General features: G+C 45.3%; 99 protein-coding genes (2 of these 99 cut by a window edge). 61 read left to right on the plus strand and 38 right to left on the minus strand.

The window, feature by feature from the left end:
• Both MUY27_RS01800 and MUY27_RS01805 read left to right on the plus strand, forming a co-directional pair.
• Positions 1–304 carry the final stretch of an efflux RND transporter permease subunit gene (locus MUY27_RS01800; protein WP_245128253.1) on the plus strand. Its footprint begins 1967 nt before the window's first position, so 304 of the gene's 2271 nt are visible here — the last part of the coding sequence; the start codon falls outside the window, past its left edge; it ends in the stop codon at positions 302–304.
• 34 nt (positions 305–338) lie between these two features.
• The gene (locus MUY27_RS01805) at positions 339–1115 is read left to right on the plus strand and encodes an SDR family oxidoreductase (RefSeq protein WP_245128254.1); all 777 of its coding nucleotides are present in this window, start codon (positions 339–341) and stop codon (positions 1113–1115) included.
• A 344-nt stretch (positions 1116–1459) separates the two neighbouring features.
• Here MUY27_RS01805 and MUY27_RS01810 read toward each other — a convergent pair whose 3' ends face one another.
• On the minus strand, positions 1460–3208 hold the full coding sequence (locus tag MUY27_RS01810; RefSeq protein WP_245128255.1) for a glycoside hydrolase family 3 protein: 1749 nt from the start codon (positions 3206–3208) through the stop codon (positions 1460–1462).
• Positions 3209–3300: 92 nt separating this feature from the next.
• Here MUY27_RS01810 and MUY27_RS01815 point away from each other — a divergent pair, with 92 nt between their 5' ends.
• Together MUY27_RS01815 and MUY27_RS01820 are read left to right on the plus strand one after the other, a co-directional pair.
• Complete coding sequence (locus tag MUY27_RS01815; RefSeq protein WP_245128256.1) at positions 3301–3966, plus strand: porin family protein; 666 nt, start codon at positions 3301–3303, stop codon at positions 3964–3966.
• A gap of 178 nt (positions 3967–4144) precedes the next feature.
• Entirely contained in the window at positions 4145–5212 is a 1068-nt protein-coding gene (locus MUY27_RS01820) for an acyltransferase family protein (RefSeq protein ID WP_245128257.1), read from the plus strand.
• Positions 5213–5215: 3 nt separating this feature from the next.
• Here MUY27_RS01820 and MUY27_RS01825 read toward each other — a convergent pair whose 3' ends face one another.
• A complete protein-coding gene (locus MUY27_RS01825) occupies positions 5216–6151 on the minus strand; it encodes a nucleotide-diphospho-sugar transferase (protein WP_245128258.1) in 936 nt (311 codons plus the stop codon).
• 56 nt (positions 6152–6207) lie between these two features.
• The gene (locus tag MUY27_RS01830) at positions 6208–7038 is read right to left on the minus strand and encodes a hypothetical protein (protein WP_245128259.1); all 831 of its coding nucleotides are present in this window, start codon (positions 7036–7038) and stop codon (positions 6208–6210) included.
• 195 nt (positions 7039–7233) lie between these two features.
• On the opposite strand from MUY27_RS01830, the gene MUY27_RS01835 reads away from it, so the two are divergent.
• Entirely contained in the window at positions 7234–8670 is a 1437-nt protein-coding gene (locus MUY27_RS01835; RefSeq protein ID WP_245128260.1) for an MAC/perforin domain-containing protein, read from the plus strand.
• 70 nt (positions 8671–8740) lie between these two features.
• Here the strand turns inward: MUY27_RS01835 and MUY27_RS01840 are convergent, their stop codons facing one another.
• The 6 genes from MUY27_RS01840 to MUY27_RS01865 form a co-directional block, all read right to left on the minus strand.
• Positions 8741–9844, minus strand: coding sequence for a glycosyltransferase family 4 protein (locus MUY27_RS01840; protein WP_245128261.1), 1104 nt, complete (start codon positions 9842–9844; stop codon positions 8741–8743).
• A gap of 3 nt (positions 9845–9847) precedes the next feature.
• The gene (locus MUY27_RS01845) at positions 9848–10591 is read right to left on the minus strand and encodes a glycosyltransferase (protein WP_245128262.1); all 744 of its coding nucleotides are present in this window, start codon (positions 10589–10591) and stop codon (positions 9848–9850) included.
• Positions 10592–10594: 3 nt separating this feature from the next.
• Positions 10595–12409: an ABC transporter ATP-binding protein gene (locus MUY27_RS01850; protein WP_245128263.1), complete on the minus strand. Its 1815-nt coding sequence runs from the start codon at positions 12407–12409 to the stop codon at positions 10595–10597.
• A gap of 64 nt (positions 12410–12473) precedes the next feature.
• Entirely contained in the window at positions 12474–13280 is an 807-nt protein-coding gene (locus tag MUY27_RS01855) for a DUF5672 family protein (protein WP_245128264.1), read from the minus strand.
• 27 nt (positions 13281–13307) lie between these two features.
• A complete protein-coding gene (locus MUY27_RS01860) occupies positions 13308–14282 on the minus strand; it encodes a glycosyltransferase family 90 protein (RefSeq protein WP_245128265.1) in 975 nt (324 codons plus the stop codon).
• Between the two features lie 94 nt (positions 14283–14376).
• On the minus strand, positions 14377–15402 hold the full coding sequence (locus MUY27_RS01865; protein WP_245128266.1) for a glycosyltransferase family 4 protein: 1026 nt from the start codon (positions 15400–15402) through the stop codon (positions 14377–14379).
• Positions 15403–15587: 185 nt separating this feature from the next.
• Here MUY27_RS01865 and MUY27_RS01870 point away from each other — a divergent pair, with 185 nt between their 5' ends.
• Both MUY27_RS01870 and meaB read left to right on the plus strand, forming a co-directional pair.
• Entirely contained in the window at positions 15588–16526 is a 939-nt protein-coding gene (locus tag MUY27_RS01870) for a hypothetical protein (RefSeq protein ID WP_245128267.1), read from the plus strand.
• An 11-nt stretch (positions 16527–16537) separates the two neighbouring features.
• A complete protein-coding gene (meaB, locus tag MUY27_RS01875; protein WP_245128268.1) occupies positions 16538–17431 on the plus strand; it encodes a methylmalonyl Co-A mutase-associated GTPase MeaB in 894 nt (297 codons plus the stop codon).
• A gap of 42 nt (positions 17432–17473) precedes the next feature.
• Here the strand turns inward: meaB and MUY27_RS01880 are convergent, their stop codons facing one another.
• Entirely contained in the window at positions 17474–18769 is a 1296-nt protein-coding gene (locus tag MUY27_RS01880) for an aminopeptidase P N-terminal domain-containing protein (RefSeq protein WP_245128269.1), read from the minus strand.
• 149 nt (positions 18770–18918) lie between these two features.
• Here MUY27_RS01880 and MUY27_RS01885 point away from each other — a divergent pair, with 149 nt between their 5' ends.
• The 7 genes from MUY27_RS01885 to MUY27_RS01915 all read left to right on the plus strand — a co-directional run bounded on the left by MUY27_RS01885 (position 18919) and on the right by MUY27_RS01915 (position 26988).
• On the plus strand, positions 18919–20280 hold the full coding sequence (locus tag MUY27_RS01885) for an OmpA family protein (protein WP_245128270.1): 1362 nt from the start codon (positions 18919–18921) through the stop codon (positions 20278–20280).
• A gap of 214 nt (positions 20281–20494) precedes the next feature.
• Positions 20495–20638: a DUF6728 family protein gene (locus tag MUY27_RS01890; protein ID WP_245128271.1), complete on the plus strand. Its 144-nt coding sequence runs from the start codon at positions 20495–20497 to the stop codon at positions 20636–20638.
• A complete protein-coding gene (locus tag MUY27_RS01895) occupies positions 20635–21015 on the plus strand; it encodes a RidA family protein (protein ID WP_245128272.1) in 381 nt (126 codons plus the stop codon). Before MUY27_RS01890 ends, MUY27_RS01895 begins: the two co-directional genes overlap by 4 nt.
• Entirely contained in the window at positions 21015–21947 is a 933-nt protein-coding gene (locus tag MUY27_RS01900; protein WP_245128273.1) for an EamA family transporter, read from the plus strand. Before MUY27_RS01895 ends, MUY27_RS01900 begins: the two co-directional genes overlap by 1 nt.
• On the plus strand, positions 21944–24049 hold the full coding sequence (recG, locus tag MUY27_RS01905; RefSeq protein WP_245128274.1) for an ATP-dependent DNA helicase RecG: 2106 nt from the start codon (positions 21944–21946) through the stop codon (positions 24047–24049). Before MUY27_RS01900 ends, recG begins: the two co-directional genes overlap by 4 nt.
• Before the next feature lie 211 nt (positions 24050–24260).
• On the plus strand, positions 24261–25649 hold the full coding sequence (locus tag MUY27_RS01910) for a M20/M25/M40 family metallo-hydrolase (RefSeq protein ID WP_245128275.1): 1389 nt from the start codon (positions 24261–24263) through the stop codon (positions 25647–25649).
• A 58-nt stretch (positions 25650–25707) separates the two neighbouring features.
• Complete coding sequence (locus tag MUY27_RS01915) at positions 25708–26988, plus strand: MFS transporter (RefSeq protein ID WP_245128276.1); 1281 nt, start codon at positions 25708–25710, stop codon at positions 26986–26988.
• Between the two features lie 380 nt (positions 26989–27368).
• On the opposite strand, the gene MUY27_RS01920 is transcribed toward MUY27_RS01915, so the two are convergent.
• The 9 genes from MUY27_RS01920 to rplM all read right to left on the minus strand — a co-directional run bounded on the left by MUY27_RS01920 (position 27369) and on the right by rplM (position 34806).
• Entirely contained in the window at positions 27369–27584 is a 216-nt protein-coding gene (locus tag MUY27_RS01920; RefSeq protein ID WP_245128277.1) for a PLDc N-terminal domain-containing protein, read from the minus strand.
• Positions 27585–27591: 7 nt separating this feature from the next.
• The gene (locus MUY27_RS01925) at positions 27592–29355 is read right to left on the minus strand and encodes an ABC transporter ATP-binding protein (RefSeq protein ID WP_245128278.1); all 1764 of its coding nucleotides are present in this window, start codon (positions 29353–29355) and stop codon (positions 27592–27594) included.
• Positions 29356–29424: 69 nt separating this feature from the next.
• Positions 29425–29988 (minus strand): ribosome recycling factor, encoded by a 564-nt coding sequence (gene frr / locus MUY27_RS01930; RefSeq protein WP_245128279.1) that lies wholly within the window; start codon positions 29986–29988, stop codon positions 29425–29427.
• Between the two features lie 124 nt (positions 29989–30112).
• On the minus strand, positions 30113–30817 hold the full coding sequence (gene pyrH, locus MUY27_RS01935; RefSeq protein WP_245128280.1) for a UMP kinase: 705 nt from the start codon (positions 30815–30817) through the stop codon (positions 30113–30115).
• Positions 30818–30841: 24 nt separating this feature from the next.
• Positions 30842–31957 (minus strand): N-acetylglucosamine-6-phosphate deacetylase, encoded by a 1116-nt coding sequence (nagA, locus tag MUY27_RS01940; RefSeq protein WP_245128281.1) that lies wholly within the window; start codon positions 31955–31957, stop codon positions 30842–30844.
• Positions 31958–32116: 159 nt separating this feature from the next.
• Positions 32117–32968 carry a translation elongation factor Ts gene (tsf, locus tag MUY27_RS01945; RefSeq protein ID WP_245128282.1) on the minus strand — a complete coding sequence of 284 codons (852 nt, stop codon included), beginning with the start codon at positions 32966–32968 and terminating at the stop codon, positions 32117–32119.
• A gap of 147 nt (positions 32969–33115) precedes the next feature.
• Positions 33116–33940 carry a 30S ribosomal protein S2 gene (rpsB, locus tag MUY27_RS01950; RefSeq protein ID WP_245128283.1) on the minus strand — a complete coding sequence of 275 codons (825 nt, stop codon included), beginning with the start codon at positions 33938–33940 and terminating at the stop codon, positions 33116–33118.
• 18 nt (positions 33941–33958) lie between these two features.
• Complete coding sequence (gene rpsI / locus MUY27_RS01955) at positions 33959–34345, minus strand: 30S ribosomal protein S9 (RefSeq protein ID WP_245128284.1); 387 nt, start codon at positions 34343–34345, stop codon at positions 33959–33961.
• A 17-nt stretch (positions 34346–34362) separates the two neighbouring features.
• Positions 34363–34806 (minus strand): 50S ribosomal protein L13, encoded by a 444-nt coding sequence (gene rplM, locus MUY27_RS01960; RefSeq protein WP_245128285.1) that lies wholly within the window; start codon positions 34804–34806, stop codon positions 34363–34365.
• Positions 34807–35107: 301 nt separating this feature from the next.
• Here rplM and MUY27_RS01965 point away from each other — a divergent pair, with 301 nt between their 5' ends.
• The 4 genes from MUY27_RS01965 (at position 35108) to MUY27_RS01980 (ending at position 38550) form a co-directional block, all read left to right on the plus strand.
• Positions 35108–35767: a hypothetical protein gene (locus tag MUY27_RS01965; protein ID WP_245128286.1), complete on the plus strand. Its 660-nt coding sequence runs from the start codon at positions 35108–35110 to the stop codon at positions 35765–35767.
• A gap of 119 nt (positions 35768–35886) precedes the next feature.
• Positions 35887–36342 carry a ferritin-like domain-containing protein gene (locus tag MUY27_RS01970; protein WP_245128287.1) on the plus strand — a complete coding sequence of 152 codons (456 nt, stop codon included), beginning with the start codon at positions 35887–35889 and terminating at the stop codon, positions 36340–36342.
• A gap of 173 nt (positions 36343–36515) precedes the next feature.
• The gene (locus tag MUY27_RS01975) at positions 36516–37253 is read left to right on the plus strand and encodes an acyl-CoA desaturase (RefSeq protein ID WP_245128288.1); all 738 of its coding nucleotides are present in this window, start codon (positions 36516–36518) and stop codon (positions 37251–37253) included.
• A gap of 40 nt (positions 37254–37293) precedes the next feature.
• On the plus strand, positions 37294–38550 hold the full coding sequence (locus MUY27_RS01980; RefSeq protein WP_245128289.1) for a pyridoxal phosphate-dependent aminotransferase: 1257 nt from the start codon (positions 37294–37296) through the stop codon (positions 38548–38550).
• A gap of 85 nt (positions 38551–38635) precedes the next feature.
• Here MUY27_RS01980 and MUY27_RS01985 read toward each other — a convergent pair whose 3' ends face one another.
• Positions 38636–39352, minus strand: coding sequence for a hypothetical protein (locus MUY27_RS01985; RefSeq protein ID WP_245128290.1), 717 nt, complete (start codon positions 39350–39352; stop codon positions 38636–38638).
• A 57-nt stretch (positions 39353–39409) separates the two neighbouring features.
• On the opposite strand from MUY27_RS01985, the gene MUY27_RS01990 reads away from it, so the two are divergent.
• Both MUY27_RS01990 and MUY27_RS01995 read left to right on the plus strand, forming a co-directional pair.
• Positions 39410–40120, plus strand: a complete 711-nt coding sequence (locus tag MUY27_RS01990) for an SAM-dependent methyltransferase (protein ID WP_245128291.1) — start codon at positions 39410–39412, stop codon at positions 40118–40120.
• A complete protein-coding gene (locus MUY27_RS01995; protein WP_245128292.1) occupies positions 40121–41719 on the plus strand; it encodes an FAD-dependent monooxygenase in 1599 nt (532 codons plus the stop codon).
• A 1-nt stretch (position 41720) separates the two neighbouring features.
• Here the strand turns inward: MUY27_RS01995 and MUY27_RS02000 are convergent, their stop codons facing one another.
• The 6 genes from MUY27_RS02000 to MUY27_RS02025 form a co-directional block, all read right to left on the minus strand.
• Entirely contained in the window at positions 41721–42320 is a 600-nt protein-coding gene (locus MUY27_RS02000; RefSeq protein ID WP_245128293.1) for a MiaE family protein, read from the minus strand.
• Positions 42321–42377: 57 nt separating this feature from the next.
• Complete coding sequence (locus MUY27_RS02005) at positions 42378–42692, minus strand: type II toxin-antitoxin system RelE/ParE family toxin (RefSeq protein WP_245128294.1); 315 nt, start codon at positions 42690–42692, stop codon at positions 42378–42380.
• Positions 42683–42862: a hypothetical protein gene (locus MUY27_RS02010; protein ID WP_245128295.1), complete on the minus strand. Its 180-nt coding sequence runs from the start codon at positions 42860–42862 to the stop codon at positions 42683–42685. The genes MUY27_RS02005 and MUY27_RS02010 overlap by 10 nt, the downstream gene beginning before the upstream one ends.
• A gap of 30 nt (positions 42863–42892) precedes the next feature.
• The gene (nadD, locus tag MUY27_RS02015; protein WP_245128296.1) at positions 42893–43465 is read right to left on the minus strand and encodes a nicotinate (nicotinamide) nucleotide adenylyltransferase; all 573 of its coding nucleotides are present in this window, start codon (positions 43463–43465) and stop codon (positions 42893–42895) included.
• Between the two features lie 99 nt (positions 43466–43564).
• Complete coding sequence (gmk, locus tag MUY27_RS02020; protein ID WP_245128297.1) at positions 43565–44125, minus strand: guanylate kinase; 561 nt, start codon at positions 44123–44125, stop codon at positions 43565–43567.
• A gap of 103 nt (positions 44126–44228) precedes the next feature.
• Positions 44229–45104, minus strand: coding sequence for a YicC/YloC family endoribonuclease (locus MUY27_RS02025; RefSeq protein WP_245128298.1), 876 nt, complete (start codon positions 45102–45104; stop codon positions 44229–44231).
• Positions 45105–45304: 200 nt separating this feature from the next.
• On the opposite strand from MUY27_RS02025, the gene MUY27_RS02030 reads away from it, so the two are divergent.
• Positions 45305–46048, plus strand: a complete 744-nt coding sequence (locus tag MUY27_RS02030) for a hypothetical protein (protein WP_245128299.1) — start codon at positions 45305–45307, stop codon at positions 46046–46048.
• Between the two features lie 45 nt (positions 46049–46093).
• On the opposite strand, the gene rnc is transcribed toward MUY27_RS02030, so the two are convergent.
• From rnc to MUY27_RS02045, 3 genes are read right to left on the minus strand one after another with little or no spacing between them, the layout of a single operon-like run.
• Positions 46094–46819 (minus strand): ribonuclease III, encoded by a 726-nt coding sequence (gene rnc, locus MUY27_RS02035; protein ID WP_245128300.1) that lies wholly within the window; start codon positions 46817–46819, stop codon positions 46094–46096.
• A gap of 11 nt (positions 46820–46830) precedes the next feature.
• Positions 46831–48084, minus strand: coding sequence for a beta-ketoacyl-ACP synthase II (gene fabF, locus MUY27_RS02040; protein ID WP_245128301.1), 1254 nt, complete (start codon positions 48082–48084; stop codon positions 46831–46833).
• A gap of 20 nt (positions 48085–48104) precedes the next feature.
• Complete coding sequence (locus tag MUY27_RS02045; protein WP_008508386.1) at positions 48105–48341, minus strand: acyl carrier protein; 237 nt, start codon at positions 48339–48341, stop codon at positions 48105–48107.
• A 150-nt stretch (positions 48342–48491) separates the two neighbouring features.
• Here MUY27_RS02045 and MUY27_RS02050 point away from each other — a divergent pair, with 150 nt between their 5' ends.
• From MUY27_RS02050 to MUY27_RS02065, 4 genes are all read left to right on the plus strand, one after another.
• Positions 48492–48911 carry an IPExxxVDY family protein gene (locus MUY27_RS02050; RefSeq protein ID WP_245128302.1) on the plus strand — a complete coding sequence of 140 codons (420 nt, stop codon included), beginning with the start codon at positions 48492–48494 and terminating at the stop codon, positions 48909–48911.
• Positions 48912–48997: 86 nt separating this feature from the next.
• Positions 48998–50434 carry a pyruvate kinase gene (gene pyk / locus MUY27_RS02055; RefSeq protein WP_245128303.1) on the plus strand — a complete coding sequence of 479 codons (1437 nt, stop codon included), beginning with the start codon at positions 48998–49000 and terminating at the stop codon, positions 50432–50434.
• A 366-nt stretch (positions 50435–50800) separates the two neighbouring features.
• Positions 50801–51424 (plus strand): DUF6436 domain-containing protein, encoded by a 624-nt coding sequence (locus MUY27_RS02060; protein WP_245128304.1) that lies wholly within the window; start codon positions 50801–50803, stop codon positions 51422–51424.
• Between the two features lie 4 nt (positions 51425–51428).
• Entirely contained in the window at positions 51429–52289 is an 861-nt protein-coding gene (locus MUY27_RS02065) for an ATP-binding protein (RefSeq protein WP_245128305.1), read from the plus strand.
• Between the two features lie 1439 nt (positions 52290–53728).
• Here the strand turns inward: MUY27_RS02065 and MUY27_RS02070 are convergent.
• The 3 genes from MUY27_RS02070 to MUY27_RS02080 form a co-directional block, all read right to left on the minus strand.
• Entirely contained in the window at positions 53729–54802 is a 1074-nt protein-coding gene (locus tag MUY27_RS02070) for a type I restriction endonuclease (RefSeq protein WP_245128306.1), read from the minus strand.
• 1064 nt (positions 54803–55866) lie between these two features.
• Entirely contained in the window at positions 55867–59196 is a 3330-nt protein-coding gene (locus tag MUY27_RS02075; RefSeq protein WP_245128307.1) for a vitamin B12-dependent ribonucleotide reductase, read from the minus strand.
• Between the two features lie 837 nt (positions 59197–60033).
• Positions 60034–61014 (minus strand): hypothetical protein, encoded by a 981-nt coding sequence (locus tag MUY27_RS02080; protein WP_245128308.1) that lies wholly within the window; start codon positions 61012–61014, stop codon positions 60034–60036.
• A 254-nt stretch (positions 61015–61268) separates the two neighbouring features.
• On the opposite strand from MUY27_RS02080, the gene MUY27_RS02085 reads away from it, so the two are divergent.
• The 20 genes from MUY27_RS02085 to MUY27_RS02180 all read left to right on the plus strand — a co-directional run bounded on the left by MUY27_RS02085 (position 61269) and on the right by MUY27_RS02180 (position 85817).
• Positions 61269–62432, plus strand: a complete 1164-nt coding sequence (locus MUY27_RS02085) for an ABC transporter substrate-binding protein (protein ID WP_245128309.1) — start codon at positions 61269–61271, stop codon at positions 62430–62432.
• Positions 62425–63579 carry a CaiB/BaiF CoA transferase family protein gene (locus MUY27_RS02090; RefSeq protein WP_245128310.1) on the plus strand — a complete coding sequence of 385 codons (1155 nt, stop codon included), beginning with the start codon at positions 62425–62427 and terminating at the stop codon, positions 63577–63579. Before MUY27_RS02085 ends, MUY27_RS02090 begins: the two co-directional genes overlap by 8 nt.
• Positions 63576–64718 (plus strand): CaiB/BaiF CoA transferase family protein, encoded by a 1143-nt coding sequence (locus MUY27_RS02095; RefSeq protein ID WP_245128311.1) that lies wholly within the window; start codon positions 63576–63578, stop codon positions 64716–64718. Before MUY27_RS02090 ends, MUY27_RS02095 begins: the two co-directional genes overlap by 4 nt.
• Positions 64715–65974 (plus strand): extracellular solute-binding protein, encoded by a 1260-nt coding sequence (locus tag MUY27_RS02100; protein ID WP_245128312.1) that lies wholly within the window; start codon positions 64715–64717, stop codon positions 65972–65974. Before MUY27_RS02095 ends, MUY27_RS02100 begins: the two co-directional genes overlap by 4 nt.
• Entirely contained in the window at positions 65958–67040 is a 1083-nt protein-coding gene (locus MUY27_RS02105; protein WP_245128313.1) for a Gfo/Idh/MocA family protein, read from the plus strand. The genes MUY27_RS02100 and MUY27_RS02105 overlap by 17 nt, the downstream gene beginning before the upstream one ends.
• 16 nt (positions 67041–67056) lie before the next feature.
• Positions 67057–67500, plus strand: a complete 444-nt coding sequence (locus tag MUY27_RS02110) for a MaoC family dehydratase (RefSeq protein WP_245128314.1) — start codon at positions 67057–67059, stop codon at positions 67498–67500.
• A 51-nt stretch (positions 67501–67551) separates the two neighbouring features.
• Complete coding sequence (fucP, locus tag MUY27_RS02115) at positions 67552–68862, plus strand: L-fucose:H+ symporter permease (protein ID WP_245128315.1); 1311 nt, start codon at positions 67552–67554, stop codon at positions 68860–68862.
• Positions 68863–68868: 6 nt separating this feature from the next.
• Positions 68869–70113, plus strand: coding sequence for a ribulose-bisphosphate carboxylase large subunit family protein (locus MUY27_RS02120; protein WP_245128316.1), 1245 nt, complete (start codon positions 68869–68871; stop codon positions 70111–70113).
• On the plus strand, positions 70114–71514 hold the full coding sequence (locus MUY27_RS02125) for a four-carbon acid sugar kinase family protein (RefSeq protein WP_245128317.1): 1401 nt from the start codon (positions 70114–70116) through the stop codon (positions 71512–71514).
• Positions 71511–72173 (plus strand): aspartate/glutamate racemase family protein, encoded by a 663-nt coding sequence (locus MUY27_RS02130; protein ID WP_245128318.1) that lies wholly within the window; start codon positions 71511–71513, stop codon positions 72171–72173. The genes MUY27_RS02125 and MUY27_RS02130 overlap by 4 nt, the downstream gene beginning before the upstream one ends.
• Before the next feature lie 3 nt (positions 72174–72176).
• Positions 72177–73484, plus strand: coding sequence for a bile acid:sodium symporter family protein (locus MUY27_RS02135; protein WP_245128319.1), 1308 nt, complete (start codon positions 72177–72179; stop codon positions 73482–73484).
• Positions 73485–73672: 188 nt separating this feature from the next.
• Complete coding sequence (locus tag MUY27_RS02140) at positions 73673–74242, plus strand: RNA polymerase sigma-70 factor (RefSeq protein ID WP_245128320.1); 570 nt, start codon at positions 73673–73675, stop codon at positions 74240–74242.
• 232 nt (positions 74243–74474) lie between these two features.
• Positions 74475–75401 carry a FecR family protein gene (locus tag MUY27_RS02145; RefSeq protein WP_245128321.1) on the plus strand — a complete coding sequence of 309 codons (927 nt, stop codon included), beginning with the start codon at positions 74475–74477 and terminating at the stop codon, positions 75399–75401.
• A 182-nt stretch (positions 75402–75583) separates the two neighbouring features.
• Positions 75584–78988, plus strand: coding sequence for a SusC/RagA family TonB-linked outer membrane protein (locus tag MUY27_RS02150; protein ID WP_245128322.1), 3405 nt, complete (start codon positions 75584–75586; stop codon positions 78986–78988).
• A 43-nt stretch (positions 78989–79031) separates the two neighbouring features.
• A complete protein-coding gene (locus MUY27_RS02155) occupies positions 79032–80549 on the plus strand; it encodes a SusD/RagB family nutrient-binding outer membrane lipoprotein (protein WP_245128323.1) in 1518 nt (505 codons plus the stop codon).
• 116 nt (positions 80550–80665) lie between these two features.
• Entirely contained in the window at positions 80666–81127 is a 462-nt protein-coding gene (locus MUY27_RS02160; protein WP_245128324.1) for a RidA family protein, read from the plus strand.
• A gap of 27 nt (positions 81128–81154) precedes the next feature.
• A complete protein-coding gene (locus MUY27_RS02165) occupies positions 81155–82369 on the plus strand; it encodes an aminotransferase class V-fold PLP-dependent enzyme (protein WP_245128325.1) in 1215 nt (404 codons plus the stop codon).
• An 87-nt stretch (positions 82370–82456) separates the two neighbouring features.
• A complete protein-coding gene (locus MUY27_RS02170) occupies positions 82457–83716 on the plus strand; it encodes an amidohydrolase/deacetylase family metallohydrolase (RefSeq protein WP_245128326.1) in 1260 nt (419 codons plus the stop codon).
• 23 nt (positions 83717–83739) lie between these two features.
• Positions 83740–84666: an RraA family protein gene (locus tag MUY27_RS02175; RefSeq protein ID WP_245128327.1), complete on the plus strand. Its 927-nt coding sequence runs from the start codon at positions 83740–83742 to the stop codon at positions 84664–84666.
• Between the two features lie 32 nt (positions 84667–84698).
• Positions 84699–85817: a bile acid:sodium symporter family protein gene (locus MUY27_RS02180; RefSeq protein ID WP_245128328.1), complete on the plus strand. Its 1119-nt coding sequence runs from the start codon at positions 84699–84701 to the stop codon at positions 85815–85817.
• A gap of 61 nt (positions 85818–85878) precedes the next feature.
• Here MUY27_RS02180 and MUY27_RS02185 read toward each other — a convergent pair whose 3' ends face one another.
• Entirely contained in the window at positions 85879–86742 is an 864-nt protein-coding gene (locus MUY27_RS02185; protein WP_245128329.1) for a hypothetical protein, read from the minus strand.
• Between the two features lie 170 nt (positions 86743–86912).
• Between MUY27_RS02185 and MUY27_RS02190 the strand changes: the two genes are divergently transcribed.
• Together MUY27_RS02190 and MUY27_RS02195 are read left to right on the plus strand one after the other, a co-directional pair.
• Positions 86913–87281, plus strand: a complete 369-nt coding sequence (locus tag MUY27_RS02190) for a hypothetical protein (RefSeq protein WP_245128330.1) — start codon at positions 86913–86915, stop codon at positions 87279–87281.
• A 154-nt stretch (positions 87282–87435) separates the two neighbouring features.
• Complete coding sequence (locus MUY27_RS02195) at positions 87436–87816, plus strand: PleD family two-component system response regulator (RefSeq protein WP_245128331.1); 381 nt, start codon at positions 87436–87438, stop codon at positions 87814–87816.
• Between the two features lie 55 nt (positions 87817–87871).
• On the opposite strand, the gene MUY27_RS02200 is transcribed toward MUY27_RS02195, so the two are convergent.
• The 3 genes from MUY27_RS02200 to MUY27_RS02210 form a co-directional block, all read right to left on the minus strand.
• Entirely contained in the window at positions 87872–88708 is an 837-nt protein-coding gene (locus MUY27_RS02200; RefSeq protein WP_245128332.1) for a phosphatidylinositol-specific phospholipase C/glycerophosphodiester phosphodiesterase family protein, read from the minus strand.
• Between the two features lie 179 nt (positions 88709–88887).
• Positions 88888–90036: a glycoside hydrolase family 130 protein gene (locus MUY27_RS02205; RefSeq protein ID WP_245128333.1), complete on the minus strand. Its 1149-nt coding sequence runs from the start codon at positions 90034–90036 to the stop codon at positions 88888–88890.
• 100 nt (positions 90037–90136) lie between these two features.
• On the minus strand, positions 90137–91666 hold the full coding sequence (locus MUY27_RS02210) for a PAS domain-containing sensor histidine kinase (protein ID WP_245128334.1): 1530 nt from the start codon (positions 91664–91666) through the stop codon (positions 90137–90139).
• Positions 91667–91998: 332 nt separating this feature from the next.
• Between MUY27_RS02210 and MUY27_RS02215 the strand changes: the two genes are divergently transcribed.
• The 3 genes from MUY27_RS02215 to uxaC all read left to right on the plus strand — a co-directional run bounded on the left by MUY27_RS02215 (position 91999) and on the right by uxaC (position 95652).
• Entirely contained in the window at positions 91999–92802 is an 804-nt protein-coding gene (locus MUY27_RS02215; RefSeq protein WP_245128335.1) for a phosphatase PAP2 family protein, read from the plus strand.
• Positions 92803–93195: 393 nt separating this feature from the next.
• Positions 93196–94053 (plus strand): universal stress protein, encoded by an 858-nt coding sequence (locus tag MUY27_RS02220; protein WP_245128336.1) that lies wholly within the window; start codon positions 93196–93198, stop codon positions 94051–94053.
• Positions 94054–94251: 198 nt separating this feature from the next.
• Positions 94252–95652, plus strand: coding sequence for a glucuronate isomerase (gene uxaC, locus MUY27_RS02225; RefSeq protein WP_245128337.1), 1401 nt, complete (start codon positions 94252–94254; stop codon positions 95650–95652).
• 36 nt (positions 95653–95688) lie between these two features.
• Here uxaC and MUY27_RS02230 read toward each other — a convergent pair whose 3' ends face one another.
• Entirely contained in the window at positions 95689–96711 is a 1023-nt protein-coding gene (locus tag MUY27_RS02230) for a LacI family DNA-binding transcriptional regulator (RefSeq protein WP_245128338.1), read from the minus strand.
• 248 nt (positions 96712–96959) lie between these two features.
• On the opposite strand from MUY27_RS02230, the gene MUY27_RS02235 reads away from it, so the two are divergent.
• From MUY27_RS02235 to MUY27_RS02255, 5 genes are all read left to right on the plus strand, one after another.
• Positions 96960–97958: a pectinesterase family protein gene (locus MUY27_RS02235; RefSeq protein ID WP_245128339.1), complete on the plus strand. Its 999-nt coding sequence runs from the start codon at positions 96960–96962 to the stop codon at positions 97956–97958.
• Between the two features lie 211 nt (positions 97959–98169).
• The gene (locus MUY27_RS02240) at positions 98170–99867 is read left to right on the plus strand and encodes a glycoside hydrolase family 28 protein (RefSeq protein WP_245128340.1); all 1698 of its coding nucleotides are present in this window, start codon (positions 98170–98172) and stop codon (positions 99865–99867) included.
• 11 nt (positions 99868–99878) lie between these two features.
• A complete protein-coding gene (locus MUY27_RS02245; RefSeq protein ID WP_245128341.1) occupies positions 99879–101786 on the plus strand; it encodes a glycoside hydrolase family 88 protein in 1908 nt (635 codons plus the stop codon).
• A 41-nt stretch (positions 101787–101827) separates the two neighbouring features.
• Positions 101828–103345, plus strand: a complete 1518-nt coding sequence (locus MUY27_RS02250) for a tagaturonate reductase (RefSeq protein ID WP_245128342.1) — start codon at positions 101828–101830, stop codon at positions 103343–103345.
• Entirely contained in the window at positions 103342–104994 is a 1653-nt protein-coding gene (locus MUY27_RS02255) for a UxaA family hydrolase (RefSeq protein ID WP_245128343.1), read from the plus strand. The genes MUY27_RS02250 and MUY27_RS02255 overlap by 4 nt, the downstream gene beginning before the upstream one ends.
• 174 nt (positions 104995–105168) lie before the next feature.
• Here the strand turns inward: MUY27_RS02255 and MUY27_RS02260 are convergent, their stop codons facing one another.
• On the minus strand, positions 105169–105903 hold the full coding sequence (locus MUY27_RS02260) for an NIPSNAP family protein (RefSeq protein ID WP_245128344.1): 735 nt from the start codon (positions 105901–105903) through the stop codon (positions 105169–105171).
• Between the two features lie 129 nt (positions 105904–106032).
• Here MUY27_RS02260 and MUY27_RS02265 point away from each other — a divergent pair, with 129 nt between their 5' ends.
• From MUY27_RS02265 to MUY27_RS02290, 6 genes are all read left to right on the plus strand, one after another.
• Positions 106033–106407, plus strand: a complete 375-nt coding sequence (locus tag MUY27_RS02265) for a hypothetical protein (protein ID WP_245128345.1) — start codon at positions 106033–106035, stop codon at positions 106405–106407.
• Positions 106408–106557: 150 nt separating this feature from the next.
• Positions 106558–107772, plus strand: a complete 1215-nt coding sequence (locus tag MUY27_RS20650) for a Pycsar system effector family protein (protein ID WP_245128346.1) — start codon at positions 106558–106560, stop codon at positions 107770–107772.
• A gap of 25 nt (positions 107773–107797) precedes the next feature.
• Complete coding sequence (locus MUY27_RS02275; RefSeq protein ID WP_245128347.1) at positions 107798–108643, plus strand: SdiA-regulated domain-containing protein; 846 nt, start codon at positions 107798–107800, stop codon at positions 108641–108643.
• Positions 108644–108653: 10 nt separating this feature from the next.
• Positions 108654–112247 (plus strand): BamA/TamA family outer membrane protein, encoded by a 3594-nt coding sequence (locus MUY27_RS02280; RefSeq protein ID WP_245128348.1) that lies wholly within the window; start codon positions 108654–108656, stop codon positions 112245–112247.
• 32 nt (positions 112248–112279) lie between these two features.
• Positions 112280–114640 (plus strand): GAF domain-containing protein, encoded by a 2361-nt coding sequence (locus MUY27_RS02285; RefSeq protein ID WP_245128349.1) that lies wholly within the window; start codon positions 112280–112282, stop codon positions 114638–114640.
• Between the two features lie 142 nt (positions 114641–114782).
• Positions 114783–115343, plus strand: partial view of a BamA/TamA family outer membrane protein gene (locus MUY27_RS02290; RefSeq protein ID WP_245128350.1) — the beginning only. It continues 1974 nt past the right edge of the window; only the first 561 of its 2535 coding nucleotides appear in the window; the start codon lies at positions 114783–114785; its stop codon lies beyond the right edge, outside the window.

The raw sequence follows: 115343 nt of genomic DNA on the forward strand, positions 1-115343 counted from the left end.
CCGTTACCGCCAGGAACTGCATTTGACCGGTAAAAGTGTTTCGCAGGTAGTGTCTGATACGATTCGCGAAACAGGTATCAGCATGATCTATATTGCGACTATCCTGTTCTTTGGTTTTGGCATTTTTGCCGCGTCTACCTTTGGCGGTACGGTTGCTTTAGGGATATTACTTTCGGTAACTTTGCTGATTGCCATGATCACCAATCTAACGCTGCTTCCGGCATTTCTTTTAAGCGTAGAAAAACGTAAGAAACGGGAAGACGTTACAGAGCCTGTTGCCGAAATGGAAGCGCCGGTTTTGTAAACACCAAACAACTCCGAATGTTATCTTTATCGTTATGGATCTTCAATTAAACGGAAAGGTAGCCATTGTACTAGCCGCCAGTAAGGGTTTGGGTAAAGCAATTGCTACGGCATTAGCAGCCGAAGGGGCTCAGGTAGTCATCAGTTCGCGCAGCAAAGAGCAGTTAGATTTAGCCGCTAAAGAGATCGAATTACAAACGGGAGCTATAGTGACCAGTGTTCCGGCTGATGTGTCTAATCCGGCTGATGTTGAAAAACTGATTGCTGATACGGCAGAGCGTTTTGGCCGTATCGATATTTTAATCAATAACACTGGCGGCCCGCCGTTTGATCTGTTCGAGAACTTCGATGATACGCATTGGGAAAAGGCCTTCAATGATATCCTATTGGCTTTTGCGCGTAACAGCCGCCTGGTGTTGCCACATATGCGCAAAGCTGGCTCGGGTAGAATTATCAATATCATCAGCGGGTCGGTGAAGTCGGTTTTGCAAAACTCGGTACTGTCTACCGCCATGCGGATGGGGGTAGTAGGTATGGCAAAAATGATGGCCGACGAACTCGGTCCGGATAATATTACGGTAAATAACGTAGCGCCCGGGCTGATCCTTACCGACCGGATTAAACATACCTTACCCAAAGGTGTAGACACTGATGAAGCCATAAAAGAAAAAGCCAAAGCCATTCCATTGCGCCGTATTGGCAAACCCGAAGAATTTGCCGCCATGGTGGCTTTCTTAGCGTCAGAACAAGCTGCCTACATTACCGGCACCACTATTTCTGTCGATGGCGGTGCAAGCAGGAGTATTTTGTAGGGACCTTATAATCTTAAAACACTATGTCATTGCGAACGCAGTGTGGCAATCTGCCCCTGTTCTTACTTTCCCTCTTGAGAGGGGTTAGGGGCGTGTTTTTACATGATAGTGAAAGACACGAAGTATTGTGTCTCTACAGAAACTAAAGGATTGCCTTACTTAGCTTGCAAAAAAATCTTCCTTGCCTTCGTTTGTAACGTGTGCTTCGTGTCATGAGCGATTGAATCGCTTTGTTTTTATAGGCACGCGTTGCAAACGCGCGCCAGATAAAAAGTTGTGTCATTGCGAACGCAGTGTGGCAATCTCTTATGAGTTAATAGTTAGATCGCCGCATTCCTGTCTCATTACAACCCCATCCCAGTTGTAAAAAACGTATTGATGGTTACCGGCAGTTTACCGCTTGGTTTCAGTTGTTTGCTTAAAACCTTTGCCGCGGCACGCTGCATAAAATCATCCTTTTGATAACCGACGATCAATGCGCCTGCCTTTTCTATACCCGGCAGACCTGCAATCGTGTAAGGGTTGGCAAAAACGCTGATCGCAGTATTTGGCATTGCCGCCAGTTCGGCGATAAAGAGTTTCAGGTTACTGCTGTAATCGAGTTTGCTCCCCGGGCGTAGGCGGCTATCATGAGTACTTACTATGATTTGTTGATATTCTTTTAAACCGTTCATAAAAGCCCTCATCATAGGCACCTGCATATCTTTTGGCACCATCATTACCTTACTATTGGTAAAGTAATGGCCAAGTTCCTGCTGAAAAGGCGTCAGGACATCTGCGCCAATGCTAATGATAGCGGTACTTTTGGCCGGGTCGAAAGCATTAATCAGGCTATCGCCTTTTAAGAGTGTAACCGCGGCATCTGCCAGGGTTTGGATCAATTGTTTGGCTTCTGGCGTATTAATTTCCTGCGAAAAGTTTTCAGGGTTAGCAGGCTGATAATGGTTTAACCCCGCCCAGTACTTCGCCGCCAGTATCTTTTTAACCCGTGCCTCAAATTCCTGTTCAGATACCAGCCCTTTATGTATCGCCTTTCGGATCAATTTGTCGGCACGTTTAGAGTTTTCAGATAGTTCAAGGATATCATTCCCCGCAATAAATGCTTTCACATCGGCTTCGCCGTTCGGGAAATATTTCACAACCCCTTTCATTTCCATGGCGTCAGAAACCACCAATCCCTTAAAGCCTAACGAGTCTTTCAGTAGCCCTGTGATGATAGGGCGCGAAAGGGTAGAAGGAAGTTTGGGAGTGGGGTCAAGCGCCGGGATATTCATATGGGCCACCATCACGCCGCTGATACCTGCGGCGATGGCTTGTTTAAATGGATATTCTTCGAGCGAATCCAGCCGTTGACGGGTAAAGGGCAGTTGGGGAAGGTCCTGGTGCGAATCTACATTGGTATCGCCGTGACCGGGGAAGTGCTTGGCTGTCGTGATCAGTCCTTCGCTTTGCATGCCCTGCATATAAGCAATGCCCTTCTGTGCTACATTTACTTTATCGTCGCCAAACGAACGGTAGTTGATCACCGGGTTTGCCGGGTTGTTATTCACATCCATATCTGGCGCAAAGTTGATGTGCATGCCCAGTCGTTTAAACTGGCGGGCCACTTCCTGCCCCATTTTATAAATCAGGTTGTTATCGCGGATGGCACCCAGTGTCATCTGGTAGGGGAAAGACAGCGTTGAATCCAGGCGCATTCCTAAACCCCATTCGCCATCCATCGCAATCAGGAGTGGTACATCTGAAAGCTTTTGATAGGTGTTACTCAGGTTCAGCTGCCTGCCCGGCCCGCCCTGGAAGAATACCACGCCGCCCAGGTGTTCATTTTTAATCACCTGACCAACAGAATCGGAATAGGCTTGGCCTCGATTAGTATGTGCCCGGACGAAGATCATCTGCGCTACGCGCTGCCGCAGGCTCATCTTATCGTAAACAGAATCCATCCATTGGTTCTGTGCAGTGATACTGCTTATAAAGGATTTTTGTTGTGCATTAGCTTGAAAACTAATGAAATAGATAGGCAAAGAGAGGATGAAGTAATAACTTTTCTTAAAAATGGTAATCATAAACGGATGAACAAAGGATCGGAACATTGGTGTGTCGATTAAAAAATTTAACACCAAATAAACCTTTTTGATTAAAGGCTCTCTAAAAATAGATTTTAAGAACTAAAGTGAACACAACTATGAAAAAACTTTTCTTTATGGCGGCTGCAATGCTGCTGATAGCCGGGACGGTTAGCGCGCAGTATTACCGTCCACGCCAACACGCCCGGCCGCGTCAAAGTACGTATAACGGCAACTTCCGCCCTACGTTTGAGTTGATCGGCGGAATTAATATCGCCAACATCGTGAAAAGCAATGGCGGTAATTTCAATACCAATTCTAAGATTGGCGCTAACGTAGGTGTTGGGTTCGATCTGCCCGTGATCTACCCGCTTTCTATCACCGTAGAAGGTTTGTATTCGCAAAAAGGTTATACCCAAAATACTCCTTATGGCGAATTTAAACAACGCACAGATTTTATTGATGTGCCTATCCTGGCGAAACTGCACGTGGCGCCGAATTTTAATGTGCTGGTTGGTCCGCAGGTATCATTCCTGTTATCAACTACCAATACGTTCGACAACGGCTTTACGCAAAGCACACAGCAGGTTTACAACAACACCAGCAATGGCTACAACAAGGCAATTGTTGGCGGTGTAGCCGGTGTAAGTTTTGATCTGGGCAGAAACGTAGAACTGCGCGGCCGTTACAACATCGACCTGAGCAAGATTAATGAGCAGGGCGACCAGTATGTGCCGGCTTACCGTAACCAGGTGTTCCAGATTGGGCTGGGTATAAAATTCTAAGTTTTTGTTTATTTAGTGTTTGATGTTTATGATTGCCGTCCTTGCCAGTGCAGGGGCGGCATTTTTAATATGGGAATTGAATGGAGACCATCACTTATCCAAAACCTTTGTTACAAACGCTATTTTGTTTTATTAAAACTACAGCTTTGTAAATACATTTGCCGTAACTAACGCCTAGATGCAAAATTCATTAAACGAGAGTTCCCCTAAAAAAAATTATGCGTTTATAGATCATATCCGTTGCCTGGCTATGATGAGCATTGTTGCCGAGCATACGTTGGGCAGTTATCATTTTCCTGAAGGTTCTGCACGGTATTGGATTTATATACTGATCGTCCAGTTTGCGAAGTTCGGAACGGTAATATTTTTTCTGCTCGCGGGATTTCTCATCAGTGAAAAATTTACAGACTACACACCTGGCGAATATCTTAAACGCCGCTTTGCCAGCACATTTGGCCCCTGGCTATTTTGGTCGGTAATTTTTATTGTTTGCTATATCGTTAATCTGCATGTAAAGGAACGCATGTACCACGATGGCCGCTTTAACCTAGCTAATATTTTAAAGGAGGCTAAAGAGACTTACCTGTATACCAACTACTGGTTCATCATCAATTTTATGGTGAGTATATCTTTGCTGCTCATTTTTAAAAAGTACCTGTATTCTTATAAGTTCGGCGCTGTGCTGCTCTTGTTCACGCTGATCTATTGCGTTAATATCCATTTTGAATGGTTCGACCCGAGCCATACTACTGCCATCTTAGGTTTCGTATTCTTCTTGTGGCTTGGTGCGCAATTGCGTAAACACTGGTTGATAGTAGAATACAGGGTGAAGTTGCTGCCTTTTCCGTTATTGATTTTGCTGGTGGTGATCACTTTCGCCCTATCTGTTATGGAAACAAGGCAACTATTCAATACACACAGCGTAGACCCCTATAATACCCTGCGCTTTACCAATGTGCTGTATTCGCTCTCGGGATTTACTTTATTGTTGCGTGTCAAAGAATTCGCGTGGCTAAATAAACTTCGCCCGAGAGACACCACTTACGGTATCTACCTGATCCATTATATCCTGGTGATCTACCTGCTCCCCGAGATTTACCACGGCGTGAAGGTCGATCCGGCGGATCAAAGTACCGCAGTGTTTTATTTAATAAAGCTGCTATCGTTTGTAATAGTTTATGCTTTAAGCTGGTGGATTACCATCTTGCTGACAAAATCTAAAGCGCACAAGCTGGTTGGTAATTAGTATTTATCGTTCACCCTTCAACCATCTTTTAAAACGCCTGGAAGGCTTGTTATACTTTTTGTATCTGGCTTTTAGGTTAAAGTCGAACTCAAGGGTGTTGTAATCAGCCCTTTTTTCAGGTTGCACATACACAGGATTTAATATATCAGATGGAATATCCTCAAGCGGAATATTAGCATACGGATTATTCGGGTCTGTTGTATGGGTTGCGGCAGCACCATAGCCGATATTGGTAATCAGATTGAAATTAGGAATAACAGATAAACTGTTGTTGAAGAAATTGGTGAAAGTTAATTGGTAATCCCATGTATCAATTTGTCCGGCTTTTAATTGTTTAAAGATATCTTCCCAGGTGTCAAGGATAAACGGATCTGAAAAAATGTTAGATAGCTGCTGCCTAACATCCTTCAGTGAATATCTCCCCAGCTCTTTATCATAATCCTGCCATACCCGGCGCCAGCTGGCCCATCCCCAAACATGGGTTAGGTTAGAAAAATAGTAGGTAGCGGCTCCCCAGGTTTTACCACGTTGAAGATTTGAACCGCCGATATGGCGAACTCTTGTATCGTGCCGGTATTTTGAAAGCATGTGATCACAAAACCTAAAGAAGCTTTCTGCTGGCAGGCAATCATCTTCCAGGATAATACCTTCTTCTTCCTGCCCGAAAAACCAGTCTATTGCCGAAGCTACCCCGTTTTTGCAGCCCAGGTTTTTTTCGCGGAAAAGGGTTTTTACTTCGCACGGCCAATTAACAAGGCTGGCAACAACACGTGCCTCTTCGCAAAGTGCAGCTTCATTTGCCTTATCGGCCCTTGGTCCATCGGCAGCGATATATAAACGCGGCGGACGCGCAGCAGCAATTTGTTCAAATACCAGCTTCGTGGTATCGGGGCGGTTAAAGATAATGAACAGTACAGCAGATTTAGTTTGATAGCTCATGCAATGCAAATCTATCAACTATTAGGCGATATAAATAATGATGGTGGTAAGGGAATTTATTGTTGTCGTTTTGTCTTTTTGGTGCGAATTTTATCCTGATTTCTTTCTAGCTTTTTCAAAAGCTTCACCTCGTGCAACAATTGTTTAAAAGGAGATGATGATAAGTAAAAGTCTGTAATGGTAGTTACAATCCTTCTGTCTTGCATAAAGCGGTTGTATTTAGCCATCAGGGTAGTTAATATACTCTGATACGAACCGTCAGGGTTGCCCAGGCTTTTGTGTGTAATCTTGAAATCAACCACATAAGCAGTGTACCCAAGTAAGTCTGCGATCAGACATAAGTCTGTTCCGTATAAGTGAAAGCCTTTCAGGTCGCGGGAAAGGGAAAGATTAGCCGCTTTCTTTACCAGGATAAAGTTCTCGTCCACACTGATCACTTTCTGGGGAAGGTTTCCGCGCTTGTCCAATTTCCCATCTGGGTAGGCCACATTCAACACAAACCGATTGTAAAGGTCGTTTTCAAGTCCCCCAGCATTACTCAGGATAGCCCAATTAGGGTCTTGGACAGAGATTTGTTTAATGCAATTGTTTAACTGATCAATGGTATCTATGTTAGCTAAAACATCCTGGTGGCAAATGATGATGTATTCGCCAAGCGCATTTTGCAGGAAGAGGTTAATTCCCTCATAAGCATCATAGTTGTTTATCTGGCTGTTATCTACATAGCGGAACTCGCAAACGCTTTCGTTGAAACCCGCAGCAATAAAAGAGTCCATCATTTCCTGGTACTCGGTAAGATCTGTTACAAGCGTGCATATCGAAAACCGGTAAGCGTAGCTTAATCCGGTTTCTTTTATTGGCGATTGGAGTTCACTTTCTTTTGACATTTTATCTCGACAAAATAGACCATTAAACATAAACAACAGATTTATACATTTTATTTTTTCTCGATAAAAAAACTTAACTTGCTTAAAAATTAAACACAATGCCCATGAATTGGCTTTTTGCCTGAAAATTAATCTAAAATTAACCTATCTATAACCTCCACGTAGATTTAACTTTTATCACAACTCAAATTTTTTATGAAAAACAAGCTATTGCTATTTTTAATAGTAGCTGTATTTGCTGTGGCGTGTAAAAAACAAGATTTTACGCCCTTGAACAGTAATACCATCGTTAACAACCCCAAAAAAAGTAATTCAGCAAGAGATGGCATTTGGGATTTATTAGGTTACGGTTATAATATCACGGGGGCTTATGCACAATCATATTCTGCAGGCGGCCAGGTGTTGGATATTGCGCGATTTAAAGCAGATTATCCGGATCGTGTGCTTACAGATCTCTCCCAAAGCCAAACTGCAGAAATTACTACAGGTACCGATGCATTGGATTATATAAAAAAAATATCAAACAATTTCTCGCTTGGTGCTTCTGATAGTGCTGCAACTTTTAAAGCGACCATTAAGGCAGCTTTTAAAGATTCGTCTTCATTCTCCAGTAAGTATGCGTACAGTAGTTATGACCTAACCATTAAGGAAAAGAGGCTGACGTTAAATTCACCAATTGATCTGATGAAAAGTTATGCAAATGCCACATTCCTGACAGATGTTCAAAATCAATCTCCAGCTTATATAGTTAGCCATTACGGTACACACGTATTGACTGATATTTTTTTGGGTGCGAAGCTAAGCGTTCTTTATCAATCAGCTACTACAAGCTCGAACAGATATAACTCATCTCAGGCAGGATTGTCTTTCGGCATAAAGACTATTTTTAGTATTGATGCATCGCTGAATACTACTACATCAGAATTAAGTAAAATATATAGTTCAAAAATGCATTACGAAACCCGTGGCGGAGATGCAAGTAAAAGTTTGATCGGCGATATCGACTTAAATACTTCAAATACACCAACCGTCAATATTTCGAACTGGCAAAGTAGTGCAACTGTTCAAAATGCAGAATTGATTGATATTGGTACGTCGGGATTAGTTGAATTGTCTCAATTTGTTTCAGATCCTACAAAAGCCCAGGCGTTACATGATTATATCGTTCAATACTTAATAAATAACCGCGCTTCGCTTTTGCCTGCGCCAATTTATGGTTATTACCGTGCAGTTGATAACAAGCATATTTTAAGTTCTGATCCCAATTACACAGCTATTTCGCCAAATTGGAGAAATACGGGAGTAGGCTTTTATGCCTATACAGTTCAATATGGTGGTACTGTACCAGTATACCAATACTCAAACCCAAATACAGGCGATCATTTTTATGCTACCAACCCCAATGCTGTTACACCAACAAGTTGGGTAGGGTACCAACGAGATGGTATTACGTTTTATGGCTACCCGTCAGTTCAACAGAGCACCATTCCATGCTATATTTTTTATAGCGAAAATCAGCATGATCATATTTATTCCCCAAATCCTAATGTTACGGCGGGCTATCCAGCAGGCTGGGTTTCACATGGTATAGGCTTTTATGTGTTTCCGGTACCTGCTGGCGGCATATACTAATTAAGGCAATTAGAAAGTTGTATTTAAGGGCATGTTTAATTTGAGCTACTTCTTTAAAGGAGTAGCTTTTTTATTTCGCCAAGCTTTTGTACACACCCATCGTCTTATCCATACAATCACTGATGGAGAAATTTAGCAGCCTAAGTTTGCCCCTGTTAACCAATTCTTCCCTGACAACAGGTTTTCCTAATGCCTGTAGCATGGTTGCAGCTATTGCGGCGGTATCATATGGGTCGAAATATAATGCGGCTTCGCCTGCAACTTCCGGTAAGCTGCTGGTATTGCTGCAGGCAACAGGGCAGCAGTGCTGAAAAGCCTCTAAAATGGGAAAGCCAAAACCTTCGCACAGTGAAGGGAAGACGAATAACTGCGCGTTCTGATATAACTGTGCCAGTACCTCATCAGACGCGTTGAACCGGATACAGCGGTGAATAATGTCCAATTCTGTCAAATAGGAGACTTCCGTTCGGCTAAACGGCGCACCTCCTGCCGCTACCAGGTATAAGTTTGGATGCGCTTTCACAACTTCGGCAAATGCTGCTGCAAACCGGTCGAAGTTTTTATACGAATCGCGGGTACCCACGTATAGTATAAAGTTTTTGGGGATATCGATACTTAGAGGCGTTTTTGTCTGAGGGAAATCCTGTAACGTTACCCCGTGGTGAATTACCTCTACCCGGTCTGCAACCTGCGGATAAAGGCTGATCAGGTCTTTTTTTGTGGCGTGCGAAACCGCGATAATTTTATCTGCCGCCGGGATAGTTTCTCTTTTATACCCCGCAACAACATCATTCACGGCGAATGATTCGGGGAAGCGTTCGTGGATCATGTCATGCACCGTAAGCACAAACGGCTTTTTGACATCCTTTAAAAAATAAGGGTGGTAATAGGTAGGATGAAAAATGTCATAATCATCATGCTGCAAACAGTATTTGCTGTATCGCTGATTCCAGCTGATCTCCCTCTTTTTTTTCGATCCTACCAAATATTCGCCGGTGGGATTATTAAGGGGCGGGTGCAAGTGCCTGATGTAATAATTTTTTGAGTATAAGGCAGCAAGTTTGTAGCTGATGTCATCGCGCTGATCAATCGAATGCATGATGTTGGCGAAGTAACGGGTAATACCGCCGTACCGCTGCTCACTGAAATGCTGATAGTCAAAAAGTATCTTCATTGCTTAATTTCGCTGCCTGCGGCCTTTTTTCATCACCCTGAACAAATGTCTTGCATAAACCCAGAGACCAAGGTGTTGCTTCACCATTTGGTCGTAATGTTTATCAAACTCCGGGTCTTTACTACCCGCAGAAAAGCCGCGTGTATCATAGATTGCGACCAGTTCGTCCACAAACTTCCATTGAAATTTTCTATCGCCAAATAAACTCAGGTTAAGGTGCTGGTCTGCATAAACCGGGTAGCGGGTCTCATATTTATACTTATCGAAAACTCTTCGGGGATAAAATATACTTTGATGGCAAATATCGATTTTCGTCAGGTCGTATTTTTTCAACGCACCACCGGCAATTTCCCCCCAGAAAACCACTTTTGCATAATAAACAGTAGCGGGTTGGGTTAGATGCCGGCCCATTTTGCCGAAGCCGCCAAGTAAGCGGTCGTCTGCACCCATAAAGTAAAGCCAACCACCTTTAGCGTAACTAATGGCTTTATTCATGGCGTCATAAATACCCTGGTCGGACTCGCTGCGCCAGTAAGTTATTTTTGAGTTATGCTGCGCTAAAATATCTATAGAGCCGTCCGTACTGTTACCATCCAGTATGACTAACTCAACTTCGGCATTAACATAAGGCAGCACATTATTCAGGTATTCGGGCAGCAGATGAGCGGCATTATAAGTAACGGTAATAATGCTAATGAGGGGTTGATGCTCAACGCCGGATAGGATACGAACACCGCCCTCTTTCATGGTTTATGCGTTAAAGGTTTGCATGTCTATCAGCTTACGGTAAAGTCCGTTAGCGGCAATCAATTCCTGGTGCGTACCTTCCGCTACTATCCGGCCAGCTTCTAAAACGACGATCTTATCTGCGTTCTGAATGGTACTTAAGCGGTGGGCGATGATAAGCGAGGTGCGGTTCTTCATCAGGTTATTCAAGGCATCCTGTACCAGTTTTTCAGATTCGGTATCCAATGCCGATGTCGCTTCATCCAGCAGCATAATCGGCGGGTTATTTAATACCGCGCGTGCGATACAGATCCGCTGGCGCTGACCACCTGAAAGTTTAGTGCCTCGGTCGCCGATGTTAGTTTCATAACCGTTTTCTGTACCGGTAATAAACTGGTGCGCATTGGCAATTTTTGCCGCAGCTTCTACCTGTTCCATGGTAGCATCGGGTTTGCCAAAGGCGATGTTGTTAAAAATAGTGTCGTTAAACAAGATAGATTCCTGGTTCACAATACCCATTAAGGCACGAAGCGAATTGGCGGTCACCTTCCGGATATCATGACCATCAACTAACACTGCGCCATGCTGCGGTTCGATGAACCGCGGTAGCAAGTCCATCAAGGTAGATTTGCCACCTCCTGACGGGCCCACCAACGCTACAGTTTTGCCTTTAGGGATCACCAGGTTAATATTGCTCAATACTTCTTTCTCCTGGTAGGCAAAAGAAACGTTATCCAGTTTAATTTCCTGGTTAAAACCTTTCAGTTGAATAGCATCAGGTGCGTCTGTAATTGCCGGCTTGGTATCAATCAGTTCCAAAACACGCTCACCGGCAGCAATACCTGAGTGGATACTGCTGAACGAATCTGAAATGGCTTTTGCTGGACGCATTACCTGTGAGAATATGGCGATATAGGCAATGAATTTTTCGGCTGTTAAAGGCGATTGACCATTTAACACCAGCGATCCGCCGTATAATACCAGTCCCGCAACCATGGCAACACCAAGAAATTCAGAAACCGGAGAGGCCGATTGCTGCCTTTTCGCCATGGAACGGATAATCCTCGAATATTTTTTATTGTGATCGTGAAAACGGTTTTTAATGAAATCCGTCGCATTAAATGCTTTGATAATTTTTACGCCGGAAAGTGCTTCGTCGAGATGACTGATCATGGTGCCATAAGTATCATGTGATTCGCGGGCCTGGGCTTTTAAACGTTTCACAATACGCGCAATGATAAAACCTGCAACAGGGATTACCAGTAAAGAGAATAGCGTCAGCTTTACAGACAAGGCAAACAACGCAAAAAGGAAGGCGATCAACTGCAGTGGCTCTTTAAAAACAACCTGCAAAGTGCCGGTTACCGAGTATTGCACTACCTGCACGTCCGAAGCAATCTTGGAGATGATATCGCCCTTACGTTCATTACTAAAATAACCCAGGTGCAAATCCATTACGTTATTAAAAACGTTTCGGCGTAAATTCAGCAAGGTATGGATGCGCAGGTTTTCCATGGTGCGCTGCGAAAAATACCTGAACACATTGCTGATTAATACCGATATTACAATAATGGCGCAAACAAACTTTAACGCACCGATGGGGCCGTAAGTAATGCTAAACTCATGCGCATAATAATTGATGGTGTCCAATAGGTTTAACCAGCTTTTGGGTTTGGGTACGGGCGCTTTAGATTGAAAAAACAGAGTACGCAACAACGGCACCAGCAGGGCAAGGTTCAAGGTGCTGAATATTACCGTAATAATGGTGCAGATGATATAAGGGATAGCAAACTTTTCTATTGGTTTGGCAAAAGAAAGCAGCCGGAAATATGTTTTCATTCAAATAAAATAATCAGCAAAAATATTAATAACGGAGGGGATTAACGATAAGTATTACAGCTTTCTACAGCGAGTAACCCTGGCTTTCAAAAATAGGGCGCCAAAATTCGGGGTATTGGTCCCAATCGTGACAACCAAATGGCAGCTCGCCGTTGTTTAACCGCAATGCCCTTTCCGGATAAATTTCAAATGAAAACCGTAATGCTGTTTGCCAGTCGGGGATTTTAAGCAGCATTTTTTTACGGTTAGCTTCTACACTCCAGAACGCATCTTCATTGTACTGGTGCGCAGTTTGGGCAAGATAGGTTTCGATGCGCCCTTTTTCAGTACCGCAGAGTTCGTGAAATTTATTTACCCTTCTTAACGAAAAACCGCCGTTGCCCACCTTGTTATCAAACTGGTATTTATTGGGTACACCGTTTTTTTTGAGATTAAATTGTGTTGAAACGGCTTGCTGAATACCTGTAACCGCTGCTTTGATCGCGCCGTCATCTTTTCGTCGTATCCACGGGGCGCCGATATAATCCCAACCCTGGCTGCACCAGTAATCCAGCTCGTCTTTAAAAACAAAAGCGTCTGTTTGGTAAATCAGCAAACATTCATAGTCCAGAAACTGTCCGTAAAAATCCTGCGATAGCATCAATCGGTTATAACCGGCAATGCCCGCAAAAAAATGATCGTCAAAGTTTACTACGCCGTTCAATTTTATCAGGGAAGAAACTTTTTTCGGCAGGGTGAGGCTTCGCGGTTTAATGGCAATTTTAATATGCGGGCTTAGGATTTTTTCGCATTGTTGCAGCGAAATTTCTTCATTGGTATTTAAAGTATCTTTATAAAAAGGAATAATAACAACGGATTGAGCAATACTCATTTTTGATCTTAAAGTAGGTTAGGGCACTTATACCGATAAGGTAGTAATTTGCCCGGTATAATAAAAGTATTTCTCTAACACCAGTAATCCAAGCAGTTCTTCCAGCCGCTGATCCATAAACTGCTGCACATAACTATTAGCATTTCGGGCAATGGCTTCCGCTTCTGCCGGGTGCTGTATGTAATATTGCAGCTTCTCTTCCAGGTCGCTAAAATCTTTTTTGATAGCAATGTAATGATGGTTTGGTATCAGCCGGGCTTCCATAAACCACGTTTCATGCGTAGGTGGCGGCATGACAGCTACCGAGTTGGAAGACATGATCCATTTCAGGTTAGTAGCCACATCATTGCCCTCCAGGCTAAGTATAAACTTATATTTCAAATGCTGGGGTATCGATAGCTTGGGTTTCAGCCATTGGGTATTTCCCCCCTGCCGGTTCACCTGCCCAAGATCACACATGGGGTGGTTAAAGTACTTCTCCATAAAACGGATGCGGTGCGGCTGGGTCATGGCGCCGCGGCCGATCAGCAGATTTTTCTTATCATTAAATGCCAGGGAATCTTTTACAAACTGATAGTGCCGCTTTTTATCCAGCTTTAGCAGAATGGCATTTTTGTTATCATCCCACAGGGGTCTGCTTTTTTGGATGGTGGGCGAAGGCGCCACATGGTTTACATCGCCATACAGAAAACTTGCTGTTAACCGTGACGGGAAAAAGCGGGTTAGTTCGTAGGCATCAAACTTATAGGTGCGCGGTTTAGAAAAGGTATTGATTTCTTTTAACGCCAGCGCTTCGGGGCCAAGCGGCGTAAGGGTATCCAGTTTGTTGTAATAATCTACGCGATCCTTCAGGTAATTCGGATCATAATATTTAATGGCACCCAGTTTCTTATGCAGCTGACTTTCAAATACCGAACCCGGTACCAATTGCAGTAAAACGTTTCTGGCAAAGTAGCCCATTTTACTTTTCTTTAATGTTGCGTCAATTTCCTGCAGTGTCATGTGTGTGAGAAACCGTTCGACAAATATAAACGTAAGCAGGCACTAAAGGTTCTGTTATGGTAGTCAGCTCTAAAACTTTAATGAATTTGTGATTTTAAGATGCACTTAAGCAAGCTTCATAAAGTTCAAGGTATTGCTTAGCAGCGGTTTCCCAGGAAAATTTCTCTGCCTGGGCAATTATTTTTTGAGTGCTATCCGCCGTGCTAAAATCTTTCATGCCGGCGTTAAAAACATCCTGCATATGCGCGGGGTCAAAACTGTCGAAATAATAGGCAGCATTGCCACCCACTTCGGGGAGGGAAGTATACCTGGATAAAAATACAGGTTTGCCAAAATGCATGGCTTCAATAACGGGTAGTCCAAAACCTTCTGAACGCGAGGGAAATAAAAATGCAGAGCAATTTTGGTAATACCAGGCCTTATCCTTATCTGTTATCGGCCCGGTTATATGCACCCGGTCCAGGCAGCCGTACCGGCGCGCTTCTTCAATTATAACTTGTTTGTGCGGCGTTTCAGGGCCTGCAATAACCAGTTCATAATCATTGTCCTGAAGCAGGGAAGGCAGTAAATGAGCGCCTTTTTGGGCAGTTAGTACCCCTATTGTAAACAAAAATGGCTTTTGGGGCGCCAGGGCAGGCAAGTGACCGGGTGTAACAGATAATTCATCTGCGCCGTTATAAATAACGGATACTTTTTCCTGATGCCTGGGGAAGTAATGTTTTACATCCTTTGCAACAAATTCTGAAATGGTAACAATCTTGTCTACCTTTTCAATAAAGGTACCCAGCTTTTGCAGGTATTTCTGCAATGGTGCTGAACCAGCGGGCAGTAAATGCACCTTGTTCATATCATGGATGGTCATGATCTTTTTAGCGTTTACCTTCCAGGGCCTTAACCTGCACTCCTGGTCTGAAAAGTGGACTACATCAAACTTATTCTTCAAAGGAAAATAAAGGTTATGCAGTTTAGAAAGGTAAATGATATTAACCCGCTCATCAAAGCGGTACCTGGTTCTTTTATGCAGATAAAAATTAAGATCGAATTGTTGTTGGTTCTGATCAATTAATGCATTGCCAAGGCCCATGCCGAAATAATAATACCCGCAATTTGTGTTTTTCATCGAATCAAAAGTCACTAACGCAGCAGGTACATACATGGGCAATATTTTTTCAAAGATAACAAGTATGCATGGTATAGATGAATACCTATCTGTTAACGCCGGGGAAACCTGAACAGATGTCCGATACCTCACTCTTCAAATTGATATTTTTGTACTTTTGAACCAAATCAGTATTCGCGCAAACCATGAAGAACCCATTTGCTTTGAAGATGCTTGCCTCTGCATGGTGGCGTTTTGTTGATAAAAAGCAATACCGCGCGTACAAACAGCAAATTTACCGGGAGAAGATCGATACCTTTCTGACAGAGAACATTATCCTGACGCTGGATGAAATAAAGGATATAGCCACACGTAATAAAAGACTCAATTTTTTACACTCCGGCAATGCCGGTGATATTATTTATGCCTTACCGGTAATCAAACAGCTCAGCGCCGAAGTTGATGTGCCTTTAAACTTGCTGCTAAAGCTGAATCAGCCGCTTCGGCTGGCTCAGGGCATGACGCATCCTTTAAATAATGTAATGCTGAACACCGCTACGGCTAACCTGATTAAACCCTTGCTGGACGCGCAGCCTTATCTTACAAGTTGTGAGATTTACACCAACCAACCGATAGACATTAATCTGACGTTGTTCAGAAAGGCGGGTATTAAGCAGGACAGGGGTAACATTGCCCGTTGGAATTTTTACACAACAGGGGTGACCGCGGACCTGAGCAAACCCTGGCTTTTTGCAGAGCCTGATAACGCCTATGCAGGCAAGATCATCCTGGCAAGAAGCAGCCGGTATAATAACCCCATCATCGATTACTCTTTTTTAGCCGCTTACGATAATATTGTATTTATCGGCGTGAAGAGCGAGTATGAAACCATGAAAAAGGATATACCTAATTTGGAATGGCTGCAGGTGAAGGATTTTAAACAGATGGCCGAAGTGATTGCCGGTTGTAAATTCTTTATCGGTAATCAGTCTTTTCCATTTTCTATCGCAGAGGGTTTAAAAGTGAAGCGCGTTTTGGAAACCTACCATGCTGCGCCTAATGTAGTAGTAGAAGGGCCAAACGGGTACGACTTTTATTTTCAGAAGCCGTTTGAAGCTATTGTTAAAGAATTAAACAAAGCCTGACGATAAATTCCATGATAATCAGCGCAAATAATTTCAGATCTATAGCCAGGGCTTTGACCATGGTTGAAAATGATTTGAAAGGTGCTGACGACTTGCTGAAATCCTTAAGCATTAATCAGTCCGTACCCGTTATCGGTATCACCGGACCGCCGGGGGCGGGGAAAAGTACGCTTGTGAATAGTTTGATCTCCGGTTTGACTGCCGATGGTAAAAAGGTAGCCGTACTGGCGATAGACCCAACTTCTCCTTTTAACTTTGGTTCGCTGCTAGGTGACAGGATACGCATGAGCGGGCACTTTAATAATGACCGCGTATTTATCCGCTCGCTGGCCACACGCGGCTCTTTAGGCGGGCTTTCTGCCAAAACAATAGAAATGACAGACGTGCTGCGGTCTGCCGGGTTTGATTATATTATTGTTGAGACCGTAGGTGTGGGGCAGTCGGAAGTGGAGATAGCCGGACTGGCGGATGTGACCATAGTGGTGTTAGTACCTGAGGCGGGCGACGAAATCCAGAACATCAAATCTGGCCTGATGGAAATAGCTGACGCGTTTATTGTGAATAAGGCAGACCGTGCCGGTGCTGATGAATTTGTCGGAAAGCTGAGAAAGCTGCTGTACGATCAGCATCAGGAGGTTCCGGTATTTAAGACAGTAGCATCTGAACAAACCGGCGTAGCAGAAGTGCTGGCGTTTATTAATCAACCGGTTTTAAAACAGCATAACCGAAAAGAAATATTGGCAGCCGAAAAGGCTTATCAGTTGATAAAGGAACGCCGCATGGCAGATGTAGACAAAAAAAAGCTCCGGCTGGAAATTGCCGAAGCCTTAAAATATCCTGACTTTAATCTTTATAGGTTTATTGAAAGTTGCTATTCAAACCCCTCAAAAGGAAAAAGGCCTTAATTTTATTCTTCCAATATTGAAGTCCTTCCCTTTGGGAAGGATTTAGGATGGGCTGTTCATGATTTCTTCAATATGATCTGCCTCAATAGGGATGTCCGCCATCAGGTCGATATTACCATCTTGGGTGATCAGGATATCATTTTCTATACGGATACCCAATCCCTCTTCAGGAATATAAATGCCGGGTTCGCAGGTTAAGATGTTACCCACTTCAAAAGCTTTGTACCTGCTGGCGTAATCGTGTACATCAATTCCTAAGTGATGTGATGTGCCGTGCATAAAATACTTCTTATATAAAGGTGCGTCCGGGTTCTGGTTCTTTACATCTGTCTGGTCAAGTAAACCCAGGCCGATCAGTTCGCCGGTCATGATCTTACCTACCTCGTCATGGTATTCATTCCAGATGGTGCCGGCAACCAGCATTTGTTTGGCAGCTTTCATTACCCGCAACACGGCGTTGTAAACATCTTTTTGACGTTTGGTAAATTTTCCGTTTACGGGGATAGAGCGGCTAAGGTCTGCATTGTAGTTAGCATACTCGGCGCCAAAGTCGAATAAAATGACGTCGCCATCTTTACAAACCTGGTTATTATCTACGTAATGCAGCACGTTTGCATTCTTACCGGACGCAATAATAGGGCTGTAAGCATGCCCGGTAGCCCGCTGGCGGATAAATTCATGAATGATCTCGGCTTCAATTTCGTATTCCGCTACGCCGGGTTTCACAAATTTCAGTACACGGATAAAGGCATCCCTGGTAATACTGCATGCTTTTTTGGTCAGTTCTACCTCGATGTCAGATTTCACTACCCTGAGATCGCGCAGGATAGGGGCGGCACGTAAATACTGATGCAGCGGATAGCGTTCTTTCAACTCGTTATAACGGCGCATATCCCGGTACGGAACTTCGTGTACATAGCGGTCGTTCTCGTTCGTATTCAGGTAGATATTGTCTGCATAGTTAATAATACTATGCAATATTTGCTGATAACTGCTCAGCCAGAAGATCTGCTGAATGCCGGAAGCTTCGCGGGCTTCCTCTTTGGTGTATTTATGGCCCTCCCAAATGGCAATGTGTTCATCGGTTTGTCTTAAAAAAAGTACTTCTCTGTACAACGGATTAGGACAATCAGGGTATAGGAGTAGTATGGTTTGCTCCTGGTCTATGCCAGAAAGGTAAAAAAGGTCTGCATTTTGTTTAAACGGATAGCTTTGGTCGCCGGTGCGCGGGGACTCGTCATTGGCATGAAATATGGCTATTGAGTTGGGTTTTAGTCTGCAAACGAAATTATTTCTATTATTAGTAAATAATCGTGAATTTATCGTGAGATATTTCATCAATATACTTTAATCATATATTTGTTAAACAATTTTTTATTCTATTTGTCGTAGTAAATGCAAGTTTGGAACGGTGTTTGGTCGTGGTTTCAAACTTAATTACTAATTTTGAAAAAAAATCACAATTAAAATTGTTTAATCTAAAAACTATGAACTATTCTACATTGAAGAAAACAGTCGCTTTGTCATTTGCTTCTTTGATGGCTGTTGGAATGGTGAAAGCACAAACTTCAACCACAACAACCACTACTGACACCACAATGAACAAGTCTACTGGAACCACTACCGCTAAGGTATTTGGCGGCAGAGGTCAGTACAACACATTCAGCATCGGCTTAAATGGCGGCATTACTGCTCCTGTTGTAGCTACCGGTGGCTCAAATGATTTCACTAACTGGGATGCAAAATTCGGTTATGGTGCTTCATTACGCTGGCAGCTTGCACACTCTTTCGGTATCCAAGGAGATTTCCACGGTGGAAAATTAAACGGTACCAATGCTGACGCTACTAACGGCGTTCGTGACGGTCTGAAAGAGTTTAACACTAAATTCTACAGCGGAACTATCAGCGGCGTTGTTAACGTTGCAACTATCGACTACTTACGTCGCAAAAATGCAATTAACTTCTTCGTTACTGCTGGTGCTGGTTTAGTATGGTATAACCCTACTTTAACTTACGCTAACAATTCAACTGCTACTTATCAGAACGCAGACGGTTCTACCCACTATGCAAAAAGCTTAGTAATCCCGGTAGGTGCAGGTGTTAAATTCCGTTTAAACGATGCATGGGCTCTGAACTTAGGTTACACCGAAAACTTTGTTGATGACGACATTCTTGACGGTCTGAAAAGAGGTTACCCAACTAAAGACAAATACTCTTACGGTTATGCCGGTTTAGAGTGGACTATCGGATCTAAATCTAAACCAAACCTGGATTGGGTTAACCCGGTAGCTATGATGTATGACGAACTGTATGATGCAGCTTTACGTCAGGAAGTTGAAGCTTTAAAAGGTCGTGTTACTAACGTTGAAAACGCAGTTAACGATCTGAAAAAAGATTCTGACGGTGACGGTGTATCTGATCAATTCGACAAATGCCCTAACACTCCTGCAGGTACTGTAGTTGATGGTGCTGGTTGCCCATTGAAGAAAGATACTGTACAAGTAGGTGGTGCTGCTGCTACAGCTTACTCTAACATCCAGTTTGATTTTGACAGCTCTGTATTAAGAACTTCTTCTTACCCAGTTCTTGACGCAACTTCTGCTGATCTGCGTTCTAACACCAGCAAAACTCTTGAGTTAGATGGTTACGCTTCATCAGAAGGTACTGCTGCTCACAACCTGCGTCTGTCTAAAGACCGCGCTAACTCAGTAAAAACTTACTTAGTTAACTCTGGTGTTGAAGCACGTCGTTTAAAAGTAAAAGCTTTCGGCGAGACTAACCCGATTGCTGACAACTCAACTGAAGAAGGCCGCGTACAAAACCGCCGTGTTGAGTTCAAACAAAAATAAATTTTTTCAAAATTAGTATAAGAAAAGGGCGTTCCTTCTGGGACGCCTTTTTTTGTTGGCCGATTTTTCCCCCGATGACTGGCTGGCGAAAGCCACGCTGCCACAGCAGCCACATTTACCACCCCCTCTTTTGTACTTCGTAGAAAGCACGTGGGGATATTTATCCGAGTTGGCGAATTCCCTTATTCACCAATGTTTTGCTTAACTTTGTTCTATGTACTTTTTCCGTAAAAAGGACCCAAACAGGCCCGAAAGCTTTAATCTTAAAGTAATGCATTTTATCAATGCGCTGGCCATTATTATGTTCCTGGCCGGAATTATCTGGAAGTTGATTGATGTATTTTTTCTGAAAAAATGAAGACGATTATAAACACCAACCAGGCTCCTGCGCCTATCGGTCCTTACAACCAGGCTGTAAAAGCAGGTAATTTCTTATTCGTATCCGGTCAGATTGCACTTAACCCTGCCACCGGTGAACTGGAACTGGGCGACATCCAGTCAGAAACAACCCTGGTAATGCAAAACCTGAAGGCAATTTTGACAGAAGCCGGTGCTGACTTTGCCAACGTGGTAAAAACCACCATCTTTTTAAAAGATATGGGCAATTTTGCTGTTGTAAATGAAGTTTACGGCTCATACTTTACTGGCGAATATCCTGCACGCGAAACTGTTCAGGCTGCGGCATTGCCTAAAAACGTGAACGTTGAAATTTCAGTGATCGCTGTTTTAGGTTAATGAAACCCAAAAGCACTTTTATTTATCTGGCTGCGGCAATCAGTGCTGCATTTATCTGGGGCTTTTTTGCTATCCCCTTAAAGCATTTGCACCACTATCCGCCGCAGCAGATTTTGTACTACCGGGTTTTTACTTCTTTTGTATCGCTCTGGGCGCTCAACCTTATTTTTCGCAGAGCGACTATCCGGAAGGATATTGCGTTACTAAAGACCCTGCCTTCGGGTGAACGTAAAAAGGTGCTTTTGTTGTTGATTAGTACAGGGTTTTTCATCACGGCAAACTGGTTTACGTATATCTACGTGGTGAACCATATCGGGGTAAAGGTTGCTGCTTTTGCCTACCTCATCTGCCCGCTGCTAACGGCATGCGGTGGCTTCATGATCTTGAAAGAGCCGCTTACCAGGGTGAAGTTTGCCGGGCTGGTCATTGCTGTTGTTAGTATTGCGCTGCTGTCAACGGTTTCTCTGTACCAGGTATTATGGGCGCTGTTCGTGGCGGTTTTCTATGCCATTTATTTAGTGATTCAACGGGTGCTTAACCAGTTTGATAAGATCAATATGCTGGCCTTCCAACTCATGATTGCCATCCTGATCTTACTGCCTTTTTATATCCATGATTTCAATGATGTACCCACTTCTGCTGATTTCTGGTTCAATATTATTTTAATAGCCCTGGTATTTACCTTGCTGCCATTGCTGCTCAGCCTTTTTGCTTTGAATGGCATCCAGTCGTCTACGTTAGGGATCACCATTTATATTAACCCGGTAATTTCTTTTACCGTGGCTGTTTTCTATTTTAATGAAACTATAGAGCGTTCGCATCTTTTAGGCTACCTGTTACTTTTGATTGCTGTGATGGTTTTTAACTGGCAGGTAATTGCTAACTTGTTTAAAAAGAAAATCAATCTGCAACCTGCGAGCATACTGTTTTGAATCAGCTGTTTAAAACATCTATCGATTATCTGAAGGGCGTAGGTACTTCGCGGGCAGACGTACTGAAGAAAGAGCTGGGCATCTTTACCTTTGAAGACCTGCTGCGCCATTTTCCCTTTAAATATATCGACCGTACACGTTTCTATAAGATAAGGGAAATTAATCCCGACCTACCCCACGTGCAGGTAATCGCCCGGCTTACCAGTTTTGAAACAGTGGGCGAGAAACATACCAAAAGGCTGGTGGCCCAAGTACAGGATGATACCGGTGTGATGGAACTGGTTTGGTTCCAGGGAATCCGCTGGGTGGAGAAAACGCTGATCAGGGGTAAGGCATACATTATTTTTGGCAAGCCGGGGGCCTTCAATGGCAAAGCGCAGATTGCTCATCCCGAAATGGAGCCTTACAGCGCCGAGGCTATGAAGCGTAAAGGGAACCTTACGCTGCAACCGGCCTACAATTCAACAGAAAAACTTAAGCAATTTCAGTTAGATACCAAAGGGATACAAAAGCTTACCGCTGCGCTATTGGAAGCGCATGCTAAAGATATTCAGGAAAACCTGCCACAGTACATCCTGAACCGTTTCCGGTTAATGGGCAGGCGTGAGGCTTACATCGGCATTCATTTTCCGGAGGATAGTACGAAGCTGCATGAGGCTGTTCACCGCTTAAAGTTCGAAGAGCTTTTTGCCATTCAACTAAAGTTGCTGAAGAATAAATTGCTGCGTAACCAGAAGTTTAAAGGCTTTGTATTTGAAAAGGTCGGCGATTACTTCAACACATTCTACCAGCAGAAGTTGCCTTTCGATCTTACCGATGCCCAGAAACGGGTATTACGCGAGATCAGGATAGATACGCAGCGCGGTGTGCAGATGAACCGTTTGCTGCAAGGCGATGTTGGTAGCGGCAAAACGGTAGTGGCGCTCATGAATATACTACTGGCGATAGATAACGGTTTCCAGGCCTGTTTAATGGCGCCTACAGAGATCTTAGCCACACAGCATTATCATTCTATCCGGAATATGGTCGGCGAGGATTTTATTTCGGTGGAACTGCTTACCGGTTCCGTAAAACAGAAAAACCGGAAGGGCATCCACGAGCGATTGGAAGATGGCAGCCTGCAGGTGTTAATTGGCACTCATGCGCTGCTGGAAGATAAGGTGCAATTTAAGAATTTAGGGTTGGCCGTAATAGACGAGCAGCACCGCTTTGGGGTAGAGCAGCGCGCCAAACTATGGCGGAAGAATGTAATGCCGCCCCACGTGCTGGTGATGACGGCTACGCCCATTCCGCGTACCCTGGCCATGACACTTTATGGCGACCTGGACGTTTCCGTAATTGACCAATTGCCCGCCGGGCGTAAGCCGATAGAAACCATCCATTACTACGAGAATCAACGTTTGCCGATGTTTGGTTTTATGAAACGCGAGATTGCTAAAGGCAGGCAGGTATACGTGGTTTATCCCCTGATACAGGAAAGCGAAAAGCTGGATCTGAAGAACCTGATGGATGGAGTCGAGGTGATGTCGCGAGAGTTTCCGCTGCCGCAATACCGTATCAGCATCGTTCACGGCAAGCTTACCGCTGCCGAAAAGGAATTTGAGATGCAGCGCTTTGTGAAAGGCGAAACACAGATTATGGTAGCTACAACGGTGATCGAAGTGGGGGTGAATGTACCGAATGCTTCCGTGATGGTAATAGAAAATGCAGAGCGTTTCGGTCTGTCGCAATTGCACCAGTTACGCGGACGGGTTGGTCGTGGGGCGGAGCAATCTTATTGTATCCTGATGAGCAGCCACAAGCTAAGCCGCGAAGGGCGTATCCGCCTGGATACGATGGTGCAAACTAACGACGGCTTTAAAATAGCCGAGATAGACCTGGAATTGCGCGGCCCCGGCGATATCGAAGGGACGCAGCAAAGCGGCGTGCTGGATCTGAAAGTGGCTAACCTGTCTACAGACCAGCAATTGCTGTTGCAGGCCCGTACCGTAGTGGAAGAGATCTTCGAAAAGGATCCGCAACTGGAACACCCGGAAAACCTGCTACTCCGCCAGATGCTGCAAACGCAAAACCAGGGCTTAAGCTGGGATAAGATTTCGTAGCTTTTAGTCATTGGTCATTGGTCATCTGTCATTGGTCATTTTTTTATAACAATCAATAGTACCGCCGTTGATGACATTGAATGAATGATGACATCGAATGACTAATGACGAGAGTGACCACTGACAATTACCAGTGACAATTGACCAATCCCGGTTGCACATACCGTTTCAAACTTTTAACTTTCAACCATCACATCGCATTTATTCAATCATGAAGTTTAAATCCATACTCGCTGCTTTAATTTTTTCGGCAGGCAGCTTTACCGCAAGTGCACAAACAGACTCTGTTTACATCCGCAAGATATTCGACGAGGCTTTAGTTAAGGGCGAATGTTACCAGAACCTGCATTATCTGTGTAAGAATATCGGGCAGCGGTTAAGCGGTTCTGCTAATGCGCACAAGGCTGTGGAATGGACCAAAAAACTGATGGAAGATTATGGCTTTGATAAAGTATACCTGCAGGAAGTAAGCGTTCCGCATTGGGAGCGTGGCGCAAAAGAGCAAGGGTACATTTTGGCCGGTAAAACAAAGCTACCCGTAGCCTTGGCTGCACTCGGTATGTCTGTCGCGACTCCTGCTAATGGCGTAACCGCAGAAGTGATTGAACTGCATAGTTTGAAACAACTGGATAGCCTGGGCGAGGCCGGTATTAAAGGAAAGATTGTGTTCTTTAACCGCCCATTTGATGAGCGTTTTATAGAACAGGGTACAGCCTATGGTACCGCCGGCGATCAGCGTAATATTGGCCCTGGCGCGGCATCTAAATATGGTGCAGTGGCTGTTATTGTTCGTTCGCTCACTTCCGCACAGAATGATTATCCACATACGGGAGCCACCAACTATGGGAAGAATAAGCCCATCCCCGCAGCGGCATTATCTACCATAGCAGCTAATCAGCTAAGTGAATTGATCCGCAATGCTAAAACTCCTGTAAAGTTCTTTTTGAAAACTAACTGCCGCACGCTGCCAGATGCGGTTTCTTATAACGTGGTTGGTGAACTGACTGGTACAGAAAATGCCAAACAGGTAATTACTGTAGGTGGCCACCTCGACTCGTGGGATTTAGCCGAGGGCGCGCATGACGATGGTACCGGCGTGATGCAGTCGGTCGAGGTAGTCAGGGTGTTTAAAGCACTGGGCTATCGCCCGAAACATACCATCCGTACGGTGATGTTTATGAACGAAGAGAACGGCGGCCGTGGGGGCGCCAAGTATGCAGAACTTGCCGCGCAAAATAAAGAAGAACACCTGGCAGCGATAGAAAGCGACGAGGGTGGCTTTACACCTCGCGGATTTAGTTTCGATGGTGTTAACGGGGCGTTCATTAAAAACATCAACGCTGCCTGGAAAAGCCTGCTGGAGCCCTATGAGGCCGACCGACTGGTGGAAGGTGGTAGCGGTTCGGATATCGGTCATCTGCGCGGCACCATGCCATCAGCGGTGTTGATCGGTTTCCGGCCGGATTCGCAACGCTATTTTGATATTCACCACACGCCGAACGATGTTTTCGAGAACGTAAACAAACGCGAACTGGAATTAGGTGCAGGTACGATGGCTGCCCTGGTTTATTTGATCGATCAGCATGGTATCAAGTTTTAATTAATTATAAGTGAAACCCGAACAAGGTTGTACTTTTGTAGCTTAATTAAAAAGAAAAGTGTCCGAAGAAGATAGTCAAATCCTCCAAAAAGATTCCTTCGCCGCCCTGCGGTATAAAGATTTTCGCGCGTACCTCGGTATGCGCTTTTTCTTTACGTTCGCCTACCAGATGCAGGCGGTAGTCATCGGTTTTTACATTTACCAGTTAACCAAAAGCGCCTTTGCTTTAGGTTTAGTGGGTTTATGTGAAGCTATCCCTGCCATTGGTATCGCGCTGTATGGTGGTTATGTAGCCGATAAATCTGAAAAGCGTAAGATGCTGCTCACTATCTTCCTGATGGTGTTCTTCGCCTCATTCAGCATATTCCTGGTGACGCTGAAGAGTATGTCGCCTTATGTCCACACCGGGTGGATCATCCCTGTTATTTACGTCATGATCTTTATCAATGGCGTTGCCCGTGCCTTTTACGGCCCGGCCACTTTTGCTATCTATGCGCAGAGTATTCCCAAAGAGCTTTATCCTAATGGCAGCACCTGGAGTAGTTCGGCCTGGCAGGTGGCTACGATTCTGGGCCCGGCGGCAGGTGGCTTGATCTACGGGTTTGTGGGGATTACTGCAACGTTCTCGGTTATCCTGTTCTTCCTGCTGGTATCGCTGGTGCTGGTATTCATGCTGAAAAAGTACCCGCCGACTTATGTACCGAAGGAAAGTATCTGGGTGAGCTTAAGGGCCGGGATTGATTTTGTATTCAAGACCAAGATGATGGTCTATGCCATGAGTCTCGATCTGTTTTCGGTATTCTTTGGCGGTGCAGTTGCGTTACTGCCTGTTTTCGCTAACGATATCTTAAAGGTGGGCTCTGAAGGGCTTGGTATCATGCGGGCCACGTCTTCATTAGGTGCGGTACTGACCATGCTGGCCATGACGCGCTTTTCGCCTATGAACCGCCCCTGGAGGAACCTGCTGATCGCGGTTACAGGTTTCGGGATGTCTATTATCTGTTTCGGACTTTCGCGGAGTTTTTACTTATCGCTCATCTTTCTGTTTACAGAAGGTGCTTTTGACAGCATTAGTGTAATTATCCGCGGAACGTTAATGCAGTTGTTAACGCCTGAGCAAATGCGCGGAAGGGTATCTGCTGTTAACTCCATGTTTATCGGTTCATCAAACGAGATCGGCGCATTTGAATCCGGCACCGCCGCACGCATATTGGGTACCGTACCTGCGGTGATCTTCGGCGGAACCATGACCCTGATGATCGTGAGTATCACTTATCTGAAAACCAAAGGATTGATCCCAACAAAACTTAGCGACGTACATACGCCCGAAGTAAGATAAAGAGCTGTGTTGCTGTCGGTGGAAACGTTAGCTGTTTATCCAGCTAACGCTGTTCACCTGTGCAGACTTTTAATTAAGGGGAAAGGGTTGGCGATCAACAAAATTCGCAGCTCGTCCTTCCTTCGCAAGCGGTCAGATTTTGCTTTTTATTAATCAACCGGTATCATTAAGGCAACTTCTGCACCAATCGCGTTCAATTTGGTAGCAAGTGCTTATACATGCAGCAGAGGAGCTTTTTAGAGAAAAATGACGTTTAGCAAAACGGGAATAGTGGGGAATATCTACTTTCTTTTGGGGAAAATATTGCTTGAAAGTTCAAAGGGATTAAACAAAAAGGGCACAATTACTTGTGCCCCTGGGTATTTAAATTCTTTCGAAGATTAATTTGCTATCCGCTTTACGTTTCTCCATAAAAGGAAAACCAAGGCGCCACCGATCGGGACAATCAACACGATCAGTAACCATAGAATCTTCCCGTTCACGTCCATCTCTTTATTAGCCAGAATTTTGAACACGGAAAAAATGACCAGCCCTATCCAAAGGATGAGGAAAATGAGTCCGAAGACGCTGCTGAAGATAGGCGTAAGCGATGGCATAGCTTTATTAGTCTGTAATTGGTTCTGTATGATATTTCTCGCCAATCTGTTGCCGCCACATTGCATAATACAAACCCTTTTGCTGTAGCAGATCATGGTGTTTTCCAGATTCTACGATGTGGCCTTTCTCCAACACGTAGATATGATCGGCATGCATAATGGTAGATAAGCGGTGGGCGATGAGGATGGTGATATGATCTTTTAACACCGAAACATCGCGGATGGTTTCAGTTATTTCTTCTTCGGTCAATGAATCCAAAGCGGAGGTAGCTTCGTCGAATACCAGGATATCCGGGCGACGAAGTAACGCCCTTGCGATAGATAAACGCTGCTTTTCACCGCCGGATACTTTTACCCCGCCTTCGCCAATTACAGTATCTAAACCATTATCTGCACGGGCCAGCAAGCTTTGGCAGGCAGCGCGGTGCAAGGCCTGCATACACTCTTCATCGGTAGCATCGGGGCGCACGAATTTCAAATTCTCGCGGATAGTTCCCGAGAACAGCTGGGTATCCTGCGTTACAAAGCCGATCTTCTCGCGCAATTGGTCCAGATCAATCTCTTTACTTGGTACATTGTTGTAGCGCACATCGCCCTTTAATGGCTGGTACAAGCCTACCAGGAGCTTAACCAGGGTTGTTTTCCCCGAACCTGACGGCCCGACGAACGCGATGGTTTCGCCGGTATTGGTTTCGAAACTGATATGGTTAAGCGCATTGCGGTTAGCGGTTAAGTGCTTAAAAGTTACGCTGTCAAAAGTCAGTTTTCTAACCTTCTCAATCATCACCGGTTTGACAGGCTTTTCGTCTATCGGCGTGTTCAGGATACGGCTAAAGTTACCTAAAGATACTTCCGCCTCGCGCCACGAAAGGATCACGTTGCCTAACTCCTGCAGCGGGTTGAACAGGAAGAACGAGTAGAACAGGAAGCTGAAATACTGGCCGGGCGAGATGGTGTTTTTGAAGATGAGCACCAGCAATACTACCACCATAATACTGCGTACCAGGTTAACGGTGGTGCCCTGTACAAAGCTCATGCTGCGTACGTATTTTACTTTTTTCAGCTCCAGATCCAGGATCTTGTACGTGGTTTTGTTTAATCGCTCAATTTCCTGTTTAGCCAGGCCCAGGCTTTTTACCAATTCGATATTCCGCAGCGATTCTGTAGTAGAACCGGCTAATGCCGTAGTTTCTGAAACGATTTTCTTTTGTATGGTCTTGATTCGACGGCTGAGCGCCATACTTACAAAAGCAATCACCGGGATGGCTGCAAAGTAGACCAGCGTAACTTTATAGCTTACCGTTACGGAATAAACGATAACGAATACCATACCGATAAGGCTAACGAACAATACGCTGATAAACGAGGTAATAAACTTTTCGGAGTCTATCCGAACCTTTTGTAAAATGCCTAACGTCTCGCCGCTGCGCTGGTCTTCAAAAACCTGGTAAGGCAGTTCTAACGAGTGTTTTAATCCGTCTGCATACATCGCAGCGCCAACGCGCTGGGTGATGATGTTGGTAAAGTAATCCTGGAAGTTTTTAGCGATACGAGATACCATGGCTACGCCGATGGCAGCACCTACCAGTAACAGCACGTTATGGATGTACTGTTCGTAATTCAGATCGTTACGTTTTTCAATCACACGGTCTACTATTTTACCGGTGATATATGGATCGAGCAGGGAAAAACCAATATTAAAGCCGGCCAGGACAAGTGCAAGCACTACAACCCAACGGTGACGGGATAGGTAGGATAAAAGCAATTTCATTTAACAAAATTAAAAAAGGGAATGGCGCAAAACGCTCATTCCCTTTAATTTGACATTAGGTTTATATGATTAAACCGTCATGATATCTTTTTCTTTCGCTTCGGCAAGTTTATCAACTTTAACAATGTAGCTGTCAGTCAGTTTCTGAACTTCGCCTTCGCCGGTTTTGATCTCGTCTTCAGATACGCCTTCAGATTTCAGTTTCTGAATTTTGGCGTTGGTATCTTTACGGATATTGCGAACGGCAACTTTACCATTTTCGGCTTCAGCCTTTACTTTTTTTACTAAATCGCGGCGGCGCTCTTCGGTAAGTGGTGGCACGTTTAAACGGATTACCACACCATCGTTCTGAGGGTTGATACCCAGGTCTGCTTCTTTAATGGCCTTTTCAATGGCGGTCAGTAAAGATTTTTCCCAGGGCTGTACCAAAATGGTACGTGCATCCGGGGTATTGATGTTACCTACCTGGCTCAGCGGGGTAGGTGTGCCGTAGTAATCTACCGAAATACCATCAAGCATAGATGGGGTAGCTTTTCCAGCGCGTATCTTGCTTAATTCGTTGTCAGTATGATCAATGGCTTTTTCCATTAAAGCCTTTGCGTCGTTAAGCTGTTTTTTAATGAGTTCGCTCATTGTGTACTATTTTAATCGTGCAAATATATGTATTAGAAGCAAGAGACAAGAAGCAAGAATCAAGACTTCTTTCAAAGTTGGCTTTTGTCTGGCTTCTTGTCTCTGGCTTCTGGCCTCTAAAAAATTATTTCACCAGGGTTCCGATGGTTTCACCGTTGGCGATACGTTCAAAGTTGCCGGGTTTATTCATGTCGAATACAATGATCGGCAGTTTGTTTTCCTGGCAAAGGGTAATGGCGGTCATGTCCATTACGTTCAGGCCTTTATCGTAAACTTCCTGGAAAGAAATTTCGTCGTAACGGGTAGCAGAAGGATCTTTTTCAGGGTCGGCGGTATAAATACCATCCACACGCGTTCCTTTTAAAACAACGTCGGCCTTTATTTCAATGGCGCGAAGCGAAGCTGCGGTATCTGTTGTAAAGTATGGGTTACCGGTACCTGCACCGAATATCACAATACGGCCAGACTCTAAGTGGGTAATGGCACGGCGGCGGATGTAAGGTTCGCAGATCTGTTCCATTTTGATGGCAGACTGCAAGCGGGTTTCCACACCGATGCCTTCCAGTGCGGTTTGCAGCGCCATACAGTTAATTACGGTGGCCAGCATACCCATGTAATCTGCCTGTGCACGCTCCATGCCGCTTTTTTCTGCACTTAAACCACGGAAAATGTTTCCTCCGCCTACTACAACGGCTATTTCTATGCCTGCATCAAATACGCTTTTAATATCGTGGGCATATTGCTGTACGCGGTTGTTATCTATACCGTACTGCTTTTCGCCCATTAAAGATTCACCGCTAAGCTTTAGTAATATCCGTTTGTATTTCATTGTAAGTTATTGATTAATCGTAATTTATGTGAGAGGTAACAGTTTGCCGTGCAGGCAGGTGCCCATCACCTCAAAGTTATCATTAAAAATAATTATATCCGCATCGTACCCTGCAGCTAAGCGGCCTTTGTTTAAACCGGCCAGCTGAGCGGGATAAAGCGTTGCCATATTGATGGCTTCCGGTAGCGCGATGCCAACTTCTTTTACGCAGTTTTCTACAGCCTTCAGCATAGTAAGGCTCGAACCGGAGAGCGTACCATCCGGCATTACATAGCGGTCGCCTTTAAACTGGTGCTGGTAGGTGCCTTCTGTTGCGGCGGTTACCGCATCCGTAATCAAGAAGAGTTTATCGCCAAGCATGCGTTTCGCCATCCTGATCATGGCAAAATCAACATGGACACCATCTGCAACGATGCTGGTAAAAGGACGTTCTTCAAATATTGCCGGAATGTAGCCCGGCTGGCGATGGTGGATAGGCGGCATGGCATTATATAAATGCGTAACAGCCTTAATTGGTTTGTTTAAAAATGTTTTGCCTTCCTGGTAGGTGGCGTTGCTATGCCCGGAGGAGATGATCACACCGCTATTGTCGAGATAGTCAATCACTTCCTGATCCTGCAGTTCAGGCGCAGTGGTCATGATTTTTACTTCGCCTTCGGCGTATTCGATCCAGCGTTTTACTTTTTCAAGCGTAGCTTTCTGGATGTATTGTTCCGGGTGGGCGCCTTTGCGTATAGGGTTCAGAAAAGGCCCTTCCAGGTGCAAGCCTAAGAAGTTGCCTTTAGCCTGCGGACGGTAAGCTTTTGCTACCGCGATACCTTCTTCTACCACTTCATCGCTATTGGTAGCAATGGTTGCCATAAAACCGGTAGTCCCCTGGTTTAGCATATCCTGCTCCATTTGCGCTAAAGCTTCTACGGTAGGTATACCGCCGAATAACTTTCCACCGCTTCCGTAGATCTGCAGATCTATTAAACCCGGCGCAGCATAAACGCCGTGCAGGTCTGTTTTCTCGACACCTTCGTGGATTTCCGTTTCGTTAATGATCGCCTTAATGGTTTTCCCTTCAATCAGAATTGCTTTACCGGTGGTGATGGTACCATTATCTATCAGGCGAAGGTTATACAGGGCAGTTTGCATAGGTGGTGTAGATGGTAATAGATATAAGTAAAGATGTCATGTTGAGGCACTCGAAACATGGTGTGTTGGCCACCGCTCATCCTTCGAGAGCCTCAGGATGACAGTCCGAAAAATCAGGGCAAAAAAAATCCCCTCATTTTCATGAGGGGATCAAAATAATTAAGCTCCGATAACTACCCGCTTAAAGGCGGTAACAGTTAAGCCTTTTTCAATTCCGTTCAGGAACTGAGCGATATTTTTAGAAGGGTCTTTCACAAACTCCTGGTTCAAAAGGGTTGAATCTTTGTAGAATTTGTTCAGTTTGCCTTGTGCAATTTTCTCAACCATTTCTTCTGGTTTACCTTCAGCGCGGATCTGCTCTTTAGCAATTTCCAGTTCGCGCTCGATAGTAGATGAATCAACACCGTCTTTATCAACAGCAATTGGGTTCATTGCAGCAATTTGCATCGCTACATCTTTACCAGCTTCATCAGCACCGGCAGGGTTAGCATTTAAAGCAACCAATACACCTAAACGGAAGTTACCGTGGATGTAAGCAACTACTTTTTCGCCAACTAACACTTCGTAAGAAGTGATGCCGATTTTCTCACCGATTTTACCGGTCATGTCTAAAATAGCTTCGCCAATTTTAACACGGCTGGTTTCGGTATCAACTTCAAGGTTGTTTAATTCTTCAACAGTAGCCGGTAAATGTTGGGCAGCAGCGTTAGCTACAGCGTTTGCAAAAGCAACAAAATCGGCATTTTTAGCAACGAAGTCTGTTTCGCAACCTAAAGCGATAATTACACCTTTGCTACCATCTTCGTTGGTACGGGCAATAACCACACCCTCGTTAGACTCGCGGTCCTGACGGCTTGCGGCAACTTTAGCGCCTTTTTTTCTTAAATAATCAATAGCAGCTTCAAAATCGCCATTGGTTTCAGTTAAAGCTTTTTTGCAGTCCATCATACCGGCACCGGTTTGCTGGCGCAGTTTATTTACATCTGCTGCAGAAATTTGTACTGTAGACATATTGTTTATGAGTTGTGAGTTACAAGTTTAAGGTTGCGAGTTAGCAACTTTTTATGACCTGTAACCGGGTTACATTTTAAGTTTTTATGAAAAAATGATGAGCCGTAAATATCAACTATCTACAACTCACCATTCCGTATTTCAAAATTACTCTTCAGTAGAAGGAGCTTCGGTTTCAGCTTCAGCAGCTACTTTGCGGGTTCTTTTACCGCCTTCAGCTTCTGGTGCGTCAGCTTTAGCTTTAGAAGCTGCTGCTTCTTTTTCAGCCTCATCCTCTTTCTCGCGTTTACGCTCGTCTAAACCTTCCTGGATAGCCTGGATAATGATACCGGTGATCAAAGAGATTGATTTAGTAGCGTCGTCGTTTGCAGGGATAGGGAAATCGATGTTAGAAGGATCAGAGTTGGTATCCACCATTGCAAAGGTTGGGATGTTTAACTTTAATGCTTCAGAAACAGCGATGTGCTCTTTCTTAACGTCGATCAGGAAAAGCGCTGCAGGTAAACGGTTCAGGTCAGAAATACCACCTAAAAGGTTTTCTAACTTCACGCGCTCACGCTGGATCATTAAACGCTCTTTTTTAGAAAGGTTGTTGTAAGTACCGTCTTTAGTCAGTTTATCGATGTTAGACATCTTTTTGATTGACTTGCGTACGGTAGCAAAGTTAGTTAACATACCACCTAACCAACGCTCGGTTACGTAAGGCATGTTTACTGTTTTTGCATGTTCAGCAACGATGTCTTTCGCTTGCTTTTTAGTAGCTACGAAAAGTACTTTACGTCCTGATTTTACAATTTGTTTGATAGCTGAAGCAGCTTCTTCAACCTTTACTAAAGTTTTATTTAAATCGATAATGTGGATACCGTTACGCTCCATGAAAATGTACTGCGCCATTTTCGGATCCCATTTGCGGGTAAGGTGACCAAAGTGTACACCAGCGTCCAGTAAATCCTGATATGTTGTTCTTGCCATTGTTGTGTCCTCCTGAAATTAACGTTTACTGAATTGGAATCTTCTGCGTGCTTTTCTGCGTCCTGGTTTTTTACGCTCAACCATCCGGTCGTCGCGGGTCATTAAACCTTTAGCGCGTAATGCAGGTTTCTTTTCAGCATCAAGTTCAACAATAGCTTTAGCGATAGCTAAACGAACGGCTTCTGCCTGTCCTTTAACGCCACCACCTGCAACATTTACCTTTACATCAAATTTACCTTCGTTACCAGATACTAAAGCAGCCTGGTTAATGATGTATTGTAAAGGAAGTGTTGGGAAGTATTCTTTGTAATCTTTACCGTTAACGGTGATGTTGCCGCTGCCTTCGCTTAGGTAAATGCGGGCAACTGCTGTTTTTCTTCTGCCTGAAGTGTTAGTTGTTGGCATTTGTTTGTCTCCTTAAATTAAAAGTTAATGGTTTTAGGGTTTTGTGCAGCGTGCGGATGCTCGGCGCCTGCGTAAACATGCAGGTTTCCAAATAAGGCACGGCCCAAACGATTTTTAGGTAACATACCACGTACAGCTTTTTCAACTACACGCTCCGGATGTTTTGCCATTAACTCCTTAGGAGAAATGAAACGCTGACCACCTGGGTAACCAGTATAAGAAACATATTGCTTGTCGCCAAATTTGTTTCCGGTCAGTTTTACCTTGTCTGCATTAATAACAATAACGTTATCACCGCAGTCTACGTTTGGGGTGAACCCTGGCTTGTGTTTTCCTCTGATGATCGCTGCGATCTTAGAAGACAAGCGCCCCAAAATCTCGCCTTGTGCGTCAACAACAACCCATTCTTTGTTAACGGTCTTTTTGTTGGCTGAGACAGTTTTGTAACTTAACGTATTCACTTGCTTTAAATTAAATTAATTAAACGTTTTTAATACCCCGCATTTTTCGGGACTGCAAAGATACAGGTTTCTGTTTAATTAACAAGTAGTTGAAGAGGAAATTTTGGTGTGATGATAACGCTATTTATAAAGTAATTCTGTTGGCGATGCTGCAGCAGGGCAGGACGAGAGACTACGATTGCTGGAAATATGCTTTTCCGGAGGTGTGATTTTTAATCAGGTTAATTTGATTTCTCTTGGAGAAACAATATTAATCTAAAGATGTAATTACTGGTTTCTTAATTCACTTTACATCACACCTATGAGAAGATTTGTACACGCAGTGCTCATTGCAGCACTAAGCACAGCTATAATCGGCTGTAAAAAAGACAAAGACCTGGTAAACCCCAAGATCAAAGAAGTAGCTGCTACCTACCTGCCGCAAACTACGGGCAGCTGGTGGAAATACGCGATTAATTACCCGCGCACGGATACCGTAACCGTTACAATGACGCCTGATAAGCAAACAATGCAGGGTAAAATTTACTTCATTGCGCAGATGGCATCTAAATATTTTCCATCTATACCGGTTTATTACGCCGTAAATGGACACGATTATAACCAGATTAGTAATGTGCCCGGTTACGGCGATTTCAACTTCAGCTTTTTAAATGATACCGCAAAGGTGGGCTACCAGTGGACGGTGCCTGCGGGCGATAACGCGATCAACGGACGTAAGGTGGTGATGACCACAACCATCGTAGAGAAAGATATTTCTAAAACCATTGATAGCAAAACTTATGAGCATGTGATCCACACTACCGGGGTGTTACAGTACACCACTACCAGTTCTTCTAATATCACCTGGGCTACTTATGATTTCTATGTAGCCAGGGGGATCGGCATTATAGAGGTTGATGCCAGTTTACAGGGTAAGCCAACTTATATGCGTTTAGTGGACTATGCGATAAAAGTTGATTGAAAATATTTTTAACCTAAAGTTAAAACTTCTAAGAATATTGCTCTAACTGGCATATTAATTGTTTTTCTTCTGCTGTATTACCGATGGTAATATTAAATGTTGAAACCAAATCTATTATTATGGAAACCATTGAAAAATCAGTAGAAGTTCTAAGCGAACTTGTTGAATTGAATAACTCACGTGCAGAAGGCTTTGAAAAAGCATCATCAGAACTTTCTGATAACGATACAGATCTGAAGCCGTTGTTCCAGCAGTATGCAGAGCAAAGCCGTAAGTTTAGCCAGGAGCTGAATGATTGCATTACCGGTTTAGGCAGCAATTATGAGAAAGGCGAAATGACCAGCGGTGCCATTCACCGTGTATGGATCGATATTAAATCCATGTTTACCGGGCATGACCGTGCAGGCATCCTGGGCGAATGTGAACGTGGCGAAGACAGCATCAAGAAAGCTTACACAGAGGCGATTCAGGGTGGCGAGCTATCGCCGGAAGTTTCAGGCGTGGTAGCTGCACAAGCACAAGAAATCAATATGGAGCATGACCGTATTAAGTTGCTGCGCGATACCGCTAAGTAATTCTGTAGAATACCTTTCAGATCAAAAAGCCGCTGTCAAAAGCGGCTTTTTGCATTTTATGCCTGTAATTTTTATCACCAACAATCGTTAGTATAATTAGCTCTTTGTAGCAACACCTTTTTCGCTTTCAATTTGTTAGGTTTGCAGTTTATTTTTAATTTATACAATTTCAGGTGGTTATTCTTATTTTCTTTTTAGCGCACTGGTTTCTGTCGCTGTTCTTTCAAACATTTTTCCTGCACCGTTACGCAGCACACAAAATGTTTACAACGCATAAGTTTTTTGAACGTACTTTTCACGTATTGACTTTCGTTTGCCAGGGATCTTCGTTCTTGAATCCCCGCGCTTACGCCATTATGCACCGCGAGCATCATGCGTATAGCGATACGGAAAAAGACCCGCACTCGCCCCATTTTTTTACAGATGTATTTCAGATGATGTGGCGTACGGTGATCAGCTTCCGTGAACATGAACGCAAATTGAAAGAGCCGGAAGCACGCTTTAAAGGCAATTATCCGGAATGGCGCCTGTTAGACTATTACGGTTCTACCTGGTATGCCCGTTTAGGCTGGGGCTTGCTTTATGTAGCTTTTTATATGCAGTTTGCTACCGCCTGGTGGATGTACCTGTTGTTACCTATCCATTTTATGATGGGGCCGATCCATGGTGCGATTGTGAACTGGTGCGGACATAAATACGGTTATTCCAACTTTGATAACAACGATAAATCTCGCAATACGACGCCTTTCGACTTTTTTATGTTAGGCGAGTTGTTCCAGAACAACCATCACCGTCATCCGAATAAACCTAACTTTGCAACGCGCTGGTTCGAGTTTGATCCTGTTTACCCGGTAATGAAAGTATTGCACTGGACCCGGATCATCCGCCTGCGTAAACCTGCTTTAACCTAATAAAAGGCATTGGCCTTCATACTTTATTGTAATATATACCATGAGTGTATCTCTATTAGCACAAAACCTTACCGGTTCTGAGATTATTAAGATTGCCGGTGAAATTAACGAACTTAAAAAACAAGGTCAGAATATAGCCAACCTTACTATCGGCGACTTTGATTCAAATATTTACCCGATCCCCGAAGAACTGAAGGTGGGTATTGTTGAAGCCTACCATCAAAACCAGACCAATTACCCACCGGCAGACGGTGTGCTGGATCTGCGTGAAAGCGTTTCGGGCTTTATTAAAGAGCGTTACGGATTAGATTACAGCCCGAGCGAGATCCTGATTTCAGGAGGCTCACGTCCGTTGATCTACTCTACTTACCTGGCACTGGTAGATCCGGGTGATAAGGTGATATTCCCTATCCCTTCATGGAACAATAATCACTATTGCAACCTTACCCGTGCAGAAGAGGTACTGATTACCACTACGCCCGAGAATAATTTTATGCCGACAGCAGAGCAGATCGCTCCGCATGTAAAAGGCGCTACTTTGCTGGCTTTGTGTTCGCCACAAAACCCAACCGGTACCATGTTTACCCGCGAAGCCCTGGAAGCAATTTGCGACCTGGTAATTGCCGAGAACAAAAGCCGTGCAGCAGGCGAGAAGCCTTTATATATCCTGTATGATCAGATGTATTCGCAACTGACGTTTGGCAGTCATCAGCATTTTAACCCCGTAAGCTTACGCCCCGAATTAAAAGACTATACCATCTTTGTAGACGGTGCATCTAAATGCCTGGCCGCAACAGGCGTGCGCGTGGGTTGGGGCTTTGGCCCGGCTGAAGTAGTGAACCACATGAAAGCCATTGTAGGCCATATGGGTGCCTGGGCGCCGAAGGCAGAACAGGTAGCGATGGCGAAATACCTGATCCAGACGGATAAACTGAATGCCTACCTTGCTAACTTTAAAGGCAGGGTACAGACAAGTTTAACAGCCTTGTATGAAGGTATTAAACAATTGCAGAGCGAAGGTTTCGCGGTAGATGCGATCGAACCGATGGGTGCTATTTATTTAACCATCAAGTTAGATTTCACCGGTAAAACCACACCAGAGGGTACCGTATTGAATAATTCCACCGATGTAAACTTTTACCTGATCAAAAATGCAGGCGTGGCCTTAGTGCCGTTCTCTGCATTTGGTACCGGGCACGAAGTAAACTGGTTCCGTGCTTCGGTAGGTACCATTACACCTGAAGAAATTCAGCAGATGATCCCAAGAATAAGGGAAGCATTAAGCAAGTTGAAATAAAAGGCCTCTCCCAACCCTCTCCAGAAGGAGAGGGCTTTTTGTTTTTATGAATTCCTCCCCCTCTGGGGAGGATACAGGTGGGGCCTTACGCGGCATTCGAAATATACTTCACCAAACTTCGCTTGGCCACCGGTAGTAAGGTTTGTTCCAGCGGGAAGGTAATATCCGTATGCACATAGTAAACGGCGGGGTTAGGCAAGTGCTTTCTTTTACGTATCAGGTCGCGCTTCAGGGCTTCGGGGGTATTCACTAAACCCTGTTCGTAGGTCTCCACAAATTCTACGTTGATGCCACGGTAGCGGTCTTCCTTGCTTTCGAAGATGGTGATTTGGTATTCGTACACCCAATTGGTTTTCTCCTTTCCGTTCCGCAACGAAAAATAGCCATAGAAAGGTGTTAACGGTACCACGCCCACGGGATCTATATTGATCCGGCTTTCTACAAAATCATAAAGCTCTTTGCCTGTTTTTATCGCCGGGTCCATTTTATACAATGCATAGCTAATAATGCGCTCTATTTCGCGCATGTTCGCATCATCCTGAATGATCTTCTCATAAGTTAGCTTCACTGCATCAATATCTGCTTTAGTTAGCCGTTGAGGAAACGCTTGCTGTAGTACAGATTTGTTCTCTTTAAATTCCAGCAGATTGTTGTAGTGAAAGATCAGGTCTGCAAGGTTTGGGTAGAGCCGACTTTTATCAAAATGCCGGTTAATTTCCTGCAGATAATCCAACAAAATGTACTTTTTTAGTTCGAAATCAATGTAGCCGTCAATAAACCAATTTATACCTAAAGACTTCATACAGATTAACCTCCTTCTGTTAGCCTTAAATTAAATTAAAAATAACATTTTTGCAATATGCCTGCCGGAACGTTATATCTTATCCCGGTTCCGCTTGCTGATGCTGCAGCGGCGAAATCTTTTACGCCTTACCTGGTTCAAACCATTAACAATATATCTGAATACATTGTTGAGAACGAGAAGACGGCCCGCCGTTTTTTAAAAGAAGCCGGACTGAAAACGCCGCAAAGCGAACTGGTGATCCATGATTATGGCAAGCATAATCGTAATGCTGATATCAGTATTTTTTTTACAGGTTTGACGGCCGGCCGCGATGCAGGTTTAATGAGTGAAGCCGGGTGCCCCGGCGTAGCCGATCCAGGTGCAGACATTGTAGCCGAGGCGCATAAAAGAGGGATCAAGGTAGTGTCTTTAGTGGGGCCAAGCTCTATTCTGCTGGCACTGATGGCATCGGGTTTTAACGGGCAAAGCTTTAGTTTCCACGGTTATTTGCCCATTGACAAAGCCCAGCGAAGCAAACGGATTAAGGAGTTAGAAGGATTTGCCGAGCGGTTTAAACAAACCCAATTATTTATAGAAACGCCGTTCAGAAATAACCAGTTATTAGAAGAAATACTGAAATCGTGCAAACCGGCTACCCGGCTTTGCATTGCTTGTAATTTAACAGCAGAAGATGAGCTGGTAAAAACGCAGACCATTGCAGCTTGGAAAAAACAACCGCCAGACCTGCATAAAAAGCCGACCATCTTTCTACTATTCCATGCTTAAATGAAGTTAACCGAACGGCACACCCAGGTACTCATTGTAGGAGCAGGCCCATCCGGCCTGATGATGGCTGCGCAGTTGCTGCGTTACGGCATACAGCCGGTCGTTATCGACAATAAAAAAGGGCCGACCAACCATACCAGGGCTTTGGCAGTTCAGGCACGTACGCTGGAGATCTACCGGCAAATGGGTATTGCAGATGAAGTGCTGAAGGAAGGTAAGCCGGCAGAAGGTTTGAATTTCTATTATGAAGGGAAAAGAAAGGGCATTTTCCCGGTTAAAGATATCGGGGAAGAGCAAACACCCTACCCTTATGTGTTCATTTACCCGCAAAGTAAAAACGAACGTACATTAATCAACTACCTTACGCAGCATGCCGTTGCGATCTATTGGGATACGACGCTGCAACAGCTTTCGCAGAATAATACGCTGGCAGAAGCCTTGCTCATATCTGAAGGTGCCGAGGTGAAAATCACCGCAGATTGGGTGATTGGTGCAGATGGGGCACATAGTACGGTTCGTAAGCAATTGGGCATTGCCTTTAAAGGCGATACTTACCCGAGTTTGTTTTACCTGGCCGATGTTATTGCTGATCAGCAAGACGATTTCATCGATCTTCATTTATCGGACAAAGGATTTGCAGGCTTTTTCCCGACAGCAGAACCTGGGGGATTTCGGATCATAGGCGCAGTGCCGGAAAAGCTACAGGACAAGGAATTAACGCTGGACGATGTTCTTCCCGAAATTAGCCAGGTAACTAAAACGACATTTAGGGTTAAGGAATGCCGCTGGTTTACTACCTACAAATTGCATCACCGTATGGCAGAAGAGTTCCGTTCCGGAAGAAGTTTCCTGATCGGCGATGCAGCACACATCCACTCGCCCGTAGGTGGCCAGGGCATGAACACCGGTTTGCAGGATGCTTATAACCTGGCCTGGAAACTGGCTGGAGTGATCAATCGTAAACTGGAGGAAAAAATCCTGCAGACTTATGCTGCGGAACGGATGCCGGTGGCAAGGGAGCTGTTGCAAACCACAGACCGGGCTTTTAAGCTGCTGATGTCGAAGTCGCCTATGATGCAATTGGGTAAAAAATGGCTCTTGCCAAAAGTGATCTCGTGGTTGTGGGGGAACGATGGCATCAGGAAGAATTTCTTTAAAAGGTTATCGCAGACGGGAATCAGTTACAGGCATAGCCCGATCAGTATTGATCTGAGCCATTCCAGCAGGTATAAGGCCGGCGACAGGTTGCCTTACTTGAAACTGTACGACGAAAAGAAGCAGGAAGAAACCGACCTGCAGGCATGGTGCAGTAAACCTGGTTTTACGCTGATATTAATGGGACAGATGGCCGAGCAGGATCTGTTGAACTATGCGCGTTGGATCACCCATTTTTACGGCTCAGGTTTAAATTTCTTTTACCTGCCGCTCACCAAACGCAACTGGCCTGTATTTTACCAGTTAGAGGTAAAGCAAAATCATAATAAAACGATCATTGTTCGGCCGGATGGGCATATCGGTTTTATGTGCGACAGCGCAGATATCGATGTCATCAACAATTACCTGCAGTTTACAGCAGGATTAATACGGGCGGATAAATAATTTAACCGTGTATGGTTTCCTTTTTACCGTAGTTTTTAATCACTTCTGCTTCATAAGCTAGGAAAGCTTGCCAGCGACCCTCAACATCAATCCCTTCACCGTATTTTTTTGCCAGGCGGATAAAGGTAGTATAGTGAGTAGCTTCACTGATCATCAGTTCGTAGTAAAACTCTGCTAATTGCTGATCGTTAATGTTTTCTGAAAGCACTTTGAAGCGTTCGCAGCTGCGCGCTTCAATCATGGCAGCGAACAATAACCGGTCTATCAGCATTTCGCGGCGCGAACCGCCTTTCTTCAAGAACTTCAGCAGTTCGTTCACATAATCATCTTTCCGTTCGCGGCCAAGCGTATAGCCCCGCTCCAGAATAATATCGTGTACGCGTTTAAAGTGATCCATCTCCTCCTGAACTAAAGCGGCCATTTCCTGCACCAGGTCAGAAAGTTCGGGGTTTTGAACAATCAGTGTAATGGCATTGCTGGCTGCTTTCTGCTCGCAAAAAGCATGGTCGGTCAGAATTTCTTCGATATTGCTCTCCACCACATTGGTTACCCAGCGCGGATCTGTAGGCAATTGCAGTTTAAGGATGGTTTTCTCGCTCACGGTACAAAGATAGCTGATAGTTTTCAGAGACAAGAATCAAGAGATAAGAGTCAGGAATTACTCGTCGTCTTCTTTAAATGCGGGATTGTTGGATAAAGACCTTGCGTGGTGATGAATGGTAAGGATAAGAAGATCAGAGGTAGATAGTACGTCGTAGAATATTCTGTAATTTCGAAAAATAACCTCTCTTACCGAAGTTCCTGCTTTAGGGAAAGGCTTACCTAAGTAGATGTCATGCTTTAGCTTGCTAATAAAGCTCCGGATATAATTAACTTCTAGCTTAGCGTATTTGACAGAACCTTTTTTGATAAAAGCATAGATTTCTTTAATATCGTCCAGCGCCTCTCTTGAGTAAACTATTTTTACTCCCATGAGTCAATTTCTCTATCAAATTCTTCTTCTGAAAGATATTCTCCCTGCTCAAATTGTTTTTTTGCCCGATCTATCTTATCTAATAAGATCAGTTCTCCCACTACATCATCTACCGTAAAAGTATCGGGTAAATGATCTACCATTTCTTTAACTATCTGCTTTGTTAACATCGCATTGTCCCTTTCTATAAAGATACAACTTTACCGGTAAAGGTTTTTGTTCTCTATAAATTTCAGAACGGTGTCCGGAACAAAGAATTGTACGTTCTTCTTTGCTGCTATCGACTGTCGGATAAACGTTGCCGAAAGTTCCATTAGCGGTGTCATCGTGATGGTGACGGACGGATGGCTGGCCAGTTCGGCATTTTCATAGCCCGGGCGTGGGTATACAAAAATGCGGTAATCGCGCAGGATCAGCTTATAGTTCTTCCACTTGTGTAGCGATACCAGGTTATCAGACCCCATAATCAGTGCAAACTCATGCTGCGGGTATTTCTCTTTCAGAGCAGTAAGCGTATCAATAGTGTAAGACGGTTGCGGCATTTTCAGTTCCACGTCGCTTACTTCTATATTCTCGGCATTGTCTGTAGCGAGGCGCGCCATCTCCAGCCGGTCGTAAGTATTGATGAGATCGCTGTACTTTTTAAAAGGGTTTTGGGGAGATACCACCAGCCACACTTTATCCAGCTCGGTATGGTTAGCCATGTAATTGGCGATTATTAAATGGCCAATATGTATGGGGTTGAACGAGCCGAAAAGCAAGCCTATTTTCATCTGCCGGGGTTATATTAAAACGTTAATACAATAACCAATATATTAACATTATTTTAAAACAGAAACTTTTTGTTTGAAGAAATAGTATCGAAACTAAGCTTAGCTTATGAAATCCGTTACCAGTTTCTCTGCTTCGTCGCAGGCCACCTGCAGTTCGTAATTTTTTAGGATCACGTCGAATTTCGGTGCATAATTCAGCTCTTTTTCAGCTTTGGCAAAGCGCTCCAGTAGTTTCTGCGGGCTGTCTGTCCCCCGGCCGGAAAGGCGCTCTTTCAGCACTTCAAGCGATGGTGGCTGAACGAATATCGCCAGGGCCTGATCCTGGTATTTGCGTTTCAGGTGGAGCCCGCCTTCAACGTCGATATCAAAAATTACCGTTTTGCCTTTAGCCCAAATCCGCTCAATCTCTTCGCGGAGGGTGCCATAAAAGGTGCCGGTGTAAACTTCTTCAAATTCTACAAACTGCTTTTTAGCAATACGGTGCAAAAACTCTTCTTTGCTGATGAAGTAATAGTCCTTGCCATGCTGTTCTTCGCCGCGTGCTTCGCGCGTGGTAGCAGATATAGAGAACTCTAGCTGAGGGATTTTCGAAAGCAGGTGATGTACGATGGTGGTTTTACCTGCACCCGACGGAGCGGAGAATATAACGAGTTTGCCCATTTTTTTATGTGTAGATATGCGGATGTGCAAATGTGCAGATAGATGAAATGGCTATGATAGGTTTGTCATTTGCAAATCTGTATATTTACTCATCTGCACATCTTTATAGTACATTTAACAATTGTTCTTTAATTTTTTCGAGTTCTTCTTTCATGCCCACTACCAATTTCTGGATAGCGGCATCATTTGCTTTAGAGCCAAGGGTATTAATTTCGCGGCCGATTTCCTGCGAGATAAAGCCTAACTTTTTGCCATTCGCATCGGCGCTTTTCAGCGTTTCCAGGAAATATTCGCAATGGCTTTTCAAGCGGACCTTTTCTTCGGTAATATCCAGCTTGTCGATGTAATAGATCAGCTCCTGTTCCAGACGGTTCTGATCTACGTTTTCCCTGCCGACAGCTTCGGCCAGGTAACTATCCAGACGTTCGCGAACTTGTGCCACACGTTTAGGCTCTTCTATGACTACCTGCTCCAGGTTTTGAAGGATCAGTGTTACGCGGCCTTTCAACTCTTCCTCCAGTACGGTACCTTCATCTGCTCTGAACTTTTGGAATGCTGCCAGTGCCTGGCGAAAAACGCCTTCCGCAACTTTCCATTCGTCTTCAGAAACGGTTTCCTCTTTATATTTCACCACCTCTGGTAAGCCTAATGCCAACTGCAGCAGGTTTCCGGTAGATTCATTTAAACTTTCACTTACAGACTTTAGCTGCTCGTAATAATGTTTTAAAAGGGCTGTATCAATACCGGCAGCATTGTTGGTAGTGTCGGCTTGTTCAACGGTGATTGTGAGGTTAACTTTGCCACGCTCTATCTGCTTGTTACATTCCGTACGTAACTGGAATTCTTTTTCAGAGAAAGCTTTGGGCAAACGCAGGGACAGCTCTAAAAATTTGCTGTTCAGAGATTTGATCTCCACCGTGTACTTGGTGCTGCCAGAGTCGGATACTGCAATGCCGTACCCTGTCATAGACTTTAACATGTGCAAAGATAGGAAAATTGGTTCATTAGTTCATTGGTCATTAGGTCATTCGTCATTTGCTCAGTAATCCCATTAAATTCTAAAGCATCTGGTATATCGGTAACGTGTATGACAATGACAAATGACACAATTATCATTGAAAAAGTTCTCTTAACACTTTTTAACTAACCAGTTACGTTATAACTATTATCTTTACCATAATGCTAAAAAGGTTTTTTCCATACCTGCTGCTTTGTTTGCTGTTTCCGCTCTTCTCGTTAGCGCAGCAAGAGGAAAGCGTGCGGGGTATTTTATTTAAGAAAGGGATGCTGGAAAAGATAGCCGGTGTCACTGTTACCAATACGCGCACAAAGGCGGTTACTACTTCTAACCTGTACGGCGAGTTTAACGCCAAGGTGATAACCGGTGATACCCTGACTTTCGAAAAGGAAGGCTTGACCACCCTAAAGCAATCTATAGCCAGTTACAGCACCATGTACCTGACCATGCTGCCCGAAATCAAACTGAACCAGGTAAATGTGATGGGGCAGAGTAAAAAGCAGGAACTGAATGATGTAATGGCCGATTACCGCAAGAAAGGGCTCTACTTTAACGAGAAAACTTCAGCACTGGCCTATGCCGCGTCGCCATTAACCGGATTGCATGAACTGTTTGGCCGCGACGCGAAGAACCGGCGCAACTTTGCGAAATACGCCAAGGATGAAATGCAGCAGACAGAGATTAACAGGCGTTATACGCCCCAGTTGGTAACCCAGGTTACCGGACTCACCGGTTCCGAGGTGAAAAAGTTTATGAACAACTACAGCCCGACCATAGACGAGGTAAAAAAATGGAATGATTATGATCTGATCCAGTTCATTAAAAGATCATACGAGGGCTATAAATCGGCGGATAAGGAAGGACAGTCTGCCGCGGAAGTGTTTGGGACGAAGGCGCAGCCGTAAGGTTCTTAAGAGTTCGCTGATTTCAAAAAGGGGTTGATGATGCTGTTAGATCCCCAACGATTCGCAAGCTTTTTCGGCAGCTAATTTTTCTGCGTGTTTTTTGCTGAATTCTTTACCGGTACCCATGGTTTCACCATCGATGTTCACCCTGATGGTAAATAGCTTGGCGCTTTCACCCTCCTCGTTAGTGACCAGTTCAAAAGTTACGTCTTTACCATGGCGCTGGCACCATTCAATCAGCTTACTTTTAAAATTGGTCTCGGTTTGCTCGAGCGTGTGGATATCAATATGGGGTTTAATGATATGGCTGATCAGGAAGCTTTTGGTAAAATCGTAACCTTTATCCAGGTATACCGCGCCAACCAAAGCCTCAAAGGCATCACCTAACAACGACCCCTGGCGGGTGCCGCTGATCATGCGGTTATCATATTCAATCAGCTTTTCAAAACCCAACTTACGTGCTAATTGGTTCAGGTTAGCGCGGTTTACAATTTTCGAACGCAGCTCTGTCAGAAAGCCCTCGTCTTCATAGGGGTACAATTTAAACAGCACTTCTGCTACTACGCTGCCCAATACGGCATCGCCCAGGAACTCTAATCGCTCGTTGCTGTTTTTAACACCCTTACGTACGTTTTGCGCCACAGACTTATGCCTGAACGCCAAACGGTATAAAGACAAATTGCCCGGCACAAAGCCGAGCAAATTTTTTAATGTTTTGACGTAAGTTCTGCTTGGAGATAAGTAAAGCTTATAAAACCGTCTTACTGGCATTCAATACACACTTAATCTTCGAACTTCTTAAAAATAACAGAGGCATTATGGCCGCCAAAACCAAAACCGTTGCTTTGGGCAGCGCGCACTGTACGTTGTTGAGCTTTATTAAATGTGAAATTGATTTTTGGGTCGAACGCCGGATCATCCGTAAAGTGGTTGATCGTAGGCGGAATCATATCGTTTTTAACGGCCAGGATTGCGGCAATTGCTTCTACAGCACCGGCGGCACCTAAAAGGTGGCCAGTCATAGATTTGGTAGAACTGATATTGATGCGGTAAATTTCGTCACCGTAAGCATCGGTTATCGCTTTAACCTCTTGCGGGTCGCCGATCGGGGTAGACGTACCATGTACGTTTACATAATCGATATCAGCAGGTGTCATGTTTGCATCTTCAAGCGCTGCTTTCATTACCAGGGCAGCACCTAAACCTTCCGGGTGAGGGGCTGTCATGTGGTAAGCGTCTGCACTCATGCCACCGCCAACCATCTCGGCGTAGATTTTCGCACCGCGGGCTTTAGCATGTTCCAGCTCTTCAAGGATGATGGTACCTGCACCTTCGCCTGCAACAAAACCGTCGCGGTCCAGATCAAATGGCCTGGAAGCCGTAGCCGGATCTTCGTTACGGGTTGACAGCGCATGCATGGCATTGAAACCACCAATACCTGCTTCGTTGATGATCGCTTCAGAACCGCCTGTAATAAACATGTTAGCTTTACCTAAACGTATATAATTGAAAGCGTCTATAAGCGAATTATTGGATGATGCGCAGGCAGAAACGGTTGTAAAGTTTGGTCCGCGCAATCCGTATTTAATAGAGATATGGCCAGGGGCAATATCTGCAATCATCTTTGGGATGAAGAATGGGTTGAAACGAGGCGAGCCATCACCTTTAGCGAAGTTTACTACTTCATCTAAAAAGGTTTTTAAACCGCCGATACCCGAACCCCATATCACACCGATACGGTTGGTATCCAGCTGTTCAAAGTTTAAGCCGGCATCTTTTACTGCTTCTTCTGTAGAATAGAGGGCATACTGTACAAAAGGGTCAAGTTTGCGTGCGTCTTTCCTTCCTAAAAAGGCATCGGCATCAAACCCCTTTACTTCACAGGCAAACTTAGTTTTGAAATTTGTGGTATCAAAACTCTTGATAAAGGCAGCTCCACTCACTCCATTGATTAAACCGTTCCAGTATTCTGAAACGCTATTACCAATTGGAGTAAGTGCGCCAAGCCCGGTTACTACAACTCTTTTAAACTCCATTTAAACGTAGTAAGAGGAGCTTATTTAACGTTTTTCTCAAGGTAAGCGATAGCCTGGCCAACAGTACCAATAGTCTCAGCCTGATCGTCAGGAATAGCCACGTTAAATTCTTTTTCAAACTCCATGATTAACTCCACGGTGTCTAACGAATCTGCACCAAGATCGTTGGTGAAGCTTGCTTCTGGTGTTACTTCACTTTCGTCAACACCTAATTTTTCTACGATAATAGCTTTTACTCTTGAAGCGATATCAGACATGGTCTTTGATGTTTAATTGATTAAATAAATTTTCTGTGCAAAGAAAGTCAAATTCTATTAAATATCAAATCTAAAATCTTTGCACTATAAATAACAAAATTTTATCCCTCCGGTTTCTATTAGTAGCTTTACCACCACTATTAATTGACTTTGAACAAGCGGATTTTAAAGTTCGAGATTGATCTGGATTTTGTGCTCATCGCCATCACATCATCCCTTAAAGATTACAGGCTATGCTATTATATTAATAAGCAGCCCGGTTTTAATTTTACCCGCCAGCCAGATCTGGCCTTAGACCTGCACCATAATAATCAGCCGGTACTATTTAATATCTATAACCATTATTGGGAAGCCAGCGAAACGGATTTTTATTTTATCGCGAACAGGGGCTCTGACGGTTTGTTGATACCCGAGATGCGCGGGATAGATTATTTCCTGATGATCAAGAATTATATTGATCCGCAGGATCTTGAAGATATTATTACCATGTTAAATAAGATACCGGATGTGGTTGCGGCAGTAAAGATTGATCCAAAAAAAATTAAATCCCGTGAAAATCTTTTATTTTAGCGACCAATTTGTAAAAAACACACTAAGACGTCACCCTAATTAAAATTAACCATATAAAAATTAAGCAAGCCAGTTAACCTCAACATATGAAACTATCCTATAACAGAACCAAAATTGTGGCTACCATGGGCCCGGCATCAGCAAAGAAAGATGTATTGTTAGCCATGGTACGCGCAGGTGTTAATGTATGCCGGTTGAACTTTTCGCACGGTAAACCAGAAGATCACCAGAAGGTGATAGACATGATCCGCGAGATTAATGAAAAGTATAAACTGAACGTAGGTATACTGGCCGATTTACAAGGACCTAAGATCCGTATCGGGCTGGTCAAAGATGGCGGTATCCATTTGGTGAACGGTAAACATATCAAGATTACCACCAATGAGTGTATCGGCGATGACGACCAGATCTATATTACTTACGAAGCTTTCCCTCAGGATGTACGCGCCGGCGAGACCATTTTGCTTGACGACGGTAAACTGCAGTTGAAAGTGATCGAGACCAACCGTAAGGACACTGTAATTTGCGAAGTGCTTCACGGCGGTATCCTGACATCACGCAAAGGCGTTAACCTGCCTAATACGAAGGTATCTATCCCAAGCTTAACCGAAGAAGATTTGGTTAACCTGGATTTTGTACTGAAAAATAATGTAGAGTGGATCGGTCTTTCTTTTGTGCGCAACGCAGAAGACATTATCGAGCTTAAACGCATTATCAACCGTAATAATAACGCTGCCCGCGTAATTGCTAAAGTTGAAAAGCCGGAAGCAATTGATAATATCGACGCCATTATTGCTGCTACCGACGGCGTGATGGTTGCCCGTGGCGACCTGGGTGTTGAAATGCCTTTAGAAGAAGTGCCTTTGCTGCAAAAAATGATCGTGAGCAAATGCCGCGAGGCTTCTAAGCCGGTGATTGTAGCTACCCAGATGCTGGAGTCTATGATTACTACCCCACGCCCGACCCGTGCCGAGGTGAATGACGTGGCAAACTCTGTACTGGATGGCGCTGACGCAGTGATGCTAAGCGGTGAAACTTCAGTAGGGGAGTTCCCGCTTATCGTGATCGAGACCATGGCGAAAATTGTGCGCAATGTGGAAGAACGCGGTTATCCGTTCTATAACCATAAGGTATCTAACATCGACCCATCTTCTCAGAACTACCTGAGCGATGCGGTTTGTGAATCTGCCGTTTACTTGGCCGAGCATACCAACGCGGAAGCCATTGTATCCATGACTACTTCTGGTTATACCGCTTTTGAAATTTCAAGCCACCGCCCGAAAGCTAATACTTATATTTTCACCGCTAACCAGCAATTGTTAAATGCGCTGAGCCTGCTTTGGGGTGTAAAGGCCTTTTATTATGACGGCCTGGAAAGTACCGACCAGACCATTGCTGATGTGAACAACATCCTGAAAACAGAAAACCTGGTAGAAACCGGCGACGTAGTAATTAACACCGCAGCCGTGCCTATTGCCGCTAAAGGAAAAACCAATATGCTGAAAGTGACCGTAGTTGAATAACTACCCGGAACTTTAAAATATCAAAGGGAATAACGTAAAAGTTGTTCCCTTTTTTGTTGCATAGCTATTCCTGTTGACATAGGTTTTGACAAGCGAGTGTAAAAACAGCAGTTTGCTTATTGCGATCAAAACAGAATACCTCTAATAGTTGTATCTTTTTTTGTAGATTAATTACTGCAGGCTATTATATTGCATATGATTCCTTTCTCACAGTTTTAACTACTTTAATTTACGGATACAATTAACCCCGGTCGGGGAAATTAAATTGGCATTTCTAATGTTGATTAACTGCTTTTTGTCTGTGTGTGGCAGGATAGGGCAATATGTCATGGTTAGGATGCTTTCAGCATGTATATGAAGTTGCGGATGAATTTTAGAAATAGCGCTACAAAAAGAAAAGCATTTGCCGTGATATGGCTTATTGGCATTCTTTCCTGTATAGGCGGATTGTTTTGGTATAACGAGTGGCAGTATACCCTACCTACGCCGGTGCCTGCCGGGTATAAAGCGGTTAATAAGGGTGTGAAGATTTCTTTAGATAAGAACGAAATACACCTGAAGCAGAAAAGCAAACCGCTATTTCTCCATTTTTTTAATCCCGATTGCCCGTGTTCGCGCTTTAATATAAAAGCTTTTAAAGAACTGGCATCGCGCTATGGCACACAGGTAGATTTTGCCGTGGTGGTGATTAGCAAAAAGAAGTTTACGCAGCAGCAGATACAGCAGCAATTCTCGCTGCAAATACCGGTTTTGTTTGATACCAGGCTTGCCAGGCGGTGCGGCGTTTATTCTACCCCGCAGGCGGTACTTCTTGGCCGGGACAGCCGGCTGTTTTACCGCGGTAATTATAATAGCAGCCGCTATTGTACACAGGAACGCACCAACTACGCCCGGCAGGCGATAGACGGGTTGCTGGACCAAAAAGAGGTATCATTTGATGAATTAGCCCTACGCTCTTACGGTTGTAGTTTGGCCGCATCTGCTAACTGAAATAATGATGTCTGATCTTTTTATTAGCGAACTAACGGCATTTGGCAGGCGGGTTAACAAACGTTCAGACCGGTTGATCAACGGCTTTCTGCTGATTTATTTCGTGGTGGGCCTTGTACTTGCGCCGCTTTATAACACCTGGTTAATCGCCCTCGGCTGCGGCGGATTATCATTACTGGCTTATTTTTCTATTAAATGGTTGCTGCCCGAATCTGACCTGTACCAGTATGTACTTAGCCTGGTGATGGGCATATTTATGGCGCAGTTTATTTTTCAGATGCACGGACTTTTTGAAATGCACTTTTTTGCATTCATCGGCAGTGCCTTGCTGATCACTTACCAAAAATGGAAGCTGCAGTTGCCCCTGGCTATTTTTGTGGTTATACACCATTCTGCATTTAGCCTGATGCAAAATGCGGGGATAAAGGGCGTATACTTTACGCAGCTGGATTATTTTGAACTGCAGACCTTTTTTATCCATATCACCCTGGCGGTAACCATCTTTTTTATCTCTGGCTTGTGGAGTTACCAGTTTGAAAAGTTAAACCGCTTGCAGATTAAACACAGTCTGCATGCGGCAGACTCGCGCAAAGAAGGGGAATTGCTTACTGAACGGCAAAAGCTGACGGATATTTCGTGGATGCAATCCCACCTGGTAAGGGGGCCGCTGTCCCGGATATTAGGATTGATTCCTTTATTAAAGGAAGCAGAACCGGATGAGGTCCGGGAAATTATTGACTACATCGAAGTGTCTTCCGTTGAACTGGATACCGTGATCCGGACAATTGTCGATCACTCTAAAACAGAATGCGATGCCGAAAATATGATAGCAGATGAGCCCGTCGCCCCGATAGAGGAACTTTAAAAGCCCGGTGCTTCCGAAGGGATTCGAACCCCTGGCTGGTAAAAACCAGTCGGCCACGACTGCCGCATTTACCGCGTTCGCCACATTCGCCACACCTGCCACGTTCGCCAGTCCTGCCATCGCGACCTCTCCCCAAACCAAACGAGAGGGGCTTCTCATTGCAATCGTAATAACACAAAATTCATGAAATCCTCTCCTCTGGAGAGATTTAGGAGAGGTAAAACTAGCGACCTCTCCCCAAACCCCTCTCCGAAAGAGAGGGACTTTAAAAATATCGGTCCGCACGTTTTGACAGTTAGGCCTACGCCTCCTGTTGTGTCTTTGCGAGGCTCACGATGGCTATCGGGAGACGTGGCAATCTCGTAGTGATGTTTTAGAAATTCTAAATTGAACTGTCACCCTGCTTGTCGAAGGGCTCTCGAAGTATGTACGAAGTCAGTGTTTTCATTCCCCTCCCTGGAGGGGGCGGGTAAGGTATGTACGATGGCAGGGGTGGGTTCTTATCCAACTGAATAACCCCTCCCCTAACCCTCCCGAGGGAGGGAAGTTCAAAGAGCGTTATTGCAATCCGCGGTTGGCGGAGAAGAATCTTCAACTTACTTAGCGAAGAAGATTCCTCGTTGCTCTCGGAATGACAAAATGATGAGAGACCCTAAAAAGCGTTGTCTTTGCGAGGCTCCCGATGGCTATCGGGAGACGTGGCAATCTCAAAGATTAAGTCATGCCGAACTTTTCGGCATCTCACAGGATTAGCCAATCACGAGGGATCCTGAAACAAGTTCAGGATAACGTACTAAATAAAAAAGAGTGTTATATAAAGGAATGTCACCCTAAGCTTGTCGAAGGGCTCTCTATGTGTGGTGCGAGCGCAGCGTTTCCATTCCCCTCCCCTGGAGGGGGTGCGTAGGATAGTGCGATGGCAGGGGTGGGTTCTTATCCAACTGAATAACCCCTCCCTAACCCTCCCTAGGGAGGGAAGTTCAAAGAGCGTCATTGCAATCCGCTGTTGGAGGAGAAGAATCTTCAACTTACTTGGCGAAGAAGATTCCTCGTTGCTCTCGGAATGACAAAACGATGAGAGACCCTAAAAAGCGTTGCCATTGCGAGGCTCCCAATGGCTATCGGGAGACGTGGCAATCTCGTAGTAATGTTTTAGAAATTCTAAATTGAACTGTCACCCTGAGCTTGTCGAAGGGCTCTCGAAGTATGATATGCGGGCGCAGCATTTCCATTCCCCTCCCTGGAGGGGGCGGGTAAGGTATGTGCGATGGCAGGGGTGGGTTCTTATCCAACTGAATAACCTCCTCCCTAACCCTCCCAAGGGAGGGAAGTTCAAAAAGCGTCATTGCGATTCGCGGTTGGCGGAGAAGTAATCTCTCGTTAGCAGAATTTACTAATATTAAAGGCTCACGCGAAACGCGTGTGTCAGCATAAAAAAACTAAGCAGCCTTTTTTTCAAATTTGCTTACACTCTCGATTAATTTATCAGCATAATTAAAAATCTCGTCGATAGATTTGATTTCAAACTTTATTTCCTTTTTATTCTCGTCAAGGAGTACCAAATATTTTTTATTATTTAAGTAAAGACGACAAATAGTTTTCCTGTTGTTATCATCCAAAAGCACCGCAAAATAGCTCTGAGCATCTCTATAGGTTATTCTTTTATGATCTATGGTTTTTCTTAAAATAGACTTTACAATCAGAAATCCTTCCATTTCCTCTTCAGTCGTTACGATATTACTTAATGAACTTTCAGGATTTTCTTCAACTAACGTAGTGGCTTCTTGATAGTCTTTCTCCTTCTCTTGATTAAGTGCGGATTTTAAACGCTCATTGATAGTGTCACTTATAAATTGAGTAAACATTCTTTTTACTAACGGAGTAAACTGTTCCTTAACCTTTGCGGTCATGGTGCCAGGATAAACTTGCTTAGAAAAAAAAGTAACGAAATTTTCAGACGGAGAGTTAACTTCCCTTTGTAACAAAGCTTTTAGTTCATTCAAATATTTCAGTTCACTGGCTGTATTAGTTATATTTTCTACATCAAAATAAGATTTGTGAAACTTGCGCAGTTCTACTATTTCAACGTCTTTTATTTCTGTAAGCTTAAATTCAAAAAAAGGCGTACTGTCCATTTTATTTTTCTCTATCAAATCCGTATAAAAGCGATAGACCATACCGTTGGTTAAAAGACCGAATTTGGCTTTAGTTGTATGGAAGTATCTGAACAATTGGGAGTTGTGAGGATCTAAATTTTCCAGATGATGTTTACATTCGATTAAGATTGCAGGCTCACCATCTCGCATGATTGCATAATCTACTTTTTCGCCTTTTTTGATACCTATATCTGCTATAAATTCTGGGTTAACTTCGAATGGATTAAAAACGTCGTAGCCCATAATCTGAATAAAAGGCATTATTAGGGCATTTTTAGTAGCTTCTTCTGTTTGAATTTGAGGTAACATTTTCTCTGCACGTTGAGCAAGTTGCAGAATTTGATCTTTAAAGTCCATTGTAGTAAGTGTTTAGATTGAAATCCTAATCTAAACATAAAAAATAAAAAAGCAAATTGGACGAAATTTATCTGTGTGCTGACGTGTCTTATACAACGTGTGCTTTTTGTATCCAGTTATTCTTAAATTCTGTTAATTCTGATTCGGACACTAAGAGATTGCTTCGTTCCTCGCAATGACGCGCACGTACAGATTCTTCGCTTCGCTCTGAATGACAAAAAAGCGCGTAGGCTAACCGTCAAAACGTGCGGGCCGGTCCAACGGACTCCCTCGGAGGAGTATGGCGTGAATGCCGTTTTAGCTTTTTGACATATGAAAAAAGCGTAAAGAAACGGCAGGGCGGGCTGAAGCGTCGTTTTGACTTGATGTTTGCGCCACTTTGCATCTAAGGTAAAGTGGCTATCTTGTATAAAAGAGATTGCTTAGTTCCTTGCCATGACGCATTGTTATAGAAGCAAGAACCAAGAGACAAGAATCAAGATTCAGATCATCATCGTGAGGGCAGATGCTTCCCGAAACAGGTTCGGGACAGGTTGTTTCGCCCTGAATGACAAAAAAGCGTAGGGTTAACCGTCAAAACGTGCGGGCCGGGATTATGGCGTGAATGCCGTTTTAGCTTTTTGACATATGAAAAAAGCGTAAAGAAACGGCAGAGTGGGCTGAAGCGTCGTTTTGACTTGATGTTTGCGCCACTTTGCATCTAAGGTAAAGTGGCTATATTGCTATAAAGGACCTTACTTCGTTGCTTACAGCAATGACGCATTTTTATAGAAGCAAGATTCAGATCATCATCGTGAGGACAGATGCTTCCCGAAACAGGTTTGGGGCAGGTTGCTTCGCTCTGAATCAACTCCATTTCGAATGTTCAATTTCAAATTTGAAAGGACACACCCCTAACCCCTCTCAAGAGGGGAATTACGGTCTTGCGGACTAAAAACCCACAAAAAAGCCCCGTCTTGCAAAGAGAACGGGGCTCACATTAAATTAACTTATATCACGCACGGGGAGGCATTTCTAATTAATAGGGGCCACCCGTGCTCTTGAGGGGCTAATGTGTCTGCTGATTAACTGCAACCCATAGAGTTACCGCAGTTTAAGCATTTGTAGCAGGTACCGCTGCGCACTGTAGTGTGGCCGCATACGTTACAGGCCGGTGCGTCGCTTTGTACGCCCATGCTTAAGTCTACGCTTAACTGTTTTTTAGCGCCGCCTACACTTACGGTAGAGGCTGCAGCCTGTTCTGCCGCTGGTTTGTAAATGTTATCTGCATCGGCAGGGCCAAACTCGTCATTCTCGAATTGCGGATCGCCTATAATTACATTCTGCTCGGTAATTACGTGTACCAGGTCTGTACGGTTCAGGTATTCGTAACCCAGCATCCTGAAGATGTAGTCGATGATAGAAGTAGCGCTCTTGATGTTTGCGTGGCCCATTACCATACCAGCCGGTTCAAAGCGGGTGAAGGTAAATTTCTCTACATACTCTTCAAGCGGCACACCATACTGTAAACCTACGGATACGGCAATGGCAAAACAGTTCATCAGCGAGCGGAAGGTTGCACCTTCTTTATGCATATCCACGAAGATTTCGCCCAGGGTTCCATCCTCATATTCGCCTGTACGCACGAATACGGTCTGCCCGTCAATGCTGGCTTTCTGCGTAAATCCGCGGCGTTTGTATGGCATGCTCTTCTTCTGCACCACCATAGAAAGCTTACGCATGAAGTTGGTATCTTTAGATTTCTCCATGATGGCCATAGCGGCTTCTAATACCTGGTCTGGGGTAAGGTCGCTCAGTTTCAGCTCGGCTGCTTTGCCCAATACCTCTTCCACTTCTTCCAGTTTATCATCTTCTTCTTTCTTGTCAGACTTGGTAGACAATGGCTGAGAAAGTTTACAACCATCACGGTAAAGTGCATTGGCTTTCAGGCCCAGTTTCCAGGATAGTTCGTAGCAATCTTTAATCTCTTCTACCTTAGCCTCGTTTGGCAGGTTGATGGTTTTAGAGATAGCGCCGGAAAGGAAAGGTTGTGCAGCAGCCATCATTTTAATGTGGCCGTGTGCGTGGATGTAACGCTCGCCTTTAGCACCGCATTTGTTGGCGCAGTCGAATATCGGGTAGTGCTCTTGTTTCAGGTAAGGCGCACCTTCAATGGTCATGGTACCGCAAACGTACTCGTTCGCTTCAGCAATTTGTTTGGTGGTGAAACCTAAAGCACGCAGCAGGTTAAAGTTCATGCTGTTGTACTGCTCGGCAGTGAAGCCTAAACGTTTCAAAGCATCTTCGCCTAAAGTCCACACGTTAAATGCAAAACCAATTTCGAAGGCAGAAACAACGGCTTTATCCAGTTTCTCGATCTCGCTGTTGGTTAAACCTTTACCTTTTAAAGTTTCAGGGTTAATATGCGGAGCGCCGGCCAGGGTAGCAGCACCTTTCGCGTAGTTTACAATAGCTTCTACCTGGTGCTCGTCGTAACCTAAGTTCCTCAGCGCTTCCGGAACCGCCTGGTTAATGATCTTGAAGTAACCACCACCAGAAAGTTTTTTGAATTTCACCAGGGCAAAATCCGGCTCGATACCGGTAGTATCGCAATCCATTACCAGGCCGATAGTACCTGTAGGGGCAATAACGGTGGTTTGTGCATTGCGGTAACCGTGTTTCTCGCCCATTTCAACCGCTTTATCCCAAGCGTTACAAGCAGAAGAAAGCAGGTAATCAGGGCAAATGCTTTGGTCGATACCCGGAGGCAGGATCTCCAGACCTTCGTAGTTCTCGGGCGAGTTATATGCCGCGTAGCGGTGATTGCGCATAACGCGCATCATGTGTTGTTTATTCTCATTATAACGACGGAACGGACCTAATTCGCGGGCCATTTCAGCCGAAGTAGCGTAAGCAGTACCAGTCATGATCGCGGTGATTGCACCACCGATCGCACGGGCTTTGTCGCTGTCGTAAGGGATACCGTTCACCATCAGGGCAGAACCTAAGTTAGCATAACCAAGGCCCAGGGTGCGGTAATCGTAAGAAAGTTCGGCAACCTCTTTAGAAGGGAACTGCGCCATCAGTACAGAAACTTCCAGTACGATGGTCCAGATGCGGCAAGAGTGCTCAAACGCCTTTACATCAAATACGCGGGTATCTTTATCGAAGTAGTGCGCCAGGTTGATAGATGCCAGGTTACATGCGGTGTTATCTAGGAACATGTATTCTGAACATGGGTTAGAAGCGTTGATACGGCCACCTTCGGGGCAGGTATGCCACTCGTTAATGGTGCTGTCATACTGTACGCCAGGGTCGGCACAAGCCCATGCGGCAAAAGCGATATCGTCCCACAGTTTCTGTGCAGAGATAGACTTCATTACCTTACCGCTGCTGCGTGCCGTTAAATCCCAGCTGCTGCCACTGTTTAATGCGTGGAAGAAGGTGTTAGGGATACGGACAGAGTTATTAGAGTTCTGACCCGAAACGGTGCGATAAGCCTCGCCTTCGTAATCAGAAGAGTAACCTGCAGCAATCAGCGCAGCTACTTTTTTCTCTTCTTCTACTTTCCAGTTCACAAATTTCTCGATCTCGGGGTGGTCCAGGTCCAGGCAAACCATTTTAGCGGCGCGGCGTGTAGTACCGCCGGATTTGATGGCACCGGCTGCACGGTCGCCGATTTTCAGGAACGACATCAGGCCTGATGAGTAACCACCGCCAGAAAGTTTTTCGTTCTCGCCACGGATCCTGGAGAAGTTGGTACCAACACCAGAACCATATTTAAAGATACGTGCCTCGCGAACCCAAAGGTCCATGATACCGCCATCGTTCACCAGGTCATCCTCTACAGAAAGGATAAAGCAGGCGTGCGGCTGCGGGCGTTCGTATGCCGAAGTAGATTTGGTTAATTTCTCGGTAACCGGGTCTACATAATAGTGGCCCTGCGGTTTACCGCTGATGCCATATGAGGTATGCAAACCGGTGTTGAACCACTGCGGCGAGTTTGGTGCAGCGCGCTGCGATACCAGGGTATACACAATCTCGTCATAGAAAATGTCTGCATCTTCTTTAGAAGCAAAATAGCCGTAACGCATGCCCCAGTCTTTCCAGCAGTTGGCCATACGGTGGGCAACCTGTTTAATGCTCTTTTCAGAACCGGTAGTGCCATCTGGCTGAGGTACCCCTGCCTTACGGAAATATTTCTGAGCAAGAATGTCGGTAGCTACCTGCGACCACGAAGCCGGAACTTCAACGTCGTTCATCTCGAACACGGCATCACCCGAAGGATTCCGTATGACGGACGAGCGTTTTTCGTATTTAAACATGTCATAAACGTCCACCCCGTCCCTGGTGAAGTGCCTGCTTACTTTAAGCCCTTTCGGGGTAGCAGCTTTTTTAGAAATGTTCTTGCTCATATTTGTCGAATCTTTATACTGTAAAACGTTTTTTTCGTGTTAAGCCCGTGTTATGTTAATGTTTAGAAAAACTTACAGCGGTTTTTATCCAAATTTACTTCGTAAGGTTATAGTAAGGGTTTTGGAGTTTTCAACAGCTGTTTCACAAAATGCCCCTCAATCACGTAAAGGAATTTTATTTTGCTGATTTTTAACAGCTTACCTATGTGGAAAACTATTAATCTTGCTTAATTTAAAGAAATTTTTTCTACTTTGCGAGCCTAAAGGGCATACAAATTGTAATACGCTTTAAACCATTGTTTTAACTAGTGGTCAAAAACATTAATCAAAACACGTAGTCATGAGCTTATTAAGGATTTATTGGGATTATCGCTTCGCCAGGTTAGGCAAGCTGCAGGGAAAGGTTTGCAAGGCAAAAATTTACTAAGCAAACGGTGTGGGAAAACGGGGCTATGGCCTGTCGGTTTTTCAGTCTAAATAGCCGGTACGAAAAAGAAACTTTAACGAAGGGAATGCCAGGATGGTGTTCCCTTTGCTGTTGGGGGCGGGGAGCGAAGAGGCGGTTTAGAGTCAAGACTAAAACATACGTCATTGCGATCCGCCGAGAGGCGGAGAAGCAAACCCCAGCCGTCTTTATACAGATAGAGATTGCTTCGTTCCTCGCAATGACGCTCGCTTAAAGATTTCTTCCGAAATTGGTTTGGGAAAGGTCGATAATCTCACCTCTCCTAAATCCTCTCCAGAGGAGAGGACTTTTGTCGCTCTTCCACGGGACAGTTAGGGAAGGGTTTTTAGGTCTTGTTTCTTGTCTCTTGCTTCCTGTCTCTATTCCAAACGCTACTTTTTCGCTTCGAACGTATAGTAATCGTAGTTAATGATCCAGTGCATGGTTTCACCAGGGGCTACGTTGATTTTTACATACGGTTCGGGGCAATAGGTTGAGGGGTTGGCCCAGAATACCACCTTCTCCATCGGATGGTCACCGGTAATGTGAATGCCTGCACCGGTTTTCAGGTTTTCAATTTTAAAATCATAGTCGGCAGGGGTATCGCCCAAACCGTTTACATGTACGGTCTGCACAAATTCGCGCCCGGATAATTGTTTTAAAAAAGTCAGCTCATGGCCCCGCAGCTTCGCTAATACATCCCAGCCGTCGCCTTCTGCAGTAACCGGCTTGGCAAAGGTTACTTTAATGTTCGGGCCGGTAGGTTCTTGATCAATCACCGGGAAGTTATGGTTATAGGTAAGCGTTTCCATGGTCTTGGTGCCGGTGTTCTTCAGGCTGTGGCTGATCACCATTCGCGCCTGGCCCTTTACCAGTTTCAACGTTTTGGTGTATTCATAAGCATAACCATCAGGCGTGCAGAGGATATGTTTAAATACTACCTCGTCTTTCCGGGCAGTGATCGTCCATTTACCATAGTCCACAATATCATAAGTTCTGAACTGGTTATATTTTTCTTCTACCGGTTTGCGCAGGGCGCCTACACCAATGTTCACAAACGTTTCACCCGCTTTCGCTTCTTCATAGCCTACCGGAAAAAACACTTCGGCCGGACCCAAAATGGCGTCGTTCTCTTTGGGGTTATAATTGCCGAACCACTTGCCGTAAAAGCTATGGCCTTTGTAATCCAGGCTGCTTACAGCGCCAGACCAATCGAAACGCGTAGCGCGGTAATAGCCTTTAATGCTGTCGGGCAGAAGTACTTCTGCTTTGATGAGCCCGTTCGATATACTCGTTTTTGGAACATCTGCCGGTTGGGCAGCAGCGAAGAATGTGGTAAAGCTTAAAATCAGCAGCAGGTATTTTGTCTTCATTGGGTGTTTGATTGTTTTCGGGGTATCAATGCCGGATGCTATCCTTCCGGAGGCAGTTCTTTTACTTATCTATGCTAATATCGTATAATTCCTTGCTTAATTGGTATAAAACACAAATACCGTGTTCTGATACATTTGCTAAAAAACCAACAAATCTAAATTTTCAACAGAACAAGTTATCCGGTTTTTAATTGCGTGCAAGGTAAAATTAAAACCATATGCGACGAAATGAACCGGGTAAATGAAGATATTTTATGCCTGAACAAGCTATACTGAAAGGAATCACTTGGAATCATAGTCGTGGTTTTGTACCCATGGCAGCTACTGCACAACGATTTTCTGAACTTAATCCCGGTGTGGAAATTGTATGGGAGAAACGCTCGTTACAGCAGTTTGCAGATATGTCTATCCAGCAACTGGCCGAACGGTATGATCTGTTAGTGATTGACCACCCCTGGGCCGGCTTTGCAGCAAGTACACGAACCATACTTCCTTTTGATGAATACCTTTCGCCCGGGTTTTTGAAGGACCAGGAACAAAATTCGGTAGGGCAATCTTACGAGAGTTACAATTTTCACGGGCAGCAATGGGCTTTGCCGATTGACGCAGCTACGCCGGTGGCATCCAGCCGTCCGGATATTTTAGGGGCGCACGGAATTTCTTTGCCTTCCACTTTTGACGAAGTGATCGATCTGGCAAAGCGTGGTCTGGTGGCTTGCCCGCTTATTCCTATCGATTCCCTGATGACTTTCTACACTCTCTGCTGTTCTTTGGGGGAAGACCCGTTTTTAACAGAGGAAGAGGTGGTAAGTGCCGAAATTGGGGTTCAGGCTTTACAATTGTATAGGGAGTTGGCGCAACTAGTTGATCCGGCTTGCTTTGATTATAACCCTATCAAGGTATATGAGCGCATGACGAAGACGGACGATATTGCTTACTGCCCGTTCGCTTACGGCTATTCCAACTACTCGCGCGATGGTTATGCCCGCAAGGTGCTGTACTTTCATGACATGGTAACCGCAGACGGAAAAACCAATCTACGTTCTACCCTTGGCGGAACGGGATTAGCAGTGTCGTCAAGCTCAAAATATATCGATATTGCAATGCAGTATGCAGAATATGTAGCCTCGTCCCAATGTCAGCAAGGTTTGTACACAGATAGCGGTGGCCAGCCTGGGCATTTAAGTGCCTGGAAAAGCGAACATACCAACCGCATCAGTCATAATTATTTCAGCAATACGCTGCCTGCTTTGCAACGGGCATTTCTTCGCCCGCGCTATGATGGTTCTATGTATTTTCAGGATCACGGCGGGGATATTGTCCGCAATTACCTCATGAATGGCGGTAAGGAAACCGATGTGCTGGATGAGCTGAATCAACTATACGAGGTTTCGAAAGGAAAAGCTGCACATGCATAAACCGTTAGAAGGATTGTTGGTGCTGGAGTTCAGCCAGTTTATGGCGGGCCCCACGGCAGGACTAAGACTTGCCGACCTGGGTGCGCGCGTAATTAAAATAGAACGCCCGGTAAAAGGCGAGGCGGGAAGGCAGATCGCTATCCGTAATATTTTTGTGAACGGCGATAGCCTGGTGTTTCATACCATCAACCGCAATAAGGAATCTTATGCTGCAGACCTGAAGAACCCCGAAGACCTGGAACGTGTGAAAAAACTGATTGCCCGCGCCGATGTGATCACGCACAACTTCCGCCCCGGGGTAATGGAAAAGATCGGGCTGGATTATGAAGCTGTTAAGTCGATCAATCAGAAAATTATCTATGGTGTAGTCACAGGCTATGGCAGCAAAGGCCCCTGGGCATCGCGTCCGGGTCAGGATCTGTTGATCCAGTCGCTATCCGGTCTCACTTATCTTTCTGATACCGCAGATGCAGGTCCGGTTCCGTTTGGATTGGCTGTTGCGGATATCATGTGCGGAGCGCATTTTGTGCAGGGGATACTGGCCGCATTAATTAAACGTGCTAAAACAAAGCAAAGCGTGCTGGTAGAAGTAAGCTTGCTGGAATCGGTGCTGGACCTGCAGTTCGAAGTGATCACCACCTACCTGAACGATGGCGGTCAGCTGCCGCAACGGAGCAAAATACAAGGCTCGGGTCATGCCTATTTAAGTGCGCCTTACGGTATTTATAAAACTGCCGATGGTTACCTGGCTTTGGCCATGGGTAACCTGCATGATATTGGTTCGGCATTAGGTGTTGATCTATCCCATTATGCTGCGAGTTCTGAATGGTTCGATCATCGCGATGAGATTATGCAGCAATTGGCCCAACGCCTGGAAACTAAAACGACAAAGAATTGGCTTGATCTGTTGGAAGATGAAGATATCTGGTGCGCTGATGTGTTAACCTATGCAGAAAGTTTAAACCATGATGCTTTTCGTGTCCTGGGAATTAAACAACAGGTAAACCTGCCCGATGGAAGCACCTTAAGTACCACCAGTTGCCCTATTCGTATCAACGGAGAGAAATTGTATTCATCAGTAGCTGCGCCGCGCCCGGGTGTGCATACCGCAAAAATTAATCAACAATTTAACCTGGCTGAAGCATGAAACCATTAGCAGATTATTTGGTGGTTGATTTCAGCCAATTCCTTTCGGGACCGTCAGCGGGATTGCGGTTAGCCGACTTGGGGGCACGTGTGATTAAAATAGAACGTCCGGAAACAGGTGATATTTGCAGGCATTTATATACTTCTAATGTGATCATGAATGGCGAATCGTCGGTATTTCATGCCATTAATAGAAATAAAGAAAGCTTTACTGCCGACCTGAAACATGGGCACGACCGCGAGCAGGTTTGGGAACTGCTAAAACAGGCAGATGTAGTGATGCACAACTACCGCCCGGGAGTAATGGAACGATTAGGGTTTGATTACGAGGCGGTAAAAGCTGTTAACCCGACGGTGGTTTACGGCGAGATTTCCGGCTATGGAGGCGAAGGCCCATGGAGTGGAAAACCCGGCCAGGATCTGTTGTTGCAATCGCTGACCGGTTTAACCTGGTTAACCGGAAACGCCGGCGGACCGGTGCCGATGGGCCTTTCTATTATAGATATGCTGGCTGGGACGCACCTGGCACAGGGAATCCTCGCTTGCCTGGTTCGCAGAACAATAAAGGATGAAGGCGCCTTAGTGCAGGTAAGCATGATGCAATCTGCGTACGATCTGCAGTTCGAGGCGGTAACTACTTACTACTACGACGGCCAGTTGCCGCAGCGGTCTGAAAAAAATAATGCGCATGCCTACTTAGGTGCGCCATACGGCGTTTACAAAACAGCCAATGGCTTTATGGCTTTGGCTATGGGTTCTATCCCACAGTTGGGGCAGTTGTTGAAATGTGAAGAACTCCTTTCTTATACCGATGTCGCCTCGGCCTTCCACCAGCGCGACGAGATCAAAGCTATTCTGGCCGCCCACTTACAAACCGATAGTACCGAAAGTTGGCTTAATGTTCTTCAACCTGCCGATATCTGGTGCGCCGAAGTACTTAATTGGGAAGAACTAATGCAGCAGGAAGGCTTTAAGGTATTAGATATGATACAGGAAGTGACAATGCAGGATGGCTTTAAATATCGTACCACCCGTTGCCCCATCCGCATTGATGGCGAGGTGTTTACTTCAGTTAAAGGATCGCCTAAGTTGGGGCAGGATACAGCCGCTATTCTGGACGAATTAAAAGCAAAACAATGAGCAGGGAAAACGTGATCAGGATAGCGGTAAGGAAATTTGGCCCTTTTGAAACTGCCCTTCAAAAGTTGTGGGATAACTATTGTGCCGAAACAGGTTGTACGCTACAGGCTGAAATGGTACCGATGGACCTGGAGTTGCTGTACGAATCGGCGATCGAAAAAAACGGCTTAAAGAACGGCGATTGGGATATTGCCCATATTGTTACCGATTGGCTGTTTGAGGCCTGGACAAAAGGCCACCTCGAAAACCTGCAACCTTATATTGAACAGCAAGCCCCGGAAAGTTATCCGCGGGGATGGAGCGGTTCGTTATTGCAATCGCAGCAGTTTGAAAAAGGCGTGGCAGGTTTGCCTTTCCACGATGGGCCGGAGTGCTTGATTTATCGCCGCGATTTATTTAAAGATCTGCTTGAGCAGGCCAATTATGAAAAGATTTACGGCAAACCTTTGCGCGTTCCACAAACTTGGGACGAGTTTTTAACCGTTGCAAAGTTCTTTACCCGCCCCGGGCAAAACCTTTACGGAACTGTATTTGCCGGTTACCCGGATGGGCATAATACCGTGTTCGATTTTGTATTGCAGCTTTGGACGCGTGGAGGCAGCCTGACAGACGAGAACGGAAATATCAACATCAATACGTCTGCAGCAGCGGAAGGGCTGGAATTCTACCGGCAGGTGATCTCAGACTTAACCGCCGTTCATCCCGGGTCGAAATTATATGAATCTGTCCAGATGGGAATGGCGTTTGCCCGCGGTGAAGTAGCGATGATGGTTAATTGGTTCGGCTTTGCCTCCATGTGCGAAGTGCTGGCCGAATCAGCTGTAAAAGGTAAGGTAGATATCACTAAGCTCCCCGCTAACCCGGGTGCGCCTTCAGCTTCTTTAAACGTGTACTGGCTGTATACCATTGGTTCGGGCAGTAAGCATAAAGAAATAGCGTATGATTTTCTTCGTTATGCCGTTAATCAGAACAACGATAAATTACTGACACTCGAAGGCGGTATCGGTTGCCGCATATCTACCTGGAATGATGCGGAAGTCAACCAACTTATTCCTTACTACCACAAGCTGGAACAGTTGCACCAGGTAGCCCGCTCGCTACCGCAGAAAGATAACTGGGCAGCTATTGCACATATTATAGACGAGGTGGTGGTAAAAGCTACAAATACCACCATCAGCGCCGGACAGTTGTTAGCAGAAGGCCAGCAAAAAATAGATCAGTTAACTACCGCTAAGCAGCATGCAGATACCTTATAAACCTATATTACCGGCTAATCCGCAACCTATTGTAATTATAGGGGCAGGGGGCATTGTTAATGATGCGCACTTGCCGGCTTATCAAAAAGCAGGGTTCGAGGTGTATGGTATTACCAACCGTAACCGCAGCAGGGCCGATGACCTGGCAGCTAAATTTGGTATCCCAAATGTATTTGATACCGTTGCCGATGCTGTAGCAAACGCACCTGCAAACACGGTTTACGATATTACCATTATGCCCGAGAAGTTTGTGGAGACATTAAACCAACTGCCAGACGGTAGTGCGGTGCTGATCCAGAAACCAATGGGCGATTACTTCTGGCAGAGCAAGGAGATACTGGAAGTTTGCCGCCGTAAAAACCTGGTTGCAGCTATTAATTGCCAATTACGTTTTGCTCCTTTTGTAAGCGCCGCCAGATACATGATCGAGCAGGGCATGATTGGTACTTTGTACGATATGGAAGTACGTGTTACATTGGAAACACCCTGGCACCTGTTCCCTTTCGTGATGGTGCATCCGAGGTTAGAAATTCAATATCATAGTATCCATTATATCGACCTGTTGCGGTCATTCCTCGGCGACCCTCATAGCGTGATGGCTAAAACGCTGAAGCATCCGGCAAAGGAATTGTCTTCAAGCCGGTCTACCATTCTATTGGATTACGGTGATACCATGCATGCGGTGATCAATACCAACCATGATCATTCTTTCGGCCCCCATAACCAGGAAAGCTTTATTAAGTGGGAGGGTACCAGGGGCGCGATCAAAGCTCGCATGGGATTACTGATGGACTACCCCCATGGTGTGCCCGATAAGTTTGAGTATTGTATTGTTGAGGAAGGTAAACAGCCGGCGTGGAAAGAACTGCAATTGGAAGGATCCTGGTTCCCCGATGCATTTGTAGGGACGATGGCCAGCCTGATGCGCTATAAATCAGGTGAAACAGACGTGCTGCCAACCAGCGTGGAAGATGTAATTAAAACCATGGCAGTAGTGGAAAGCGCTTACCAATCCAGCGATAATGGAGGTGTAAAATTAGCTGATAAACTAAAAGAGATTAATTAAAGCGACGACTTAAGACATGTATTTCAAATCGACTTTTTTTGAAGATTATACCGTTGGCGATAAAAGAGTAACCCTGGGAAGAACCATCACCGAGACAGATTTTGTGGTACACGCCGGCCATACCGGCGATTTCTTTCCGCATCATCTGGATGAAGAATGGTGCAAAACCCAGCCCTTTAAACAACGTATTGCACACGGCACCATGATCTTTGCTATCGGTATCGGTTTAACGGCTTCAGAAATTAATCCAGAAGCTTTTTCAAAAGGATATGACAAGCTGCGGTTTGTAAAGCCTGTTTTTATCGGCGATACCATTCATTCAGAAGTAACGATAGCCGAAAAAACAGACGCTAAGAAACCGGAGTTTGGAACGGTAACAGAACACGTAGAGGTAATTAACCAGCATGGCGAGGTGGTACTGGTCTGCGATCATTTGCTTATTGCAAAACGGAAGCAATAACGTATTTTCAAAGCCTGTTAAACCAGACGTAAAATTTTAGAGAAGAAATTCATGGCATTAGTTACCGACACCGATTCTGGCCTTGTTGCCGAAACCAACACCAAAGGCAAAAGTTATGTTTTACCGTTCATGCTCATCGTCAGCCTGTTCTTTTTGTGGGGGATGGCCCATAACCTGGATTCCATCCTGATCCCGCACTTAAGAAAAGCCTGTCAGCTGAAAAACTGGCAATCTACATTGATTGATACTTCGGTGTTTATGGCCTACTTCCTGATGGCGATACCTGCCGGTATTTTATTAAAGAAATTCGGCTACAAAAGCAGTATCATCATCGGCCTTTCGCTGTTTGCTTTAGGTGCATTTTTGTTTGTGCCTGCTGCAAATACGCTTAATTATGCCGTGTTTTTAGGTGCTTTGTTTATTATCGGTTGCGGTTTGGCAACGCTGGAAACAGCCGCTAATCCGTATGCTACAGTTTTGGGCGACCCGGCAGGGGCTACCACGCGTATCAATTTGGCTGCCGCCTTTAACGGTTTGGCTACCATTGCCGGGCCGTACCTGGGTACCCTGTTTATTCTATCAGGAAAAGAATATAGTAAAGAGCAACTGGCTGCTATGGCAACCGATGAGCGCGCACATTATTTAATGGGCGAGGCGGCTTCGGTAAAAATGCCCTACATTGTTTTAGGTTGTGTACTGATTGCCGTGGCTTTGCTTTTCAAATTCAGTAACCTGCCAGAGATTAAAAACACCTCTAAAGAACCCACTACAGGCGGTAGTTTTATCGGCGTATTGCGCCACCGGCATTTGCTATGGGCGGTTATTGCCCAGTTCTTTTATGTGGGCGCGCAGGTGTGTGTAACCAGCTTCTTTATCCGTATGGCAAGGCAGGGCGGCCATTTCGACGAGAAAACTGCCGGTACTTACCTTAGCTGGCTTTACGGTGGCTTATTCGTTACCGGAAGGTTTGCCGGTACGTTCCTGTTAAAATACGTCAAATCGAATATACTCCTGTCCATCTATGCAGTGGTGGCCATTTTGCTTTGCCTGGTTGCCATTCTGGGCGATGGTAGTTATGTGATCTATGCACTTGGAGGTGTGGGCTTCTTTATGTCTATTATGTTCCCAACCATTTTTGCACTGGGTGTAGATGGCCTGGGTGATGATACCAAACCAGGTTCATCATGGATCATTATGTCGATTGTTGGCGGCGCTATACTGCCGGTAATTATGGGGCTGATCATTGATAAGAACAATGATAATGTACAGTCGGGCTATATCATTCCGCTGTTATGCTTCGTCGTTATCCTTTATTTCGGCCTCAATGGCTATAAGATCAAAAAACAGCTGATTACTACTTAATATAAAATGGAAAGAGTTACCGGAAGGTATTACATTGAAACACCGCTTGCGGTAGAAAAGGCAGCGCAGGTACTGGTAGGCGAGCAATCCAGCGGTACGTTTGTGGCAGTGCCCGGCGAAACAGAGGAACTGAAGTCACGTTTTGCCGCAAGGGTTGAATCAATTGAATTATTAGAATCGGTAACAGAACCCGCTATCCCGGGGCTAAAAGCTAACGGCAGTTTGTATCACCGGGCAAATATTGAAGTGTCCTGGTCGGTAGAGAACTTTGGTTACAACTTGCCTACGCTTATTTCTACTTTACAGGGTAACTTGTACGAGCTGACGCAGTTTACCGGCCTGAAGCTGATGGATATTCAGTTGCCGGATAACTTCAGCAATTATTACCGCGGGCCTAAGTTCGGGATCGAAGGTTGCCGTACATTAACAGGTGTACAAGGCAGGCCGTTGATCGGTACCATTATTAAGCCGAGCATTGGCCTTACGCCGCAACAAACTGCCGGGCTGGTAAAAACGCTGGCAGAGGCGGGGATTGATTTTGTGAAGGATGATGAACTGATGTCGTCATCGGCAAACTCCGGATTTGAAGACCGGGTTGATGCCATTATGCAGGTAATTAATGCCCATGCAGACAAAACCGGTAAAAAGGTAATGTACGCCTTTAATATCAGCGATGAGTTGGACAGTATGCTGCGCCGGTACGAATACATTTTAAACGCTGGCGGTACCTGTGCCATGCTTAGCTTAAACAGCGTTGGGCTTTCGGGCGTAAAGAAGATTTGCGACCAGGGTGCGCTGGTCATCCACGGGCACCGTAACGGCTGGGGGATGCTTAACAGGCACCCGTTATTGGGGATTGAATTTCCGGCCTATCAGAAACTCTGGCGGTTAAGCGGGGTAGATCAGATCCATGTTAACGGTATTCAGAATAAATTCTGGGAGTCGGATGATTCTGTTGTTCGCTCTATCGAAGCCTGCCTGAAGCCTTTGACTAACGGCACTACGGTTCTGCCGGTGGTGTCGTCCGGGCAATGGGGCGGCCAGGCTTTTGAAACCTACCGTCGTGCACAAACGGTCGACTTGCTCTACATGGCAGGCGGTGGTATTATGGCACATCCCGACGGCCCAACCGGTGGTGTTATCGCTTTACAGCAAGCCTGGAAAGGTGCGGTTGAAGGTTTAACGCTGGAGCAGGCGGCATTGCAGTATCCCGAGTTTGGTAATTCGGTAAAAAAATTCGGTAAAGCGTAAATGGGGCAGCAAGGGTTCTTACTGGCCTATTACGGCGACGATTTTACCGGGTCGACCGATGCGCTCGAATTCCTGAGTCGTGCCGGTATTAACACGGTTCTGTTTCTGGAACCGCCCGGGCCCGAGCAGTTAAAGCGCTTTAACGGTCTGCAGGCGATTGGTGTAGCAGGCATGAGCCGTTCTATGCCGCCGCAGGAAATGGAAGAAGTGCTGACACGCGACTTTACAAAGCTTAAAGACATAGGTGCGCGACACATACATTATAAGGTTTGCTCCACGTTTGATTCCTCGCCAGCCATTGGCAGTATAGGAAAAGCTATTGATGTGGGGGCAAGCGTGTTTCAAAATAAAATTATCCCGCTGCTGGTGGCTGCGCCAGCATTGGGCAGGTACTGTTTATTCGGTAATCTGTTTGCCCGGATGGGTATTGGCAGCACTGGGCAGATCTACCGGCTGGACCGCCACCCGTCTATGAGTAAGCATCCGGTTACTCCGGCCGACGAAAGCGATCTGCCCCTGCATTTGGCAAGGCAGACGTTAAAAAACATCGGGTTGATAGACGTATTACAGTTGGAGCAACCGGTGGATGAGGTCAACGCAGCCGTAAATAATTTATTGAAAGCCGACAACGAGATTATTTTGTTCGACGGCCTGGAAGAAAAGCATCTGACCAAAGTGGGCGAATTGATGGACCGCAATGCAGCGGCTGATCAGCCCTTGTTTTCCGTAGGATCATCCGGAATTGAAATGGCCCTCGGCAGTTATTGGCAGCAAATGCAAGTGATAAAAGATAAACCAGAGTGGCCTGCTATCTCAGCTACAGACTGCATATTAGTGATATCGGGCAGTTGTTCGCCGGTTACGGCACGGCAGATAGAAACCGCACTGGATAATGGTTTTGAAGAAGTGGCGATTGATACGCAGGCGCTGATCGGGGCCGTTCATCCTGGTAACCTGGTGAACTTTTATGCCGATGAAGCATGCGAAGCTATTCAATCCGGTAAAAGCGTAGTGATCCACACCAGTACAGGTAATGATGACGAGCGGGTGGCCGCTGCGTTGGCGGCACTTGCCGGTAAAGGCTTAACCGGGCACCAGATCAGTAAGGAAACGGCCAGGTTATTCGGAACTGCTCTGGGGCAGATTGCCCAAAAAGTGCTTCAGCAAACTACCGTAAAGCGGCTGGTGATTGCAGGCGGCGATACATCTGGCTACGCGGCAAGAGGCCTGGGCATAGAAGCTGTTGAAATGATCGCAACTGTTGTTCCGGGTGCGCCCTTATGCCGCGCTTATTCTACTAATAAAGTGGTAGATGGGCTTGAAGTGAATATCAAAGGCGGCCAGGTGGGCGACGAAAATTATTTTTTAACGGTGTTAAAGGGAAACGATTATAAACCATGAGTAACAAAACATTAGGATTGATCCATACTTCGGCAACGCTGATCCCTGTATTTCAGCAGTTGTGTAAAGAACATTTACCCGGCGTAACCACCTTCAACATTGTAGATGATAGCCTTGTGAAGAATATTATCAGCAGGGGTGGTCTTACACCTGCTATCAGCAAGCGGGTTGCAGATTATGTCGCCTCGGCACAAGATTCAGGTGCAGATTATATTATGGTCACCTGCTCTTCTATAGGTGCGGCTGTTGAAGCCGCGGCGGCAGACGCCAAGGTTCCGGTGCTGCGTGTTGATCAGCCGATGGCAGACGAAGCTGTTAAAATGGGTAAACGTATAGGCGTGATTGCCACTTTAGCAACAACGCTGGAACCGACGAGCGACCTGGTAAAGCGCCGTGCAGAAGTTGCAGGGAAAGAGATAGAATTGGTTGCGAAGCTATGCGAAGGTGCTTTTGATGCCCTGATGAGCGGCGATGCTGCTACCCATGATGCTATTGTAACGGCTGCACTGCGCGAACTGTCGCCACAGGTAGATGTAATTCTGCTGGCGCAGGCTTCTATGGCACGCGTGGTAGATGCGCTTGACGAAGCAGATAAAAAAACGCCTATTGTGGCTAGCCCGCCTACGGCCATTCAGTACCTGGCAACGGTGATGCAATAAAGAATGAAAACGCTGCGTAAATTTTGCCTGCTCATCAGCATTGGATCGGCGCTGGTCTTATCGGCCGGCTTGCTGTTTCAAAAAGCAGATTCATGGCATCCGGCAGCGGTAGCGTTTTGCTTTTTCGGCGCGATAGGCCTGGATGCTGTTCCTTCACTGAAAAATTATCAATACACCGCTTGGATCATCACGGCGGTAGTAGCAGCCATGATCTACCCAACAGCCTTTCTGAAAGTAGGAGGGTTCGACCTGCGTAATAAATGGCTTATCCTGGCGGTAGTGCAAATGGTGATGTTCGGGATGGGTATTCAAATGGGGCTGAAAGATTTTACCGGCCTGGGTAGTACAGGAAAAGGGGTACTGATCGGTCTGGCCTGTCACTTTACCGTGATGCCGTTGATGGGCCTGTTGCTGACTAAAGTTTTTAAGTTCGAGCCGGAGATTGCCGCAGGGGTGATCCTGATCGGCTCTTGCTCCAGCGGACTGGCATCAAACGTAATGGTATACCTTGCCCGTGCCAACCTGGTGCTGTCGGTTACGGTAACGGCAATGGCTACTTTAGCCGCTCCGTTTCTTACACCGGTATTAATGAAGCTGCTGGCCGGAACGCTCATCCAGATCAGATTCATCAGTATGATGATGGAGATCATTAAAATTGTACTGGTACCTATCGGTGCGGCGCTTTTGCATGATTATTTGAAGCATGCCATGCCTGCCAGAAAGCGAATGGTGTACATCCTGGCGATGCTCTGCGTGGCGTATCTGCTTGCGCTCCCTGCCGGGTTGTATCATTGGTATGAAGATCATTTTTCTGCCGCTGCGTTGCAATCGGCAGAGGTATTTGCCTTTCTAACGGGTGCATTTATAGTAGGTGTAGTCTATCATGCGCTTTATCAACTGAAACGAAGTATAGATAGCTTCGTTCCCTATCTTTCCATGGCCGGTATCGTTTACTTTACAGCGGTTACAACAGCCGCCGGGCGCGATAACCTTTTAAATGTTGGTTTGTTGCTGTTCCTTGCTTCGGTGATCCATAATGGCGCAGGATATTTCTTTGGCTACTGGCTTAGTCGTTTGTTTGGTTTAGACAAAAACTCTGCGCGTACAGTAGCTTTTGAGGTAGGGCTACAGAATGGCGGAATGGCATCCGGCCTGGCGGGTACTATGGGAAAATTAGCAACGGTGGGCCTTGCCCCGGCTGTGTTTAGCCCCTGGATGAATATTTCTGGTTCGCTGCTGGCAAATTACTGGCGAAAGCGACCAGTTGAAAATGCTGAATCTGCTGACGCTAATACAAAAGCTGAAAAATAGTTATATCAGGTCTATCAGCCGGGTTTAATCGTCTTATTTCCTTTTCTAAAAATCGCAACATGTTGCCGGTCAGCGCGGGGCAATTGGCTGATGTTAAAGAAATTTCCATTGTTAATTTTATGTTTCCTTTATTTGAATTAAAAAAATAATTACATTGGGTTAAAATTTCCGCCAATTACAGCTGACCAATGAGAGGGTTTAACCTAAAGGAAGATTTTAACTTTGATGAAATTTTTGAAGCCTATAAACACCAGGTTTATATGCAGGTATACGCCATCGCAAAATCTGAATACGCAGCTGAAGAACTTACCCAGGAAATTTTTATCAAACTTTGGCTGAATAAGGATGCGCTGAAAGATGTAAAAAATATGGGCGGCTATATTTATACCATCGTTCGCAATTATTCGCTCAACTACCTACGCAAAGCAGCCAGTGATACCCGCCTGGTGAACGAGTTGCTGAGAACAGCCGTTCCTTGCAGTAATGAACTGGAATCTTTTATAGATGCTTCGGAGTGCAAAAAACTAATCTCGAAAGCCGTTAGTCAGCTTTCACCGCAACGTCAGCTGGTTTATAAACTAAGCCGCGAAGAAGGCTTAAGTTATGATGAGATCGCCGGTAAACTTAACCTGTCAAAAAATACCGTAAAGAACCATTTAGTAGCTGCTTTGAGTTATATTAATGCGTTTTTGGTGAAAAATGATGTTAATCCCACCCTTGTTGCTATTCTTACCCTGAGTTTTATTAAGTTGTTTTAGTCTTTTCTTAATATTGGTTCTTTTTTATTGTGAAAATGATAAGAAATTTCCTTTCTTATCGTAATTTTGTTATTTCCGTATCTTCTTTTACCTCATTTTGGTTGTAAATCGCTCAACTTGTTTAAAAAAGTTTAAAATCAATTAGTCTATCCTTGCTTTTGCTGTGTCTTTAGTATAAATCAGCAAAATAATGCAGCATACCAACAGACACACCGAGCTTTTACAGAAGTACATGGATAATGCATGTACCCAGGAGGAGTTTGGTGAACTGATGGAGCTGATCAAAAATTCGCCCAACCCCGAAGCGTTTGATCAGGCCATGAAAGCTTTCTGGGATAAGTCAGGCGAAAAGGACTTGCCGGATGGCATAGAGTGGAGCAAGATGCAGCGTAAAATTAAACTGCGTTTATGGGCTTTGCGCCGTACTAAAGTTAAGCTGGCTTTTGCAACCGTTATCCTGGCGGTATTTTGTATTGGTTATTTATGGAAGAACCGCACTGCCGAAGTAACTGCCCCGGTGGCCTACGTTACCCAGCATTCTTTACCGGGGAAAACCAGGGTGATTGTATTGGCTGACGGATCGAAAATTACGCTTAATGCGAATAGCGAGCTTACCTACCCGCAGGTATTCAACGCGAAAACCCGCGAGGTTTATTTAAAAGGCGAAGCTTATTTTGAGGTAGCACACAAAACACATCAGCCGTTTATCATCCATTCAGGAAAAATAAAAACCCAGGTACTGGGTACCACCTTTACCGTAAGCGCCTATGCTGCCGATCAGCCGCATAATGTTACTGTATTAACAGGTAAGGTTGCCGTAAAGGATGAAGATTCTAAAGAGCTGGTTTTTCTGACCCGCGGGCAATCTGCCACAACAGAAAAAGGCGCTGCTAAGTTTAAGCTTTCGGCCTTAAAAACACCTGAAGATGCTATTGCCTGGCTGGACGACAAGTTGATGTTTGATAATACCGACCTGAAAACGGTTGCGCTAAAACTGGGTAATAAGTACGGTGCCCATATTGTGGTATCAGAGCATCTGGCGCACCAGCGTATTACAGCAGTTTTTCAGGGGCAAAGCCTTCCGGGTATTTTAAATGCCATTACCAGGCTTACACGCAGCGGCTACAAGGCTAACGATAACACGTATACTTTATATTAACACCAATTAACAGATGTTACACCATAAAATGATATTGCCTATCGCATAGAAAAGATACACAAAAAAAAGGGTTGAATGTGTTCCCGCACACCCAACCTTCAAAGGGCAAGGCCCCCGATTAGTCCATAGTACCCTTTTAAGAAAAAAGGGAGTTTCATCACTATAAACTTTTTATCAAATATATGACAAATAAATTATTGTCCTTCCAATCGCTGTGTAAAGTATTGGATAGGTTGGTACTTATTATCATTTTTTTAACCGGAGTTACTTCAGTCCAGGCTAAAAACCTTACCAAGCAGGACCTGAACGTGAAGGTGTCGCTCCATGTTGTAGACATGCCTGTAAAGGACGTGCTTAAGCAGATTAATAAAGAAACCAAAGTAAGTTTTGTTTTCAGTAATTCTGTTGTCACCAGCCAGTCTGTAAGTATCGACGTAAAGAACGAGCAGTTAAACCAGGTACTGCGCAAATTACTTGATCCGCTGGGATTGGATTATGCCATCTCCGGAACAGTGATTCTGATAGACAAAAAAGCTGCAGCCGCGTCTGATGCGGAAGAACAAAAATCAGCGCCTATTAAAGTAAGCGGCAGGGTGGTAGATAATACCGGCACTGCGCTTATCGGCGTGAGCGTAAAAATTAAAGGCAGCCCACGCGGTACAGTTACCGATATGCAGGGACACTACAGCCTTAACGTTCCTGACGAGAATGCTACGCTTATTTTTACTTACATCGGTTATACCACGCAGGAAGTGGCAGTTAACGGCCGCGCTACTGTAGATGTAAAAATGGCCGAAGAGCGCAATAGCCTGAACGAGGTTGTAGTAACGGCACTGGGTATTTCGCGCCAGAAAAAGGCCTTGGCCTATGCTGTAACAGAGGTTAAAGGTGATGAGTTTACCCAGGCACGAGAGAATAACGTAGCCAACGCCCTGACAGGTAAAGTAGCCGGTGTAAATGCTGCCGGTTTGTCTACCGGTCCGGGTGGATCAAGCCGCGTAATTATCCGCGGTAACGGCTCATTGTCTGGCGCTAACCAGCCGCTTTACGTGGTGAACGGTATGCCGATTGATAACACCGTTCCCGGCGGAAGCGCTACCACCAACGGCGGTGCAGGTAACGTAGACCGCGGCGACGGTATTGCCGGTATCAACCCGGATGATATTGAATCCATCAGCGTTTTGAAGGGCGGTACAGCTGCTGCTTTGTATGGTGCACGTGCAGCAAACGGTGTCATCCTGATCACTACCAAAAAAGGTCGCGCGCAAAAGGGCGTAGGTGTTGATTACAATACCACTTTTACAGCCGAAACACCTGCCGTATTCCCAGACTGGCAGTACGAGTATGGCCAGGGCGACGGCGGTGTAAAACCAATGGATCAGGCTACGGCGATACAAACCGGCAGGAGATCTTTCGGTGCTAAAATAGATGGCTCCAACTATGTTGCAGCAGATGGGCAAAGCCATCCGTATACGGCACAAAAAGATAATATCAAAAATTTCTACCGTACCGGCTCTACATTTACCAACACGGTTGCCTTTACCGGCGGCAATGAAGCTATTACCTATCGTTTTTCTGTTGCAGACCTGAATGCAAACAGCATTTTGCCGAACAGTAATTACGATCGTAAAACCGGCAACTTAAACCTTAGCGGCAAACTTAGCCCTAAATTAAGCTTTGAAGCTTTGGCGCAATACAACATCGAGCGTGCGAAGAACAGATCTGGTGCGGGCGATGCTTTAGGTAACCCTAACTGGACACCTTATATGGTTGCCAACACTACTGATATCCGTTGGTTAGCACCTGGTTACGATGCTAACGGAAACGAAACTCCATGGAATGATGCCTCTATCGCTACCAACAGCTATTTCGTCATCAATAAGTTCCAGGAGCGCGATACCAAAAACCGTTTCATCGGTCAGGCAGGTGTTACTTACGAACTGATCAAGAACCTATCTATAAAGGGTGTTGTCAGCCGCGATTTCTACTACTATAACTATCAGTACATATTGCCTACCGGTACACTTTATGTACCAAACGGGCAGTATAACGAACTGAAAGTTGACGCCTCTGAAACCAACGGCTTACTAACGTTGAACTACAACGGCAAGATCAAAGACTTTGGTATTTCTGCTTTCGTGGGCGGTAACCAGCAGCGTTCGGTTTACAATCAGTCTAACATCGCGGGCAGTAACTATATTATTCCGTATTTTTACAGTTCTACAAACCTGTCAACCGTTTCAACTACACCAACTAACAATAAAACAGGCATTAACTCTTTAATGGGTTCGGCAGATTTCAGCTTTAAGAATTACGCATATTTAACAGTTACCGGCCGCCAGGATTGGTTCTCTACCCTTAGCCCTAAGAACAATAGCTTATTTTACCCTTCGGTAGGTGGTAGCTTTGTGCTGTCAGAAGCATTTAAACTGCCTAAATCTGTAAGCTATGCCAAATTGCGGGCATCATGGGCGCAGGTAGGTGGCGGCGCGCCGGATCCTTACCAGATCAACCAGGCGTTTATGATGTTGCCAAGCTCTGGTCAGCCTATCCAGTCGGTATCAAGTACTACTATTACCAATGCTAACCTGCATCCATATACGTCAACTACTACAGAGGCCGGTATCGAAGCACGTTTCCTGAACAGCCGCTTAGGTTTTGATATTACCGTGTACAACCGTAAAACAACAGACGATATCGTTTCTACAGCTATCTCCGGTACCAGCGGTTACAATAACGTGATCCTGAATGTCGGGCAGTTAGATAACAAAGGTATCGAAGCTTTGATCAACGGAACACCGGTTAAAACCCGCGATTTCAGCTGGAGCGCCAGCTATAACGTAGCTTATAACAAAAACGAAGTGGTAAGACTGGCAGAAGGTCTTAACCAGATCCAGATGGCTTCTACCGTAAACGGCTGGGCTTATGTAAACAACATTGTTGGTCAGCCTTACGGAAGCATCGTAGGTACCCGTATGTTAAGAGATGCGCAGGGTAATGTGGTTTTCAACGCAACTACGGGCTTACCGGTAGCTACCGGTTTACAGAAACTGGGTAATGGTGTGGCACCTTTAACCATGGGTTTATCTAACGATTTCCGCTACAAGCGCTTCTCATTGAATGTGTTGCTGGACGGCAAGTTCGGAAACAAGATATTCTCGCTGATGGAAGTTTACGGAACTCGTTTAGGTTTGATGAAGACTACCCTGCCTGGCCGCGATAACGGTCTGCAGTTAACAGGTGTCGATCAGACTGGTAAAGCATACTCTCGCGTAGTTCCGGTATCGGGTCTTCGTTCTTACTATGATAACTATAAATCATACTCAGAGCTTTTCCTGCATGATGGCAGCTTTGTAAAACTACGCCAGATCATTCTAAGCTATGCCATACCGGCAGACAAGCTGAAAGTGTTGGGTGTGCAAAGCGCTTCCATTGCCTTTGTTGCGCGTAACCTGCTGACAATCTATAAAAAGACCGACAACTTCGATCCTGAAACAAGCTTTACGAACGGATCGAGCCAGGGCTTTGAGTCTTTAGGTTTGCCAAGAACACGCAGTTTTGGTGTGAACCTGATGGTTAAATTTTAACAGCTGTAAATAGGTGAGAACCTCATTTAAAACGATAATGAACATGAAACACTATTTTCGGAAATATGTACCCCTGTTTGCAGGCCTATGTTTAGGGTTGCAGGCATGTGACAAGGGGTTTGAGGAAATGAACATTAACCCTAATGCGTCATCGACACCAACCCCGGCTTTCGTTTTTACCAAGGCTGAACTTGACGGTGCGGGCGACGTATTAACCCTGCTGCAGGGAACCATGCAGTACACCACCAGCTATAATGACGTAGCGGGCTTTGGTGCCAAATATATCCTGAGCCAAAGTACCCAATCCTGGGCCGTATTCAACAATGCTTACATCAAAGAGATCAATGAGGTGCAGCAGGTGATAGGGCAGGTAACCGGGAAACCAGACCAGGTAAACCTGTTATCAGCAGCACGGATATGGCGGGCCTACTGCTTTAGCCGTATTACAGATCTGTACGGCGATATTCCTTATTCGCAGGCAGGCAAAGGCTATACAGACGCAAACTACAAACCAGCTTATGATGCCCAGAAAGATATCTACGCAGACATCCTGAAAGAATTGGACCAGGCTGCGTCGGCTTTCGATGCGTCAAAGGCTACTTTCGGTGCGGCTGACCTGATCTATAACGGCGATGTAACCAAATGGAAAAAGTTCGCCTATTCGTTAATGCTTCGCCATGCCATGCGCATGACCAAGGTGGATATTGCACAGGCAGAGACTTGGGCAAGAAAAGCAATCGCAGGTGGTGTAATTCTGAACGATGCCGACATCGCTAAAGTGAACGGTTATGTATCTGCCGGTCAGGATATCAACAAAAATCCATTGGCTTTCTGGATGCTGAACTCAGATTACATTGTGGCCAACGGATCAAGCAATCCCGAGGGCGGAAAGTACCAGGATGTATTTATTAACTACCTGAAAACCAATAATGATCCGCGTCTGGGCGTGCTTTCGGTAGTATGGTCAAACGGTAAGCCGGATACCACGGCTTCTATCCAGAAGGGGATGTCAGCTTCGTTAGGTGTAAAACCTGCTGATTTTGTAACCTATTCAGAGCCAAACCCTGCTACCATATTACAACTGAACAGCCCTTACCTGTTGTTAACCAATGCAGAAACTAACTTCCTGCTTGCAGAAGCTGCGCTGCGCGGATGGTATACTACTGCTACCGCAAGTTCGCTTTATGAAAGCGGTATAGCGGCGTCGATGCGTCAATGGTCACTGTTTGGGGGTAACATCAGCACTAACCAGATCCAGACCTATATCAAGTACCATCCGCTGGTTGCGGGTACATTTGATAGTCAGATGCAGCAGATCTATACACAGTTCTGGGTGGGTGTGTTCCCGAATTCGCAGGAAGTGTTTGCCACCTACAGAAGAACGGGCTATCCGCCGCTGGTACCTAACAATTATGTAGGTAACGCCACCGGGGGTAAAATATTCAGAAGGATGCTGTATCCGAACACCGAACAAAACTTGAACGGCGAAAATTACCGTGCTGCCATTGCCCGTCAGGGATCAGATGATTTCCTGACCAGAATGTGGTGGGATAAGCAGTAGAAAATACTTAATTTGGTTGATTGAGTGTTAATAGCACTGCCGGCAAGGCCGGCAGGCTATTGATTCCACTCTGAACGATAAAAAGCGCATTTAAAAACAACAACCGCAATAATACCATGGAAAAGAGAAGGTCAATTTTAAAGAAAATGCTGGCTTCAGTAGCCGGAGTATCTGTTTTTGGATTAGCAAAAGCAGCCAACACAACACCAAGCGAAGAGAAAGAGGTAAACAACGTTACCGAATACCAGGACGTGCCGCTTTTCTCGGGTTCAACCCGTATGGGCAATATGGTGTTTGTTGCCGGTAAAGGCGCCCACGTTGAGCCTTTTGAAATTAAAGCGCATACCGAAATTGTGCTGAAAGAACTGGAGAACGAGCTTAAAAAGGCCGGATCTTCTATGGAAAAAGTATTGAAAGTGAACGTTTACCTGAATGATATTGCAGATTACCAGGGCATGAACGAGGTATACAAAGGCCGTTTCGGCGCTAAACCTCCGGTGCGTACCACGGTAGCTGTAGCTAAAGGTGGCGTTCCCGGAAACTCACTGGTAGAGATGGATTGCATTGCCTACATCTAATAGCCACACCCTTATTAAAAATAAACAATGAAACGCAGAAACCTTATTAAAGGACTGGGCATACTCCCTTTTTCGGGAAGCCTGTTGTCTAAAGCTGCTTCCTTAAATAAAAGCGCCGAGCCACCAGTTACACCCAAACGTGATTTTTTTAAAGAACTTGGTGTAACGCCGGTAATAAACGCCGGGGTGACCATGACTTTTTTGTCTGGTTCATTAATGGCGCCCGAAACGCTTGAGGCCATAAACTCAACCTCGCATGATTTTGCAAACATGTATGAGCTGCAGGATAAAGTGGGTGCTAAAATTGCCGAAATGCTGCACGTAGAAGCGGCTATGGTTACCTCTGGCGCGGCTTGTGCCATGTTACTGGGTACAGCAGCCTGCATTACCGGTACAGATGCAGAAAAAATTAAAATGCTGCCGAACCTGCCCGGCCCGCGCCCGGAAGTGATCATGCAAAAAACGCATCGTTATTTGTTCGATCAAGCGGTAAGTACAACAGGAGCAAAAATAATCGAGGTAACCGGCCCTGCGGAAATGGAACAGGCAATCAATAAAAATACGGTAATGGCCTTGTTCTTTAATGCCGCAGGCAGTAGCAGCATTACTCACGAAGATTTTGTACGGATTGCCAAAAAGCATAACATCCCTACCTTCCTTGATGCCGCAGCTGACGTTCCGCCGGTTGAGAACCTGTTCAAGTTCCAGAAAATTGGGTTCGACCTGGTGACTTTTTCTGGTGGTAAAATGATTCACGGGCCGCAAAGCGCCGGATTGTTGTTCGGCAGAAAAGACCTGATCACTGCAGCAAGATTAAACCATAGCCCGCATGAAGCGCCGATCGGCCGGCCGATGAAGGTTAACAAAGAAGAAATGTTCGGTATGTATGCCGCCCTGAAAGCTTATTTGGAAAGAGATCATAAGAAAGAGTGGGAAGACTGGCTGCAACGCGCCAAACGTATCGGTACTAAACTGGAAACCGTAAGCACCGTTAAAACCAAAACTGTTGTTGACCCGGGCCCGGCAAATGCCTTCCCCAGCCTGTTTGTAGATTGGGACGAAAGCAAGGTGAAAATCAAAGCAGAGGAGGTACTGAAGCAGTTAAAGGATGGCACACCAAGCATTGTTGCTAACAGAAGAGAGGGTACACTCGTAGTTGGCGTGGTGCTGCTTCGCCCAGATCAGATAGATGTGGTTGCAAACCGCGTTAAAACTATTCTTCAGAAAGCAGCTACAGCTTAACTGTAATTCTTAACCAATTAATCAGTAAGCGTAAAAGTATTCTTTAGCCAAAAGCTTGCTTTTACGCTTTATTTCAAATCTATGAAAATGAAAAAATTACTATCACTGGCGCTGTTACTGGCGCTTGGTTGCCCTGCTGTATTTGCACAATCTTATGATATTGTGATCAAGGGCGGCCACGTGATCGACCCGAAGAACAACATCGACGAGGTAATGGATGTTGCTATCGGAGGGGGTAAAATTCTAAAGGTAGCCAAAAATATCAGCGGCAAAGGCGCTACGCAAGTAGTTGACGCAAAAGGACTTATTGTTACGCCGGGCTTGATTGACATTCATACCCATAATTTCTGGGGGACGCAGCCCAATCACCAATACGAAGACGGTAACCTGGGGCTGCCGCCTGATGGTTTTACTTTACGCAATGGCGTAACCACAGTGGTAGATGCCGGAAGCTCGGGCTGGCGTACCTTCCCTAAGTTTAAAGAGCAAACGATAGATCAGTCGCAAACGCGCGTACTGGCCTTCTTAAATATTGTTGGCGAAGGTATGCGCGGCGGGTACGAGCAGAACCTGAACGACATGGATCCAAAAATGTCGGCGCTGGTTGCCCGCCAGTATAGTAAGTACATTGTAGGCTTTAAACTTGCCCATTATGAAGGGCATGACTGGGCCCCGGCCGATCGTGCGATCGAAGCCGGCAATTTAGCAGGCGGTATTCCGATCATGGTTGATTTCGGCGGTGCTACCCCTCCGCTGCCTATCGAAGAGTTGTTTTTGAAGCACATGCGTCCGGGCGATATCTTCACCCACTGTTTCGGCCAGTTAAAGACAAGAGAATTTATTGTTGATACTACCACTAAGAAAGTTAAACCCTTTGTATGGGAAGCCCGCAAGCGGGGCATCTTCTTCGATGTGGGTTACGGGGGTATCAGCTTCGCCTTTTCGCAGGCTATCCCGGCGATGAAAGAGGGCTTCTACCCGAACTCTATCAGTACGGACTTACACGTAGGTAGTATGAACGAGGCGATGAAGGATATGCTGACCACGATGTCTAAATTTATGGCACTGGGCATGGACCTGAAAAGCGTGATCAAAGCATCCACCATGAACCCGGCAGCAGAGATTAAGCACGAAGAATTGGGTAACCTTTCTGTAGGATCTGATGCAGATGTTGCTGTTTTGAACGTGCGTAAAGGTAAATTTGGTTTGTTCGACTATACAGGCTATAAAATAGCTACAGATAAAAAGCTGGAGTGCGAGCTAACCATCCGTGCCGGTAAAATTGTTTATGATCTGAATGGTATTGTAGATCCGGTGTATGTGATTGCGCCGCCTACTAACCACTAAGAATACCTTTTATAAACCTGAAGATGAAATTTAAACATGCGTTGATTGGTATGCTTGCCGTAGTGGCAAGCCATACGGTTTCCATTGCGCAAACTATCCCGAAAGAAGAACTGATCTTTTTAACTTCTGAGTGGAAAGGGGAGCGTTTTGCCGATGGGCGGCCAAAAATCCCGGATGCACTGATACAGCGGGCGAAGAAGATCGGTATTGAAGAGGCCTGGCAGGTGCTTAGGAACGAAGGTTATAATAACCAGTTTGAAGGCAACTGGAAAATGGTGCACGATGACGTGCCTGTAGTCGGGCGAGCTGTTACCGCTATGTACATGCCCAGCCGTCCGGATGTGGAGAAACTGATTAAAGACCGCGGGCAGAAGCAGGGCCGTAAAGGCAATACCAATGCCTGGCCTATTGATGTGCTGGTGCCTGGGGACGTTTACGTAGCCGATGGTTTTGGTAAGATCAAAGGTGGAACGCTGATTGGCGACAACCTGGGTAACTCTATCTTCAACAAATCCGGCAACGGTGTGATTTTTGACGGCTCTGCCCGCGATTTATCCGGTTTGAGCGACATTAAAGGGTTTAACGCCTTCGTCCGCGATTTCGACCCTTCATACCTGGAAGAAATGGTATTAATGGGGCTGAACTCGCCGATACGGATTGGCCGAGCTATTGTAATGCCCGGCGACCTGGTGATCTCTGAAAGGGAAGGCGTACTGTTCATCCCGGCGCACCTGGCAGAAAAGGTCGTGGCTACCGCAGAGTTTATTGCCTTGAGGGATAAGTTCAGCCATGAAATGTTGAAAGCCGGCCGTTTTACTACTGGCGAGATTGACAGCGAGTGGACAGAGAACATCCGTGCAGCTTTTATGAAGTGGCTGGCCCAGCATCCGGAAGAGTCGCAGATTACCCGCGCGCAGTTAGATGAGTTTATGAAAAAGCGTACCTGGTAGCTAACGGCTCCTGCTTTTAAAAAAGATTTAAAATGAACCTTTATAAAATATTAGCCGGTCTGTCCGTGGCTTGTCTGGTCGCGGTGGCGGTAATGGGCCTGCAAGGTAACATTGCCCAGGCGGGTCCTTTCTTTATAGCGGTATTTGTGCTGATGGCTATTGCATTCCAGGGCTTCAAACTGCTAAAGGGCTTCTCTTATACCCTGATGATCTTTGCCGCAGTAACCACTGCAATGTACTACCCGCAGTATTTTCTGCAGGTGGGCGATATGAAGCTGGCGGTATTAATTACACCGCTGATCCAGATCATTATGTTTGGTATGGGCACGTCTATGAGCATAGATGACTTTGCCGGGGTGATCAAGATGCCTAAAGGCGTGTTTATTGGTGTGTTCAGCCATTTTATTATTATGCCGACCATCGGTTTTACCCTTGCGAAGCTAAGCGGGTTCCCGCCCGAAATTGCCGCCGGTATCATCCTGATCGGTTGCTCGCCAAATGGGATGGCTTCTAACGTGATCTCGTACCTGGCTAAAGCTAACCTGGCTTTATCCATCACCATTACAGCGGTGTCAACTTTACTGGCGCCTGTATTTACCCCCATGCTGATGAAATTGCTCGGCGGCGCCTTTATTAAGATAGATGTGCTGAAAATGATGTGGGATATCTTCAAGATGGTGATTATCCCGATCGGTGCGGGTATTTTGTTCAATAAGTACTTGCTGAAGAAAGCTACCTTGCTGGAAAAGATCATGCCGCTCATTTCTATGTCTGGCATTGCCGTAATTATCGTGATCATCACCGCAGCGGGGCGTAACAGCTTGCTGAGTATCGGGCTGGAACTACTACTGATCGTCTTGATTCATAACCTTTTGGGGTACACGTTAGGCTATTGGTCTGGCCGTTTATTTAAAATGCCTGAGCGTGATTGTAGGACCATGGCTATCGAAGTGGGAATGCAGAATGGCGGTCTGGCTTCTGGTTTGGCGAAGGAAATGGGTAAAATGGCTACCGTTGGTTTGGCACCTGCTATATTTGGGCCGTTGATGAATATTACAGGCTCTATTTTAGCTACGTACTGGCACCGGAAGAAGATCGATGATGAAATAGTGCCCGCCGCGGAACCGGAAACCCCGGTCGTAGGGTCTTAAAACAAAGCATGCCTTTTGACTAAACAGAAGGCATGTTTCGTTTAGAAGCATTTGTGCTGTATTAAAGAACAGGTGTATTACTGTTCACTACCTTCCAGATAGCAGCGCCCGGTGTGGGGAAGCTTATGCCCTTGGTGCTTCCTTTAACAGCATTATCCTGCCCAAAGTAGTAAAGCGGGTGGCCTTTAAAAACCAGCTGTGTTTTGCCAAAAACGGTAATGGTGGCAAACTGGGTTTTGTCTAAAGTAGAAGGGATACTGCCAATTGCGGTTACCTGGTCTATCGGCCAAACAACGTCATTGCTGAAGTCTGATTTGGTAAACACATTGGTATTGTGTGTGTCTTTAGAGAACAGGTATAGCGTTCTGCCGTTAGCATCGGTCAGGTACATAGAGGCGCCTGTACCAGCCAAACCCTGATCGTTATAGTTAGCGCCATCATGGCCTACCAGTTGTCCGTTTGCTACCATCACGGTATAGTCGGCCTTTGCCACTACCCAGTTGCCGCCAACGCCATCGCCATTCACGTCTCCTTTTTTAGCGTCGCTGGCAAAATAATAAAGCGGCCAGCCTTTGTAGGTAGTTTGTTTTGACCCATCTGTACGGGTGATTACGCCGAAGTCTGCGGCGCTTAACCCGGTGCCGATAGAAGGGTTTTCTTTATAAAATACCGGCCAGGCTACCGCGCAGCCGCCGGTGCAGGAAGAGGTGGTACCCGCATCATTATAAAAGAAGTACAACGTGCGTCCGTTGTTGTCTGTAAGGATATTGCCGAATTTGGCATCAGCGGTGAGGGATATACCGGTAGTCGGTTGATCCTGCTGCTGCGGTGTGCTGTTATTGCTTTTGCTGCAAGAAGAAAAGATCAGCGCAGAGGCGATCATGAATAAGGCAAATGTGTAGGACAATAGTCTTGTGGTTTTCATAGCTTTTTTTGTGTTGAAATGGCTTTATACTCATTACTGCTAAAATTTGTCCCGGGTTGCCTCGATGGATTTATTTATCTTCTGTATAGCCGTATAAGATGATGATTGATTTCCTGCAACAAAAATGTTACGTATTTCCCGTTCGGTAAATAATTTATAAGATTTGCGGCATGCACAAGCTGGTGTACGTGAAGATCATATTTGTTTTAGCGGGGATTTTGTTCGTCGCGCGGCCTTTTATGGGGTTTAAAGCGCATCATCAATTGCGGAGAGCAAAGCATACGCTCATTATTGTAAAAGCTTTTGTGCAGGCCCGTCCAGAGTATTTGGAAGAAGCCGAAAGCTACAAAACTGAACTCCGTAAGGCGCTTTCAGAACCTTTACTAAAACTTGCTTTTACAATCGGCTGCCTTTGGGTGCTATGCCGCATGGCCGACCAATTGCTGCAAGTCAGGCGGTTGTATCATAAACGATTATTACCTGCCATAGCGGCTAAGGGCAGAAATACTTATCTGCTGACCGGCAAATTTTCCATTTGATCACTTCCCTTTCCTGGTTCCTCTGTTGCAGTTCTTCTATCATGCTATAGATAGTTCAACCCGCAATATCTATTAGGAGGAACATGTATTTGGTGCCTTAAACCAGAGGCAATTATTAATCAGAAAGTGAATTTTAAATAGGGGTATCTAAGTAATGAAACATAAAGTATTGATTGTATCCAATGATAACCTGGTAACAGGCCTGGCAAAAAGTACTTTACAGCAAGAAGGTTTTGAAGTATTAGGAATAGAAGATGATAAGGTGATAGAGACGATCGTAGATTTTAAACCTGCAGTTCTGATCATAGATCACACATCAAATCAGGATGGGGGCATATTGTGCAGGAAGATTAAGCAGTCTGATGATAATGATAAGGTACCGGTGCTGTTAATGTCGCCCATGCGCGAGTTAGCGCAGGCGTTCGACCAGTTTTTAGCAGATGAATTTATTTACCGGCCTTACATTATGCGGTCATTGATTGACAAGGTAAATAAGTTGGTAACACCTGCAGAAAAGCTTCCAAGCGAAAATTAGCGAATTAATTCATACAGTAAGACCGCGCTTATTTTATAAGAGTGGTCTTGCTGTTTTATAACCGTGTGGTGGATGGGGTGTTGTTATTGTTATTAGTTACCAGAAAACTGCGCAGACGGGAAAGCTTGTCTGTATTGATCAGATCTACGCCGCATTGTAACAACTGCTGCCAAACCTTCTGGTTATCGGGCGAAGCCCATAAGCGTACTTTTACGCCGTTCTGATGAGCCTCATTTACATAATTGCATAAGCGGTTTTTTTGCGCAATGCTCAATATGCCTTTGCCTTTCCAGTTCAGCAATTTAGAGTATTTACAGCTGGCCATGGTAAACAAAGTGCTGCGCCCGGTGGTATCGGCAGTAACTTTTCTAAGGTCTTCATCAATAAATGCGAGGCGGTCTTTTTCTTCCAGTAGGGGTTCATACGGCTTATGACCTGAGATTACTACCTTTACCTGCCGTGTAACTAATTCCCCGTTCTGATAGCCGGTAAGGATAGACTCGTATTTTTTCAACAGCGGTTTCAGCAGCGCATACGTTTTATTGGCATCAGACTTAATGTCGATCATTAGGATAATCGGATGGTCGTAATTCTCGTAAACTTTTCCGTTGTGCTGGCTGATATGTTCTGCCAGTGGTTTCAGGTAAAGATCTTCGAGCGTGCGCCCATGGTGAAGGATCGGCAGGATATGGGTTACGACTAATCGGTTATGGTAAAGGTAAACATCAGCTTCTACGTTTGTATAGCCGTTGCTTAAAGCATCAAACAGCGGGCGTTTATGCCAATAGTCGTTATGGGCGAATGCGTTGCTGAGCGGCGTTACCTGCGCTTTGGACGAAAAGGCCCACACCACTGCCAGGGCCATTACCACAATAATCTTTCTAATCTGCATCTAATTAATCAGGATAGTCGCAATTGTCTGCTTAAAGTAAAAATAAGATTTTTATATAAAATTATTGTTACGTGATGAGGAATTGATGAAGATTTTTTTCAAGAAGCGGATTTGTACGTATAGTAATCCCCGTCGTCATGTTTTATACGGCTAATTAGCTGTTGGAGTTGCTGTTAATTTTAATTTATTGGGTCTGGAAGTGCGGGGTGGTTCGGATCGTAAACTGCTACTCCAACTTTAGAATCGGCACAACCATAGTACAGATACCATTTCTTTTTGAAATAGGCCATCCCTTCAATAAAAACGGTTCCGTTAACATACTGCCCGCTTTTTTCAAACGGTGCCATGGGGCGCATAAAAGGGAGGTCGAGTCGGCTGATCAACTTTTCAGGGTTATTTTTGTCGAAAAGCATCTGCCCTGCACAGTAAGAGTTGGGTGTAAAACGTTTATCGCCATCTGCGTCGTTACGGTTCTTTCCGTTGTAAAGCAGCACAATGCCTTTTGGGGTCAGGATAGCAGGCGGGCCGCATTCTGTAAGTTCGCTATCGAAATATCCTTTACGTGGCGAGGCTAATTCTTTTAAGTTGCCCGCTGCATCGGTTAAAGGTGTCCAATCTACCAGGTTAGCAGAAGTAGCGGCGTAGACATGCAATTCGCCCCAGTACATCCAGTACTTGCCTTTTATTTTAGCGATCACCTGCTTGCCGTTCACCACTTGTGTAACAATAGAAGCAGATTTGTGCGGAATATTGCAAAACTTTCCGTTGTACGCTTTTTTAAAGGCCGGCCCGTGTTTTACCCAGGTCTTTAAATCTCTGGAAGTAGCTACGCCTAACCGTGGTACTTTACGGTTCCACTGGGTGTATAATACTACGTAAGTTCCGTTAGGGGCACGGGCAATACGCGGATCTTCGCAGCCGCCAGGCCACTCGTATGCTTTTTGGCTATCATTACCTGGGTAAAGCACTGGTTTAGTATTGCGGGTAAAATGCAAGCCATCGTTACTTTCTGCATAGCCCAAACGCGATGTCCGCGTTCCGATTACGGTGCCTGTTTTATCTTCTGAACGATATAATAAAACCACTTTGCCGTTACGCACCGCCGCCGCGGGGTTAAAGGTATAGTAAGCTTCCCAGGCAACGCTTTTACCGCTCATAGGGTCCGTAAATTTGGTATCAGACCGTGGTGTAATCACCGGGTTAATGTTTGCTGGCCTTACAAAGCCGCCAAATGCCCAATCGGGTAGCCGGTTAGCAGCAGGTTTTTGGGCCAAAGAAATATTAACGGATGCAAACAGCAATGCCGATGCAAATAGCTTTATCCTCATCTATTCGGTATGTTTTGCAGTAACCCATAAAAAAGGTTGCAGCAGGGTTAATTGGTTTGCCCTAAAATAGAAATTAAAAGCATGCAAGGCAACATCCGCATTAATCTATCGGCAGTGAAAAATAAAAGGTTGAGCCCTGCCCCTGTTCGCTAAATACACCGATGTGCCCATTATGGCGTTCTACAATTTCGGCGCATAGGTATAGTCCGATCCCAAACCCCGAAATATTGCGGGTGTCCGCACTTTCTACCCTGTAGAACCGGTCGAACAAGCGCTCCTGATCTTGTTTGGAAATACCAATTCCTGTGTCTTTCACGCTAACAGTCACCATGCCATCGTGCTTAGCACAACTGATGGTGATCAAACCACCATGAGGTGAATATTTGATGGCATTGCTCAGGAAGTTATTCACCACCTGCGAGATCTTGTCTTTATCGGCATTAACGGTGACGGAATCGCATAGGTCGAGTATAAACTGGTGCGATTTGGTTAGCCCTTCCACTTCATCTACGGCTTGTTGAAGTAATTCGGAAAGAACAAAGTTTTGCAGGTTCAGCTGTATTTTCCCGGCTTCGAGCCTTGCCACGTCCAGAAACCCTTTGATCAGGGTGTGCATTTTTTCTATCTGCACATGTACTTTCTGTAGTGCGACCATGCTAAAGTTGTCCCCACTGTTTTTTAATTTACCGGTAAGCATTTGTACGTAGGCTTTAACCGAAGTAAGCGGCGTTTTTAGTTCGTGGCTTACCATAGCAATGAAATCATTTTTCCGTATTTCGTCCAGCTTACGTTCGGTAATGTCCATTACCGTTCCGGAATAGTTGGACGGTTGGCTGTCTTCGGCTTCGTAGTGTTTCCCCGTTGCCCTTATCCAGCGCAGCTTTTGGTTATGCCGGCCTATAATCGGGAATTCGATGGTCAGCGGTTTGCGATATTCAATTGCGGCTTTAATTGCGCTTGTTACCCGGTAGCGATAGTCATCGCCGACAATGTTAAACAAATCATCGATAGAAAATTGTTCGTCGGGATTAAAGCCGTACAGCTCTTTAAAACGAAGCGAAGTAGTGATATTTCCATTTTTTAGGTCGATGTGCCAGGTTCCCATTTTAGCGGAATCCACTGCCAGGCGTAAACGTTCTTCCATTTGCTGAAGCGATTTTCGCTGTGCTTCAGACATTTCTAAGGCCGAACGTTCTTTCTGTGCAATTTGTATAGCTTCGCTGATGTCCAGTGCAACGTGCATCAGGCAAGTGACTTCCCCTTGTTTATTTAAAACAGGAGAGTTAGTCGCCTTCCAGTATCTGGTTTCAAACTGGTCTGTACCTCTTACGGGTATATCGTATTTCTGCGAAGGCAATTCCTGAGGCAATTTAGTAATCACGGCCTTTGTTAAACTTTCACGTAAGGAGGCGACATTATTTGTCGTAGTAGCATCCTTTGGATTCTGCGGAAAAGCTTCTAATAAACCTTTACCCTCCAGGTCTGCCCATGATGATTTTGTAACCTTAAGGTAGCCATCATTCGCGGCGATAATGGTAAATCTGGGCGGATCCGGCCTGACAATAACAGTAGGTGGTGCAAATTCAAAATATGCATCAAAATCTATACACAATTCTGCGACTGCTTTCATAATTCAGGTTAAAATAGTGCGGAAAAGTGTTGCTATAGGTCATAGTGTTTGATTGTGTTTAATAATAATGCAAGTTTTAAGCCATTGCGGTTGACGGTATTACATCGGTTTCTAATCGGGCCCTTTTTAACCTATCTGGTAGTTATTGATATATGTTGATAAGAAGGAGTAGATGTTTTACGTTCTTCCCAAATAAAATTGGAATATTTTCTAAAACAAATTCCTTAAAAAACAATATTATTAGAACCTTTAGATAACATTTTGTTAACGCAACGATAAACATCTTGAAACGGATATTCTACATTATACTTTGCTTAGGAAGCTTAAACGTTTTGAACGCGAACGCTCAACAGGCCGACACTACCAAAAAAGATATTGTCGATACGCTTAAAAAAGACCTTTTAACTGCGCCGGATACCGTTCCGCATTTAAAAACAAAGAAATGGACGTTAATCCCACCGGCGGTGATGATCGGTTATGGCGTAACCTCGTTCTACGCACCGGCGTTACGCCGGGCCGACCGTTATATTTACCGCGAAGCCAAGGAGCATAATCCGCGACTTTCTTACCACTTTGAAAATTATATCCAGTACGCCCCGGTAATTTTGACCTACGGTCTTAACCTGGTTGGGGTACACGGGAAGAACACCTTTATAGACCGTACTTTTTCTTATGTGCTTTCGCAGGCCATGCTCGAGCTGACTACGTTCTCCGTTAAGCGTTTTACCCATAGAACGCGCCCAGACGGCTCTGACCGCTATTCATTCCCTTCCGGCCATACCGGAAATGCGTTTGCCGGTGCAGAATTCATGTCGCAGGAGCTGAGCGGGGTATCGCCTGTATATGGTGTAATTGGTTATACTTTCGCCACCGCTACCGGTGTGATGCGCATTTATCACGAGGATCACTGGTTGAGCGATGTAATTGCCGGGGCAGGTTGTGGTATCCTGGCAACCAAGGGCGCCTACCTCCTTTATCCGATCATTCGTAACCACTTAACCAAGGGCGGGCGTGAGAAAGAAAAGAATAAAGACATTCCACAAGAACTGCAAAAAAAGAAAGAACAGAAAAGTACCATTTTGCTACCGTCTTATTCTGGCGGAGTATTGGGAATGCACTTTGCCATGCAATTGTAATATTGGAAATATTTTCAGTATGCAATAGCTGTTAAAGGCCGTGGTTTTGCTGAGCAAACCACGGCCTTGTTGTTGAAAAATAGCGTACTGCCATTCAAATGCGGCTTTTTAAAGGTGAAGTTTATTTTGTTTTAAGGATTAATAAAATTGCATTTTAATGAAATTTATTGTTTTAATTTTTAAAATAGTGTAGAAAATACACTGATTTGGATTCTAAAAATTAATCATTCTTATAATTTTTTTGTTTTTTGTTAAAACAAAGCGCCCCGCTGTTTGTCTCCATATATGCGATCCGTCATCGCGCTTACTGATAACTGTCATTTCTTATCGTTTTTCAAAATCGCACTTTAGAAGTGATCTATCCGTTGCTGTTATTGTAATCGTCTATTTACCATGATAAAAACAATTTTGGTCTTTAATGACCACTCCTCTGAAGCGGAACACGCTGCAGAATTGGCGCTGGGTATCGCCCAAAAAATGAATGCCAATCTTTTACTGGCTACTATAGCCAAGGTAAAAGAAGGTAAACGTATTACCGCTCAGGAACCGGTACTTGTCGCGGGTAAGCAAAAGGCAGAACCTGTCACGTATTCATTTCAGATCACCTTGCAGGAGCACCTGCAGCAAATTGTTAATAAAGACAAACGGGAGGGATTTAAACCGGCCATTAAAAGCCTTGACCTGAGCGACCATGCCGAGATCGATCTGGCGGCCCTGGTAATTAAGAACGAGATATGGATGATGGTTAAAGGTACCTCTGCCAATCAGCAAGCCAACAATTTTAGGTCACGTATCAACGTTCAAAGCGTGCTTAACCGCGTCATGTGCCCATTACTGCTGGTGCCGGAACAGTTTGAATTGAAAGACTTTGAACATATTGTGTATACCGCAGATCTGAGATATAGCAGGCTGCATGTAACCAAATACCTGGCAGAGATTGCTGAGGCTTATGGTGCAGACATGATGCTGGCCCACCTGTCTGCTAAAGGTATCCCGCACATGGAAGAAAATTATGCGCATCGCTTTTTCGATACCGAAATTAACAACCGGGTAAAATATCCTAAATTGTGGTTTAACAACATCTGCGAGCGTAACCTTACTACAGCGGTAGACGTGCTGGTTAATGGCATGCATACAGATATGCTGGCGATGGTGAATCACCGCTTCCATTTTGAACAAATTCTTGGCCGGTACATTAACAATGCCCTGCCTGCCCATATTGCCATCCCCGTAATGGTTTTCCCTTATTAATTAAGGGTAACTAAAGGCATAAACTACCAGAGCCGGGTGGTTTATGCCTTTGTTTTTATACTCCTCAATCGTTTCCGTAGATTTTCAAACTTTCAAGCCGTTTAATAAAAGCAGTTCGTTTATATTTACTGCCTGTCAAATAAACAGTTAAAACCTTACCGTTAACGGTATCGAGTGCTTCATCAAGCAGAAAATTATATGAAGAATTTTTTAGACGATAATTTTTTATTGCCGAATAAGTCGGCAGAAAGGCTTTATCATGATTATGCCAAAGCCATGCCGATCATTGATTATCACTGCCATTTGCCACCAGACCAGATCGCGGCAGATCACCAGTTTGAAAACCTGACCCAGATCTGGTTGTATGGCGACCATTACAAATGGCGTGCAATGCGTGCTAATGGTGTTAACGAAGCGTACATCACCGGTAATAAGTCTGACTATGAGAAGTTTGAGCAATGGGCCAATACCGTTCCGTACACCGTACGTAACCCGTTGTTCCACTGGACGCACCTGGAGTTGCAGCGTTATTTCAACGTATACGATCTATTGCTGCCAGCCAGTGCAAAAAAGGTTTACGACGATTGTACTTCCAAATTGCAAACCCCGGAATACAGTGTGCGCAGCCTGATTACCAAAATGAATGTGGAGGCTGTTTGCACTACCGACGACCCGATAGATAACCTGGAACATCACCAGAAGATTAAACAGGATGGCTACAGCGTAAAAGTATTGCCTGCTTATCGCCCGGATAAGGCGATGAATGCCGATGATATCGCTGCACTGAACACCTACATCAATAAAGTAGAAGAAGTTACCGGCCTAAAGATAGAAGATTACGATACCTACCTGGAGGCACTGAAACAACGACACGATTACTTTGCGGCAAACGGCTGTTCGGTTTCTGACCACGGTTTAGAACAGATTTATGCCGAAGACTATACCCAGGAAGAAGTGCAGGGGATTTTCAGAAAAATCAGGGCCAACCAGGTGCTGCTGCCTGGCGAGATACTAAAGTTTAAATCGGCGATGCTGTACGAGTTTGCCCTTTGGGATCATGAAAAAGGCTGGGTGCAGCAATATCACCTCGGCGCATTGCGCAACAATAACAGCCGCGCGTTCCGTAACCTGGGCGCAGATACCGGTTGGGATTCAATAGGTGATTTTTCGCAGGCACGCGCACTTTCTAAATTCCTGGATAAGCTGGATAGCGAAGACCGCCTGGCAAAAACCATTATTTATAACCTTAACCCTGCTGATAACGAGCTGATGGCAACCATGATCGGTAATTTTAACGATGGTTCCGTTGCCGGAAAAATACAGTTTGGTTCGGCATGGTGGTTCCTGGATCAGAAAGACGGTATGACACGCCAGATCAACGCCTTATCTAACATGGGCTTGCTGAGCCGGATGGTAGGTATGCTGACGGATTCGCGCAGCTTCCTGTCATACCCCCGCCACGAATACTTCCGCCGTTTGTTGTGCAGTATCTTAGGTGAAGATATTGAGAATGGAGAATTACCTGCTGATTACGAGTGGATCGGTAAAATTGTGCAGGATATCTGCTATCATAACGCTAAAAATTACTTCAGCTTTTAATTAAGCTGAAGTATCCTATACGGGCCTGTTAGCTGGTTATGCCTTGTGGGACGATTCGCGGTCGATCAGGATCGTGTCCAACGTTTCAGTGGTAAACTCGGTAACAGGCCTTTTGCTTTCTATCACATTAATCAGCATTTCGGTAGCAACCTGGCCGATCTGAAAAGCTGGCTGGCGAACCACGGTTAGCGGAGGTGCAAAAAGCTCGGCCACGTCAGAATTGGTAAAGCCTGCAATCGCGACATCATCAGGGATACGCAACCCTAATTTTTTAATCATCGGGATACAAGTGGTGGTCAGCCGGTCGCTGGCGACAAAGATAGCATCCGGTTTTTCCTGCATCAGCTGCGTTACTGCTGTTTCCACTTCTTGCTGAACGGTACCGCCATGGTTGCAATGCTTAACCAGTTCTGCCTGGAAGGGAATACCATGTTTTTCAAGGGCGGCTTTGTACCCTTCTAAACGTTCGCGGGTGATGGAGAGCTGGCTGGCACTGGTGAGGTGCCCTATCTTTTCAAAACCGGTTTTTATTAAATGTTCTGTAGCTTCAAAAGCGCCCTTATAGTTGTCCGCGGTTACTTTGTGCGTATCTATTGAATTAGCAATACGGTCGAAAAAAACAATCGGGAAACCTTTATCGTGCAGGTATTTGTATTGGTCAAGGTCGGTTGTTTCAGACGATAGCGATACCAGCAAGCCGTCTACATGGCGCGATAATAAGTGTTGTACGTTGGCGGCTTCACGGGCAGCAGACTCATGCGTCTGGGTGATAATTACGTGATACCCGCGGTTATAAGCAATAGATTCTATTCCGTTTATGGCCTGCGAGAAGAAGTTATTCGCTACTTCGGGCACCACCACGCCGATAGAGTGACTCCGCTGATCTTTTAAACTAAGTGCGATAGGGTTAGGGCGATAATTGATCTTTTCGGCATACTCAAGTACCAGTTTCTTGGTTTCTGCACCAATTTCGTAACTGCCGTTTAAGGCCCGTGATACAGTGGAAGTGGACAGGCCCAGGGCCTTGGCTATATCTTTTATCGTGTATGACTGGAACATATCGTTGCTAATGTAATTGTTATTTAGCAATAATTAAATGACGTTTTTAGCGCGAAAAAAATTGTCTGGGTTGCAATCGTTCCCGGAAACGTTTGCACACTTTTTACCCTGATTATCCTTTTTTTAATCGCCGCTACTGTTTAATCTTGTTTTTAAGATCGGGCTGATTTTTAAAGTACGAATCTTAACCAATTATCGAACGTTTTATGGAAAGGCCCCGATAAGAAGGCGTCGTCCATCTATCAATTATGAAGAAGATCTTTTCTGTTTTATTACTGCTCTTTAGCCTGTCTGCTTTTGGCCAATACAAACCGGTGTTAACGGTAGCGCAGGATGGCAGCGGCGATTACAGCACCATACAGGAAGCTGTGAACAGCGTGCGCGATCTTGGGCAGCAGCAGGTAACTATCCGCATCAGAAAGGGTGTCTATCACGAAAAGCTGGTGATCCCTTCCTGGAAAACCCATATCTCATTAGTAGGTGAGGATAAGCAAAACACGGTAATCACCAACAACGATTATTCAGGAAAAGCCAATCCCGGTGGGAGGGACCAATTCGGGAAGGAAAAATTCACTACTTATACCTCTTATACAGTATTGGTGGAAGGGAATGATTTTACCGCAGAGAACCTGACGATTGAAAATACGGCGGGCAGGGTGGGACAGGCGGTGGCGTTACATGTAGAGGCCGACCGTTGTATCGTGAAGAACTGCAATATTTTAGGTAACCAGGATACCTTATACGCCGCTAAAGAAGGTTCGCGGCAGTTGTACCAGGATTGCTTTATCACCGGTACTACCGACTTTATCTTCGGCGAAGCCATTGCTGTATTTCAAAACTGCACCATCAAAAACCTTACTAATTCTTTTGTGACTGCCGCAGCGACGCGGCAAAGTCAGCTCTATGGTTTTGTGCTTCTAAACTGTAGAATTGTTGCCGATACCGGCGTAACCAAGTGTTTCCTTGGCCGCCCATGGCGGCCCTACGCCAAAACGGTCTACATTAATTGTTTCCTGGATAAGCACATTACCCCGGTTGGTTGGAATCCCTGGGATGGTGATGCCATGTTCCCGAATAAAGATCGCACGGCTTACTACGCCGAGTATAAGAGTGAAGGCCCCGGCGCGAGTACCGCGCAGCGCCAGCCCTGGTCAAAACAACTGACAACTGCCGAGGCGCGGAAATACACCATTGGGAATATCCTTTCAGGGCAGGACCACTGGGACGCACAAGTTAACCATCCCTAACAAACTATTGAATTATTTTTTGCTTAAACGTTTAAACTATTAGTAATATCACCTTTACTATTGCTGTACCGCTGCAATCGTTCCCGGAAACGTTTGCATAAATATTTATGCAAGAATAATATCTAAAGCTGAAAAAACTAATTACAATTGTTTGATGCAAAGTCTCTAAAGGGCTATTCTAACCAATTTTTTAAGATTCTAAGAGGGAGAAATGATAAGGATGTTTAATAAAACACACCGGTTTACCATACTGGCTGCAATGCTATTGCCGTTGCTTGCTATCAACGCGTCGGCCCAGAAAAATAGCGGAAGCGCAAATCCGTTTTCAGGAAAAGTGCTGCCCAAAGTTCAGCTGCCTGTATTTAAAAAAGATACCATCAACATTAAGCGTTACGGCGCCGTACCTGACGGCGTAACACTCAATACGCAGGCCATCAATTCGGCTATAGCAGCATGCAGTAAAAAGGGCGGGGGCGTAGTTGTGGTGCCGACAGGTATCTGGCTTACAGGTCCCATTGTGATGCAGAGCAACGTAAACCTGCACATCAACCGCGATGCGATGTTGCTGTTTACTAAAGATTACAGCCAGTACAAACTGGTAGCCGGTAACTGGGAAGGCGTGCCTGCCGCACGTAACCAATCACCTATTTCTGGTAAAAACCTACAAAATATCGCCATCACCGGCGAAGGTATCGTAGATGGTAATGGCGATGCGTGGCGCGCAGTAAAACGCGATAAGCTAACTGATAGCCAATGGAAAACGTTGGTAGAATCTGGCGGTGTGTTAAGTGAGGATAAAAAGATGTGGTACCCTTCAGAAGGGTATTACAAAGGCTCGCAGGTGAAAAAAGCCGGTGTATTGTTGAACGGCAAAACGGTAAAGGATTTCGAGGAGATTAAGAATTTCCTGCGGCCTAACCTGGTAGTATTAGAAAGCTGTAAAAAGGTACTGCTGGAGGGCGTTACCTTCCAAAACTCACCTGCATGGAACCTGCACCCGCTGATGTGCGAAGATATTACCGTTAGAAATGTTTACGCTAAGAACCCATGGTATGCGCAGAACGGCGACGGTATCGATCTGGAATCATGCAAGAATGCGTTGATAGAGAACAGTACTTTTGATGTGGGCGATGATGGTATCTGCATTAAATCCGGCAGGGATGAGGAAGGCCGTAAAAGGGGAAAGCCAACCGAGAACGTCATCATCCGTAACTGCGTGGTTTACCATGCGCATGGCGGTTTTGTGATCGGCAGTGAAATGTCCGGCGGGGTGCATAATATGTATGTCTCTAACTGCACCTTCATCGGTACAGATATCGGCCTGCGTTTTAAAACAACCCGCGGTCGCGGCGGGGTGGTAGATCAAATCTATATCAGCGATATCAATATGAAGGATATCGTCGGCGATGCCATCCTGTTCGATATGTATTACGAAGGTAAAGACCCGGTGCCACTGAAAGGCGAGCAGCGCGATGCACCTAAAGTTGAGACTTATAAAGTAACCGAAGCAACGCCGCAGTTCAAGGACTTTCACGTAAGCAACGTGGTTTGTAACGGCGCAGCCAGGGCCATTTTTGTACGTGGGCTACCGGAAATGAACATTGCTGATATCTGGCTGAATAATATGGTGATCCAGGCTAAAACTGGGATGGATTGTACCGAAGCAACTAATATCAACCTGAAGAATGTAAAGCTGATTACAGACAATACCAACCCGGTAATCAGTATTGATAACAGCAAATCGATCACTTTCGACGGGCTGAAATACAATGCCGGAAGCGAGTTGCTGTTTAACATCGGCGGCAGCAAAACGTCAGACATCAAGGTAAGCAATACCAGTTTCACCAATGCTAAAAACAAGGCGAACTTTGTACAGGGCGCTTCACAGCAATCATTGATCACCAATTAGAAGAGAGATATATGAGGAAATTTATTTATAGCTGTCTGGTTGTTTGCTGTTGTTTTACGCAGCTGCACGCACAGCAAAAGCCCCTGTCGCAACAGATGGCTGCCACCACCATGACCATCTGGAAAGACAGTATGGGCGGTGGGCGCTGGATGTATGACCAGGGTGTGGTATTAAAAGGGATTGAAGGCGTATGGATGCAAACCGCCGATGCGCAGTATTTTAAATATATCCAGCGCAGTATGGACCGTTTTGTTACTGCGGATGGTACTATCCAAACCTATAAAGCAGAAGATTATAACCTGGACAACGTACTTTGCGGCCGTTCGCTACTAATGTTGTACAAAGTATTAGGTGCAGATAAATACCGCAAAGCAGCAGCCTTACTTCGCGAGCAGTTGAAAACGCAGCCCCGCGTACCCGAGGGAGGCTTCTGGCATAAGAAAAAATACACCAACCAGATGTGGCTCGATGGCCTTTATATGGCCGAGCCGTTCTATGCAGAATATGCAGCGACATTTCATGAGGATGCCGCTTTTGATGATATTGCCAACCAGTTTATCCTGATGGAGCAGCACGCCCGCGACCCAAAAACAGGCTTGCTATATCACGCCTGGGATCAAACTAAAACAGAGCGTTGGGCAGATCCTAATACAGGATTATCAAAAAATTTCTGGGGCAGGGCAATGGGCTGGTACGCTATGGCGCTGGTAGATGTGCTGGACAACTTTCCAGCACATCACCCTAAACGCGCGCAATTGCTGGCTATCCTTAACCGTTTGGCAATAGCGATACAGAAATACCAGGATCCTAAAAACGGATTGTGGTACCAGGTGCTGGATAAAGCAACTTCAAAAGGAAACTATCAGGAAGCATCTGCCTCTTGTATGTTTGTTTATGCCTTGGCCAAAGGTGCGCGTTGCGGTTACCTGCCATCATCTTACCTCGAGGTGGCAAAAAAAGGTTATCAGGGTATCATGGGCAAGTTTATCGAAACCGGTTCAAACGATATGGTTAACCTGAACGGTACCGTAAGCGTAGCCGGTTTGGGTGGAAAGCCTTACCGCGACGGCAGCTACGAATATTACCTGAGCGAGAAAGTGGTACAGAACGACCCTAAAGGTGTGGGCGCATTCCTGCTGGCCAGTGTAGAGGTAGAACGTTTAGCCCATATCGGCGAAGCCAAAGGCAAAACCGTTTTACTCGATAGCTATTTTAACAGCGAGACCCGTAAAGATGTAACCGGAAAGATAATTCCTTTCCATTACAAGTGGGACGAACTTTCAAATAACGGCTTCTCTTTATTCGGGCATATTTTTGATAACTACGGTTTTAAAAAGGCCACCCTTGAGCAGGCCCCCGATGCTGCAAACCTGAAAAAGGCCGATGTATTTATTATCGTCGACCCGGATATCCCGAAAGAAAATCCTAATCCCAATTATATCGAAGCGCCGCATGTAAAAGCAATCAGCGAATGGGTGAAAGACGGCGGGGTACTATTGGTATTCAACAACGATACCGGCAATGCAGAGTTTAACCACCTGAACAAGCTGATGGCTAAATTCGGTATGCAGTTTAACCTGAACAGCCGAAACCACGTAGAGGGTTCGCAGTTTGAACAGGGCGCCATCATGATCCCGGCGAATAATCAAATTTTCAAAGAGGCGCGTAAGATCTATGTTAAAGAGATCAGCACTCTTAACCTGACTGCCCCGGCCAAACCGGCTTTGGAGGATAAAGGCGACGTGATTATCGCGGTAGCTAAATATGGTAAAGGAACGGTCTTCGCCGTGGGCGATCCGTGGTTTTATAACGAATACCTGGACGGGCGTAAACTGCCACCATCTTTTGAAAACTTTACCGCGGCGAATGACCTGGTAAAATGGGTAGTAAAACAACTGCCTGCCGGGAACAAAAAGTAAGATGGTCAGGCCCGCATAAATACCCCTCAACAATTATATATATGATCTTATCAAGATACAACTTAAAGAAAATTAATCAACCAGGACTGATTGTACCCGCTGACAATATTTTTGACCTTCCTGAAAAGGTATTACAATTTGGTACCGGCGTATTGCTGCGCGGCCTGCCGGATTATTTTATTGATAAAGCAAACCGCGAAGGCAAGTTTAACGGGCGTGTAGCGGTGGTAAAGTCGACCGATACCGGTTCTGCTACGGATTTCGATCGCCAGGACAACTTGTATACCCTGTATATAAAAGGTATTGAAAACGGGCAGGAAGTAAATGAGCAGATTATTTGTTCTGCCATTAGCCGGGTGTTATCCGCAGGGCAGGATTGGGCCGGTATTTTAAAGATTGCCCATAACCCCAACCTGCAGGTGGTCATATCCAATACTACAGAAGTAGGTATCCAACTGGTTCAGGACGATATCCGCAAGCATCCCCCGGTTTCTTTTCCCGGCAAGTTGCTGGCTATCTTATACGAGCGTTACAAGGCGTTTCAGGGAAGCGATAAATGCGGTTTGGTAATCGTACCTACCGAACTGATTGTTGATAATGGTAAAAAGCTGGAAGCAATCGTGCTGGAACTGGCGCACCTGAATAAACTGGAGCCTGCATTTATGGACTGGCTCGAAAGCAGCAACCATTTCTGCAATTCGCTGGTGGACCGTATTGTGCCGGGTAAGCCGCAGGCAGAGCAATTGGCTGCGCTGGAAGAAACGTCAGGTTATCAGGATGATCTTCGTACCGTATCAGAAGCGTATGCGCTTTGGGCTATCGAGGGTAATGATCATATCAAATCTGTACTGAGCTTTGCCGAAAGTCACCCTGGGGTGATCATCACGCCGAATATCGAGATGTTCCGCGAGCTGAAGCTGCGCTTGTTGAACGGTACGCATACCCTTACCTGCGCTATTGCCTTTTTATCCGGTTTCGAGACGGTGTACAAAGCGATGGAGAATGAATCTTTCTTGCAGTTTATCAAACAGCTGATGCTGAATGAGATTGCGCCTGCTATTCCGTACGAGGTGGATATGGATACCGCTGCCGATTTTACCAATAAAGTGCTGGACCGTTTCCGTAACCCGAATATCGAGCACCAGTGGATCAGTATTTCTGCACAATATTCATCTAAATTGAAGATGCGAGTGATACCTTTGCTGTTGAATCATTATCAGCATAGTCAGGCCGTGCCCGATTACTTTGCTTTCGGTTTTGCAGCATTCATCCGTTTTATGAAGATTGCTAAAAATGCAGAAGGTAAATTTGCCGGAAATAACAATGGGGTAACTTATATCGTTACTGATGCTAATGCTGATATATTTGCACAAGCATGGCAAAGTAATGATGCGAAGACCGTAGTGGAAACCATTTTCAGGAATACCACTTTATGGGATACGGATCTGACACAACTGCCGGGATTTAAGGATGCAGTGATTAAAAGATTGGAAACTATTATTTATAGCGGTACATTAAGAGTTTTAGAAAATATACATGTTAAAAGTTTAGCCCGATGAGACAGTGGATTTTAAAAATACATCCTGAAGATAACGTGCTGGTAGCGCTTACCGATCTGAAAGCCGGAGAGGAAGTTGTTTACGAAGGACAAACCTATACCCCGGCCGAGTTTATCCCGGCGAAGCATAAGTTTACTATTGACGCGATGCCCGTAGGTTCGCATATCATTATGTACGGGGTGCTGGTAGGTGTGGCTCAGCAGGATATTATTAAAGGCGGCTTAATTACCACGGCTAACATTAAACATGCTTCTAATGATTTCATGAGCGAAAGGCATGCTTACACCTGGAGCAAACCCGACACCACTAAGTTTGAAGGCCGTACGTTTATGGGTTACCACCGGACGGATGGTAGTGTTGGTACCGGCAACTACTGGCTGGTAATTCCGATGGTGTTCTGCGAAAACCGTAATGTGGATGTATTGCAGGAAGCGCTGATCAAGCCTTTGGGTTATGGCCGTAAGAAAACTTATGAGCTGAAAGCCCAGACCCTGATTGAAAGGATTAAAGCGGGCGGCAGCGTTGAAGAAGTATTATATACGGAAACTGAAAGTGATACAGAAAATGCCATTGGTGCAAAAGTATTCCCGAATGTAGATGGTATTAAATTCCTGACCCATGCAGGCGGCTGCGGCGGTATCCGTCAGGATGCGATCGCCTTATGCGGTTTGCTGGCAGGGTACATTACCCATCCTAACGTGGCTGGTGCGACCGTATTAAGTTTGGGTTGCCAGAATGCCGAGGTACGCATTTTGGAAGAGGAGATAGCTAAACGTTCACCAAACTTTAGCAAGCCGCTCTATATTTTAGATCAACAGAAAACAGGCACCGAACAGGAGCTTTTGGATAAAGCATTGCGCCAAACTTTAGCAGGCTTAATGCAGGCAAATGAAATTGTTCGTCAACCGGCGCCATTAAGTAAACTGGTGATCGGTTTGGAGTGTGGTGGTTCAGATGGTTTTTCTGGTATTTCTGCTAACCCGGCTATCGGTTATACATCAGACCTGCTGGTAAGCCTTGGCGGTTCGGTGATCTTAGCCGAATTCCCTGAACTTTGCGGGGTGGAACAAAACATGATAGACCGTTGCGTAGATAAAGAACGTGCAGAACGCTTCAGTCACCTGATGCGTACATACAATGCGCGTGCGGAAGAAGCAGGATCAGGATTCTATATGAACCCATCACCGGGTAACATTAAAGATGGTCTGATCACCGATGCGATAAAATCGGCCGGTGCAGCTAAAAAAGGCGGAACTTCGCCGGTTGTAGATGTATTGGATTATCCTGAAAAGGTAACCAAGCCAGGTTTGAACCTGTTGTGTACTCCGGGTAATGATGTGGAATCTACCACGGCCGAGGTTGCATCTGGCGCTAACGTGGTATTATTTACCACCGGCTTAGGCACCCCGACAGGTAACCCGATTGCACCAGTCGTAAAGATTGCAACCAATACCACGCTTTATAAGAAGATGAATGACATCATCGATATCAATACTGGTACTATTATCGAGGGTGAAGAAACCATTGAACAGGCCGGTGAACGTATTTTAGATTACGTGATCAAGGTAGCCAGCGGCGAAGTACAGGTAAGTGCAGTGCGCCACGGTCAGGATGATTTCATTCCATGGAAACGCGGTGTTTCTCTATAAGGATAGATAACATTTCAAAAAAACGGGCTTGCATAACGCAAGCCCGTTTTTTGTTAAGCCCCACCTAATCCTCTCCGCCAGCTGGCGGAAGGATTTCTAAAGCCCCTCTCTTTGGAGAGGGGCTTGGGGAGAGGCCTCTTGATTCTTGTTTCTTGACTCTTGTTTCTAAAAAAGCTACTTCACATCCGAATATGCCGTCGGGTGCATCAGGATAATATCAGCCTTATTCACATTTTTCTGGTATTCCTCCATTGCCGAAAGTTTCTTCCAGTAGGCATCATCACTAAAAGCTTTCCAATGTTCGTCATGGCTGGCCTGGTTATCAAAACTGGTCATGTACATCAGGTTTGGCATGCGGCTGCCAGCCAAAACATGCGCGTAAAAAACGGCGTTAAAACCTAAGCGTGCAAATAAAGGTACCTCGCCGCCTGCGTTAAACATTTTTACTTTAGAAATATAACGCTCTTCGGTAGGGCTTTCGTAGCTGCGTAGCTCAAAAATGTGTTGTTGCGGGTCGCCGTTCAGTTGCGGTATTTTAAACTTAGGGGCCTTCTCAAAAGCAGCAAGTACGATGTTTTCTAACCTGTAGTATTTTGGTGCAGCGGCGTTAGGGCTTAGCTGGTGCAACTGCTGAAGCGATTTCAGCGGTACCCATATCACTATCTTCTTATCCGCACTGGTATCGTTGGTCATCGGTGTAAAAACGCCCACGGTGCTAAGCCCGCGCTGATGTAATAACGGCAAATATGTACTTTGCAGGTATTGGTTCAGCGAATCTAACTGCCCGGCATTTTTAGTATGGTAAATGCTGATGACATAGTAATCGCCGTATGATTTTTTAAGGTCCTGGCTAATAGCAGCCGATGCTGCCGTAAAAAGGCAGATGAAGATTAGTATAGTCTTTCTCATTGGAGGTGGTTATAATTTGAATCGCTAATTTATCGTTTATACTTACAATAAGACGACAAAGTGTACTTTGTTTTAGCACAACCTTCTGTTACTTTCGGCGTTTTATTAATAACCATTTATCAGAAAAGTATGAAACGTGTACGAGTAATGCTGATGGGGTTAATACTGTTTGGCATTAGCTCCTGTCTTCTAGCTCAAAACAAGCTGGAAAAGGGTAGAGACCTGGTTCAACATGGTCCCATTGTTACCGATGATCATAACCTGGGCGCACAACCCGGTACTTCACAAAGTAAACAACGCGTAACATTCTATAATCAACCGCGGAAATTAGTACCTGTAGTAGCCGATGCAAGTTTACAGCCCGGTACTACACAAAGTAAGCAAAGCCGTGCGCTTATTACCCCTGCAAATCCGGGTAAGCAGTACGTAGCGCATGGAATCTATCAAACATCGGCGCCTAATCCTAAAACTTCTAAAATAGAACACGTAACATTAGGCGATTAAGTGCTGCTGTATTGTAGATCACATTAAGCGGGCCCGGGCAAAATGCCGGGCCTGTTTGTTTAAGAAAATCTGATCAATGTAATATTACAGAAAGGGTAGTAAACATTGCGTAACCCAAAAATGTATATATGTAATTAGCCACCCTTCAACGTGAACTACGAGCAATTAATACAAGAAGTTGAAAAATTTATAAAGCGGTATTTCAAAACGCATCACGACGACCGTTACATTTATCATAACGCCGCGCATACCCGGGATGTGGTGAAAGCCGTTACCTTGCTGGCAGACCATTACCAGTTAAACGAAGAAGACCGGTTTACCGTAATTACCGCCGCCTGGTTCCACGATACCGGCTATCTGGGCGCTGATGCTACCAACCACGAGGAACGGAGTGCATTAATCGCTGCGGACTATTTAAAGGGCTTATCGCTTGCGTCGGGTGTTACCCGCAAGGTGCAGGATTGTATTCTGGCTACGCGAATGCCCCAGCACCCGGAAACTTTGCTCGAAAATATTCTTTGCGATGCAGACCTGTTCCATTTAGGTCAGGATGATTTCGCCCCGAAAAGCCGTTTGATGCGGAAGGAAATGGAGACGCTGAAGTATAAGCGGATTAAGAAAAGCGACTGGCGCAGGATGACCATCCAGTTAATGGAAAACCATCAGTACCATACCGAATATGCCCAGTTGTTGCTGAATACCACAAAGGAACGTAATCTCGAAAAGTTAAGAAGTAAGCAAAAAGAGGCAACCGTTACTGTCACACCGGCGATGCCTAACTTGCTGCCGCAACCGGGAGGGGTTGATGACAAGACCTGGAAGAAAATATGTACTGAAAAGCCGACCAAGGGCGTTGAGACCATGTTCAGGGTGACGGCTTCCAATCACCAGCGGTTGAGCGATATGGCTGATAGTAAAGCCAATATCATGATTTCGGTAAACGCCATCCTGATTTCGTTGCTCTTAAGCCTGGTGCTGCGCCGGTTGGATGCGCATCCGCAGGAAGGTATTCCCGCAATTTGCCTGCTGATTGTGAGTGTAATTACCATGATCTTTGCCATATTAGCTACGCGGCCCAATTTGCCGCCGGGCGTTTTTACGCGCGAGGATGTAGATTACCGAAGGGTTAACCTGCTCTTCTTTGGCAATTTTTATAAGATGAGCCTCGACGATTACAGCAGGGGAATGGTATCCATGATGAACGACCGTGATTTTTTATACGGCAGCCTCATCCGCGATCTTTATTACCAGGGTGTGGTGCTGGGTAAAAAATATCACCTGCTCCGAACATGTTATAATGTGTTTATGTTTGGGTTGGTAGGTTCGGTACTGGCCTTTATTCTTTCGGCAATCATATATGCTTAAATTACCTATGCTTAATCAAAACACAATGATAAAAGTAAGCCTGTTAGCTGTTGTTATCGGCTTTATGGCCTGCAAACAGCAAGAAAAGTATAACAGCCCACCAGGTTATGATCTCACCAAACCTGTAAAATATAACATGCCGGTAGACCTGGGCGAAATTTCTGGTATTGCTTTTAACCAGGGCAACCCGGATATGCTTTATACAGAGGAGGACGAGAATGGCCGGGTTTACCAGCTGAAGTTGGGGTCGAGAGATGCAAAGTTCAGCACGTTTAAACAAACCGGCGATTTTGAAGACATTGCAATTTGCAGGCAGCAGGTAATTATGTTGCAAAGCAAGGGGAAATTGTACACCTTCCCAATTGCCAGTACGGCCAACAAAAAAATAGATAACGCAAAAGAATTTAAAGATTTGCTTCCACCGGGCGAGTTTGAGGGCATGTATGCCGATGAACAGACCGCCAAGGTTTATGTGCTTTGTAAGCATTGCGAGATAGACAAGACCAGCCATAGCAATAGCGGGTTTATTTTTCAATTAGCTCAGGACGGCGGGTTGTCCCCGGCAGGCAACTTCGATATTAAAGTAAAACAGATTGCCAAGCTTGCCGGTGATGATAAAGTAAAGTTTCACCCTTCCGGCATTAGCCAAAACCCTTTAACCAAAGAATGGTATGTGTTATCGTCGGTTAATAAAATACTGGTTGTGCTGAGTAGTAATTGGGACGTAAAGCAGGTGTATCACCTTAAACCCAGATACTTTCCGCAACCGGAAGGGATTGCTTTTGACCGCTCCGGTAATTTATACATCTCTAACGAAGGCGACAAAATAGATCCGGGTACTGTATTAAAATTCACTTACAACGCAAAGTAGTTATTGGTAAATGAAGAGATTCCTTTACGTACTGTTTTATAGTTTATTGCCATTTTTTGCTGCAGCGCAGCCGGTGATTACCCACCGGATTATTTACATTGGTGATGCGGGCGAGAATAATAAGTTTCAGGGCGGGGTAATTGGCGACGCCCAAAGTAAAATTCTTACCGGTAAAACCACCGTTATTTACCTGGGCGATAATATCTATCCTACGGGAATGGGTTTACCGGGCAGCCGCGAAGAAAAGGCTACCGAACAGATATTACAGCACCAGTATAAACCCATGCGCGAGAAAGGCGCCCCGGTCTACTTCATTCCGGGTAACCATGATTGGGACCGTATGGGGCCCCGTGGGTTGGCAAAGATAAAACGGCAATGGCAGTACATCTCAGAACAGAAGGATTCGCTGCTAAAAGTTGTGCCTGAAAATGGCTGTCCTGAGCCTTACGAGATTAAGATCAACGATAAATTTGTGGTGATTGCTTTCGATAGTGAGTGGTGGGTTCATATCTTCAGTAAAGCCAACCCCGAAGCAGATTGCGATTGTAATACCGAAGACGAAATTATCGCACGCTTTAAAGAGTTACTGGCAAAAAACCGTGATAAGGTGATCATGCTGGCAGATCACCATCCGTTTTATACCTATGGTCACCATGGTGGCTATTATAACCTGGTCGATTATTTCTTCCCCCTGACCTCTGTCAATCGTAAGCTATACATCCCTTTACCGGTTATCGGCGCGATCTATCCATTCGTTCGCGGAACATTTTCTGTAGCCGAGGACAAGGGGCATCCGCTGTACAAAACCATGATCGAGCGGATTAACGGGGTATTCAAAGGCTTCCCAAATATGCTGAATGTTTCCGGCCACGAACACGGTATACAGTTCATCAAAGATGACGAGCATATGCAGGTAGTGAGCGGTGCAGGTGCAAAAGAAGCCTTTGTAAAGAAAGGTAAGAACGCCCTCTACGCCAAAACGCTTCCGGGTTATGTCACCGCCGATCTGATGAGCGATAAGAGTATCAAGCTTACTTATTACGCTACGGAAGACACTGTTTTTAAACAGGTGTTTACTTATACCAAAACTTATAGCCCTGTAAAACCTGTTCCGGTGATTACTAAAGCCCCAATCACGGCGGATAGCATTCTGGTAAGCGCCCGTCCCAATCTGGACAAAGTGAGTAAATGGCACCGAAAGCTTTACGGAGAAAACTATCGTAAAGAATGGGCTGCTAAGGTAAAACTGCCCGTAATCCGCATCAGCGAATTCAAAGGCGGCTTAACGCCCGAAAAGATAGGCGGCAACCATCAGGCGCGGTCATTGCGTTTGACAGATAATAGCGGGAAAGAATGGCTTTTAAGCAGTATAGAGAAGTATCCGGTAATAGATCTGCCAGAGTCGCGTCGGGAAACTTTTGCAAAGTCGTGGCTGTATGATGCTATTTCGGGTAAACATCCTTATTCGTCACTCATCGCTCCCGAGCTGGCAAAAGCTGTAAAGGTAGCACACACCAAGCCCGTGATTGGGTATGTATCGCCAGATCGTAAGTTAGGTATTTACGAAGCGGAGTTTGCCGGTACGGTTTGCGTGCTGGAAGAAAGCAAAGGCGCCGGGGCGACAGATAATACCGGTTTGATGATGCGCCAGCTAAATGCGGATAATAACAACCGGGTAGATACGCTTGAGTTCTTTAGGGCCAGGCTGCTAGACTGGTTTATGGGCGACTGGGACCAGCAGCAGGACCAGTGGAAATGGGCCAACAAGACTCGCGATGGGAACAAATACTACAATGCTGTTCCGCGCGATCGGGATCAAGCGTTTTTCATTAACCAGGGGCTTGTACCAAAAGCAGCCGCAGCCAAATGGATGGCGCCATACCTGGAAGGCTACAAAGCTAACAAGAACAACATTTCAGACTTTTTTGTAAACGGTCGCGAACTGGATGCACGCTTCCTTTCCGGGCTTGATTACGTTAAGTGGATGCAGGCTGCGCAGGATTTTAAAGATGCGCTGACAGATAGGGTTCTGGAAAAAGCACTTCTTGCAATGCCGGAAGCTGCGTATAAGATCAGGCATCAGGAAATGTTCAAACTAATGCAACGCAGGCGCGATCAGTTGGTAAAGGCGGCCGATGTTTACTATAAATTCTTCAACCGGGTGGTAGATGTGAAAGCTACCGATGGTGACGAACTGATCACCGTAACAGACACGGGTGCGAGCGATGTGAATGTTTCCATATTTAAAAGGCACCCTAAGGGCGGGAAAGGCTATCCCGTTTTTTCAAAAACATTTGATCATAGTATTACCCACGAGGTTAGGATCTACGCCTCGCAGGGTAAAGACAGCATTTACATCAACGATGGCAAAACTCCGATTAAAGTACGGTTGATTGGTGGCAAAGGGCAGAAAACTTATTATGCGGCTTCATCTACTCACCACACCAAGGTGTATGATAAGCAGAGTAATTCTGCTTTTAGCGGTGCCGGGTCGGGTATTATCAGCAAGCATTTTTCTGACGATACTACAACTGTGAGCTATATTCCGGTAAATCCCTATAACAAAACTATCCCGCTAATCTCAATGGGATATAATTTTGATTACGGTGTCTGGCTGGATGCCGGTTTTAAACGGGTCACCAACGGCTTCAGGAAAGAGCCCGGCAGCACGCAAGAGTTCGGGGCGATGCATACCTTTGGCAGCAATGCCTGGCGGTTCCGCTATAATGGTACCTGGTTCCGCGCCATCGACAAAGCCGACCTCGAGATCAAGAGCCGCATTTACACGCCTAATGCCATCAACTTTTTCGGTATCGGAAATGAAACCAGATTTTCAAACGGCATAGATTATTACCGCATCCGGTTTGATCTGGCCGAGGTAAGCGCAGCGCTGCGCTGGCATAACCAGGATAGCTCTGTAAGCGTACGTGTTGGCCCGACATTCCAGTATTACCGCTATGTGAACGATCCTAAAGATAAACTGACCGATAACCCGCTCGCTGTCCATAGTTTTGATAGCACTACCATTAGTAAACAGAAGTTCAACGGCGGCCTGACGGCATGGTACATACTGGATAAGCGTAATAATCGCAATCTGCCGGACTGGGGCGTTTACCTTAGTTTGAAGTTACAAGGCATGGCCGGGCTCAATACCTGGTCGCGCAGTTATGTGCAATTTACGCCCGAAGTACAACTTTTTAAAAGCGTAACAAACAACTCGTCATTCGTCATTAGCGAGAAGCTCGGCGGCGGTGTTACCCTTGGGCAAACGGCGTTTTATCAGTCGATGTTCCTCGGGGGAGCGACAACTTTGCCTGGTTTCAGGGAAAATCGGTTTGCCGGGCGTCAAATGTTTTACAATTTGGTAGAAGCAAGGGTAAAGCTTAATACCTTTGTACCCTATATTCTGCCGGGGCAGTTCGGGTTTACGGGGGGCTATGGCATCGGCAGGGTATGGGATAACCGGACACCATCGCGGCTATGGCATAATACCGGTTTACTGGGCGCTTATTTCGCACCGGCAGATATGGTTTTATTAAATATCAGTACGGGTTACACCGGCGATGGTTTTTATCCGTATATAACACTTAAACTGAACCTTTAAGTTTTTTAACAGGTTTTTACTAATTTCAGCAGATGGAGGTCGACGTATTTCAAATCAGTAAATCGCTTACCCTTGAGGGTGAACTGGATACTGCATTTAGTTTCAGACCGTTCATCCGCGACATGCACCATCGTATCGAGACGGAGCATACCATCAGGGCGCAGTTCTACCGTTTCGTATTACAGAATTTCAATAACTATCCGCAACTGGATGCACCTATTACGGCAGTAGAGGCTTTAAAATATCCGGATATATTAGAGCTGATCTACGCGGTGCTATCGCCGTCCGTTACAGACGAACACAATTTTCATTGGGCAATAGGTACACCGTTGCCGGGTAACATCCTGTATAGTACACCGGCGTTTAAAGATTTTGTGGAACTGTACCACCAGGATCAGAGCGCTACTATTAACCAGGGGCAGGAAGCTTTTAAGAACCGCCAGAAGGATTTCGTTTACCGGCTCATCCTGAAAAAGCTGTATAAAATATCGTCAGATATAGATAACGATACCATTTATACCAAGCTGGACGAGACCAATTGTCTGCTGGAGAAGTATTATAAGATCCACATCGATACCGCTTATGTTGATGTAAGCGTAAAAGGCGAATTGCCTACGCTGCGGCCGGAAGTAATTGAACAGTTCCTGCACGAAGGGGCTGATCCTGGTATTTTCGACCGTATCCTGCCTTTAGATCTGGTAACTATAGAGGGCTTTTCGATCATTACCGTTGAAGATGTTACAGCTCAGCAATCAATAGATAATATCCGTTTAGCGTTAGTTAACGATGCCGAAGACCAGAACCAGCTTTTTGCCCAGGTAACGCATTCGCTGCAAACCTTAACCGGCAATAGCTGCATTGAATTTGGTTTATTGCCTTTCCTGAAAGTGAACGGCAGGCTGGTTTATGATGCGGAGGAATGTTTTAATAGTATCCTGATTCAAACCTCTTCAGAACAGGGCATGGCGCAGGAAGCTTACCAGGACCTGATCGAGAGCTATATCAAAAAGCCCAAAGCAATTTTCTTTAATGAAATTTGCGAGGATAATGTCTGCAAGCATTTCTATCTGAAAGCTTTGCAGCAATCGGGTATAAAATCTTACGCATTGCTGCCTGTTTACTATAACCGGCAGTTGGCAGGGGTGATGGAGATCTACTCGCGTAAGACGATTATCTATTACGAAAAGCTGCTTTCCAAACTGGAAGCTGCCGTTCCGCTGCTTAGCCAACTACTGCATAATAGTATTGAACAGTTTAACCAGCGGATAGAAGATATTATTAAAGAGCAATTTACCAGTTTGCAGCACGCCGTAGAATGGAAGTTTAACGAAGCGGCATGGAATTATCTCCGGCAGGAGCGCCACGGTTCAGAAGCTAACGAGATACAAACCGTTGCGTTTAAAGATCTGTACCCGCTTTATGGCGCAATAGATATCCGGAACTCTACCCATGAGCGGAATGAAGCCCTGCAGCGCGACCTGGTTTTTCTGCTGGAGAAAATAATTGCGGTACTGCAACAGGCCAATGAACATCCCGAAGCGGAAGTAGATAGCCGTTTAATTGCCAAATGCGAGGCCTGGCTGCAGCGGATCAATAAACAGGTTACCGATAACGACGATACCCACATCCGTGCCATGCTGCAAACGCAGATCTATGCTTTGTTTGATGAACTGAAAGTACGGGTGCCTGCATTGCGTGAAGAGATTGAAGCTTATTTTGAAGCTGAGAATGAAGAAACGGGTGAAGGTTTTAAGCACCGGCGCGCATTGGAGAACTCTATCGGTAAAATAAACCAGGCATTGAACGGTTATTTCGAAAAGGCGCAGCAGAAGCTTCAGCAGATTTATCCCTGCTATTTCGAGAAGTTCCGTACCGACGGTGTAGAATATGACGTGTACACCGGCAAATCCCTTGCGCCGGATATGACTTTTGACGAGCAGAAGCTAAATGAGTTCCGTCGCTGGCAGCTGAACTCGATGATCGATATTGTGCACATCACCAATAAGCTGTTCGACCGGATGGAATGCCACCTGCGTACTACCCAGCTGATCTTTATCCACTCGCACCCGATTGATATCTGTTTCAGGAAGGACGAACACCGCTTTGATGTGGAGGGGGCGTACAATATCCGTTACGAGGTAATCAAAAAACGTATTGATAAAGTACTGATTAAGGATACCGGCGAACGGCTTACCCAGCCCGGAAAAATTGCGCTGGTTTACACCACTTCTGATGAAGCCCAGGAATACCTGAAGTATATTAAAGAATGCTGCCAGCAGCAATTGTTGACAGGCGAAACCGAACACTTCGAACTGGAAGAATTACAGGGTGTAGCCGGGTTAAGAGCCATCAGGGTAACGGTTAATGCACCCGAATGCGGCGTCGAAAAATAATAGCTTAAAATTGTGTTAAGTAAAAGCACAAAAGTTGTTAATTAGTGTTATTGTATTTGTATCGAAACACAATAAGCCGCTTTTATAGCCGTTGCACATGCTCAACCATTACCGCAAGAATTTTTTTTGTATAACTTTTATTTTGTCGGCCTGCTTTGGCAGGGAGTTGCCTGTTCTGGCGCAATCAAAAGATGTAGTCACGGTTGCGGTAGAGCCGGAGTATAACAGGGTAAGCAAGCTGCACCGCAAGTTTTTTGGCGAGAATTACCGGAAACTCTGGGCTACCCCGGTAACCATGCGGGTTTTTCATTTGAGCAAAGAAAAAGGCGGATTAAAAATTGTAGGCCAGGGCGGCGGTTTACAAACCCGAAGCCTGAAACTGAAAGACAGTGCCGGGAACGACTGGGCTTTACGTACCGTGCAGAAATACCCGGAGCGCGCTTTGCCCAAGAATATGCGTAAAACCATCGTAAAAGATATCCTTCAGGATGAGGTGACCACATCGCACCCTTTTTCGGCGCTGATTGTACCACCGTTGGCAGAAGTTTTGCATATACCGCATTCTAACCCCGAGATTGTTTATGTGTCAGACGATCCCGCGTTGGGTGAATACCGTAAGGATTATGCCAATAAGGTGTTTTTATTTGAGGAACGCGATCCGCTGGATATCGATAAGACTGATAATACCGAAAAAGCGCAGAAG

This window comes from Mucilaginibacter straminoryzae (assembly GCF_022953055.1).
Classification (GTDB): domain Bacteria; phylum Bacteroidota; class Bacteroidia; order Sphingobacteriales; family Sphingobacteriaceae; genus Mucilaginibacter; species Mucilaginibacter straminoryzae.

Coding starts and splice junctions, on each gene's coding strand:
- MUY27_RS02175 (WP_245128327.1), top strand. CDS start 83,740: ATGAAATTTAAACATGCGTTGATTGGTATGCTTGCCGTAGTGGCAAGC.
- rpsB (WP_245128283.1), bottom strand. CDS start 33,940: ATGGCAAGAACAACATATCAGGATTTACTGGACGCTGGTGTACACTTT.
- MUY27_RS02105 (WP_245128313.1), top strand. CDS start 65,958: ATGCAGATACCTTATAAACCTATATTACCGGCTAATCCGCAACCTATT.
- MUY27_RS02255 (WP_245128343.1), top strand. CDS start 103,342: ATGAGACAGTGGATTTTAAAAATACATCCTGAAGATAACGTGCTGGTA.
- MUY27_RS01840 (WP_245128261.1), bottom strand. CDS start 9,844: ATGAAGATACTTTTTGACTATCAGCATTTCAGTGAGCAGCGGTACGGC.
- MUY27_RS01995 (WP_245128292.1), top strand. CDS start 40,121: ATGAAGTTAACCGAACGGCACACCCAGGTACTCATTGTAGGAGCAGGC.
- MUY27_RS01900 (WP_245128273.1), top strand. CDS start 21,015: ATGAAACCCAAAAGCACTTTTATTTATCTGGCTGCGGCAATCAGTGCT.
- MUY27_RS01990 (WP_245128291.1), top strand. CDS start 39,410: ATGCCTGCCGGAACGTTATATCTTATCCCGGTTCCGCTTGCTGATGCT.
- MUY27_RS02165 (WP_245128325.1), top strand. CDS start 81,155: ATGAAACGCAGAAACCTTATTAAAGGACTGGGCATACTCCCTTTTTCG.
- MUY27_RS01885 (WP_245128270.1), top strand. CDS start 18,919: ATGAACTATTCTACATTGAAGAAAACAGTCGCTTTGTCATTTGCTTCT.
- MUY27_RS01920 (WP_245128277.1), bottom strand. CDS start 27,584: ATGCCATCGCTTACGCCTATCTTCAGCAGCGTCTTCGGACTCATTTTC.
- MUY27_RS02150 (WP_245128322.1), top strand. CDS start 75,584: ATGACAAATAAATTATTGTCCTTCCAATCGCTGTGTAAAGTATTGGAT.
- MUY27_RS02060 (WP_245128304.1), top strand. CDS start 50,801: ATGAATTTTAGAAATAGCGCTACAAAAAGAAAAGCATTTGCCGTGATA.
- fucP (WP_245128315.1), top strand. CDS start 67,552: ATGGCATTAGTTACCGACACCGATTCTGGCCTTGTTGCCGAAACCAAC.
- MUY27_RS02025 (WP_245128298.1), bottom strand. CDS start 45,104: ATGTTAAAGTCTATGACAGGGTACGGCATTGCAGTATCCGACTCTGGC.
- MUY27_RS02210 (WP_245128334.1), bottom strand. CDS start 91,666: ATGAAAGCAGTCGCAGAATTGTGTATAGATTTTGATGCATATTTTGAA.
- MUY27_RS01895 (WP_245128272.1), top strand. CDS start 20,635: ATGAAGACGATTATAAACACCAACCAGGCTCCTGCGCCTATCGGTCCT.
- MUY27_RS02135 (WP_245128319.1), top strand. CDS start 72,177: ATGAAAACGCTGCGTAAATTTTGCCTGCTCATCAGCATTGGATCGGCG.
- MUY27_RS02285 (WP_245128349.1), top strand. CDS start 112,280: ATGGAGGTCGACGTATTTCAAATCAGTAAATCGCTTACCCTTGAGGGT.
- MUY27_RS02120 (WP_245128316.1), top strand. CDS start 68,869: ATGGAAAGAGTTACCGGAAGGTATTACATTGAAACACCGCTTGCGGTA.
- MUY27_RS02235 (WP_245128339.1), top strand. CDS start 96,960: ATGAAGAAGATCTTTTCTGTTTTATTACTGCTCTTTAGCCTGTCTGCT.
- MUY27_RS02045 (WP_008508386.1), bottom strand. CDS start 48,341: ATGTCTGATATCGCTTCAAGAGTAAAAGCTATTATCGTAGAAAAATTA.
- MUY27_RS02125 (WP_245128317.1), top strand. CDS start 70,114: ATGGGGCAGCAAGGGTTCTTACTGGCCTATTACGGCGACGATTTTACC.
- MUY27_RS02160 (WP_245128324.1), top strand. CDS start 80,666: ATGGAAAAGAGAAGGTCAATTTTAAAGAAAATGCTGGCTTCAGTAGCC.
- MUY27_RS02130 (WP_245128318.1), top strand. CDS start 71,511: ATGAGTAACAAAACATTAGGATTGATCCATACTTCGGCAACGCTGATC.
- MUY27_RS02140 (WP_245128320.1), top strand. CDS start 73,673: ATGAGAGGGTTTAACCTAAAGGAAGATTTTAACTTTGATGAAATTTTT.
- MUY27_RS02155 (WP_245128323.1), top strand. CDS start 79,032: ATGAAACACTATTTTCGGAAATATGTACCCCTGTTTGCAGGCCTATGT.
- MUY27_RS02240 (WP_245128340.1), top strand. CDS start 98,170: ATGATAAGGATGTTTAATAAAACACACCGGTTTACCATACTGGCTGCA.
- MUY27_RS01980 (WP_245128289.1), top strand. CDS start 37,294: ATGAGTGTATCTCTATTAGCACAAAACCTTACCGGTTCTGAGATTATT.
- MUY27_RS02075 (WP_245128307.1), bottom strand. CDS start 59,196: ATGAGCAAGAACATTTCTAAAAAAGCTGCTACCCCGAAAGGGCTTAAA.
- MUY27_RS01865 (WP_245128266.1), bottom strand. CDS start 15,402: ATGAAAAACACAAATTGCGGGTATTATTATTTCGGCATGGGCCTTGGC.
- MUY27_RS01810 (WP_245128255.1), bottom strand. CDS start 3,208: ATGTTCCGATCCTTTGTTCATCCGTTTATGATTACCATTTTTAAGAAA.
- MUY27_RS02030 (WP_245128299.1), top strand. CDS start 45,305: ATGCTAAAAAGGTTTTTTCCATACCTGCTGCTTTGTTTGCTGTTTCCG.
- MUY27_RS02065 (WP_245128305.1), top strand. CDS start 51,429: ATGATGTCTGATCTTTTTATTAGCGAACTAACGGCATTTGGCAGGCGG.
- MUY27_RS02110 (WP_245128314.1), top strand. CDS start 67,057: ATGTATTTCAAATCGACTTTTTTTGAAGATTATACCGTTGGCGATAAA.
- MUY27_RS02250 (WP_245128342.1), top strand. CDS start 101,828: ATGATCTTATCAAGATACAACTTAAAGAAAATTAATCAACCAGGACTG.
- MUY27_RS02260 (WP_245128344.1), bottom strand. CDS start 105,903: ATGAGAAAGACTATACTAATCTTCATCTGCCTTTTTACGGCAGCATCG.
- meaB (WP_245128268.1), top strand. CDS start 16,538: ATGATAATCAGCGCAAATAATTTCAGATCTATAGCCAGGGCTTTGACC.
- MUY27_RS02070 (WP_245128306.1), bottom strand. CDS start 54,802: ATGGACTTTAAAGATCAAATTCTGCAACTTGCTCAACGTGCAGAGAAA.
- MUY27_RS01845 (WP_245128262.1), bottom strand. CDS start 10,591: ATGAAAGAGGGCGGTGTTCGTATCCTATCCGGCGTTGAGCATCAACCC.
- MUY27_RS02220 (WP_245128336.1), top strand. CDS start 93,196: ATGATAAAAACAATTTTGGTCTTTAATGACCACTCCTCTGAAGCGGAA.
- MUY27_RS02205 (WP_245128333.1), bottom strand. CDS start 90,036: ATGAGGATAAAGCTATTTGCATCGGCATTGCTGTTTGCATCCGTTAAT.
- MUY27_RS02100 (WP_245128312.1), top strand. CDS start 64,715: ATGAGCAGGGAAAACGTGATCAGGATAGCGGTAAGGAAATTTGGCCCT.
- nadD (WP_245128296.1), bottom strand. CDS start 43,465: ATGAAAATAGGCTTGCTTTTCGGCTCGTTCAACCCCATACATATTGGC.
- MUY27_RS01965 (WP_245128286.1), top strand. CDS start 35,108: ATGAGAAGATTTGTACACGCAGTGCTCATTGCAGCACTAAGCACAGCT.
- pyrH (WP_245128280.1), bottom strand. CDS start 30,817: ATGAAATACAAACGGATATTACTAAAGCTTAGCGGTGAATCTTTAATG.
- MUY27_RS01910 (WP_245128275.1), top strand. CDS start 24,261: ATGAAGTTTAAATCCATACTCGCTGCTTTAATTTTTTCGGCAGGCAGC.
- MUY27_RS02180 (WP_245128328.1), top strand. CDS start 84,699: ATGAACCTTTATAAAATATTAGCCGGTCTGTCCGTGGCTTGTCTGGTC.
- MUY27_RS02185 (WP_245128329.1), bottom strand. CDS start 86,742: ATGAAAACCACAAGACTATTGTCCTACACATTTGCCTTATTCATGATC.
- MUY27_RS02090 (WP_245128310.1), top strand. CDS start 62,425: ATGCATAAACCGTTAGAAGGATTGTTGGTGCTGGAGTTCAGCCAGTTT.
- MUY27_RS01805 (WP_245128254.1), top strand. CDS start 339: ATGGATCTTCAATTAAACGGAAAGGTAGCCATTGTACTAGCCGCCAGT.
- MUY27_RS02145 (WP_245128321.1), top strand. CDS start 74,475: ATGGATAATGCATGTACCCAGGAGGAGTTTGGTGAACTGATGGAGCTG.
- MUY27_RS02170 (WP_245128326.1), top strand. CDS start 82,457: ATGAAAAAATTACTATCACTGGCGCTGTTACTGGCGCTTGGTTGCCCT.
- rnc (WP_245128300.1), bottom strand. CDS start 46,819: ATGCCAGTAAGACGGTTTTATAAGCTTTACTTATCTCCAAGCAGAACT.
- MUY27_RS02265 (WP_245128345.1), top strand. CDS start 106,033: ATGAAACGTGTACGAGTAATGCTGATGGGGTTAATACTGTTTGGCATT.
- MUY27_RS02085 (WP_245128309.1), top strand. CDS start 61,269: ATGCCTGAACAAGCTATACTGAAAGGAATCACTTGGAATCATAGTCGT.
- MUY27_RS01890 (WP_245128271.1), top strand. CDS start 20,495: ATGTACTTTTTCCGTAAAAAGGACCCAAACAGGCCCGAAAGCTTTAAT.
- MUY27_RS01985 (WP_245128290.1), bottom strand. CDS start 39,352: ATGAAGTCTTTAGGTATAAATTGGTTTATTGACGGCTACATTGATTTC.
- rpsI (WP_245128284.1), bottom strand. CDS start 34,345: ATGCCAACAACTAACACTTCAGGCAGAAGAAAAACAGCAGTTGCCCGC.
- MUY27_RS01830 (WP_245128259.1), bottom strand. CDS start 7,038: ATGTCAAAAGAAAGTGAACTCCAATCGCCAATAAAAGAAACCGGATTA.
- MUY27_RS01835 (WP_245128260.1), top strand. CDS start 7,234: ATGAAAAACAAGCTATTGCTATTTTTAATAGTAGCTGTATTTGCTGTG.
- MUY27_RS01820 (WP_245128257.1), top strand. CDS start 4,145: ATGCAAAATTCATTAAACGAGAGTTCCCCTAAAAAAAATTATGCGTTT.
- MUY27_RS02200 (WP_245128332.1), bottom strand. CDS start 88,708: ATGCAGATTAGAAAGATTATTGTGGTAATGGCCCTGGCAGTGGTGTGG.
- MUY27_RS02095 (WP_245128311.1), top strand. CDS start 63,576: ATGAAACCATTAGCAGATTATTTGGTGGTTGATTTCAGCCAATTCCTT.
- uxaC (WP_245128337.1), top strand. CDS start 94,252: ATGAAGAATTTTTTAGACGATAATTTTTTATTGCCGAATAAGTCGGCA.
- MUY27_RS01855 (WP_245128264.1), bottom strand. CDS start 13,280: ATGAGTATTGCTCAATCCGTTGTTATTATTCCTTTTTATAAAGATACT.
- MUY27_RS01815 (WP_245128256.1), top strand. CDS start 3,301: ATGAAAAAACTTTTCTTTATGGCGGCTGCAATGCTGCTGATAGCCGGG.
- MUY27_RS02230 (WP_245128338.1), bottom strand. CDS start 96,711: ATGTTCCAGTCATACACGATAAAAGATATAGCCAAGGCCCTGGGCCTG.
- MUY27_RS02245 (WP_245128341.1), top strand. CDS start 99,879: ATGAGGAAATTTATTTATAGCTGTCTGGTTGTTTGCTGTTGTTTTACG.
- MUY27_RS01880 (WP_245128269.1), bottom strand. CDS start 18,769: ATGAAATATCTCACGATAAATTCACGATTATTTACTAATAATAGAAAT.
- MUY27_RS02190 (WP_245128330.1), top strand. CDS start 86,913: ATGCACAAGCTGGTGTACGTGAAGATCATATTTGTTTTAGCGGGGATT.
- MUY27_RS02280 (WP_245128348.1), top strand. CDS start 108,654: ATGAAGAGATTCCTTTACGTACTGTTTTATAGTTTATTGCCATTTTTT.
- MUY27_RS02080 (WP_245128308.1), bottom strand. CDS start 61,014: ATGAAGACAAAATACCTGCTGCTGATTTTAAGCTTTACCACATTCTTC.
- MUY27_RS01870 (WP_245128267.1), top strand. CDS start 15,588: ATGAAGAACCCATTTGCTTTGAAGATGCTTGCCTCTGCATGGTGGCGT.
- MUY27_RS02275 (WP_245128347.1), top strand. CDS start 107,798: ATGATAAAAGTAAGCCTGTTAGCTGTTGTTATCGGCTTTATGGCCTGC.
- pyk (WP_245128303.1), top strand. CDS start 48,998: ATGAAACTATCCTATAACAGAACCAAAATTGTGGCTACCATGGGCCCG.
- MUY27_RS02005 (WP_245128294.1), bottom strand. CDS start 42,692: ATGGGAGTAAAAATAGTTTACTCAAGAGAGGCGCTGGACGATATTAAA.
- MUY27_RS02010 (WP_245128295.1), bottom strand. CDS start 42,862: ATGTTAACAAAGCAGATAGTTAAAGAAATGGTAGATCATTTACCCGAT.
- MUY27_RS01850 (WP_245128263.1), bottom strand. CDS start 12,409: ATGAAAACATATTTCCGGCTGCTTTCTTTTGCCAAACCAATAGAAAAG.
- MUY27_RS01825 (WP_245128258.1), bottom strand. CDS start 6,151: ATGAGCTATCAAACTAAATCTGCTGTACTGTTCATTATCTTTAACCGC.
- nagA (WP_245128281.1), bottom strand. CDS start 31,957: ATGCAAACTGCCCTGTATAACCTTCGCCTGATAGATAATGGTACCATC.
- frr (WP_245128279.1), bottom strand. CDS start 29,988: ATGAGCGAACTCATTAAAAAACAGCTTAACGACGCAAAGGCTTTAATG.
- MUY27_RS01925 (WP_245128278.1), bottom strand. CDS start 29,355: ATGAAATTGCTTTTATCCTACCTATCCCGTCACCGTTGGGTTGTAGTG.
- MUY27_RS01970 (WP_245128287.1), top strand. CDS start 35,887: ATGGAAACCATTGAAAAATCAGTAGAAGTTCTAAGCGAACTTGTTGAA.
- fabF (WP_245128301.1), bottom strand. CDS start 48,084: ATGGAGTTTAAAAGAGTTGTAGTAACCGGGCTTGGCGCACTTACTCCA.
- tsf (WP_245128282.1), bottom strand. CDS start 32,968: ATGTCTACAGTACAAATTTCTGCAGCAGATGTAAATAAACTGCGCCAG.
- MUY27_RS02195 (WP_245128331.1), top strand. CDS start 87,436: ATGAAACATAAAGTATTGATTGTATCCAATGATAACCTGGTAACAGGC.
- MUY27_RS01860 (WP_245128265.1), bottom strand. CDS start 14,282: ATGACACTGCAGGAAATTGACGCAACATTAAAGAAAAGTAAAATGGGC.
- gmk (WP_245128297.1), bottom strand. CDS start 44,125: ATGGGCAAACTCGTTATATTCTCCGCTCCGTCGGGTGCAGGTAAAACC.